The organism is Pectobacterium jejuense (assembly GCF_026800125.1).
Taxonomy (GTDB): domain Bacteria; phylum Pseudomonadota; class Gammaproteobacteria; order Enterobacterales; family Enterobacteriaceae; genus Pectobacterium; species Pectobacterium jejuense.
Map to the genome: position 1 here is coordinate 346,029 of NZ_JAPQKX010000003.1, position 115,343 is coordinate 461,371.

The window sequence follows — 115,343 nt, forward strand, 5'->3', positions numbered from 1 at the left end:
CGCTCTGGATACCGGGTGCTGTTGGGGGGGAGAACTGACTATGCTGCGTTGGGACGATAAGCGCTATTTCACGCAACCGTCACTCTCATCAAATACCGAGCTTTCTGGCAATAGCGCGCCCTTATCGGGTGAGTAAAGGTTCGAAAGCCGTTGCTCGATCGCCAACCGTGCCAGAGTCATAGAAAGGGAAAAATCGTCTCAGACTGAGCCTTTCTGGATGACGGTACGGACAACTCTTCGGCGGGAATCGACCAGATACCGCCGCCAAGAAACCCAGACAGGCCGACGGCTTCTACGCCACCTGACGGCAATTCACGGCGGCGTGGATCGCTCAGTCGGTCAGTATTCAGATTGCTGTTTCTATTCGTCATGCTTACTGTCTCCTATCTATCAAACACAGCGGCTTAACGACATTTCAATTGAACGACGGAAGCCGCTACTCGTTTTCATACTAGCGATGATAGATGACGGAAATGTGACCCATTTCCGCTAAAAAATGGAGAGTTCATCTCTCGCTGTGGTTGCTGATGGGTTCAGCGGTGGATTTTGTCAGCGGTTGAGAAGCCGCAGAATATTGCACCACCAGCATCCCCATCACGATTAACACGACACCCGCGATTCGCCCCAGCGTCGCAGGCTTCACTGCCAACCCCATCAAACCAAAATGATCGATGATCAGCGATGCCACAACCTGACCGACAATCACGCAGACAATAAAACCTGAGGCTCCAAGCTTTGGCGTCAGCAATAAGGCGGCAGTGATATAAGCCACACCTGCCACTCCGCCCAGCCAGATCCACCACGGCCCCTGCAAGGCATTACCCAGCGCTGGCGTGGGCACCCGAGCAGCAAATAGAATCGGCAACAACACGCAGATGCTGACCAGCAGGGACACCAGCGTTGCCCAAAGTGGATGGCCTAGCGAGCGCCCCAACATCGCATTACTGGCGGCCTGAAAAGGCACAATGCTCCCGGCAAATACCGCAATACCCAACGGCAGCAATAATGAGAGAGAAAAAGAAGAGAATAACGACATGGAACCCCCTGATTCACAATATAAGTTCACAACGTAATTGGGATGTTCCAATACTCCATCATCCATTAAACTGATGGAAATTCGTAATTCATACGGAAGGCATTCATAGAATGGATGATTTACGTCGTATTGATATGAATCTGCTGCTAACGCTTCATGCGCTGTTGACGGAGAAACACGTCACGCGGGCAGCGCTGCGCCTGCACCGCAGCCAGCCTGCCGTCAGCCATTCACTATCACAGCTTCGCCAGATTTTTAACGATCCGCTGTTAGTCCGGCGTGAAGTCGGTCTGACGCTGACGACTCGCGCTCAAGCGCTACTCGACCCGCTGGAACAGGCGCTTGACCAGTTGAATGGGCTTATCCAGGCACCGCAGTTCGATCCGTGCCATAGCACGCGACATTTCCGTTTGACGCTCTCTGATTACGGTACGAATGCCGTTTTGCCAACGCTCATGCGGCATCTACGTGTACAGGCTCCCGGCATTTCGCTGGCCGTCAGTCATGCCGGCCGTGAAATGATGCTAGCACAGTTGATTGATGGAGAAATCGATTTAGGCCTCGGCGTATTTCCTGAACGCCCGCCTGAAATACACGCCGAGCTTCTCTTTGAAGAACAGTTTGCCTGTCTGGCCGACCGCGCCACGCTGCCGGAAAACGGTACGCTATCGTTTGAGGCATGGCTGGAACGACCACATGTTCTGGTCACTATGCATCCCGATTCAGCCAATGAAGTAGACAGCACGCTTGCTGCAAGCAACCTATCGCGCAATGTCGTGCTGACGCTACCCCACTGGCATGCCGCCATCAATCTCATTGCCGGTACTGACCTGATTTTGACCGCAGCGCGGCGCAGCATGGCCCACATCACTACGCCAGACTTACATATTTTTCCGCCGCCGTTCACGATACCCAACTTTGCCTTCCAGCAGGTATGGCATACGCGACGCGAGAGCGATCCTGCGCATCGCTGGCTAAGGCACGCCATTTGGGAAAGCTGTCAGGCGGGGAAGTAAAGTAACGGGTAAGAAAACGAAAAAACCCGCAGCAAGGCGGGTTTAGCTATTCATCGACAGAATATTATCTCAGGAAAGGCGCTTAGCGGCGTTCCAGAATCTCGAAGCAGTAACTGTGTGAGTTGCGCTCGTCAGCATCATGGAATTCGCTGAAAACAGACTGCCACTCATCCGGCTCATAGTCAGGGAAATGCGTGTCGCCTTCCACTTCGGCATCAATGTGCGTCAGATAAAGGCGATTAGCCTGCGCCAGCATTTGTTGATAGATACTGCCGCCGCCAATCACCATCACTTCCTCGACGTCGCCCGCTGCCGCCAGCGCAGCGTCCAGCGAAGAGACCCAGGTCACACGATCGTCATCACCGGGATGATTGCTGACGACAATGTTCAGTCGGCCGGGCAGCGGCTGACCGATAGAACGGAAAGTATTACGCCCCATAATAATCGGCTTATTAAGCGTATTACGCTTAAACCATGCCAGATCGGCTGGCAAATGCCACGGCATCGCGTTTTCCATACCAATCACGCGATCCACTGCCAGTGCAGCAATCAAACTAATAACCATGGTGAAAAAACCCTGTAGGTCAGAAAATTGCTGACACTATACACTAAATAATTCGAGTTGCATGAAGGCGGCGACACAGCGAATCCCCAGAAGCTTACGCCAGTAAGTGACTGGGGTGAGTGAGGAAAGCCAACGCACATGCAGCTTGAAGTATGACGGGTATATACGGAAAGCTCTTTCGCTCGTCAATATAGATACAAGACCGAAACGTAATATAAGAGTTTTATACTCCCGGCCGTTTGCGGTAGAGCCAAATCCCCGGTAAAGACAGGCCGATAGAGAGCGCACCGACGATAAAACTGGCCTTCAGGAAATTGGTCATCATGACGTTCATCAGCGCTTCGCTGTAGCCAAGGTGCGAAATTTCCACCACCGAAATCATCGCCGTATAGGCAGAAATGCCGGGAAACATCGGGATCACGGCCGCTACGGTAAAGACTTTCGGATGCGCCAGCAGCCAGCGCGACCAGCGAATACCAATGATGCCAATCAAGATCGCCGCCAGAAACGACGCCCACTCGATATTCATGCCGAAATGTATCGCCATAAACCGCACGCCATGCCCGACACCGCCCAGCAGCGCACAATAAGGCAGCACTTTCAGCGGCACGTTGAAGACCATCGCAAACCCCAACGCAGGAACCGCCGCCAGCACCATATCCTGCAAGAGCGCCCACAGTAAACTTAAGCCCATCCGCGTAACCCCCACAGCGACATCGCCATCACGACACCAATACAGGTTGCCAGCGTCAGTAAACTCGCGACCGTCCAACGTGCCAAACCGGTATTCACGTGCCCTTTAAACATATCTGCCACGGCGTTAATCAACGGAAAGCCGGGAACCAGCAGCAGCACGCTCGCCGCCATCGCTACCGTCGAGGTTTGAGAAAAAGCGGGTAAACGCATTAACAGCCCGGATGCCGACGTCGCAACAAACGCCGTAATACAGAAGTTGATCAACGGATTCAGGTGTCGCGCCGTAAAGACCTGCCGGACATACATCGCCAGACCGCTGGCAATCAGCGTGACGATAAACGCATCCCACCCACCGCCGTTCAAACGGCTGAAGCAACCGCAGGAGAGCGCAACAACGGACACCATCAGCCAGCGCGGATAGCGCAGCGGCTTGATATTTCCCAGACGTTTTTCCACCCCTGCCACATCCAGCAGTTTATGCTCGGCCATGATGACCGCATGCTGAACCTCAATGACGACGTGCATGTTAATGCCGCGGTCCACATTCTTCCGCGTCGACGTCAGGCAATGTCCCTGCATGATGGTGGTCAGCACAATCGAATTTGCTGAGATGGAACTCTCAACGCTATCAGCGCCGAGCGCCATACCCAGCCGTGACGACAGCTGTTCTACCACCATACTCTCTGCGCCGTGCTGTAACAGCAGCAGCGCACACTGGATGCACAGTCGGGTTATTTCCCGCTGCTGTGGCGCTTCACCCATCCGTTTTTCGCTACTGAATGGTTCACGATTCTCACGTTCACTGACCATGTTGTTATCTCAACCCGCCCCTGAAATTAACCACAAAAAATGAAAGGATAATTGTTAACATATCGCCGCCGAATAACCAATAAGTGTGATGCGAATTCATTATTCTGGCGCTATCATTTCCAACGTTCTTACTATTTCACTCTCTGGGATGACCATGTTAGAAACATCGCTGTTTGTCGCCACTATCGCCACGCTGGGGATGCTCTCTCCCGGCCCCGACTTTTTCCTCGTCATCAAGAATGCCACACGCTACCCGCGCGTTACCGCACTGATGACCGCGTTTGGCGTAATCTGCGGTGTGGCAACCCATATGGCGTACTGCGTCGCGGGGCTGGCCGTCGTCATCACCACCACGCCGTGGCTGTTTAATGTACTGAAATATGCGGGTGCCGCCTATCTGATCTGGATCGGTATTCAGGCGTTATTCGCACGCGGCGGAAGCAAGATGGATGTTTCAAGTCAGGGGCAGCAAAGCATCAGCCTGAAAAAAGCGTTCCTGCAAGGTTACCTCTGTAATCTGCTGAATCCGAAAGCGACGCTGTTCTTTCTGGCGATGTTCACACAGGTCCTGAATATTCACTCTGGCATCGGTGAAAAACTGTGGTACGCCATGATTATCTGGCTGTTATCGGTCGTCTGGTGGCCGCTGCTGGTCATGCTTTTCCAAAGCGAACCGGTACGGCGCGGCCTGACTAAAGCACAGAAACTGGTGGATAAATTGCTGGGTACGGTGCTGATCGCGCTGGGTATCAAAGTCGCACTGGGTTAACACGCAAAACGTTCCCCATGAAAAAAGCCAGCGCTGTTGCCAACGCTGGCTTTCATTATCCGCTTACCGCCGACCGAAGTCGGTCAATCAGCCTTTAATCATCGCATGCATTTCCTGCACGGAAGTCACCTTCTCCGTCGGATCTGCCGTCAACGACATGGCCGTGGCGAAACCGCCGTTCAGCGTCGTGTCGTAGTGCACCTTGTATTGCAGTGCGCTGCGGCGAATCAGCTTGGAGTCTTCAATCGCCTGACGCCCTGCGGTGGTGTTGACGATGTAGGTGTACTCGCCGTTCTTGATGCGGTCCTGAATGTGCGGACGACCTTCATGCACCTTGTTCACCAGTCGCGGATTAATGCCCGCTTCGCCCAGCTCAATCGCCGTGCCGTGCGTCGCATCCAGCTCAAAGCCATACTTCAGCAGCTTGGCTGCCAGATCCACCACGCGAGCTTTATCGCCTTCACGCACAGACAGCAGCGCGCGTCCGGTTTTCTTCATGTGCGAGTTACTGCCCAGCATCGCTTTAGCAAACGCTTCAGCAAACGTGCGGCCCACGCCCATGACTTCACCGGTTGAACGCATTTCTGGCCCCAGAATCGGGTCAACGCCAGGGAATTTGTTGAACGGCAGCACCACTTCTTTTACGGAGTAGTACGGCGGGATAATTTCTTTCGTGACGCCCTGCTCAGCCAGCGTTTTGCCTGCCATCACGCGTGCCGCGACTTTCGCCAACGGAACACCCGTCGCTTTCGAGACAAACGGTACGGTACGCGCCGCACGTGGGTTCACTTCAATCAGATAAACCTCGTTATCCTTCACCGCGAACTGCACGTTCATCAGACCGCGAACGCAGAGTTCAAACGCCAGTTTTTCAACCTGCTGGCGCATCACGTCCTGAATCTCTTTGCTCAGCGTATAAGCCGGCAGTGAACAAGCCGAGTCACCGGAGTGAACGCCCGCCTGCTCGATGTGCTCCATAATGCCGCCAATCAGCACGCGCTCGCCGTCACAAATCGCATCAACGTCGACTTCGATGGCATCGTCAAGGAAGCGGTCTAACAGCACTGGCGCATCGTTGGACACGCTAACCGCGTTTTGGAAGTAGCGACGCAGGTCGATTTCGTCGCACACGATTTCCATCGCGCGGCCGCCCAGCACATAAGAAGGACGGACAACCAGCGGATAACCGATACCACGCGCTTTTTCTACCGCCTGCTCAATGGTCGCGACCGTGGCGTTAGCTGGTTGCTTCAGCCCCAGACGATTCACCGCCTGTTGGAAACGCTCGCGGTCTTCTGCACGGTCAATCGCATCTGGGCTGGTGCCGATAACTGGCACACCTGCCGCTTCCAGCGCACGCGCCAGTTTCAATGGCGTCTGGCCACCGTACTGCACGATAACGCCTTTTGGCTTCTCGATGCGGACGATTTCCAGCACATCTTCAAACGTCACCGGCTCGAAGTACAGACGGTCAGACGTATCGTAGTCTGTTGAAACGGTTTCCGGGTTGCAGTTGACCATGATGGTTTCATAACCATCTTCACGCAGCGCCAGTGAAGCGTGGACGCAGCAGTAGTCAAATTCGATCCCTTGACCAATACGGTTCGGCCCACCGCCCAGTACCATGATTTTGTCACGATCCTGAGTCGGATTGGCTTCACACTCTTCTTCGTACGTGGAGTACATGTATGCGGTATCGGTCGCAAATTCTGCCGCACAGGTATCGACACGCTTATAGACCGGATGCAGGTCGAACTTATCACGCAGCTTGCGAATTTCGCTTTCCGCCACACCAGCCAGTTTCGCCAGACGCGCATCAGCAAAGCCTTTACGCTTCAGCGTACGCAGGAATTCGGCATCCAGCGCGGTTGCGCCTTTTTCAGCGACCTGCTCTTCCAGACGCACCAGTTCTTCAATCTGCACCAGGAACCAGCGGTCAACGTTAGTCAGGTTAAATACGCCATCGACAGACATCCCCGCACGGAAGGCATCGGCGATGTACCAGATACGCTCGGCACCGGCATCTTTCAGCTCGCGGCGGATTTTGGTCAGCGCTTCTGGATCGTCCAGATCCACTTTCGGATCGAAGCCGGTTGCACCCACTTCCAGGCCACGCAGCGCTTTCTGCAAGGATTCCTGCTGCGTACGACCAATCGCCATCACTTCACCCACAGATTTCATCTGCGTGGTCAGACGGTCGTTGGCACCAGCGAATTTCTCAAAGTTGAAACGTGGAATCTTAGTCACAACGTAGTCGATAGCCGGTTCGAAAGACGCTGGCGTACGGCCACCAGTAATGTCGTTCATCAGCTCATCGAGCGTGTATCCCACGGCTAACTTGGCCGCGATTTTTGCAATCGGGAAGCCTGTCGCTTTAGACGCCAGCGCGGAAGAACGTGATACACGCGGGTTCATTTCGATAACAATCAGACGACCAGTTTTCGGGTTTACCGAGAACTGAACGTTAGAACCGCCCGTTTCTACGCCGATTTCACGCAGTACCGCCATCGAGGCGTTACGCATGATTTGGTATTCTTTATCGGTCAGCGTTTGTGCAGGGGCGACGGTGATGGAGTCTCCGGTGTGGATCCCCATGGCATCGAAGTTTTCGATTGAGCAGACGATGATGCAGTTGTCGTTCTTATCACGCACCACTTCCATCTCGTACTCTTTCCAACCGATCAGCGATTCATCGATCAACAGCTCTTTGGTTGGTGAAAGATCCAGACCGCGTTCGCAAATCTCTTCGAACTCTTCACGGTTGTAAGCGATACCGCCACCGGTGCCGCCCATCGTAAAGGAAGGACGGATGATGCACGGGAAGCCGACGTCAGCGGCAACCGCCAGCGCTTCTTCCATATTGTGTGCAATACCGGAACGCGCGGTATCCAGACCGATCTTCTTCATCGCAACGTCGAAGCGGCGGCGATCTTCTGCTTTATCAATCGCATCCGCCGTTGCACCAATCATGGTCACGCCGAATTCGGCCAGCACGCCCTGACGTTCCAATTCCAATGCACAGTTCAGCGCAGTCTGGCCGCCCATCGTTGGCAGCACCGCATCTGGACGCTCTTTTTCAATGATTTTGCGCACCACTTCCCAGTGAATCGGCTCGATGTAGGTCGCATCGGCCATTTCCGGATCGGTCATGATGGTTGCTGGGTTGGAGTTCACCAGAATAACGCGGTAACCCTCTTCACGCAGCGCTTTACACGCCTGTGCACCCGAGTAGTCAAACTCACACGCCTGGCCGATAACAATCGGGCCTGCGCCCAGAATCAGGATGCTTTTAATATCTGTACGTTTTGGCATTTTCTCGCTCCTGATTATTTAGCTGAAGAACGGTAAGTCTGAATCAAGTCAATAAAGTGGTCGAACAGCGGCGCGGCATCGTGCGGGCCTGGGCTCGCTTCTGGGTGACCCTGGAAGCTGAACGCGGGCTTATCCGTGCGGTGAATCCCCTGAACGGTGTGGTCAAACAGGGATTTATGCGTGACACGCAGCGTGGCAGGCAGGTTATTTTCATCAACCGCAAAGCCGTGGTTCTGCGCGGTAATCATCACACAGTTGTTATCCAGATCTTTGACCGGATGGTTGCCACCGTGGTGACCCAGCTTCATTTTGATGGTCTTCGCACCGCTCGCCAGTGCCAGCAGTTGGTGACCCAGACAGATGCCGAATACCGGAATATCCGTTTCCAGGAAGGTTTTGATCGCGCGAATCGCGTAGTCACACGGCTCTGGGTCGCCCGGGCCGTTAGAGAGGAAAATGCCGTCTGGATTTAGCTTCAGTACGTCCTCAGCAGGTGTCTGCGCGGGAACGACCGTCAGGCGGCAGCCGCGATCCACCAGCATACGCAGAATGTTGCGTTTCACACCGTAGTCATAAGCCACAACGTGGTAAGGCAGTTCGCTTTCGTTTTTCGCCGCAGGCAATTCGCCTTCCAGCGTCCAGCTTCCCTGTAACCAGCTGTAGCTTTCTGCCGTCGTCACTTCTTTTGCCAGATCCATGCCCTTCAGCCCTGGGAAGGCTTTCGCTTTCTCCAGCGCGACGGCAGCGTCCGGCGCATCACCCGCGATGATGCAGCCATTCTGTGCGCCTTTCTCACGCAGCAGACGGGTCAGTTTACGGGTATCGATATCAGCAATGGCGACGATGTTGTTGCGTTTGAGGTATTCAGACAGGCTTTCTTCACTACGGTAGTTGCTGGCAATCAGAGGTAAATCGCGAATAACCAGACCTTGAGCCTGTACAGAGGGGGATTCTTCATCGTTGGCATTGGCGCCGACATTACCGATATGGGGATAAGTGAGAGTGACAATCTGGCGGGAATAGGAAGGATCAGTAAGGATTTCTTGATAACCGGTCATCGACGTATTGAAGACCACTTCCCCCACTGCCGACCCTTCTGCCCCAATGGCCCGACCGTGGAATTGGGTTCCGTCTTCCAGAACCAATAGCGCTGACTTAATCAAAACACCCTCCAAGGAATAAACAATCACGTTATTTGCATATTAATTCAGATTCGAGCCACTAAATCAATGCAAAAACTACCTGTAAGGCCAATTTTTGGCAAATTGGGCGCATTTTAATGATGGTCTTCCTGATTGTCTACCCAAACCGCTTTTTTTCTCTTATTTTTATGCTTTCCGAAATAAATAGCCGCCCACTGACGTAAAAAACCCGATCAACTTAGATAAGTAAACGGTTGCGAGACAACATCGCTAAAATAAGGATAACAAATCGCCAGCAAGGCACTTTTCAGGAGTCACAAGGAAGAATTGGCGCTAAAAAACCGAATAAAAAACAGATAAAAAGAAACAATAGATAAAAATTGAAACGTAACTGGCAAAAATAAAGGTGATCATAAAAATAACCACCTTTATCAGCTAGATATAATTTTTTATAAAAAAACAAACACTACAAATCGTCCAGAGAAAGCACATCTCTCATATCAAAAATGCCACTTTCTTTAGAACTAATCCAGATAGCCGCTCTTACTGCACCATTGGCAAATGTCATACGGCTGGATGCCTTGTGGGTTATCTCAACGCGCTCGCCAATATCAGCAAACATCGCCGTATGTTCACCGACAATATCGCCCGCTCGCACGGTCGCAAAACCAATGCTTTTCGGATCGCGTTCACCCGTATGGCCTTCACGCGCGTACACGGCACAGGACTTCAGATCGCGTCCCAGCGCATCGGCGATCGCTTCGCCCATCGCCAGCGCGGTGCCCGATGGCGCATCCACTTTGTGGCGGTGGTGTGCTTCAATGATTTCGATATCAGTATAGTCGCCCATGACCTTGGCAGCTTTTTCCAGCAGCTTTAGCATGACATTGACGCCAACGCTGAAGTTCGCCGCAAACACAATCCCGATATCCTGCGCCGCCTGCTTAATCGCCGCTTTCCCTGCGTCATCAAAGCCGGTTGTCCCAATAATCATGCCTTTACGGTGCTGACGGCAAAATGCCAGATGCGCTAAGGTGCCTTCCGGACGGGTGAAGTCGATCAAAATATCGAAATCATTCTGCACGGCATCCAGGCTTTCATTCACGGTAATACCGCTTTTACCCAGCCCGGCGAGTTCACCGGCATCGCTTCCTATCAGAGACGAACCAGAACGCTCCAGCGCCGCGCCCAATACCGCGCCGTCCATTTGCTCGATAGCCTGAATCAGCTGGCGTCCCATACGGCCGCCCGCCCCTACAACCGCAATACGGATGGATGAATCCTTCATAATGTCTCTCTCTTTTTTGATCCTGACGACATAAAAATAACATCAGGTTAACGGGCACTGCGCACTATCGCCAGCGGATTTACCGCCAGATTAGAAAATACTGTTTGAAGCCGCAGAAAATCAGCAAAACTGTCTCACCACAGCCAGCAAAATGGCGCATCAGAGCGATGAAAAACCGCAAGGGATTTGAAGATAAGTAGAAGTGGTCAAAATTAAACCACATAACATAACGCATAAAAATTCATTTTTATGCATTAACATTTTCACGAATGAATAACAGCGAGTAAGAAAATGGGGGTATAAAAGCGATAGGGCCGGAGGAGCCCTACCGCAGAAACAACATTAATCTATCTGTTTGACTTCAACACGCAGCTCTTTCGGCACTTCAAAGACGATGTTTTCTTCACGTCCCTGCATCTCAACCGCCACCTTGCCGCCTAACTCTTTCAGGCGCTGAATCACCTGTTGTACCAGAATATCCGGTGCGGATGCGCCTGCGGTTACTCCAACATGCGAAGCACCCGCTAGCCATGACTCCTGGATATCTTCCGCTGAATCTATCAGATAAGCCGCTTTCCCCGCGCGCTGTGCCAATTCAGCCAGACGGTTGGAGTTTGAGGAGTTTTTAGAGCCGACGACAAACACGACATCCGCCTTATCCGACAAGTGGCGAACGGCTTCCTGACGATTGGTCGTGGCATAGCAGATGTCATCTTTACGCGGACCGACGATCTGCGGGAAACGCTCACGTAACGCATCAATCACCGCATAGGTGTCATCAACAGAAAGCGTGGTTTGCGTCATAAAGCACAGGTTGCTTTCGTCTTTTACCTGTAGCTGCCAGACATCCTCAGGGGATTCCACCAGATACATGCCGCCGTCCGCATTGCTGTACTGCCCCATCGTTCCTTCAACTTCAGGGTGCCCGGCATGCCCGATAAGAATCGCTTCTACACCTTTCTTACTGGCTCTGGCCACTTCCATATGTACCTTGGTCACCAGCGGACAGGTCGCATCGAATACCGTCAGATCGCGGTTTTTGGCCTCATTACGTACCGCTTGCGAAACGCCATGTGCAGAGAAAATCAGAATCGCACCATCCGGTACGTCTTCAATCTGCTCAATAAAAATCGCGCCACGTTCGCGTAATCCGTTGACCACATAGCGGTTATGTACCACTTCATGACGGACGTAGATCGGCGTACCAAAAAGCTCCAGCGCACGTTCCACAATGCTGATAGCCCGATCGACACCGGCACAAAAGCCGCGCGGATTAGCCAGCAGGATCTGCATGAGTCACCTCCTGTTGTACGGGATCGATATCCAGCACTTCAAGATCGAAGGTAATCGCCTGACCGGATAGAGGGTGGTTGAAATCCACGGTGACCGACTCTTCGGTCACATCGCGGATAATCCCCGGCATATCATTTCCGGCAACGCCGCTGAACAGCATGATGGTGCCAACATCCGGCACACCGGTCTGGGCAAAATCACGACGCAGGAAGAATTGGATCAGGTTCGGATTGGTCGGCCCAAAGGCCGACTCCGGCGGCAGCGTAAACTTGCGTTTATCGCCACGCTTCAATCCCAACAGCTGTTGTTCCAACGCGTCAGACAGGCTGCCGTCGCCAAGGCGAAACAGCGCTGGTTTGCCGCGCTCACGCGTAGATTCAGCCGCTGAGCCATCCTCTAGCGTCAGAATAAAATGCACCAGCAGCGCGCTGTTATGCTGAACACTCTCGGACATCAGTGACCCTTTTGCTTAACGGTATCAGTATCATCATGCGTACTGAAAAATCCTTCCAGTACGATGAGTGCCGCACCAATACAGATAGCGGTATCGGCAAGGTTAAACGTGGCGAAATGCCAATCACCGACATAGAAATCGATGAAGTCGACAACAAATCCGTGCCATGTCCGGTCGAACAGATTGCCCAGTGCGCCGCCGATAATCAGCGAATACGCAATGTTATTCAGCCGCTGTTTGACGCTGCCACGGTACATCATCACCAGCAGGGCAACCACGATAGCAATCGCGATGCCGGCAAAGAACCAGCGTTGCCAACCGCCTTTATCCGCCAGGAAGCTGAATGCTGCGCCGTAGTTACGGGCGTAATGCAGATTCAGAGACGGCATCACTGGCACTGTATCTCCCAGCGCAAAGTGGGCAAGGATCCACTGCTTGCTGCCAAGATCGACAATTAAAACCAGTATCGCCAGCCAGAGCCAGCGCAGTCCACTCGAACAGATCTTATTCATCAGACAAATTTACGCTCTTCGCCGTTACCGCCCACGTTAGTCGCACAGCGACCACACACTTCAGGATGCTCGGCATTGCTACCGATATCCGTCTCGTAATGCCAGCAGCGTGGACACTTGTGCCCTTCTGCCTCACTTAAGGCAATTTTCAGTCCGGTGAGTTCCGTTGCCTGCGCGCTATCCGGCGCATTTTCATAACGTTCCACCAGCGCTTTTGACGTCAACAGCGCAAAGTGCAGTTCCTGACGCAGCTGATTCAGCTTGCCCGCCAGATTGGCGTCGGCATACAGCGTAACGGAGGCTTCCAACGAGCCACCGATGCGTTTGTCATTACGCGCTTGCTCGATGACTTTGTTCACTTCGCTACGTACTTTCAGAACATCAGCCCAGAACGCATCGTTCATGGTTTCTGCGCTATCCAGCGAGAACAGACCGTCATACCACTCTTCGGTAAAGACGTACTGCGCACGCTCACCCGGCAGGTAGTTCCAGATCTCATCTGCGGTGAAGGACATAATCGGTGCCATCCAGCGAACCAGTGCTTCAGAGATATGGTACAGCGCGGTCTGGCAGCTACGGCGTGCGACGCTGTCGCCTTTTGCCGTGTACTGACGATCTTTAATGATATCCAGATAGAACGAGCCCATTTCGATCGAGCAGAACTGCATCAGGCGCTGTACGACACGGTGGAAATCATAGCTTTCATACGCTTCGAGGATCTCTTCCTGTGCCGCTTTCGCACAGCCTACTGCCCAGCGATCCAGCACAACCATGTCTTCTGGTTTCACCATATGTTGCTGTGGATCGAACCCATTCAGGTTCGCCAACAGGAAACGCGCGGTGTTACGGATACGGCGATAGGCATCGGCGGAACGCTTCAGGATCTCATCGGATACAGCGATTTCACCGGAATAATCCGTTGAACCGATCCACAGACGTAGAATGTCGGCACCGAGTTTGTTCATTACATCCTGCGGGCTGACAGTATTCCCGATCGATTTGGACATCTTGCGGCCCTGACCATCAACGGTGAAACCGTGGGTCAGCACCTGACGGTAAGGCGCTTTGCCTTTGATCGCCGTAGAGATCATCAGGGAAGACATGAACCAGCCACGATGCTGGTCGGAACCTTCCAGATACATATCCGCTGCGTGACCGCCGAATTCAGGGCGAACATCCACAACAGACGCGTGCGTTGATCCAGAATCGAACCACACGTCCAGCGTATCCGGCACTTTGACGTAGTTGTCAGCATCTGCGCCCAGCACATCGGCCGGATCGAGATCCCACCATGCCTGAATGCCATCGGCTTCCACACGTTTCGCTACCGCTTCGATCAGCTCAGCGGTACGCGGATGCAGCTCTTCCGTCTCTTTATGAACGAACAGCGACATCGGCACGCCCCAGGTACGCTGACGGGAGATACACCAGTCAGGACGGTTGGCGACCATCGCTTCGATACGCGCCTGACCCCAATCCGGGATCCACTGCACGCCTTTGATTTCAGACAGCGACTGCTTACGCAGGCCTTTCTGATCCATGCTGACAAACCATTGTGGCGTGGCACGGAAAATGATCGGTGACTTGTGGCGCCAGCAGCACGGGTAGCTGTGCTGCAATTTCTCTACGTGCAGCAACATGCCTTTTTCACGCAGGATTTCAACGATCAGGTCGTTGGCTTTGAAAACGAATTTGCCATCCAGTTCAGGATAGGTGCCGCTCAGGTAGCAGCCGTTCGGTCCAACCGGGTTGGCGATTTCCAGATTGTATTTCTGGCTGATCACATAGTCGTCAGGACCGTGACCACCGGCGGTATGCACCGCACCGGTACCTGCATCCAGCGTGACGTGCTCGCCCAGAATAGCCGGTACGTCAAAGCCCAGGAACGGATGTTTGAAACGCAGCAGCTCAAGATCCGCGCCTTTGCAGTCGCCCAGCACTTGCCACTGTGTCACGCCTGCGCGCTTCATCACGCTTTCAACCAGATCGGTCGCCAGAATCAGCGCCTGACCATCAATCTGCACCAGCTGATAATCGAATTCCGCATTCAGCGAGATCGCACGGTTTGCCGGCAGCGTCCACGGCGTGGTCGTCCAGATCACCAGCGAAACAGGGCCGTCTACGCTATTCACGCCAAATTTGGCTAATACCGCGGCCACATCGCTGGCGTTAAACGCGACATCAATGGATGGAGAGGTTTTGTCGTAATATTCGACTTCCGCTTCCGCCAGCGCGGAACCACAGTCGGCACACCAGTGAACCGGCTTGGCACCCTTGTGCAGGTGGCCGTTTTCAATGATGCGGCCCAGCGCACGAATGATGTTCGCTTCGGTTTTGAAATCCATCGTCAGGTAAGGACGATCCCAGTCACCCAGCACGCCAAGACGAATAAAGTCGGCTTTCTGACCCGCAACCTGCTCTGCCGCATATTTACGGCACTCAGCGCGGAATTCTGCGGCGCTGACTTTCTCGCCCGGCTTACCGATCAGCTGTTCTACTTTCAGTTCAATCGGCAGACCGTGGCAGTCCCAGCCCGGTACATAAGGGGAGTCGTAGCCAGACAGACCTTTTGATTTAACAATAATATCTTTCAGAATCTTGTTAACTGAGTGACCAATGTGAATGCTGCCGTTCGCATACGGAGGGCCATCGTGCAGAATGAAGGTCTTCTTTCCCTTCTTCGCATTGCGAATAATCCCGTACAGATCCTGCTCATACCAACGTTTCAGCATGTCAGGTTCGCGCTTGGCCAGATCGCCACGCATCGGGAACCCTGTTTCCGGCAAGTTCAGGGTAGTCTTATAGTCACTCATTAGATTCTCGATTTCGTTTCGGCTAGAAAAATTAAACCGGTGTCTTTAACCCGAAGAACGTCCGGGCTGTCACCACATCATCGGCGATTTGCTGTTTTAACGCATCGAGCGAAGCAAAACGCTGTTCATTACGGATCTTTTTACGCAGTACGACTTCAATATGACGACCATAGAGGTTCATCGTCACGTCCAGCAAATGCACTTCAAGCTGCTGGCGTTTGTCACCGTTTACGGTCGGACGCGTGCCAATGTTGGCAACGCCCGGTAGCGGTTCTTGCCCCAGCCCATAAACGCTGACGGCATACACGCCGCTAACAGGGGAAACCTGACGTTTCAGCGGCAGGTTGGCGGTAGGGAACCCAATGGTTCTCCCCAGTTCTTTGCCATGTTCCACACGCCCGGAAATGCTGTAAGGATGGCCCAACAGGCTTTCTGCCAGCTCAAGTTCATCACGACTGAGCGCTTCACGTACGGCAGTGCTGCTAACCCGTTTGCCGCTATTACAGAACGAATCGGTGCTGATGACATCAAATCCCGACTCACGCCCAGCCTTCTGTAATAACAGGAAATCTCCCTGACGACCAGCCCCGAAGCGGAAGTCATCTCCCACCACCAGAAACTTCACGCCCAATTTTTTCACCAGCAGGGAAGAAACGAACGTCTCCGCATCGTTGGCGGCAAAACGTGCGTCGAATCTGACGCACAGCAGATAGTCCACGCCGGCCTGCGCCAGATATTTCACCTTGTCACGCAGACGCGTCAGACGGGCGGGCGCTTTTTCAGCGGCGAAGAGCTCCAGCGGCTGTGGTTCAAAAATCATGACCATCACCGGCAGCCCACGAGCGCGACCTTCCTGCTTCAGTCGTTCAAGCAGCATTTGGTGTCCGAGGTGCACGCCGTCAAAATTACCAATAGTGAGCACACAGCCGTAATGGTGTGCCCGAAGATTGTGTATACCGCGAATTAGCTGCATGGCTGGCCCAGAACAAAGGGTTAATATTATGGAAATCGGCGGATTATACCTTGTACAGCGAGTAAGGTTAACCCGCGATTCGCGCCTTTTGCAGCCACCTTGTAAATCGTGCCAGTATTTGCACGTTTTTTAGCGGAATCATCGATGGATGACGCCTATGCGCAGAATATCCAGACGGCGGACAGCACATGCAATCCGACTTTACCGATGACAGACAGGGCTTTATCAAATTCAGGATGAATTTATGATGCGAAAAGCTGTATTCCACCGCGTGAAGCTGCTAAAATCCTGCGCCATCACAACGTAACAAGTGTCGACGTACAAACGACGCTTATTTGCACAAATCCATTGACAAACGAAGGCTAAACGAGCATATTCCACGGCCTTTGAATTGTCCTCGATTGAATATATTTGGGAGTTGGACCTTGGCTAATATCAAATCAGCTAAGAAACGCGCCGTACAATCTGAGAAGCGCCGTAAGCATAACGCAAGCCGTCGCTCAATGATGCGTACTTTCATCAAGAAAGTATACGCGGCGATCGCTACTGGCGATAAAGAAGCGGCACAGAAAGCATTTAATGACATGCAACCGATCGTGGATCGCCAGGCTGGTAAAGGCCTGATCCACAAGAACAAAGCTGCACGTCATAAATCCAATCTGGTTGCGCGCATCAACGCCATGCAATAATCACGCATCTGCGTGTTGTTGCTAAGAAAAAACCGGCCTAGGCCGGTTTTTTTGTGTCTGTGGTATCACAGAAGAGCGCTGAAAAATCCGCGTTACAGACGCGCTGCACCGCCGGATGTTGGATCATTCTGGCCGCAAAAATCGCGTAATACTCATCCTGAATGTTCTCAATCCTGCCGATCTCGACGATATCGCCCTGCTGGTAGATTTCATTGGCATACAGCGACGGGGCAACGAAAATCGCGTCGTTATTAATGCCGAACGCCGTCATCAGCGCCGCATCATCAAATTCGCCCAAAATAGTCGTCTGAATGTTCTGCGCAGTAAACCAGTTCAGCAGCTTACGTCCCAGCATAGTTCTCCGCCCGGGAATCAGCAGCTTACGTTGTTCAAGGCAGGCGGGGAAAGGCAGTTCAGGCTGCGGACGTTTACAATAAAAACTCACACCACATTCGCCCAGCTTGATTGAAAACAGCCCTTCCTGCTGCGTCGAATCCACCGGACAATCTGACAGAATCATATCCAGCTTATGCTGGCTCAACTGCTCCAGCAGCATTTCGTGCGTCGACTCAAAACAGCGTAAATGGATATGTTCCTGTTCCGTTACGACCGTTTCCAGCACCCTGCTCACCAGCCGTTTGGACAGCGCATCAGCCACGCCAACATCGAATAACAGGTTCGATTCTTTGCGGTAGTTCACAATATCCAACATTTCCTGGCTAAGCTGGAACATGCTATCCGCATAGCGAAAAACAAGCTGTCCCAGCTCCGTCGGTTCCAGCCCGCGCCCCTTACGTTTGAAGAGCTTGCCCTGTAAACGCTCTTCCAGGCATTTAATTTGCCCGGTAATGGTCTGCGGCGTTAAGAACAGCATTTCTGCCGCACCAGCCACGGATCCCGACTTATAAACCTGCCAGAAATAATAGAGATGATTAAAATTCAAATGAGACACACCCGCCCCCTCTTCGCGCCTCCGGCATAGCATCAACCCTTACACGGTTGCATCGCCTTGTCCAGCGTAGGCAAGACGCCGCGTAGCGCCAGATAGCCAAGCAGCGCAGCCAGCCCCGATGCCAACAAAATTCCCAGCTTGGCATAGGTAATCAATTCCGCATCGTCGCCGGAGAAGGCCAGCAGCGTAATGAATATCGACATAGTAAAGCCGATGCCACACAGCACTGACACCGCCACAATCTGGCTAAAGTGAACACCCGCGGGCAGACGCGCGTAGCCCAGCCGGATGGTTAGCCAACTGAACAAAGTAATGCCCAGCGGTTTACCAATCAGCAACCCGGCGGCAATGCCAAGGCTCAAAGGGGAAAACAGTTTTTCCAGCACAATCCCCTGCAACACAATGCCTGCGTTCGCGAAGGCAAACAGCGGAATAATCAGAAACGCGACCCACGTTTGTAAGCCATGTTCCAGCGTGGTTGCCGGAGAAGATTCCCCGTTGGACGTGCGCAAAGGAATAAAGAATCCGACGATCACTCCAGCCAGCGTCGCGTGAACACCACATTTCAGAATACAGACCCACAGGACGATCCCCACCAGCAAATAGGCGGAGGTTTTACCAACCTGCTGCCGGTTCATATAGGCCAGCGCCGCAATCGCCAGCACCGCACCACCCAGTGCAGGCCAGAAGATCTGCTGCGTATAAAACAGAGCGATAATCAGGATCGCCCCCAGATCGTCAATGATCGCCAGCGCTAGCAGGAAGACTTTCAGCCCAGCGGGAACACGCTTGCCTAATAACGTCAGCACACCAACAGCGAACGCGATATCTGTCGCTGCAGGAATCGCCCAGCCAGCGCGTGTCGTCTCATCATTGGCGTTGAAAAGCAGAAAGAGCAAGGCAGGAAAAATCATTCCGCCCACCGCAGCCGCCAGTGGCAGCATCGCCTGCTGACGGCTGGCTAACGTGCCTTCAACGAGCTCGCGTTTCACTTCCAGGCCAATCAGCAGGAAGAAAATTGCCATCAGCCCATCGTTAATCCACAGCAGCAGGTTCTTATTGATTTCCAGTGCGCCAAACCGCATTTCCACCGGCATCATCAGGAATTGTTGATAGCCAGCGGCAGTCACAGACCAGTTGGCAAATGCGATCGCCAAAACCGTTGCCATCATTAGCATCACACCAGCGGCGGCATCCAATCGAATAAAGCGACGAATCATTGTTATCATTGACTTAATCTCCCATCAGGCACGAACGCTAATACCGCACGTTCGCTTTCTTGCCGGCAAGATTACGTGACCTAACCACTCGTTAAAAGCAGATTAAAACTGGCTTAATAGTCGTAAAAATCGATCTATTGAATTGAGGCTCGAGAGGAAGGAATAAAAAACATCGGGCGTTTTTCAACGTTGTGCAGCAACGGTCGCAAGTTGGCGGACAGGGATCTCCGTCATAAAAAAACCGGCAGGTTTTACCCCACCGGTTTCTTATCACGCGTTAACGACAAACCATTAACGGGTTAAATCATCGAAAAATTTCTTCACGCCATCGAAAAAGTTCTTCGAGCGTGGGCTATTTCTCTCGCCAGACGGGCCACCAAAGCTCTCATCAAGCTCTTGCAACAGTTGTCTTTGACGCTCGTTCAGGTTAACCGGCGTTTCTACAACCACACGGCACAGCAGATCGCCCTGCGCACCGCCACGTACCGATTTCACGCCTTTGCCACGCATACGGAACAGTTTTCCGGTTTGCGTTTCGGCAGGCACTTTCAGCTTCACGCGGCCATCCAGCGTCGGAACTTCAATCTCGCCGCCTAATGCTGCCATCGCAAAATTAATCGGCACTTCGCAGTACAGATTGTTTTCTTCACGCTGGAAGATCGGGTGCGCTTTAACCTGCACCTGAACGTACAAATCACCTGACGGTGCGCCGTGCTCGCCCGCTTCGCCTTCACCAGACAAACGGATACGGTCGCCCGTGTCCACGCCCGCCGGAATTTTCACCGACAGCGTTTTGCTCTTTTCTACGCGACCATGACCGTGACATTTGACGCACGGATCTTTAATGATCTTACCGCGACCATGACAGTGCGGGCACGCCTGCTGCACGGTAAAGAAGCCCTGACGCATCTGAACCTGACCATTACCATGACAGGTCGGACAGGTGATCGGGGAGCTACCCGGCTTCGCGCCGTTGCCGTGGCACACATCACACTCTTCGAGTGCGGGAATACGGATCTCTTTGGTGACGCCACGTACCGCTTCTTCCAGCGTCAACTCCATGTTGTAGCGTAAATCGGATCCACGGCTCGCGCGCTGACGGCGACCGCCGCCAAAGATGTCTCCGAACACGTCGCCAAAAATATCACCAAAATCTGCACCGCCGCCGCCAAAGCCACCGCCGCCTCCGCCCATACCACCTTGCTCAAACGCCGCGTGACCGTACTGATCGTAGGCTGCGCGTTTTTGCGAATCGATAAGGATTTCGTAGGCTTCTTTGATCTCTTTGAACTTGGCTTCTGCCTCGTTATCACCAGGATTACGGTCCGGGTGGTACTTCATCGCCAGACGCTTGTATGCTTTCTTTATTTCGCGCTCATCCGCGTTTTTAGCAACGCCCAGGCTTTCGTAATAATCTTGCTTCGCCATTTCTTTTCCTGCCCCTCAACATGCGTGCACGGGCGCAGAGTTTCCTCGACGCCCGTGCTGATTGCCAGCAGTAGCCTTGTGGCTGCTACTGCGCCCGCTCAAGGGCGATTACTTTTTATCTTTGACTTCTTCAAACTCAGCATCAACGACATCGTCGTCGCGACGAGCAGAAGCATCATCAGCGGCACCTTCAGCGCCTGGCTGTGGCTGAGACGCTTCCAGCAGCTTGCCGGAAACCTGAACCAGCGCCTGAATTTTCGCTTCGATGTCTGCTTTGTCTTCGCCTTTCAGCGCGCTTTCCAGCGCTTTCAGTGCATCGTCAATGGCAGTTTTATCATCAGCGGCCAGTTTGTCGCCCACTTCTTCCAGCTGCTTACGCGTGCTGTGCAGCAGGTGATCGCCCTGGTTACGAGCCTGAACCAGCTCTTCAAACTTACGGTCAGATTCCGCATTTGCTTCTGCGTCACGTACCATTTTCTGGATTTCTTCTTCGTTCAGACCAGAAGATGCCTTGATGGTGATTTTCTGCTCGCGGCCGCTGTTCTTGTCTTTCGCAGAAACGTGCAGGATACCGTCAGCATCGATGTCAAAAGTCACTTCGATCTGTGGCATACCGCGCGGTGCAGCCTGAATACCATCCAGGTTAAACTGACCCAGAGATTTGTTGTCGTGCGCACGCTTACGCTCACCCTGCAGAACATGGATCGTTACCGCAGACTGGTTGTCTTCCGCCGTCGAGAACACCTGACTGTGTTTAGTCGGGATCGTCGTGTTTTTGGCGATCAGCGGAGTCATCACGCCGCCCATCGTTTCGATACCCAGAGACAGCGGAGTTACGTCCAGCAGCAGAACGTCTTTCACGTCACCTGACAAGACACCGCCCTGAACCGCAGCACCGATAGCAACAGCTTCGTCTGGGTTCACGTCTTTACGTGGCTCTTTACCGAAGAAGTCAGCAACTTTCTTCTGTACCAGAGGCATACGCGTCTGACCACCAACCAGAATCACGTCCTGAATTTCAGAAACGGACAGGCCAGCATCCTGCAACGCCACTTTCAGCGGCTCTAGAGAACGGTTCACCAGCTCTTCTACCAGTGATTCCAGTTTCGCACGCGTTACTTTAATATTCAGGTGCTTAGGACCGGTAGCGTCTGCCGTGATGTACGGCAGGTTAACGTCGGTCTGCTGTGCAGAAGACAGCTCGATCTTGGCTTTTTCTGCTGCTTCTTTCAGACGCTGCATAGCCAGTGGATCGTTGCGCAGGTCGAAACCTTGCTCTTTCTTAAACTCGTCAACCAGATAGTTGATCATGCGGCTATCGAAGTCTTCACCACCCAGGTGCGTATCACCATTGGTCGCCAGAACTTCAAAGGTTTTTTCGCCATCAACTTCGTCGATTTCGATGATGGAAATATCGAACGTACCGCCGCCCAGGTCGTAAACCGCGATAGTGCGGTTGCCAACTTCTTTATCCAGACCGTACGCCAGCGCTGCCGCTGTCGGTTCGTTGATGATACGTTTGACTTCCAGACCCGCGATACGGCCGGCATCTTTAGTTGCCTGACGCTGCGCATCGTTAAAGTAAGCGGGTACGGTGATAACCGCTTCGGTGATGGTCTCACCCAGATAGTCTTCCGCCGTTTTCTTCATTTTTTTCAGCACTTCAGCTGAAATCTGCGGCGGAGCCATTTTCTGATCTTTCACTTCCAGCCATGCATCGCCATTATCTGCCGCGATGATTTTGTACGGCATGATGTTGGCATCACGCTGAACTTCTTCGTCTTTGAAACGACGGCCAATCAGGCGCTTGATAGCAAACAGTGTATTTTTCGGGTTGGTCACTGCCTGACGTTTAGCCGGTTGGCCAACCAGAGTTTCACCATCTTGCGTATAAGCAATGATTGAAGGCGTGGTGCGATCGCCTTCGCTATTTTCCAGTACTTTTACCTGAGTACCGTCAATAATCGCGACACAAGAGTTGGTTGTACCCAGGTCGATACCAATAATCTTACCCATCTAAACATCTCCACTAAAAAGTCATATTCGGTATGGTGGTTAAACCTACTGTGCGGGCGAAATGTCATTTTTCAACAAGATTTCTCGTTTTCTAACGACACACCCTCGTTTTTCATCAGCAGCACACGTTTCATTTTCATGCTAACCACCGATGTAACGGCCCGACACACGCCTTTGCGGCAGGTCAAACTGTTTCGGTTGGAAATAAGATGGGGCCAACATTTCTATCATCAAGGGGGGAAGATGAAAAAAAATGACCTTTATCCCTCGTACGATCAAACTATTCTGCCTTCCCCATGTTGTGTCCGTTCCAAACGCCCGATATGATGCCGCGCCCGCCGCAGAAATGGGGACATTTCCCTACATAATGGCGGGCAATAACACCTAAACGACACCTATCCCAACGTGATTGGCGCACTCGCTAACCTTAATGCCGCGCCCGACGCGAAGGGACTATTAATAATCTGTTATTGCAGAGGATTTATGAGCACGAACACGTTGGCAAATCCTGGTCCATTAGGACTGATGGGCTTCGGGATGACCACTATTCTGTTAAACCTGCACAACGCAGGCTTTTTCCCACTTTCTTCCATCATTCTCAGCATGGGTATTTTCTACGGCGGTATTGCCCAGATTCTGGCTGGCCTGCTGGAATATAAAAAAGGGAATACGTTTGGCGTGACCGCATTTACGTCTTATGGCGCATTCTGGCTGACGTTGGTTGCCATTCTCGTACTGCCAAAAATGGGTCTGGCGGAAGCCAGCGACGCGCAATTCCTTGGCGTATTCCTTGGTCTGTGGGGCGTCTTCACGCTGTTTATGTTCTTCGGTACATTCGGCACCAACCGCGCCCTGCAATTTGTCTTCGGCAGCCTGACCGTGCTGTTTGCTCTGCTGGCCGTAGGCAACTTCACCGGCAACCACGCCCTGCTGACCTTCGCGGGTTACGAAGGCATCATCTGTGGCGCTAGCGCGATTTATCTGGCAATGGCTGAAGTGCTGAACGAGAAGTTTGGCCGCACCGTACTGCCAATTGGTGCTCGTGGCGCGTCTCACTAAGTTCTGACGTAATACAAATACTGCGTTACATGCTAACGAGCCCTGTCAGATTGACAGGGCTCGTTTGTTTTTGATGACGCGCTATTTTTTGATAACAGCGTGCTTAAACTTCGACGGGCGAACGATCGCGCGCGTCGCTATCGGCCGAAGCACGCGAATCCGCATCCAGATCGCGCTGCAAGTAAATCCCCAACAGCAATCCCACGGCAGCCAGCGTCAGGACATAGAAGGCAGGCGCCATCGGCGTCGCTTTCATAATCAGCGTCACGAAGACTGGGGTCAGGCCACCGAAAATGGCGTAGGAAACGTTGTAGGAAAAAGAAATCCCTGAGAACCGCACTGCCGCCGGGAACGCTCGCACCATGACATACGGTACGCCACCCACCACACCAACGCTGAGCCCCACAACTGCATAGCTGACAAAGAGCAACGTCGTGCTGCTTGCTGCCGAGCTATAAAAGAACCAGCTACAAGCGGCCAGCGACAGGCTACCCACAATAAACAGCTTGCTGGCACCGAACCGGTCAACCAGCAGCCCCGCACCGACGCAACCCACCATAAGCGCAATCGTTGCCAGACAGTTCGCCTGCAATGCCAGCGCAGCAGGAATTCCGTGGACTTTTTGCAGGTAGGTCGGTGCCATCAGAATCACGACGACAATGCACGCAGACAGCAGCCAGGTCAGCAGCATGGAAACAACAACCGCGCGTTTATGATTTAAGACGACAGATTTCAGCGGCAGCTCTTCCGCCAGCTTTTTCTGCTCACGCATTTCCATAAAAATGGGGGTTTCCTGCAACCAACGGCGCAGATACATAGCGACAAGGCCGAATACCCCGCCGATGAAGAACGGCAGACGCCAGCCACCGCCCGACATCTGCTCTGGCGTGAGCACCGTGTTCAGCAACGTCGCGATCAGCGAGCCCAGCAGAATCCCCATCGTCAAGCCGGCAGTCAGCGTACCGCAGGCAAACCCAATGCGGGCGCGCGGCACATGTTCCGCAACGAAGACCCACGCACCGGGGACTTCCCCACCGATTGCGGCACCTTGCAGCACGCGCATTAACAGCAGTAAAAGCGGTGCCGCAATACCAATGGCTTCATAGGTTGGCAGCAAGCCCATTGCCAGCGTCGGTAACGCCATCAGCAATATGCTCAGGCTGAACATTTTCTTACGTCCACTCTTGTCGCCAAAGTGGGCCATGATGATGCCCCCAAGCGGGCGGGCCAGATAGCCTGCGGCGAAAATACCGAACGTCTGTACCTGCCGCAGCCATTCAGGAATATCTGGTGGGAAAAAGAGATCGCCAATCACGGCGGCAAAGAAGACGAAAATAATAAAATCGTAAAACTCTAACGCGCCACCCAGCGCAGCCAGAGACAGCGTTTTGTAGTCCTGCCGGTTCAACCGGCGAGGATGGGCGTGTTGATCCTGAGTCATAAGTTACCGTGCATTGCCAGAGTGAGAAAAACATCACCGCAGTGTGTAAAGTAGAAATTACTATAGCGGCAAAATTTTTATACACCAGCAAAGCTGAATCTTATGTTTCAAATCGCCTAACTTCAGTTTTTTATTTCGCGCACGGCATTTTTAGGGCGAAAAGCTGCTACCACATCCGGATTAGTTTCAATATAAGGGCCTTCCAGCAGCTGGATACAATACGGTACGCTGGCAAAAATACCGGCCACAACCACCTTGCCATCTGCATCTTTTAAGCCTTCCAACGTTTCCTTAATCGACTTGGGTTGCCCTGGAAGATTAAGAATCAGCGCTTGTTTACGCAGCACGCCCACCTGGCGTGAAAGGATCGCGGTAGGAACGAAGCGCAGGCTAATCTGACGCATTTGTTCGCCAAACCCTGGCATTTCTCGATCGGCAACGGCCATCGTGGCATCCGGCGTGACATCACGACGTGCGGGCCCCGTTCCTCCGGTTGTCAGCACCAGATGACAGCCACGTTCATCAACCAGTTCACACAGCGTTTGTTCAATCATCGGCTGTTCATCCGGCACCAACCGGGTTTCCACTTCAAAAGGCGTGGTCAAGGCATTGCGGAGCCAGGATTCCAGTTCTGGGATGCCTTTATCCTGATAAACCCCGCCGGAAGCACGATCGGATACGGAAACCAAGCCAATACGCAATACGTTCATAAGCACCTCAGTTTAAACAAAACACTAATTTTATCAGGATATTGACGGCTTTTAGCAAACAATTCGCTCTCATGAGGAAATTCACACGATGTTCGTTATTTCATGCTGAGTGCGGTATGACATTTGATAATAATTATTAAAGAGCGTCTCAAAAAAATCAGGGGATTACTGAAATTAATAATAACGCTACGCAATTAAAACTTAAGAATAGTTGGCAAATAAAAAAGATCGCTTACCTATTAAGAGCAGATGAAATAAGCCGATAGATTAAAGAGAAAAAGGATGATACCTACCACGACAGAACATCACGTAAAATCAAATAATATGATAAAATTAAAGCACTTCTTTAGTACCACAATAAGTAAAAAAGCCCTATCAAGGAAGTCGCCATGAACGATCTTAAGTATAAGATACTTAAACTTTTTGCCCATCCGACATACGCATTTCTTCTGTTCGGGGCGATTTCCTTTATCTTCACCATTATTATTATGCATGAAGCCAACAAATCGACCTGGAAAACAGAACGGATAAATCTTGATACCGCGATCAAAACCTACGGTTCCTACACCAACAGCGGTGAGGTAACCGAAAGCGATATGATTCGACAGTCCGGTACGTATTTATTGTCACGTACCAGAACATTTGCCTTTCACACGCGGGATTCGCGTAGCGAATGCATAAACAAGCTTTCCTCTTCCGATCTCAACTTCAACGATATGGCCGTAATTCGCACCTGCCAAAATAAACTGCCTTCTATCGGAGACTATGCAGGTAAAAACACGCTGACAATTATTTTCCCTATTCTGTCGCCAACCGATGAATTACTGGGTATCTGGATAAGAACGACGTCAGAAAACCCACCGCCATCATTTATCCAGACGATGTTCTCCCTGTCCTCACTTCTCGTTATTACTGGCAGCGTGCTGCTCTTCGCTATTTTAGGCAGCCTGCTGTCCGTGCTGACGAAAAAATATTTGGTGGAACTGCCCATCATCGCGCGGTATGACGATCTCACCGGTTATTTGCGGCGAGACGCGTTCTTTCTGGCCGCCAATAAAGCCTTTAGTATCGCCAACCTGACCAAGCGCCCCGTTAGCGTCATTCTGATCGACATCGACTACTTTAAGCAGGTGAATGATAGCTTTGGGCATGGCGTCGGGGATGATGCGTTGAAGTTTGTTGCCGACACCTTCAAGAAATCATTTCGCCGTGAAGATATTTTTGGCCGAATTGGCGGCGATGAATTCGCGATCGTATTACCGAATACTGGATTAGACGATGCGTACACCATCGTGGACAAAGCAAGAGAGCGCGTTAGCGACACGCCTTGTGAAACCGCCGCGGGGAAAATCAGGCTGACGGTCAGTATTGGGCTGGTTGAATACTATATCGCTGGAGAAGATCTTAGCGAGGTCATGAAGCGTGCCGATGATAATCTTTATATCGCGAAGAAAACCCGTAACGCGACGGCAAAATAGCCCTATTCCCTACACGAGACCAAACTGCAGACAAAAAAATAGCCGGGAAACCCGGCTATTTTTATCAGCAGAATGCTTACAGTAAATCTGCAATCATCTTTTCCAGTTTTTCCTGGTCGATAGCAAACTTACGGATCCCGTCGGCCAGTTTATCAATCGCCATTGGATCCTGGTTGTGCTGCCAGTAGAACTCCGCTTCGGTCATTTTCGCCGGACGGACTTTCACTTCACCGACGTAAGACAGTTTGCGAACCACTTCGCCTTCGCTTTCTGACAGTTCTTTCAGCAGAGCTGGCGCAATCGTCAGGCGATCACAGCCGGCCAGTTCCAGAATCTCACCAACGTTACGGAAGCTTGCGCCCATCACGACAGTTTCATAGCCGTGCTCTTTGTAGTAGTCGTAGATTTCGCTAACGGAAACCACGCCTGGATCTTCATGCGGCGCGAACTCTTTCTTATCGCCATTGGCTTTGTACCAGTCAAGGATACGACCAACGAACGGTGAAATCAGGAACACACCAGCTTCAGCACAAGCGCGGGCCTGTGCAAAGGAGAACAGCAGCGTCAGGTTACAGTTGATGCCTTCTTTTTCCAACTGCTCTGCCGCGCGGATGCCCTGCCAGGTGGAAGCCAGTTTAATCAGGATGCGCTCGTTGCTGATGCCCGCGTCGTTGTACAGCTTGATCAGGTGTTTTGCCTTCGCCACGCTGGCTTCGGTGTCATAAGACAAACGCGCATCCACTTCTGTGGAGATGCGGCCAGGGATCAATTTTAAAATTTCGAGACCGATATTGACCGCCAGTTTATCTGTGGCATCCACGACCTGCTGTTTGCGATCGCTGCTCTGCTCACGCGCCCAGGCAATTGCTTCGTCGATCAGTTTGCGGTATTCAGGAATTTGCGCCGCGTTCAGAATCAGTGAAGGGTTGGTGGTCGCATCTTGCGGTTGGTACAGTTTCATTGCCGCAATATCGCCGGTATCAGCTACAACCGTGGTCAGTTGGCGTAGGGAAGTCAGTTTATCCGTCATGTTGGCATGTCTCGTTGTTTATACGTGGTGCTCGTGAATGAAAATAGCTCGTATATGAATCGACTTGTTATCTAATCTGGTGGCCGTCTGTTTTGCGCCGAAATCTGATAATAACACGCGCACTTTCCCGCGCAAGCCAGCCTTTTCCCACTTGCCTTTGCAACGGCGCTTACACGCCGGTAAGACGCCATATTTTCCCCTTCCCGAACGCGATGAGACGTGAAAGACGAGGCGTATTATAGCTATCGCCGTTTTCTTACTGCGTTCTTGCTATAGTAGACCCATCAGAAATCAGACCGACAGGACATGGCGCATGCTTATTACTATTTCACCCGCAAAAACGCTCGACTACACCAGTCCTTTGGCAACGACGCGTTATACGCAGCCGGAGCTTCTGGACTATTCCAGCCAGTTGATTGGCGTGTGTAAAAAACTGACGCCAGCACAAATATCCTCGTTGATGAGCATCAGCGATAAGCTGGCTGACCTGAACGCAGGCCGCTTTAGTGACTGGCAGCCGGATTTCACGCCGGAGAATGCACGTCAGGCACTGCTGGCGTTTAAGGGCGACGTCTATACCGGATTGGCCGCAGAAGATTTCAGCGAGGATGACTTCGATTTCGCCCAGCAGCATCTGCGTATGCTGTCAGGCCTGTATGGCGTGTTGCGCCCGTTGGATTTGATGCAACCGTATCGGTTGGAAATGGGCACCAAACTGGAAAATAAAGCCGGTAAAGATCTCTACAGTTTCTGGGGCGACACCATTACTGAAAAGCTGAATCAGGCGTTGTGCGATCAAGGCGACGATGTGCTGGTTAATCTGGCATCGGACGAATATTTCAAAGCCGTTAAACCGAAAAAGCTTAATGCCCGACTGATCAAACCCGTCTTCCTGGATGAGAAAAACGGTAAATTCAAGGTGATCAGTTTCTACGCCAAGAAAGCGCGCGGTCTGATGAGTCGTTTCATTATTCAAAACCGCCTGACTCAACCGGAGCAGTTGAAAGCGTTTAATCTGGAAGGTTACTTTTTCGAGGCTGCGGACTCTTCCGCTGACGAGCTGGTGTTTAAGCGCAACGAACAGTAAACAAGGCTGTACGATAGGTAAAGAAGAGAAGACGAAATTGCTGATAAAGGTCGTCGAGCGGTAGTAACGGATAGATCGTAAAGACGCTGTAAATACATCCCTGTACGCTCGGATTGCGCCATCCATGGCGCAAACGCTTTACTCTTCTATTCCGTTACTACCGTTTCCGCTTAGCGAATAGGTTCGTCAGCAACCTTATTCCGGCAGTGACATCAGGAACTCACGCAGCTTCGCGAAATCATCCGGGAAGTTGTGCGACAACAGATCCAGATCGGCACGCTCAGCCAGCGCTTCCGGCAGATCCAGTTCTTTGCCCAGAATGTCTTCTACGCTTTCCTTGAATTTCGCTGGGTGCGCTGTACCGAGGAACAGACCGAACTCACCGGCTTGCAGTTGATCGCGCAGCAGACGGTAGGCAATCGCAGCATGCGGCTCAGAGAGATAGCCTAGCGCATCCAGCTCATGCATGGTTTCTTTCGTGGTCTCATCACTCACCGCGCCAAAGCCCAGCGTTTTCAACTGCCAGTTCTTACGGCGGAACAGCTCTTCCACACGCGGCCAGTTGTTCGGCTGGCTTACGTCCATGGCGTTGGATAAGGTTGCCACCGTTTTATTAGGTTCCCAATTCCCGCTGCTCAGGAAGCGCGGTACCGTGTCATTGGCGTTAGTCGCCGCGATGAAGCGCTTAATTGGCAGACCCAGCGATTTCGCCAGCAGGCCAGCGGTCAGATCGCCGAAGTTACCGCTTGGTACAGAAACCACCAGTTGATTACGGGCTTCCTGCGGCAGCTGCGCAACGGCTTCAAAGTAGTAGCAAATTTGCGCCAGCAGACGGCTGATGTTGATGGAGTTCGCTGAGTTCAGGCCAATCGCCTTTTTCAGTTCTTCATCATCAAACGCCTTTTTCACCAACGCCTGACAGGCATCGAAATCGCTGTCGATAGCGATGGTGTGAATGTTGCCACCCAGCGTGCAGAACAGTTTCTCCTGCAACGGACTGATCTTGCCCTGCGGATACAAAATCACAACGCGGACATTTTCCAGACCGTAAAAGGCGTGCGCCACAGCAGCACCGGTGTCGCCAGACGTCGCCGTCAGAATAGTGATTTTCTCGTCACCAGACACTTCCGTCAGCATTTGCGCCATAAAGCGGCCGCCGAAGTCTTTAAAGGCCAGCGTCGGGCCGTGGAACAGCTCCAGCGCAGCGATGTCTTCCGCAACTGGCGCAACCGGTGCCGGGAACGCAAAGGCAGCTTTTACGCGCTCGAACACGGTTTTAGTCGCGATCTCGTCGCCAATATACGCAGACAGAATACGGCTGCTGCGAGTGACGAAATCCAGATCCAGCAGGGCATCGATTTCGGTGCGCTCAAATTCCGGCAGCTCCAGCGGGAAGAACAGCCCTTGTTGGCTACCCAGCCCTTGCTTGATAGCCTGAGCAAAACTGACCTGCTCGTTATGATCTTTAAGGTTGTACAGTTTCATGCGTTATCCCAATTGTCGTGCGCCAGTCGTATCAAGACGGCAAATATGAACAAAACCTTCATCGTTCTGCAAATAGTTATCCCGCAGCCAGTCGGCCAGACGCTGTGCGCTTGCCATGTCGTTGCAGACGGAGAATAGCGTTGGGCCAGAGCCGGAAATACCGCAGGCCAGCGCCCCGATATCTTCAGCAGCCTGGCGAGCAGCAGCAAAACCGGGCAGCAGTTTCGTCCGATAAGGTTCCGCGATGACATCCTTCATCAGTTTCGCCGCCAGCTCAGCTTGTCCGGTATGGCAAGCGTGGATAAAACCGGCCAGATAACGACCGTGGCTGATGCAATCCTGACGACGATATTGCGCAGGCAGAATCGCGCGCGCTTCAGCAGTGGAGACTTTAATCCCCGGATACGCCATGACCCACAACCAATCATCGAATGACGGCACAGGCTGGCTGATGATGCCGTTCTCTTCCAGCATCAGTTGGACGCCGCCAAGGAAACACGGAGCCACGTTATCGTAGTGAACACTGCCGGAAATGCGCCCTTCCAGCTCACCCATCAGTTTCAGCAGACGGGTATTATCCAGCGGCTTACCGCAAAATTCGTTCATCGCCATCAGCCCAGCGACCACAGAACAAGCGCTGGAACCGAGCCCGGAACCAATCGGCATGTTCTTTTCTAGCGTCATCGCTACTGGCACGGTTTTGCCAATTTCCTGACAGAACAGTTCCCAACATTGATACACAATGTTTTCTTTCGGGTTGTCCGGCAGCTTGCTAACAAAACGCCCTTCATTACGCAGGCTGAACAGATCGGCGGCTTCAACAGAGACGCAATCCCCCAGCAGTGAACCGTCTACCGGCGAGACGGCCGCGCCCAGCACATCAAACCCGACGCTGACGTTACCGATTGACGCAGGTGCATACACCTTAACCATAATTATGCTCCCAACTTCCATGACAAGGTGCGCAGCAGATCTGCGAACACACCAGCAGCGGTAACATCGTTACCCGCGCCATAACCGCGTAACACGAGCGGCAGTGGCTGATAATAACGGCTGTAGAATGCCAGCGCATTCTCGCCATCTTTGACTTTAAACAGCGGATCGTTGCCGCCAACGGCACTGATCTTGACCTTACAGCGGCCTTCTTCGATCACGCCGACATAGCGCAACACTTTACCTTCATCACGCGCTTGTGCAACACGGCTGGCAAACTCAGCGTCTGCCGTCGGCAGGCGCTGCATAAAGCTGGCAACATCGCCGGACGCATCAAAGCTGGCAGGCAGCACAGATTCCACCTCAATATCGCCCAGCTCCAGCTGATAACCCGCTTCACGCGCCAGAATCAGCAGCTTACGCGCCACATCCATACCGGACAGATCGTCACGCGGATCGGGTTCGGTATAGCCTTTTTCTTTCGCCTGCGTGGTCGCTTCTGACAGCGACATGCCTTCATCGAGTTTACCGAAAATAAAGGACAGCGAGCCAGAGAGAATACCGGTAAAGCGAATCAGCTCATCACCCGCATTCAGCAGATTTTGCAGGTTCTCAATCACCGGCAGGCCTGCACCGACGTTGGTGTCATACAGGAAACGACGGCGGGATTTCGCCGCGGCGCTACGCAGTTGGTGATAGTAATTCATCGACCCCGTGTTAGCTTTCTTGTTTGGCGTCACGACATGGAAACCGTCGGCCAGGAAATCCACATACTGATCGGCCACGGCCTGATTCGACGTACAGTCGACGATCACCGGGTTCAGCAAGTGGTACTCTTTAACCAGACGGATCAGACGGCCCAGATTGAACGGCTCGCGGGCTTTACCCAGCTCTTCATGCCAGTTTTCCATCGAGATGCCGTTAATGTTGGTCAGCATCGCTTTGGAGTTGGCGATCCCACACACGCGCAGGTCGATATGCTTGTCTTTTAGCCACGGCTGCTGGCGGTGGATCTGATCCAGCAGTGCGCCACCCACGCCGCCGACGCCGATAACAAACACGTCGATCACCTGATCGGTGTTAAACAGCATCTGGTGGGCAACACGTACGCCAGTGGTGGCGACATCGTTATTCACCACGACAGAGATAGAGCGCTCGGACGAGCCCTGCGCGATAGCCACGATATTGATATTTGCCGTCGCCAATGCCGAGAACAGACGTGCAGACAGGCCGCGCAGCGTACGCATACCATCACCGACGACAGAGAGGATCGCCAGACGCTCCATCACATCCAGCGGTTCTAGCACGCCTTCTTTCAGTTCCAGATAGAATTCGTCTTCCAGCGTTTTTCTGGCGCGTGCCAGCTCGTTTTGCGATACGCAGAAGCTGATGCTGTATTCGGAAGATGACTGCGTAATCAGAACAACAGAGATACCCGCACGTGACATCGCGGCAAACACGCGCGCGGCCATGCCGACCATGCCTTTCATGCCTGGGCCGGATACGTTAATCATCGCCATGTTGTTTAGGTTGGTAATGCCTTTCACCGGATACTGCGTATCCGTGCTGTCCATGCCGATGAGCGTGCCGGGAGCCTGAGGATTTTCGGTGTTTTTGATGAGGCAGGGAATTTGGAACTGGGCGATAGGAGCGATGGTGCGAGGGTGGAGGACTTTGGCGCCGAAATAGGACAGCTCCATCGCCTCCTGATAGGACATCGACTTCAATAATCGGGCGTCCGGCACCTGACGCGGATCGCAGGTATATACACCGTCCACATCGGTCCAGATCTCACAACAGTCGGCACGCAAACACGCAGCCAGTACCGCAGCGGAATAGTCAGAACCGTTACGACCCAGCACGACCAGTTCGCCTTTGTCGTTACCAGCCGTAAAGCCCGCCATCAGGATCACATGATCTTTCGGGATGGCGCTTTCAGCGATGCGGCGAGTCGACTCCGTGATATCCACGGTGGATTCAAGATAGTGTCCCTGCGCCAGCAGCTTCTCAACCGGGTTGATAACGGAGACCCCATAGCCACGCGCCTGAAAGACCGCTTCCATGATGGCGATAGACAGTTTTTCCCCCCGGCAGATGATCGCGGCGTTCACGCTATCAGGGCACTGACCCAGCAGCGCGATGCCGTGCAGAACGTGTTTCAGCTGTGCAAATTCCTGATCCACGAATGCCTTCAGGCGGGCATGGTCAAAGCCGGGCTGAGACGCTGCAAGGCCTTGCAGCAGCGAAGAAAAGATCGTTTCGGCGTCGTTTAAATGAGGCAGGATATCTTGTCCGGCGACGGTTTTCTCAATCATGGCAACCAGATGGTTGGTAATTTTCGCCGGAGCGGACAATACGGTAGCCACCTGTCCCTGGCGCGCGTTGTTCTCGATAATGTCGGCAACGCGTGCAAAACGCTCCGCATTTGCTACTGAAGTCCCGCCAAATTTCAACACTCGCATTTTTATCTGTTCTCCTGAATTTCTGCCAACCAAACGCCGGAAGCGTTTTTTGTGTGCCGCTTACAGACGGCGTTGAGGGATAACCTGCCATAAAAAAAAAGCCCGCACTGTTCGGTGCGGGCTTTTTCTGGAATCTTTATATGCGTCAGCCCGCACCGTTACTGGTTGTATCGGTGATGGTAATAATCGTGGTGATCAGGCTGATAGTGCGCATGTTAAAATCGAATCTCATTAGAAGTAGAGTTATCTGCCCTATTAGTTAGGCCAATCGCCCTTTGAAGTCAACGGATTTCTTTTTTTTCTTCTCGCCGAAGGAAAAAATCCAGCCGCTCAACCCACTGCCTAAACAGGAATAAGCCGGACAAACCGTTGTCAAAATACGTGACTCAAGATGTTCGACTGCCAAAAAAGCCATCTCTGCTATCTTATTTCGGCAGTCTTTTTTCAATGTCGTGTAGCAATCGATGGAGCATCGCCGTATCCCGCTGCTCTAAACGTCCCAGCCGCTGATGCAGCCAGTCCCGCAGTTTTTCATCGTCCTCAACCGCCAGAGTCACCAAAAGCCGATCCATACGATCGCGCAGCGCCGACAACTGCCCCACCACCGCAGGCTGTGTCGCTTCCGGTTTGACCTGCATCAGTTCAGCCAGTTGATAACAGTACACCATCACCGCCTGACCAAGATTTAGCGAAGGGTAATCCGCTTTCATCGGCACGCCAGTCAGCACATCCGCCAGTTCGAGTTCTTCATTCGTCAGGCCAACATCTTCCCGACCAAACACCAGCGCCGCAGACACCATCCATTGAACCTTCTCCTGCAATACATCTGTCAATTCCGCTGGCGTGCAGTAATAGTGATACTTAGCCCGGCTGCGCGCGGTGGTCGCGACCGTAAAATCGACATCTGCCAGTGCTTCAGCCAGCGTGGAAAACACCTGTACATTATCCAGAATATCCCCTGAACCGTGCGCTACCCAGCGAGCCGCAGGCTCTTGATGTACCGTGCTACCGACAATACGCAAGCTGCTGAACCCCATCGTTTTCATCGCACGAGCGGCCGCCCCTACGTTTTCAGCCCGAGCGGGCTCAACCAAAATAATATGAAACTGCATAGACTCCTCAGTATGGGTTACATGCGTTTTGGCAATAGTTTATCTACTCGCCAAACAACACGACCTTGTAATCGATAACAATTTATTGATGACGACGATTTATTGATAACGACAATTTGTTGAGTATCACAGTGAAAAGTTAACAATAAACCAACAACATTTCCGGCATCAACGCAGTCTTCGCCAGGAAACATCGGTGAGTCCAAAAAACGGGCGGGAAGATAAAACCTTAAGAAAAATAAGGTAAATTATTTTATTTCAATAAGTTATAAAAGCACCAACGACTGTGTAGCGCCAATTATGATTATTGGCATTTGCTATGCTAAATCGTTCATAAAAAGTGCTAAATTGTGACGTAAACTGGCAATCCTATAAGTGTTTATCACAAAATAGTTAACGTGCTAAAATGAAATTTGATATATGTCAACAGAACCGTAGATTTATCAGCAGGCAAAATCTGTGCTTACTGTTATGTTGCTGTTAATAAGGTTAAACTGTGCGCCACTTTGAGCGCAGTTAAATTAGCGCCACGCTCACCCGCTAGCAGTACCTCTAAGCGGGTAGAGAATGAACACCAGTAACGCATTTACGTACTTGAGTCTGACGTTGAGCGAGAGCGTAGTCTACCTCGATAAGCTCCAGGGAAATACCCGGAATAACTGGCGTTGTAGCCAGCGGGCCAGCAGGGTATGACAGCGACTTCTGTACTTCCGATTTCTATAATTTAAGTTGGCAATTTTAGGTAGCAAACATGCAGACGCCGCACATTCTTATTGTTGAAGACGAGCTAGTAACTCGTAATACCCTCAAAAGCATTTTTGAGGCGGAAGGATACGTTGTTCACGAAGCCACTGATGGCGCAGAAATGCACCACATTTTGTCCGAGAACGACATCAATCTGGTGATCATGGACATCAACCTGCCAGGAAAGAACGGCCTGTTGCTGGCACGTGAATTGCGCGAGCAAGCCACCGTTGCCTTGATGTTCCTCACCGGCCGCGACAATGAAGTCGATAAGATCCTCGGTCTGGAAATCGGTGCGGATGACTACATCACCAAACCGTTCAACCCACGTGAACTGACGATCCGCGCCCGTAACCTGCTGTCACGCACCATGAATCTGGGCGGTGGCACGGAAGAGCGTCGTCTGGTGGAAAGCTATCGTTTCAACGGCTGGGAACTGGACATCAATAGCCGTTCTCTGATTAGCCCGGCTGGTGAACAATACAAGCTGCCGCGCAGTGAATTCCGCGCCATGCTGCACTTCTGCGAAAATCCGGGCAAGATTCAATCCCGTGCAGAGCTGCTGAAGAAAATGACGGGTCGCGAGCTTAAGCCGCATGACCGTACCGTTGACGTCACCATCCGTCGTATCCGCAAGCACTTTGAATCTACAGCCGATACGCCAGAAATCATCGCCACGATCCACGGCGAAGGCTACCGCTTCTGCGGCGATCTGGAAAATTAATTCCCTCAGCCGGAACAGATTTCTGTTCCGGCTGTTTTCCCTTCTTACCGCACGTTATTCACTCTTTCCCCACGGCATAACCGGCACTGCGCTTAACGCATTTTTCGGCGAACCATCGACTATGCGATCAGAATAAGCAAGATAGATCAGCGAATTGCGCTTTTGATCGTAAAATCGAACAACCTGCAATTTCTTGAAAACCAGCGATGTTCTTTTCTGGAACACAACGGACCCACGATCGCCGCCGTTTTTGATTTTATCGGACAGCGTAATCGGCCCAACCTGCTGACAGGAAATGGCAGCGTCCGACGTGTCCTCCGCCAGCCCTAACCCGCCTTTGATTCCGCCTGTTTTGGCTCGGCTAACGTAGCAGGTAACATTTGATACATCTGGATCGTCAAACGCTTCCACGACGATCTTATGATCCGGCCCCAGCAGTTTAAAGGCCGTATCGACAGATCCCACTTCTTCCGCACTGACAACGCTGGCGGTGGATAGCAATAGCAGACCCGCTCCCATGATGCGCTTTATGTTCATATTTCAGGTCCTGTGACAATTCATAACAAACGGTTAATAACCACAATTAAAAAGGGGATGAGCAAAATAAACCGCTATAATCTCCCTCCTTATCCAAATTACCTGCGGAAAATTTTCAAAAATCTTCGGCAGTACCAAAGTGAAAATATTGCTATGATGCGGGATCTCAATACGCTCGCGCTCAATGTGTTTGATGAGGAAGATTATGGATCAAGCCGGTATCATACGTGACTTGCTTAACTGGCTGGAAAGCCATCTCGACCAGCCGCTATCACTCGATAATGTGGCGGCGAAAGCGGGTTATTCCAAGTGGCATCTGCAAAGAATGTTCAAGGATGTGACGGGCCATGCCATTGGTTCATATATCCGAGCGCGGAGATTGACCAAAGCGGCGGTTGCACTCTGCCTGACCAGTCGCCCCATCCTTGATATTGCCCTGCAATACCGCTTTGATTCACAACAGACTTTTACCCGCGCGTTCAAAAAACAGTTTGCACAAACGCCAGCGTCTTATCGTCGTTCCGATAACTGGAACACTTTCGGCATTCGTCCGCCGATTCGGCTTGGTGAGTTTACCCTGCCACAGCCGCAGTTTGTCACCCTGCCAGAAACGCAGTTGCTTGGGCTAACGCAAACCTATACCTGTCGCCTGGAACAGATTTGTAATTTCCGTACCGAAATTCGCGTCCACTACTGGCGTCAATTTTTGGGAGAAACGCGCTGCGTCCCACCGGTGCTTTACGGGCTACATCATTCGCAGCCGAGTAAAGAGAAAGACGACGAGCACGCAGTGCTCTACACCACCGCACTGGAGCCGCAGTATCTGCCTGATGATGTCCATACTGGCGAACCCATCACGCTACCGGGCGGCGACTACGCGATGTTCGTTTTTGACGGCCCGACCGACGAGCTACAGGATTTTATTATCAGCCTGTATGACACCTGTCTGCCGACCTTCCAGCTCACGCGCCGTAAAGGGTTCGACGCCGAGCGTTTTCACCCTAGTCGCGATACAGACGGGGAAATACCCGACATCATTCGCTGCGAGTATTTTATCCCCATCCAACATACCGAGCCGCTATCAGCGCTGTAACTCATCCAGTGCCGGAATATCCAAATGTGAGATATCTCCGGCCGTTTCAACCACCCATCCGGGTGCCAGCCACGGGCTTTGCTGATAATCAATGCGCGACAGGGAACAGTTGCGTAGACGCAGTCGCCGTTCAGCCGATGCGGGTAACCCCAGAACCGTACTCAGCAAGCACCCCAGCGCCATACCATGGCTAACCAGCAAAGGACGACTTCCCGCAGGCAACGCCAGACAACGCTCCAGAACGCCGTGCATGCGCAATGCCACATCAACCATCGACTCGCCTTCTGGGATACGGCCATCGGGCGTGCCATCCACCAGCCCTTTACGCCACTTTTCTTCCTCGGCGGTCAGCAAATCCAGATCGCGGGCTTCCAAGACGCCCATGTTCAATTCACGTAACCCGGGCTCCAGGATTATCTGGCAATCACCACAAGATTTAGCGATGATTTCTGTCGTCTGACGCGTTCTTCCGAGATCGCTGGTAAAAATATGCGTAATCCCTAACGTCCTGATTCGTTCAGCAACTTGCTGTGCCTGTTGTTCACCTCTTGGCGTCAGCGCACTGTCCGATTGACCTTGAATACGTCGAGCCACATTCCATTCCGTTTCGCCGTGGCGAACAAGATATACCTGTAACATGGTTATTTTCCGTTATACTGCGTCAAATTAACTAAAGGTACGAAACTGTTATGTATCACGTTGTTGCTGCAACTACCAACCCGGCAAAGATTAAGGCTATTACTCTGGCATTCACCGATGTCTTTGGTGCAGAAAACTGCCGCATCGAAGGCGTTGACGTCGACAGTGGCGTCCCGCGCCAGCCTCTCGGCTCTCTCGAAACCCGTACAGGTGCCAGAAACCGCGTCATGATGGCACGTCAGGTGCGACCAGAAGCCGATTTTTGGGTCGGTGTCGAAGCAGGCATTGAAGAAAGCATGACTTTCGCCTGGATGGTGATCGAAAACGCCCACCTGCGTGGCGAATCACGTTCTGCAAGCCTGGTTCTTCCAGAAAGTATATTACATGGTATCCGTGAAGGGCGGGAATTAGGCGATGAAATGGAGCGTTTGACGGGCGTTCAGAATATCAAACATAAAGGTGGTGCCATCGGCGTCTTCACTGACGGCAAATTGTCACGCACCAGCGTGTACCATCAGGCGTTGTTGCTGGCACTGGTGCCGTTCCATAATCCGATCTATCAGATTCCCGTTCAGGCAGCAAAACCGTAACGGCTACGCGTCGTCACTCAACGGCTTATCTGCCGACAGCAACTGCGCTTCCAGCCAGCTTTTTAACGCGGGGGGCGCGGCTTTCAGACTGTTTGAACCGCGCGTAATCGTCGCAATTCCAGCACCTAACTCGCTTTTCAGCTCACGCTGGCTCATTTCACCCCGCATTAGCTCCTGTATAATCCGCACCCGCGTTCCTAACGCTGTACGCTCATCCGGCGTCATCAGGAGTTGAAGCAGCGGTAGGTGAAGATCCTCCGCAATAGACTGCTGCAATAACGCGACAAAGCGTAACCAATGCTCATTGTCTTGTTCAGAAAGTGCCGGGTCGATAAGCGATAACGGAGTCATAACGGGCTGCCATACTATTTAACTAGTACGGCAGCATAACACAATTTCAGGCAACGATCGCAACGCCGCGTCTCAATAACGCCGCTGCCATTCCCCATCCGTCAGCACATTTGCTGGTTGATTAAGGAAATAGCGATAGAAGACGTCATACGCCAGCACATTTTTCACGTAACCCCGTGTTTCCGAGAACGGAATACTTTCGATAAACGCAACGGGATCGATGCGCCCAGCGCTGTTCCTCAGCCAGGTATTCACACGCGACGGCCCGGCATTATAAGCCGCGGAAGACAGAATGCGGTTACGCCCAAATGTCTGGTACACGTACTCCAGATAGCTCGTTCCCAACAGGATATTGGTTTCGGGATCGAACAACTGGCTGCTGTTCGTATAGAACGTGATATTACTCATTTTGGCCGTATGCTGCGCCGTCGCGGGCATCAACTGCATCAGGCCCGATGCACCAACTGGGGAACGTGCTTTCGGGTTCCAGGCGCTTTCCTGACGAGCAATCGCCATCGCATAGCTCTGGCTGATGCCTTTCCCCTGCGTTTCACGGCGGAATTCATCGTTCCAGGCCAGCGGGAAACGCTCTTCCAGATGATCCCACAGCTTCGCGACAATCGTCGCCTGTACGCTCAAATCCGCCCAGCGCTGCTCAAACGCATAGCGAGCCAGTGCTTCCTGCTGCGGTTTGCTGCGATTCGCCACCAGCCCAACCCATTCGCTGCGCGCCAGATTATCCATCTGCCAGAACATCAACTCCCGTACGCGGGTGATTTCCGGTAGCTGAGACAGAGAAGGATCCGGCTTCACCGCCGCCATGATAGTCATGGGATAGCGCTCGTTCAGTTTCTGCGCCGCTGCCATCGGGTAGAACCCGCGTTCCTGCATCAGGCTGCGTAATAGCGTCTCGCCTTCCTGACGTTTACCCTGATCCAACAGCACTACCGCACGCCAGTAGCGCCATTCGTCTTTCTGCAAGGCATCCGCCGGTAAACGTGCCATCCAGCTCGTTAGCCCCTGACGATCGCCTGCGCCCAGCGCCATACGTACGCGGCGTTCTAGCAACGTGGTCGACGTGCTCTGCCGCACCACGCCATCCCGCCACTGTGCCTGTTCTGGCGTGGCATCGTTGCCCATCAAACGCCAGGCAATGGTTTCTTCCATCCCCTGACGTTCTGCCGCACTCATTTTCTGCAAACGGGCAATGACTGGCAGCATCGAACGGGCATTATCGGTATCCTGACGCGCCGTGCGCGTAAAGGCCGAGAGCGTGACTTTACGCGTAAAATCCGTCGGCCCGACGGTACGGGCGAAGCTCTCCAGCGAATTCGGATCGTTCTGGAGTTTCAACAGCGCATCGCCCATCGTTTTATAGTCGTCGGGTAACTGCTTGATGAGATAGCTCACCAGACTGCCGCTGCCTTCGTCCATCGCCAGACGCGTGCGTTCCAACGTCGTCAGCGGCGTCTGTTCGCCAGCCTGCTGCCAGACGGAGAAGAGTTTATCGCACACGGCAGGGAGCGAGCGCCCGGTCAGCCAGATATCACGCGTGGCTTCCCACACACCCTGACGCTGACCGGTTGCCCACTGGGCGTAATAAAAGTTACAGCGGGCGCTGACCGGCTTCGGCGGCTGGGGGCTAAATGCCAGCAGCCCAATCCAGTCTTGACGACGCGCCAGCTCATTCACAAAGCTGGTCGTCAGGTTACGGGCAGGCGGCAACGTCGGGTGCGTTGCCATAAACTGCTTCACCTGCGTCGCACTGACCTGACTCAGGTCCTGCGTGAGCGAACGGTATTCAAGATAAGGATAAAGTGGGTAACTGCGCAGCGTCGGCATCAACTGCGCGACCGTGTCCATCTGGTTGCTGTCCCATGCTTGCTTAACCTGCTGATAGCGCTGACGCTGTTCATCCAGAGAATCCGCCAGCGCATGGCCGGAAACCCCAGCCAGACATATCGCCGAAATGGCGTACCACCAATGACCCGCTTTTATCACCTGCATTAACCTCATCCGTTATCGAACTTGCTATCGGCATCCTTCATCGTATCGATCCCCCTATCCTATACCCAAAATAATTCGAGTTGCGTGAAGGCGGCAACCGCATGAATCCCCAGGAGCTTACTCAGGTAAGTGACTGGGGTGAGTAAGGGCAGCCAACGCACAAGCAACTTGAAGTATGACGGATAATCGGGCAGATCCAGTGTGGCACATCATGCCAGACAACGATATGCCGATCCGCAAACCGATTCTGAAATTCATCACGCGGGCCTACGTCTCAGATCGACCATGGCAAATCGCCGGATAGCTGGGATCGCAGGCTGAAAACCGCTACACTTCATACTTAGAGTAATGCGCTTAGAATAATCGATCCGCTGCCAGAGTATTTCCTTAGCAGCGATTTAGTATTAGGTAACACAGTGCTACATATGGTCACCCGCTTATGGTGACAAATCATAGAGATAAGAGAGAGGCGAAGTCGCAACGTGGCTCAATATGTTTATACCATGCATCGCGTCGGTAAGGTCGTACCGCCGAAGCGTCACATTCTGAAAAACATCTCCCTCAGTTTTTTCCCCGGTGCCAAAATCGGCGTGCTGGGTCTGAACGGAGCCGGTAAATCAACGCTGTTGCGTATTATGGCTGGCATTGATACGGACATCGAGGGCGAAGCTCGCCCACAACCTGGAATCAAAATCGGCTACTTGCCGCAGGAACCGCAGTTAAACACGGAGCACACCGTACGTGAATCCGTGGAAGAAGCGGTGTCTGAAGTCGTCACCGCGCTGAAGCGTCTTGACGAAGTCTATGCGCTGTATGCCGACCCGGATGCAGACTTCGATAAATTGGCCGCAGAACAAGGCCGACTGGAAGAAGTCATTCAGGCGCACGACGGCCATAATCTGGACAACCAGCTAGAGCGTGCCGCCGATGCGCTGCGCTTGCCGGAGTGGGATGCGAAAATCGCTACCCTGTCCGGGGGCGAACGTCGCCGTGTGGCGCTATGCCGTCTGCTTCTGGAAAAGCCGGACATGCTGCTGCTCGATGAACCAACCAACCACCTGGATGCCGAATCGGTAGCCTGGCTGGAACGCTTCCTGCACGACTTCGAGGGCACCGTGGTGGCGATTACCCACGACCGTTACTTCCTCGATAACGTCGCAGGCTGGATTCTGGAGCTGGATCGCGGCGAAGGTATTCCGTGGGAAGGCAACTACTCTTCCTGGCTGGAGCAGAAAGATCAGCGTCTGGCACAGGAAGCCTCTCAGGAAGCGGCACGCCGTAAATCCATTGAGAAAGAGCTGGAGTGGGTGCGTCAAGGCGCGAAAGGCCGTCAGTCCAAAGGTAAGGCACGTCTGGCACGCTTTGAAGAGCTGAACAACACCGAATACCAGAAGCGTAACGAAACCAACGAACTGTTTATTCCACCCGGTGCTCGCCTCGGCGATAAAGTGGTGGAAGTCACCAACCTCAGTAAATCTTACGGCGAACGTCAGCTCATCGACGGGCTTTCTTTCTCCGTACCGAAAGGCGCGATTGTCGGCATTATCGGCCCGAACGGTGCCGGTAAATCGACCCTGTTCCGCATGATGTCCGGTCAGGAACAGCCGGATGGCGGCTCAATTGAGCTGGGTGAAACGGTGAAACTGGCGTCAGTTGACCAGTTCCGTGACGCGATGGACAACAGCAAAACCGTCTGGGAAGAAGTGTCTGGCGGGCAGGACATCATGCGTATCGGCAACACCGAAATGCCAAGTCGTGCTTACGTTGGCCGTTTCAACTTCAAAGGGGTTGATCAGGGCAAACGCGTTGGCGAGCTGTCCGGTGGTGAACGCGGTCGTCTGCATCTGGCGAAGCTGTTGCAGGTAGGCGGCAACGTGCTGCTGCTCGATGAACCAACCAACGACCTGGATATCGAAACCCTGCGCGCGCTGGAAAACGCCCTGCTGGAATTCCCAGGCTGTGCCATGGTGATCTCGCATGACCGTTGGTTCCTCGACCGTATCGCAACGCACATTCTGGATTATCAGGATGAAGGTAAAGTGGAATTCTTCGAAGGTAACTTTACCGAGTACGAAGAGTACAAGAAGCGTACGCTGGGTGCCGATGCGTTGGAACCACACCGCATCAAATACAAGAAGATCGCTAAATAAGCCGTCATCGAACGTGATAAACAAATGGCCCGCACTGCGGGCCATTTTTCTTTCCAGTACAGCTCACTTACCCGATCAGAACGTTTCCCAGTTTTGATTCTCGCTGCCTTTGCTACTGGCTCCGGCGAGGGCCATCGCTGGCGCTAAGCGCGGTTGCGGCGCAGCCTTCGGTAAGGACGATTTCAGTCTCTGGGCCACGCCAGCCAGCTTGAATACCGCGACAGCCTGCGTTAGACGTGCCGCCTGCTCTTCAAGTGAAACGGCCGCCGCCGAGGCTTCCTGTACCAGCGCCGCATTCTGCTGCGTCGCGCTATCCATTTCAGACACGGCCTGACTCACCTGACCGATGCCACGGCTCTGTTCGTCAGAAGCGGAGGCAATTTCTCCCATGATGTCGGTCACGCTGACAACCGCGCGGACAATCTCACCCATGGTTGTACCCGCCTGAGACACAAGCCCAGATCCTGTATCCACCAACCGGCTCGATTCGCCAATCAGCCCTTCAATCTCTTTCGCTGCCTGTGCGCTGCGCTGTGCCAGACTACGGACTTCACCCGCCACCACGGCAAAACCACGCCCTTGCTCACCCGCCCGCGCGGCTTCTACCGCCGCGTTCAACGCCAGAATGTTGGTCTGGAAAGCGATGCTATTAATAACGGACGTGATTTCGGAAATACGACGTGAACTGGTAGCAATATCCTGCATGGTATCCACCACGTTCTTCACGATCTGTCCGCCCTTCTCCGCTTTTTCAGAGGCATTTTTCGCCAGTTGGCTGGCGTGATGGGCATTGTCGGAGTTCTGTTTCACCGTCGCGGTCAGCTGTTCCATGCTCGCTGCGGTTTCCTCCAGCGCGGCCGCCTGCTGCTCGGTGCGCGAAGAGAGATCGACGTTACCCGCCGTAATTTCTGACGACCCTTGATAGATCGAATCCGCACCTTCGCGCACGATCGTAACTGTATCCGTCAGCTCCGCCTGCATGTTCTGGATATTCGTCCCCAGAATGCCGATTTCATTACGTCCCATCGCCATCGGCGGCTGTGTCAAATCACCCGCCGCGATCTTCTGAATACGATCAACCAGCCTGTTAACCGGCGCGAGAATCACATTGCGCACCATGATGTAGGCCATGATCGCCATAATGATAGACAAGACAAACGAACCCGCCATCATCCAGTAACCCAGTTGGGCATTCTGTTCTGCCCGCAGATTGATATCCTGCGCAGCTTGCGTGAGTTCATTCACTTTCTTGCGTACTGGAACACTGAACGCTTCATCTAACTGACGGGCCAGCGTACTTTCCAACGTGATCGTATCTTCAAATTCCCCGTCGTTTGTCGCTTTCTGCATAGCCAGAATCCCGTTATCACGGTAGTTGGCATACGCCTTAAGAATCTCGTCATCTAGGGCGTTTTCGCTCTCCAGTTTGTCTGGACGCGCGATATATTCATCCAGACGCTTCTGTGAGGCTCTTACTCGACCAGCGGCCTGATCTGAAGCGGATTTAAATACTTCGTGATCGCTAATACGGTTTGCCGCACCCGCCTGAATAAGCAGTAATCTGGCAACGCGCAGTTGATCGAGACTGCTGCTAATGCCAGCCCGGATATCAGACAATTCATTCGCCTTATCCAATGAATCATTACTTTGTTTTAAGAAATAGCTCGCTGTGCCAATAGAAAGCGCAAATAAAATCAGGATAATTGAAAAAAGAGTAATAAATAACGAAACGAGACGTATATTGTTGATGTAACTCAACTTCTCTTTTTGAACAGACATCGGTTGCATTCTCATTTTCACCATCACTGGTCTACATTATCTCTGCCATTGCGGTGCGGCAGAGCCCAGATATCACTGTGACAATAATGCCACGCAGAACAAACCTTTCATAAAAAAGTCAAAAGGAACCACGGTTGTTATCGGCATTTTCAGTCTAAAACGTACCTAAAATAAGTTGATGGAAATCACGTTTCAATAAAAATTAAAAAATACCCGTAAAAATGAAACGAAAATATTATAGCTACGACAATCCCTACTGCTTTTTCAAAAACGTTGAGTAATCGTCCAACGCGCGATGCTGTAAAACAAAGTCGATAAAACATGCCAATGCGGGCGAATTCAGCTTGCGGCTGGGGTAGACCAGATAAAGTTCGTTGGCTTCCGCCTGCCAATCTGGCAAGACCCTGACCAGTTTTCCAGACACAGCTTCATCCAGACAGAGAAAATCTGGCAATAGCGTAATCCCCGCCCCCGCAATCGCGCACTCACGGGCGTAAAGCAGGTTATCCGTGATATGCGAATCAGGGAGTAACCAGCGATAGAGTTCCGAACCGCGATGCAAGAGCCACTCCGTCCACGCATGATGCGCAATACAGCGGTGTTGCTGGAGCTGTTGTGGATGAAGTAATGCCGAGTGCCGCGCCAGATAATCAGGCGATGCCAGCAAGTATCGTGGGGTTTGCCCAAGCGAACGCCCAATCAGTGAAGAATCATGCGGTTTACCGGTGCGAAAAGCGACATCAAAGCCCTCCTGCACCAGATCGATCACATCGTCTGAAATCAGCACATCCAGTGATACCGCCGGAAAGTGCTGCTGAAACTCAGCGGTGAGCCGCGCCAGCAGCGTAGAACCTAATCCTGCCGGGCTAGTGATGCGCAGCCGCCCGCTGGGATTATCACGCAGGCGCTGTATGGCGAGATCGGCACGCTCGCTGGCTTGCAGCATCTCCTGACAGTGAATCAGGTAGCGCTCACCGGCAAACGTCAGATTGAGCTGGCGTGTGGTTCGGTTCAGCAACCGCAGGCCAATCTGCTGTTCAAGCTGGCTAATGCGCAGACTCAGGCTGGATTTTGCCAGCCCGGCTTTTCGCGCCGCCTGTGTAAAGCTGCCACACTCGGCCACCAGCGCAAACAGCGCCATATCCTGCAATTGCTTAAACATGATTGTTCACCCCAGACGAACACTGCATTATTTATTGTCCATCTTATCAGCCCTATCGCTGTGTTCTACACTTTGGCTTATGCAAAAATAGGTTTTATTCACCAGACCACATTCTGAAAATAATGAGGAACAGACCATGACCGCTCATGCGATAGCCGTTGATCCACAACAGCCAGAAAATTTCATTGCCATCACGCAGGACATTCCCGAGCCCGGTGAATACGATCTGTTGGTCGGCGTAAAAGCTATTTCCGTCAATCCCGTGGATACCAAGGTTCATGCTGGGTTACTTCAGAATGGATTACAGCAGCCCCGCATTCTCGGCTGGGATGCCAGCGGCGTCGTGCTGAAAATCGGCAGCGCGGTTAACAACATTCAGGTGGGCGATGAAGTCTGGTACGCCGGCGATATCACCCGCCCCGGCAGCAACACCACCCATCAGTTAATTGATTCACGTATCGTAGCGCGTAAGCCGGTGTCTCTGGACTGGGCAGCAGCGGCCGCCCTGCCGCTCACGGCGCTGACCGCCTGGGAAGGCTTATTCGAACACCTGAAAATACAGCAGGCCGATAGCGACAAAACGCTGTTGATTATCGGCGGTGCAGGCGGCGTAGGGTCTCTCGCGATTTCTCTGGCGGCATTGCGCAGTTCGGTAAATATCATCGCCACTGCGTCACAGCCTGACTCGGCAGAGTGGTGCCGCCAGCGCGGTGCCCATAAGGTCGTGGATTACCGTAATCTGGTCGAGTCTCTGGAAAAAGAAGGGATCAAACAGGTCGACTATATTTTCTGCCTGAACGACACGGACGGCCACTGGGATGCCATCAGTAAACTGATCGCGCCGATGGGACACATCTGCACCATCGTGGAAAACAAAAATCCGCTCGACCAAACGGCACTGAAACTCAAAAGCGCGGCGCTGCACTGGGAATTAATGTTTACCCGCAGCATGTTCACCACGCCGGATATCGCGGAACAGGGGAATATTTTGCACGAAGTCGCACAGCTGGTTGATGCAGGAAAACTTCAGGGAACCGCCAGCGAAGCGCTGCAAGGGTTAACGGTAGACACGCTGAAGCGGGCTCACGGCAAAGTGCTGGAAGGACATATGCGCGGCAAGATCGTTATCGCGCTGTAATAATGCAATCAGCCCCTTTCGGGGCTGATTAATCACGCACGGTTCAATCACACATCAGAACAGCAGACGGGCACGAATGGTGCCAGGAATTGCCTTCATCAGTTGCAGTGCCGTTTGCGCACCGTCAGTTTCGACATCAATGACCACATAACCAATTTCAGGTGTCGTTTGCAGATACTGCGCGGCGATGTTAATGCCCTGCTCAGCAAAGATCTGGTTAATTTTGGTAATCATGCCAGGACGGTTTTCATGGATGTGCAGCAGGCGGCTGGCGCGTGCGCCATGAACAGGCAGCGACACTTCAGGGAAATTCACCGCAGACAGCGTAGAGCCGTTGTCTGAATATTTCGCCAATTTTCCTGCGACTTCATCACCGATATTTTCCTGCGCTTCCTGCGTGGAACCACCGATATGCGGCGTCAGCAGCACGTTATCAAACTCGCACAGCGGTGACAGGAATGGATCGCTGTTAGTTGCGGGTTCCTGTGGGAATACGTCAATCGCCGCACCGGACAGATGCTTGCTGCTCAGCGCGTCGCACAGTGCAGGAATATCCACTACCGTACCGCGAGCGGCGTTAATCAGAATGGAGCCCGGCTTCATCAGCGCCAGCTCTTCTGCACCCATCATATTCTGCGTGCTGTCATTTTCCGGCACGTGCAGGCTCACCACGTCGCTCATATTCAGCAGGTCGGACAGGTGGCGCACCTGCTGAGCATTACCCAGCGGCAATTTACTTTCGATATCATAAAAGTAAACGTGCATCCCCAAGCTTTCAGCCAGAATGCCTAACTGGGTACCGATATGACCGTAGCCGATGATCCCCAGTTTTTTACCGCGCGCTTCAAACGAGCCCACAGCCAGCTTATGCCAGATACCACGGTGCGCTTTCGCGTTCGCCGCCGGGATACCGCGCAGCATCAGCAGCATTTCGCCGATCACCATTTCTGCCACGGATCGGGTATTGGAAAAAGGTGCGTTAAATACCGGGATACCACGCTTGGTCGCGGCCGACAGCTCAACCTGATTAGTCCCGATACAGAAACACCCTACCGCGATCAGTTTTTCCGCAGCAGCAAAAATCTCTTCTGTCAGATGGGTACGCGAGCGGATACCCACAAAATGCGCATCGCGGATGGAGGCTTTCAGCGCCTCAGGATCCAGCGCACCTTTATGGAACTCGATGTTGGTGTAACCCGCTGCACGCAGGTTATCCAGCGCGCTCTGATGCACGCCTTCCACTAACAGAAACTTAATCTTGTCTTTTTCCAATGATACCTTTGCCATTTCCCGACCTTATTTTCAGACTTCAAATGTGACAGAGTGCTCAATAGCTTCTGCCAACATAACAAAAATTACGCAGTCAGCAATACAAACGATTGCTTCGCCCAAATCGCGCCACTGAGGAGCGCGCCTGATTTATGGCAAAAAATATTGCCAAAGATGTGCATCGCCATATCGACGATAAATAAAATAAGAAAATGTGATATTAAGTACCAAAAATGAGCCGTTAACTAAATGGATTTTTTTAGCTAAAAAATTTCTGACGTGGGGGTTCACCACGCCAGAACGATCGCGCACTCATTTAACGACGGTTTTTACACCCTCAGCCGTACCGACTAACGCGACATCTGCACCGCGATTGGCGAACAGCCCAACGGTTACGACGCCCGGGATACCATTAATGTGGTTTTCTACTGCGACCGCATCCATGATATTCAGGTTGTGCACATCCAGAATGACGTTGCCGTTATCCGTCAGTACGCCCTGACGATAGACGGGCTGCCCGCCCAGCTTCGCCAGCTCACGCGCCACGTAAGACCGCGCCATCGGAATGACTTCGACTGGCAGCGGGAATTTACCCAGCACATCAACCTGTTTGGATGCATCGACAATGCAGATGAACTGGCGCGACATTGCCGAAATGATTTTCTCGCGGGTCAGCGCTGCACCACCGCCTTTGATCATCTGCATGTGGCCGTTAATCTCATCCGCGCCATCCACGTAGACATCCAGCGAATCCACATCATTGGCGTCAAAAACGGGAATACCCAGACTTTTCAACTTTTCCGTTGAGGCATCCGAGCTGGAAACCGCGCCTTTGATTTGATGTTTTATCGAACCCAGCGCATCAATAAAGTGTGCTGCCGTCGATCCAGTTCCTACTCCCACAATGGTGTCGGGGCGAACGTAGTCGAGCGCTGCCCATCCCACTGCTTTTTTCAGTTCATCTTGCGTCATAATCTGCTTCTGGCCTGTAGAATCGATATACGAAAACGTGTGCGTATTATAGAACATGCACGTTGGGGAAAGCGTGCAAATTCACTTCACTGCCGATACATTATTTCATGCGCCCCCTTTCACACATACCGTGCTGAATCGTGATTGCGCATAACAGCCAAAATAAGATTTCTGCATGGCAAATCTACAAAATGTGGCATAGTGAAAAAAAACAGACTCATTCAGAGGATTTTGACTTTCATGAAACGCCCGGACTATCGAACGCTTCAGGCTCTGGATGCCGTCATCCGCGAGCGTGGTTTTGAACGCGCTGCCCAAAAATTGTGTATTACCCAATCTGCCGTTTCGCAGCGTATCAAACAGCTGGAAAACCTGTTCGGCCAGCCGCTATTGGTCAGAACCATTCCGCCTCGTCCTACAGAACAAGGGCAGAAACTGCTGGCTCTGCTTCATCAGGTCGAGCTGCTGGAAGAAGAATGGCTGGGCAATGAAACCAACAGCGATATCCCGCTGCTGCTGTCGCTGGCCGTGAATGCCGACAGTCTCGCAACCTGGCTGCTGCCTGCGTTACAACCGGTGCTGGTTGATTCACCGATTCGTCTTAATTTGCAGGTAGAAGATGAAACGCGCACGCAGGAAAGGCTGCGCCGGGGTGAAGTGGTCGGTGCCGTGAGTATTCAGTCTCAGCCGCTGCCAAGCTGTCTGGTGGATAAACTGGGTGCTCTGGACTATCTGTTTGTCGCGTCGCCGACTTTTGCCGCCCGCTATTTCCCCAATGGCGTGACGCGCTCGGCGCTGCTGCGCGCACCTGCGGTCGCCTTCGACCATCTGGATGATATGCATCAGGCTTTTTTACAGCAGAACTTTGATTTGTCGCCCGGCAGCGTTCCCTGCCATATCGTGAATTCGTCAGAAGCGTTTGTACAGCTAGCGCGTCAAGGTACAACCTGCTGCATGATCCCACATCTGCAAATCGAAAGAGAACTTGCCAATAACGAGTTAATCGACCTGACGCCGGGGCTGTTTCAGCGCCGGATGCTCTACTGGCACCGCTTCGCGCCGGAAAGCCGGATGATGAGAAAAGTGACGGATGCCCTGCTCTCGCACGGTCATCAGGTACTGCGGCAGTCATAACGTACTGAGATAGTACAAAAAATAGAGAGTAAAAAATAACAGGCCTGTCTGAGCAGGCCTGTTGGTATCATCAATGGGTTACACAACCGTATTTTAGCGTGAGCGTTACTGCGTACGCTGTAACTCAAACACGACATCCACCTGATCGTCAAAGTGAATGGTTTGCTGTTCATAGGTTTGTGCCGCTTCGCTTTGCACCGCGGCATCTGCCGTTTTGAACATCCGTGCCATTGGCATCGGCTGATAGTTGGCAACGTGATAGCGAACGCTGTAGATCGGCCCCAGCTTCGCGTTGAAGCCCTGCGCCAGCGCTTCCGCTTGACTCGTTGCCTGCTCAATGGCTTTCTTACGCGCTTCATCACGATAGGTTTCGGGGTTAGCCACGCCTAATTCTACCGTGCGAATCTCATTCAGGCCCGATTTCAGCGCCCCATCCAGCAGCTCGTTCAGTTTGTCTAACTGGCGCAGAGTGACTTCCACCTGACGCACCGCACGATAGCCTTTCAGCACCGAGCCACCTGTTTTCAGATAGTCATATTCTGGCTGCGTACGTAAATTGGCGGCATTGATATCTTTTTTCTCAATGCCATTTTTACCCAGAAAATCAAAATATTGTGCAACGCGGGCATCGACCTGCTTTTTCGCTTCCGCCGCATCCTTCGACGACACGCTCACTTCAATCGCCAGACGCGCGATATCCGGTGTCGCATCTACGCTGGATGTCCCTGACGTCACGATATGCGGGCCATCCGGCAATTCCGCAGCCTGTGCGGCTATCGACACACCGCCAAGTCCTACTGCGGCGGCCAGCGCCAGTGCATTGAGCTTCATCATACCTCGCTTCACACTCTCTCCTTACTTATGTTTCGTCACGCATGCCGCAGGCAGATTATTTGTGCCAACACGGTATCTTCCAGAATGAAAGAGACAAGACGGATTGCTTTACCGACCAACATAACGCATTACCAACTCCACACAATATAGGTGAATTTCTGAAACACAGCGTAAGGTGAGGTTATTTATTTCCAACCATCATTGCCAACCGTGACGCGCCAGCTGCAAGGCAATGCCCCACATCACTACGCCGACAAAAAAGTTGATGACCCGCTGTACCCGCGGCGTATTCAGCCACGGCGCCAGCCAGGAGGCCAATAGCGCCAGCGCAAAGAACCAGGTGAAAGAAGCCGTTATCGTACCCAGCGCAAACCAGCTTCGGGCATCGTCCGCAAACTGGCTCCCCAGACTCCCTAGCACCACAAAAGTATCCAGATAGACATGCGGATTCAGCCAGGTCACCGCCAACATGGTGGCAATAATGCGCCAGCGGCTTTGTTTCATCACTTCGGCACTGGCGAGGGCAATATTTTTGCTGAAGGCCGTTTTCATCGCTCCCCAGCCAAACCAGAGCAGAAACGCAACGCCGCCCCACGTCACCGCCCCCAACAGCAGTGAAGACTGACTCAGCAACGCGCTACCGCCAAAAATACCGGCGGCAATCAGCACCATATCGCTCAAGGCACATAACAGCGCCACCATCAGGTGATACTGCCGACGAATTCCCTGATTCATCACAAACGCATTCTGTGGCCCCAGAGGCAAAATCATCGCCGCCCCCAACAGAACGCCCTGTAAATACACCGCCCACATACTTCTCTCCTACCCCGTTTGTTGTTATCGCGGGGAGTGTATGGAAGCCGATTAGATAAGTGAAATTGAATATTCTAACGCTACATTAGCTAAGCTAATGATCTGAAGGCAGAGGAAGTCCGTGTCAGACGAGAAGATAATTTCTGACGATGCACCATGTCTTTATCGGCATGGTGCATGTCTGGTAGATCATGCCAGCGGGTTTACGCGGGCTGTTTCACTGGGCGCTAAGCTACGCAGAGGGGGCGTTTACGTCGTTATGCAGGTGCACATCCATCTGCGGATAAGGAATAGCAATACGGTGCTCATCCAGCACGCGTTTAAAGCTTTCCAGCAGATCCCAATACACCGCCTGCGCGTTACCGTTGGTTGTCCACACCCACACCACAAAATTCAGCGAGGATGCCGCCATTTCATTCAGGCGGATCGTGACGCCCTTGTCGTGCTGGATGCGCTCATCCGCCGCGACAATATCGCCCAGCAGCTTTTTCACCACGTCAATATCGGCATCATAGGCTACGCCAACAATAATTTCGGTACGGCGATCCGGTTCACGCGAGCTGTTGATGATATTGCCAGCAATGATTTTGCCATTCGGTACGACGATGATTTTGCCGTCAGACGTGCGCAGCGTCGTCGAGAAGATCTGTACCTGCGTGACCGAACCGGACACGCCGCCCAAATCCACCCATTCGCCGGTACGGAAAGGCCGGAAAATCACTAGTAAGACGCCCGCGGCAAAGTTGGCTAACGACCCCTGTAATGCCAGACCGACAGCCAAGCCCGCGGCACCCAGTACAGCAATCACCGATGCCGTCTGTACGCCAACCCGACTCAATACCGCAATCAGTGTGAACGCGATAATGCCATAGCGCACCAGCGCAGACAGGAAATCGGCCACGGTTGAATCGATAGAACGGTTAATCATCAGTTTATTGATGGTGCCGGAAACGATCCGAGCGATCACCAGACCAACGATGAGGATCACTAATGCTGCGACGATATTCACGGCATACTGCAAAAACAAGTTCTGGTGTGTCACCAACCAGTCCCCTGCCTGATCCAACCCCGTATTAAGTTCTTCCATTTGAACGCTCCTGTTTTTTAATCACTGGGACAGCATAACGTCCCTAACTGAAACCGCAACATTGAGTCCCAAAAGCCCCAAAAATTAAGGCTCCCGTAGGAGCCTTAGCATCAAATCATGTTTACGTCGTCTGACTTACAGCACGTCAACAGCATTAAGCTCTTTGAACGCTTGTTCCAGACGAGTCACCATGCTTGCCTGTGAGGCACGCAGCCACACACGTGGGTCATAGTATTTCTTGTTCGGCTGATCTTCGCCTTTCGGGTTACCCAACTGGCCTTGCAGATACGCTTCGTTTTCTTTGTAGTATTTCAGGATACCTTCCCACGTTGCCCACTGGGTATCGGTATCGATGTTCATTTTCACTACGCCGTAGCTAACGGAATCTTTGATTTCCTGAGCGCTGGAACCAGAACCGCCGTGGAATACGAAGTCCAGGCTGTTGTGCGGCAGGTTATGTTTCTTAGAAACATATTCCTGAGAATCACGCAGGATGGTCGGGGTCAGTTTCACGTTACCTGGCTTGTATACGCCATGCACGTTACCGAAAGAAGCAGCGATAGTGAAACGTGGGCTGATCGCGTTCAGTTTAGTGTACGCGTAGTCAACGTCTTCTGGCTGGGTGTACAGAGCAGAAGCATCCATGTGGCTGTTATCCACACCGTCTTCTTCACCACCAGTACAACCCAGTTCGATTTCCAGGGTCATATCGATTTTGGCCATACGCGCCAAATACTTAGAGCAGATCTCGATGTTCTCTTCCAGAGACTCTTCAGACAGGTCGATCATGTGAGAAGAGAACAGCGGTTTGCCAGTCACAGCAAAGTGTTTTTCACCCGCATCCAGCAGGCCATCGATCCACGGCAGCAATTTCTTCGCACAGTGGTCGGTGTGCAGGATTACTGGCACGCCATAGTGTTCAGCCATTTGATGCACATGATGAGCGCCAGAAATCGCACCCAAAATTGCCGCCTGCTGACCTTCTGCTTTCAGGCCTTTACCGGCGATAAATGCTGCACCGCCGTTGGAGAACTGAACGATAACTGGCGCGCGCACTTTGGCTGCGGCTTCCAGCACAGCATTGATTGAGTCGCTACCGACACAGTTCACTGCTGGCAAGGCGAATTTGTTTTCTTTTGCTACTGCGAAAACTTTCTGAACGTCATCACCAGTGATGACACCGGGTTTTACGAAATCAAAAATTTTAGACATGTTACGTGTCCCGTTTCGTTGGCCGTGGAGGGGTTAGAGAAATCGATGTTAAATCGACAGGTTGTCTCGACACGATACTGCGAACATCACATATCGAGACAACCACAGGAAAGAGGAAAAGCGCCCCTTACCTTAAATTATTGCTTGGCGCGTTCTTCCAGCATAACCACTGCTGGCAGTTTTTTCCCTTCGACAAATTCGAGGAATGCGCCGCCACCAGTAGAAATGTAGGAGATTTTATCTGCAATACCAAACAGATCGATCGCAGCCAGCGTATCACCGCCACCTGCGATGGAGAACGCGTCGCTATCTGCGATAGCACGGGCGATGGTCTCAGTTCCTTTACGGAAATTAGGGAACTCGAAGACACCAACTGGGCCATTCCACAGGATGGTCTTGGCATTCTTCAGAATTTCAGCCAGACGCTCAGCAGACACATCACCCAGATCCAGAATCTGCTCTTCGTCTTTGATTGCCGTAACTGACTTCAGCGTTGCTGTTGCAGTTTCAGAGAATTCTGACGCAACACGCACATCGCTCGGTACAGGAATATCACAGGTTTCCAGCAGCTTTTTCGCTTCAGAAATCAGGTCAGCTTCGTACAGGGATTTACCCACGTTGTGGCCTTGTGCAGCAACGAAGGTGTTGGCGATACCGCCACCGACGATCAGCTGATCGGCGATTTTAGATAAGGAATCCAGTACGGTCAGCTTGGTGGAAACTTTAGAACCACCAACGATAGCGACCATCGGACGAGCTGGCTCGCTCAAGGCTTTACCCAGTGCTTCCAGCTCACCAGACAGCAGCGGGCCCGCACAGGCGATAGGGGCAAATTTACCCACGCCGTGGGTTGAAGCCTGCGCACGGTGTGCCGTACCGAATGCATCCATTACGAACACATCACACAGCGCCGCGTATTTTTGGGACAGGACTTCGTCGTCTTTCTTCTCGCCTTTGTTAAAGCGGACGTTTTCCAGTACAACCAGCTCACCTTCGGCGACATCAACACCGTCCAGGTAATCTTTCGCCAGACGCACAGGAGAAGACAGTTTTTCTTTCAGGTAGTCAACGACAGGCAGCAGAGAAAATTCTTCGTTGTACTCGCCTTCGGTCGGGCGTCCCAGGTGGGAAGTGACCATAACGCGAGCGCCTTGTTTCAGAGCGATTTCGATGGTCGGCAGAGAGGCACGGATGCGCGCATCAGACGTCACTTTCCCTTCCTTTACTGGTACGTTCAGATCCGCACGAATAAGAACACGTTTACCAGCCAGATCCAGATCGGTCATCTTAATTACAGACATGGTGAATCCTCTTGTTGATTCTCTTTTAAAGTTGCTTGAGCGAGATAGCGACCCCAGATCGCCACCGTCGTACTAGAAACCGCTGGCCGCCATCGCCCGTGTTGTATCCAACATCCGGTTGGCAAAGCCCCATTCGTTATCGCACCAGACCAATGTTTTAATCAGATGCTGACCACTGACCCGTGTCTGCGTGCCGTCGACAATGGCACTGTGCGGATCGTGGTTAAAATCAGCCGACACTAACGGCAATTCAGTGTAATCAACTATACCACGAAACGACTCATGCGCTGATTTTTGCAATAGTGCGTTAATTTCATTCACATTTACGGCTTTCCTGACGCTAACGCTCAGGTCAATTGCCGTGACGTTAATCGTCGGTACACGCACCGAGATCGCCTCAAAACGATCGACAAACTGCGGAAAAATACGGGTGATCCCCGCAGACAGTTTAGTATCTACCGGAATGATCGACTGGCTGGCGGCTCGTGTACGCCGCAGATCGTGATGATAAGCATCGATCACCGGTTGATCGTTCATCGACGAGTGAATCGTCGTCACCGTCCCATTCTCGATACCAAACGCATCATCCAGCAGTTTGATGACCGGGATAATGCAGTTAGTCGTACAAGATGCATTGGAAACAATGCGGTGCCCGCTTTCCAACTGGTGGTGATTGACGCCAAACACCACCGTGGCATCCAGATCCGTCGTTCCCGGATGAGAAAACAGCACTTTCTTCGCACCTGCCGCCAGATGGGCTTCTCCATCTTCTCGGCTCCCGTAGACGCCGCTGCAATCCAGCACGATATCGACACCGAGTTCTCGCCAGGGCAAAGACTGAATCTCTGCCTGATGCAACAGACGAATACAGTCATCACCGACATAAAGCTGGTCGCACTCCTGACGAACATCCCACGAAAAACGGCCGTGGCTGGAGTCATACTTGAGCAAATGCGCCATACCTTCCGCGCTCGCCAGCTCATTAATCGCCACAACCGTAATCTCGGCTCGGCGGCCCGATTCATACAGCGCACGTAAAACACTGCGGCCGATGCGGCCAAAACCGTTTATCGCAATACGAATCGTCATGGCGTTCCTTGTGATTCCTTGTGTCGTGGCAGGGTTACCCAGCGCATAGGATATACCCTTCTTAGACACCAGAGAACCCCTGGAGAAACGCCGTCAGCACAACAACTGAAACGCTTCAGCTAGCATAAACGAATTAATGCATAAAAGAAATATTCTCGTCTGGCACACACAAGAAGAGTGACCTGCGTCATAAAAATGAAAAAACCGCGATCGAAGGGCAGACAACGCGCATTGAGAGGTGGGTTAAATTAAAGATGAAAAAAAGCCGCCAGCGCTAGCTGACGGCTTCTCATATCGAGATTAACGCGGCGTGATTACTTCAGCAGCGCCTGCGCTTTTTCAACGACGTTATCGACGGTGAAGCCGAACTCTTCGAACAGCAGCTCAGCCGGAGCCGATTCGCCGAAGCTCGTCATGCCGACAATCGCGCCGTTCAGGCCGACGTACTTGAACCAGTAGTCCGCAATACCCGCTTCAATCGCGACGCGTGCCGATACCGCTTTTGGCAGCACCGCTTCACGATAGGCCGCATCCTGCTTGTCGAACGCATCCGTAGACGGCATCGACACGACGCGTACCTTACGGCCTGCAGCAGTCAGTTTGTCATACGCGCCGACAGCCAGTTCAACTTCAGAACCCGTCGCAATCAGGATCAGCTCAGGTTGACCTTCGCTGTCTTTCAGCACGTAGCCACCTTTCGCCACGTTCGCCAACTGTTCAGCGGTACGTGACTGCTGTGCCAGATTCTGACGAGACAGGATCAGCGACGTCGGGCCATCCTGACGCTCAATGGCGTATTTCCACGCCACCGCTGTTTCCACCTGGTCTGCCGGACGCCAGTTGCTCATGTTCGGCGTGACGCGCAGGCTGGCCAGCTGTTCAACCGGCTGGTGAGTCGGGCCGTCTTCGCCCAGACCGATGGAGTCGTGGGTGTAAACGTAGATGCTGCGGATTTTCATCAGCGCGGCCATACGCACGGCATTACGCGCGTATTCCACGAACATCAGGAAGGTCGCGGTGTACGGTACAAAACCACCGTGCAGCGCAATCCCGTTGGCAATCGCCGTCATACCGAATTCACGCACGCCGTAGTGGATGTAGTTACCCGCGTGGTCTTTATCCAGTGAAACAGAACCAGACCAGATGGTCAGGTTGCTCGGCGCCAGGTCAGCGGAGCCGCCCAGGAATTCCGGCAGCAGTTTGCCGTAAGCTTCCAACGCGTTCTGTGACGCTTTGCGGCTGGCGATTTTCGCCGGATTCGCCTGCAAATCGTCGATAAATTTCTGTGCGTCAGCCTGCCAGTTGGCTGGCAATTCACCGCCGGTGCGGCGTTTGAACTCGGCAGCCAGTTCAGGGTACGCGCTGGCGTAGGCGGCAAACGCCTCATCCCACGCGGCTTCCTTACGCTGACCGGCCGGTTTGGCATCCCATGCGGCATAAATGTCGGCGGGGATATCAAACGGCGCGTGCGCCCAGCCCAGCTGTTCGCGGGAAGCCGCCACTTCTGCATCACCCAGCGGTGCACCGTGGGAATCATGCGTACCGGCCTTGTTCGGTGAACCGAAGCCAATCACGGTTTTGCACATCAGCAGCGACGGCTTGTCGGTCACCAGTTGTGCTTCACCGATAGCGCGCTTGATAGCGTCCGCATCGTGACCGTCCACGCCGCGCACAACGTGCCAGCCGTAGGCTTCAAAGCGGGCCGCGGTATCGTCGGTAAACCAGCCTTCAACGTGACCGTCGATGGAGATGCCGTTGTCATCATAAAACGCGGTCAGTTTGCCGAGCTTCATGGTACCTGCCAGCGAGCAGACTTCGTGAGAAATCCCTTCCATCATGCAGCCGTCGCCCAGGAAAGCGTAGGTGTGATGGTCGACAATCTCGTGGCCCGGACGGTTGAACTGCGCTGCCAGCGTGCGCTCGGCAATCGCCATACCTACTGCGTTGGCAACGCCCTGACCCAGCGGGCCGGTGGTGGTTTCAACACCGGCGGTATAGCCGTATTCAGGGTGGCCTGGCGTTTTGGAATGCAGTTGACGGAAGTTTTTCAGTTCTTCAATCGGCAGATCGTAGCCGGAGAGATGCAGCAGGCTGTAAATCAGCATGGACGCGTGGCCGTTGGACAGCACGAAGCGATCACGGTTAGCCCAGTTAGGGTTGGTCGGATTATGGTTAAGATAATCGCGCCACAGCACTTCGGCGATATCGGCCATGCCCATCGGTGCACCAGGGTGACCGGATTTGGCTTTCTGCACCCCATCCATGCTCAGCGCACGGATAGCATTGGCAAGTTCTTTACGAGAGGACATGCTTGACTCCAGATCGGATTGAACGACTGCCCTTCTTGAATAATCGATAAAAAACAACAATTTAAACAAGAGTGACAAAATAAATATGATTACAAATGTACATGAAAAGCAGAGGGAATGCACATGGAACCGTGAGCAAAAAACAGGGATTTATCGGCTGACGAATCAATGGCGGTTCTTTTACCAATTATGCAGTTGATTACAGCGCCATACGCCATGTTTTCTAGTGGGTTTGCCTTTATTCATCGCACCTTTTTGGAACGCACAAAAAATAAAGTTCATCGCCAACGGTGATATCGGAAAGCATACAAATCAGATTTTCCGATCTATTTCTCCACGCGGTTTTCGGGTAGGTTATAGCCGATTTTCTTTCGTATTAAAAAACAAACACTATCGTAGGGAGATGATTTTATGGCAATTCGTTCTTCTGTACTGGCGCTGTGTGTAGCAACCTTGCTGACTGGCTGCCAGAACTTAAACACCAATACCTTAATGCAATCCGGCGCACAGGCTTTCCAGGCGGCAACACTCAGCGATGCTGATGTGAAATCGCTCAGCAATCAGTCCTGTGAGCAAATGGATAAAGAAGCAAAGATTGCCCCTGCCGACAGCAAATACACACAGCGCCTGAATAAAATTGCAGATGCATTGGGTCATGACATCAACGGCACACCAGCCAACTATAAGGTTTATCTGACCAAAGACGTTAACGCCTGGGCAATGGCTAACGGCTGCATCCGCGTATACAGCGGCCTGATGGATATGATGAACGACAACGAAGTGGAAGGCGTTCTCGGCCACGAAATTGGCCACGTTGCGCTGGGCCACACGCGTAAAGCCATGCAGGTTGCCTATGCGGCGACGGCTGCACGTACTGCCATTGGCTCTGCGGGTGGCGTAGCGGCGTCCCTGTCACAGTCTCAACTCGCCGATCTGGGAGAAAAACTGGTTAATTCCCAATTCTCTCAAACTCAGGAAACGCAGGCAGATGACTATTCCTTCGATCTGCTGAAGAAACGTGGCGTCAAGCTGGAAGGTCTGGCAAGCAGCTTTGAAAAACTGGCCAAACTTGATGCCGGTCGTGAGAGCAGCATGTTCGATTCCCATCCTTCATCGGAAGGACGTGCCAAACACATTCGTGAGCGTATCGCTGCCGAGAAATAATCACACACGCTGATTACTCGCAAAGAGCACACACTGGGGCAATTGAAAAAATCTCAATTGCCCGCTAGTCATCCGACCACTATCATCCCCATCATATTCACGGTAAGCTGCGGCATAACCGCTATCTCCAATCGCTTCTATCCTCACAATGATAGGATTTAAGAATTAATAGATATAAATAGATAGCTATTTTCAATCGTATTTACTTTCCGTTCTCTTTTTAAGAAACGAATCTCGGCAGATTTCCAGATTCCGAGCACAGCAATCCGTGAATGCGCAGCATACGGAAAACAGGCAATCATGATTAGCACGGAGACATACGTCGCAATAAACAAGAATGATGGAGTAACCCCCTGTATTTAAAGATAGAAATAAACCAGTAAATCAAGCATACTATGTTAAACCAATAAAATTTTTTCCAGTTTGATCATATAGATATATGATAAAACCTATTGTCGCGTCCGCAGGTTTCTCTAGAGGCTCCACCTTTTAGCGATTTAAAGGCATTTCAGGATCGCGATTTCTTAATAACTGGATAACATCAGCAGCGATTATTGGTTTATGGCCACTTTCAGACAATAAACTCATATGTGTTAAAAATCATGGATGTGAGAATTTTCAGTAAATGCAATTTTACCACGGTAGGATTACGGGAAATCCTATCCAGTATCCCTATGCTCTCGATAAAACCCGTCAACAGGTTTACGCTGCAGCAAGGAAAGAAGAAATGTATTTTCATCATTGACGGTAGCAGCGAGGGCTTTGAGGAATACTACGAGTCGATAAGAACCCACTTTTATAATATGGCGTCGTCATTCGTGATCATCAATAATTCCCCCAATCACCCTCCCGTGTGCATTGACGAAAAAACGATTCTTATTTCAAAGTCAGCAGCCATCGATTCTTTTTATAAATTACTCGATTTCGTCCACCTTCACGACCGCCGTTTATTCAGTCCCGTCAGACTGTCAAAATCTGAATATGCCGTATTCCAGCATTGGTGTGCGGGCTACACAGCGGAAGCGATTGCCGACATCATCGGATTAAATAAGAAGTCCGTACTGAACAGCAAATCACGATTACTGAATAAATATGGCGTTCAGGATAAAAACTCTTTACTGCTTATTGCTAAAATTATCTTCAAAGACAGCGTCATTGAAGAATTTGATTCCCTTCCAAAACCAGCAGCCGATATCAATATCAGTAATTCGCTTATCTAAGCGATAGCCGAAAAAAAAGGGATGCTCACTCGCATCCCTTTTTACTCAGTCAGTCACACTTATTCTTCATCTTCCAAATAAGTATAGCCGTACAGCCCGCTTTCAAACTCCTCCAGGAACTGCGCCTGAAGTTCGGTATCCAGATCGGTTTCTTTCACCTGATCGCGGAAACGGGTCATCAGCACTTTGGGGTCAAGCTGCACATATTCCAGCATGTCAGCAACCGTATTCCCTTCGTCAGATTCTTCAATCTCAACGGTGCCATCCTGAAAGACAAACACGTCAACGGTCGATGTATCGCCAAACAGGTTATGCATATTCCCCAGAATTTCCTGATAGGCACCGACCATAAAGAAGCCCAACAGCGGCGGATTTTCTGGATCGTAAGGCGGCATTGGCATCGTCGTCGCGATCCCGTCACCATCGACATAATGATCGATCGTACCATCGGAATCACAGGTGATGTCGAGCACGACAGCACGGCGCTCAGGTGGCTTATTTAGCCCTTCCAACGGCATGACCGGGAACAACTGATCGATCCCCCATGCATCCGGCATGGATTGGAACAGCGAGAAGTTGACATACAGCTTGTCAGCCATCCGCTCCTGTAATTCATCAATTACCGGCCGATGCGCACGGTTGCTCGGATCCAGCTGTTCCTGAATCATCTGACAGATGCTCAGATAAAGCTGCTCTGCTTTCGCGCGCTGCGTCAGATCCAACATGCCGTGCGTGTATTGGGTATGCACATCGTGCAAGTCCATCTGGCTGTCGTGCAGCCATTCACGCAGCGAGCGGCGTTTCCCCGGCTGCTTGATTTCTTTCCAGGTTGACCACAGGCTCTCCAGCGCACGCGGATCGCCTTCTTCCGGCTCAGTCGGGTCACTGAACTCGTTGCGTTCAACACCGATGATATTGGAAACCAACACGGTATGGTGCGCGGTTACCGCACGGCCAGACTCGGTGATAACTGTCGGATGCGGCAACCCATGTTCGTTACAGGCATCACCGATGCCCCAAATCACGTTGTTGGCGTATTCGTTCAGGCCATAGTTCACTGAACAATCGGACTGAGAGCGCGTTCCTTCATAATCCACGCCCAACCCGCCACCGACGTCGAAGCACTGGATATTTACGCCCAGCTTATGCAGTTCAACGTAGAAGCGTGCGGATTCACGCACGCCCGTCGCGATATCACGGATATTCGCCAACTGCGATCCCAGATGGAAATGCAGCAGTTGCAGGCTATCCAAGCGCCCCGCTTCACGCAGCATCTCAACCAGTTGCAGCACCTGAACCGCCGCCAGACCAAACTTGGATTTTTCACCGCCGCTGGATTGCCACTTGCCCGACCCCTGAGAAGCCAGACGCGCACGGACGCCAAGGCGTGGTACCACATTCAAGCGCTCGGCTTCTTCCAGCACCAGCCGGATTTCGGACATCTTCTCGATGACCAGATAAACCTTGTGGCCCAGCTTTTCGCCGATGAGTGCCAGACGGATGTATTCACGGTCTTTGTAGCCGTTACACACAATCACCGTGCGGGTCATACCTGCGTGGCCCAGTACCGCCATCAGCTCCGCTTTTGAACCGGCTTCCAGACCCAACGGTTCACCGGAATTAGCCAGTGACTCAATGACGCGACGATGCTGGTTAACCTTGATCGGATAAACCAGAAAATACCCGCCTTCATAGCCAAATGACTCGCGAGCCTGTTTAAACGCAGCGTTAATAGAACGCAGGCGATGCTGAAGGATTTGCGGAAAGCAGAACAGCGCAGGAAGGCGCTGATGGTTATCTTTCTGCATATCTTTGACCAATCTGGCCAGATCGACGCGAGCTTCTGGTACGTCAGGATCCGGGCACACGCTAATGTGGCCGAGTTCATTGACGTCATAGTAATTATTGCCCCACCAGGCAATATTGTAAGTACGAAGCATTTCGCTGGCATTACGGTCATTCATGGCAACCTCCTGCATAGAGCGCAAATTTTCATGTTTACCCGTCGCTGACGAGCCGTGATGAATCATGTCGTCAGACATAACGAACCTCTTCTTTTTCTAGACTGCTGATCACATCAGTACCTGAATAAACAGCCCACATGAGCATACCTGCAACATGCGGCATCGACAGTGAAAAAACCGGCGTAGTGAAGTATGCCGTCACTTTATTACTCTTATTAGTGTAAAACACGTTGTCAGGCTCCGTGTTACGGGTCGATAAAACTCGTTGTGAAAATCACCGGGCGAACGTGACCAGAAAGACGCTAAACGCTTCTGGCAGAAAGAATAACAGGCAGGTTAACCAGCCCTGGAGTCCTGTGTCGAATTTAAAGACAGGCTACGTCGAGAAACGGAAAAGAAGGGTTGAGTCGCGGACGCGGTAGCGTCAAAAGGGACATATTGCGAACGCAATATACTCAGTAAACAACGGATCATTAATCCTACCACCTCCACGTGCGCCGCAGGCTATGCGGTCAGCTATCAATAAAAAATTCAAGATGTCGCGGGTTGCATCACCGCTCGCCGTTTATACCTACATGCTGCTGGAAAAGCAAAATGAAAATTACCGCTAGTCATCTCTTGTAAAAGAAAAAACGGCCGATGATAAAAGGACGATGGCGCGCTAATGCGAAAAACTACTGGCACTGAGACCACAAGGTGACCTAGAATAGCCATCCAGATGTTAATCCGTCTATACCGATTAACTGATACACTGCTTAACGGCTTTGATTTGAAGGTAAAGAAACTCATGGCTAAACACCTTTTTACGTCCGAGTCAGTCTCTGAAGGACATCCTGATAAAATTGCTGACCAGATTTCTGATGCGGTTCTCGACGCCATTCTGGAGCAAGACCCAAAAGCGCGTGTCGCTTGTGAGACTTATGTAAAGACCGGCATGGTGTTAGTCGGTGGTGAAATTACCACCAGCGCCTGGGTCGACATCGAAGAAATTACCCGCCGTACCGTGCGTGATATCGGTTATGTCAATTCTGAAATGGGCTTTGATGCTAACTCTTGCGCCGTACTGAGCGCGATTGGCAAGCAGTCTCCTGATATCAATCAGGGCGTTGATCGCCGCGATCCGCTGGAACAAGGCGCAGGCGATCAGGGTCTGATGTTCGGTTACGCAACTAACGAAACCGACGTCCTGATGCCCGCACCTGTGACTTATGCACACCGTCTGGTTCAGCGCCAGTCAGAAGTCCGCAAGAGCGGTTCTCTGCCGTGGCTCCGCCCGGATGCAAAAAGCCAGGTTACGTTCCTGTACGACGATGGCAAGATTGCCGGCATCGATGCCGTGGTACTGTCTACCCAGCATTCAGAAGACATCAGCCAGAAAGATCTGCATGAAGCGGTGATGGAAGAGATCATCAAACCGGTTCTGCCTGCAGAATGGCTGTCTGCCAATACCAAATATTTCATCAACCCAACCGGACGCTTTGTTATCGGCGGTCCAATGGGTGACTGCGGTTTGACTGGCCGTAAAATCATCGTTGATACCTACGGCGGCGCGGCACGTCACGGCGGCGGTGCGTTCTCCGGTAAGGATCCGTCTAAAGTAGACCGTTCTGCTGCCTATGCTGCCCGCTATGTCGCCAAGAATATCGTCGCGGCTGGCCTGGCCGATCGCTGCGAAATTCAGGTGTCCTACGCTATCGGCGTGGCAGAACCCACGTCTATCATGCTCGAAACCTTCGGCACAGAGAAAGTGTCTACCGAGCAGTTGACGCTGCTGGTGCGTGAATTCTTCGATCTGCGTCCTTACGGCTTAATCCAGATGCTGGATCTGCTGCATCCGATTTATCAGGAAACCGCAGCCTATGGTCACTTTGGTCGCGAACATTTCCCGTGGGAAAAAACGGACAAAGCCGCAGAGCTGCGCGAAGCTGCGGGCCTGTAATCTGGCGATTCAATAAACACCAAACGGCGAATGAAAATTCGCCGTTTTTCATTCTACCTCCCCCCGCTTCGCCTATTGCGTCTCTCAGCCACTCAATTTATGCTCACAGCAATGAACACACCCCGAATCCCCATTGCCAGCCATCAGGCTGTGATGCGCTGTCTGCGTGATAAATTGCAGCAAGCTAACCTCACCTTACAGACGAACTACACCGAGCCAACAGTCAATTACCAGCAACGCGGTTCAACGGCAGGAACGGCCTGGCTGCAACACTGGGAAATTCGGCTGAACCCCGTCTTGTTGCAGGAAAACCAGCAGGCCTTTATCGATGAAGTGGTTCCCCATGAGTTGGCCCATCTGCTGGTTTATGCACGTTTTGGCCGTGTCGCACCGCATGGCAAGGAATGGCGCTGGATGATGGAAAGCGTCCTGCACGTCCCGGCAAAACGCACGCATCGGTTTGCAGTGCAGTCCGTACAGGGGAAAACCTTCACCTACCTGTGTGATTGCCAACGGCATGAGCTGACGATCCGCCGGCACAATCGGGTGCTGCGCGGCGAAACAGAATATCGCTGTCGTCGTTGCGGAAAAACCTTACGTCATGATGTAAAAAGTTCTATTTAAAAGGGAATTTCCAGTTTTAAAAACTGCTTTTGCATTTGCCTGCCGACGAGACATCCGGTAGTCTGCCAACTTTATAGCCTGTGGATTATTTGGAATATGCTACGCAAAATTCTCGCTATCGCCGCCGTAGGCGCGGGTCTGTTTTCGGCCACCGCGCTGGGTCAAAACATCAATAATTTTTCGCAGGCAAAGGCCGCTGCTGTCGACATTAATCGCGATGCGCCGGGTTCGTTCTACTGTGGCTGCAAGATTACGTGGCAGGGCAAGAAAGGCACGCCCGACCTTGAGTCCTGTGGCTATCAGGTGAGGAAAAATGAGCAGCGTGCCAGCCGTATCGAGTGGGAGCACGTTGTACCGGCCTGGCAATTCGGCCACCAGCGCCAGTGCTGGCAGGATGGCGGCAGAAAGAACTGTAACAGCGACCCTGTCTACCGCGAGATGGAAACCGATTTGCATAACCTGCAACCTGCTATCGGCGAAGTAAATGGCGATCGCGGTAATGCCATGTATGGGCAATGGAACGGCGGTGCATCCCAATATGGTCAATGCGAGATGAAGGTCGACTTCAAAAATAATCTGGCAGAACCGCCCGCTCGCGCTCGCGGCCAGATTGCGCGTACCTATTTCTATATGCGCGACCGCTATCAGTTACGTCTTTCCAGCCAGCAGACTCAGCTGTTCGAAGCCTGGGATAAGCAGTACCCGGTCACCCAGTGGGAATGTACCCGCAATCAGCGCATCGCCGCAAAACAGGGAAACCCAAATCCCTACGTTCAACAGGCTTGCCAGCGCTAGTTCCTCTACCTACTATAGCGAATCTGTTTCCAGCAAAACCACCGCCAAATGACGGTGGTTTTGCCTATTTCTGGCGTTTCCGCGCCGCTCTATTTTATTCAAAGGTCTGAATCCAGTATGCGAGTACCACGCATTTTTCATCCCGAAACGCTCCCCCTTAACGGCGGTGAAGTCGAACTGAGTGACGATGCCGCCAATCATGTGGGTCGCGTGTTACGCATGACGACGGGTCAGTCATTGCAGCTGTTTGATGGCAGCAATCATGTCTTTGATGCAGAAATCATCGTGGCTGGCAAAAAGAGTGTGCGCGTTCGCTTCGCAGCAGGTAAGTTGGAAGATAAAGAATCGCCCCTACATTTACATCTGGGACAGGTAATGTCGCGCGGCGAGAAGATGGAATTTACCATTCAGAAATCCATCGAGCTGGGCGTCAATGTGATTACCCCCCTGCTTTCTGAACGTTGTGGCGTCAAACTGGATGCCGAGCGTATGGAGAAAAAAATTAGCCAGTGGCAGAAAATTGCGGTTGCCGCCTGTGAACAGTCCGGCCGCAATTGTGTGCCATTGGTGCGGCCAGCGATGACGCTGGAAGCCTGGTGTGCAGAACAAGACGATGCATTGAAACTAAATCTGCACCCACGCGCCACACAAAGTATTAATACGTTACCACTGCCGGTCGCTCGGGTCAGACTACTGATCGGCCCTGAGGGCGGGCTCACCGCCGGTGAAATTACCATGACCTCAGAACACGGATTCACTGATATCCTGTTGGGGCCACGCGTTTTGCGCACAGAAACCACTGCACTCACCGCCATGACCGCCTTACAGGTACGTTTCGGCGATTTGGGGTAAAGGAGAAAAGAATGATCAAACTCGGTATCGTGATGGACCCGATTGACACCATCAATATCAAGAAAGACACCAGCTTTGCCATGCTGCTGGAAGCACAGCGCCGTGGTTGGGAACTGCATTATATGGAGATGAACGATCTCTATATGCATGCGGGCGTCGCGCGCGCAACAACGCGTCGCCTGAGCGTCCAGTACGATTACGACGGCTGGTACGATTTCTCCGGCGAGCAGGATATTGCACTGGAAGAGTTGGATGTGGTGCTGATGCGTAAAGATCCGCCGTTTGATACGGAGTTCATCTACGCCACCTATATTCTGGAACGTGCGGAAGAGAAAGGCACGCTGATCGTCAACAAGCCGCAGAGCCTGCGTGATTGCAATGAGAAGCTTTTCACCGCCTGGTTCCCGCATCTGACCCCTGATACGCTCGTTACGCGCCGTGCAGACAAACTGCGTCAGTTCCATGAAAAACATGGCGACGTCATTCTCAAACCGCTCGACGGCATGGGCGGCGCGTCTATTTTCCGTTTGAAGCAGGATGATGCCAACGTCTCGGTCATCATCGAAACGCTGACCGAACACGCGACCCGCTACTGCATGGCGCAAAACTATCTGCCTGCGATTAAAGACGGCGACAAGCGTGTGCTGGTGGTCGATGGCGAACCCGTTCCTTACTGCCTGGCGCGTATCCCGAAAAGCGGTGAGACACGCGGTAATCTGGCAGCCGGTGGGCGCGGCGAAGCGCGTCCGCTGACCGAAAGCGACTGGAAAATCGCCCGTGATGTCGCACCGACCTTAAAAGCCAAAGGGCTGATTTTCGTCGGTCTGGACATCATCGGTGACCGCCTGACAGAAATTAACGTCACCAGCCCGACCTGCGTACGTGAAATCGAAGCAGCTTACCCGGATGTTTCCATCACTGGCATGCTGATGGACGCTATTGAAAAGCGTCTCGCTGCACGTACCCGCTAAAACCAGAGACACCTGACACGCCACCCGGCCCGCGCAATACGGGCCGTTTCTCCAACGCTGACGGATATCGATAAAAATACACAATGAATTTACAGCATCACTTCCTCATTGCTATGCCAGCACTACAGGACTCTGTATTTAAACGTTCGGTGGTCTATATCTGCGAACATAATGAAGACGGAGCCATGGGGCTGATCATCAACAAACCGATGGATCAGTTTTCCGTGGAAAATGTGCTGAAAAAGCTAAAAATAGATCCGACACCGCGCGATCCTGCCATTCGATTGGATAAGCCCGTCTTCATTGGCGGCCCACTGGCTGATGACCGTGGCTTTATCCTACATACGCCCTGCTCCGGCTTTGGTTCCAGCATCAGTATTTCTGAGGACACCATGATCACCACGTCCAAAGACGTGCTGGAAACGCTAGGCACTCCCCAGCAGCCGAAAAATACGCTGGTCGCCTTAGGCTATTCCGCCTGGGAGAACGGTCAACTGGAAGAGGAACTGCTGGATAATGCCTGGCTAACAACGCCAGCCGATCAAGAGATTCTGTTCCATACGCCGATTGCCGAACGCTGGCGGGCGGCGGCCAGAAAGTTGGGCATCGATATTCATAATATCTCCACCGAAGCAGGGCATGCCTGATGGCCAGCAGAACCATTCTTGCCTTTGATTTTGGGACAAAAAGTATCGGTGTCGCCATCGGTCAGGAAATTACCGGTACGGCGCGCGCACTGACCTCGTTCAAAGCGCAGGAAGGGATACCCGACTGGCAAAAAGTGGAAAAGCTGTTGTCAGAATGGCAGCCCGATCTGGTCGTCGTCGGCCTGCCACTCAACATGGATGGCACCGAACAACCGCTGACGGCACGGGCGCGGAAGTTCGCTAACCGACTGCATGGCCGTTTTGGTGTCGCGATTGAGTTACACGATGAACGCTTGAGTACGGTGGAAGCGCGTGCCGAGCTCTTCGAACGCGGTGGCTTTAAAGCGCTGGATAAAGGTAGCGTTGACGCGACTTCTGCGGTGATTATTCTGGAGAGTTGGTTCGAAGCACAGCTTTAAAAGACAATCCCGTGTAGCCGAGAATCCGACCACACGGGACTATATCAACGACTAATTAGTGTTAATTAGGCGTCTGGGAATTCACGGATGAAACGTTCGACGTCATCAACCATGGATTCTGTTCCTACAAAGAACGGTGAGCGCTGATGCAGTTTCTCTGGCGTGATATCCAGAATACGGTTTTTACCGTCGCTGGCTTTGCCGCCTGCCTGCTCCGCCAGAAACGCCATCGGGTTGCATTCATACAGCAAACGCAGTTTACCTTTCGGATAGCTCGCGGTGCTCGGGTACAGGTAAATTCCGCCTTTCAGCAGATTACGGTGGAAATCTGCGACCAGTGAACCGATGTAACGCGACGTATAAGGACGCTGCGTCTCTTCATCCTGCTCCTGACAGTATTTGATGTATTTCTTCACGCCGACAGGAAACTTGATGTAGTTCCCTTCGTTGATGGAATACATATTCCCTTTTTCCGGGAAGCAAACTTTTTCATGCGAGAGACAGAACACACCGAGCGACGGATCGTAGGTAAAGGCGTGAACGCCGTGACCCGTGGTGTACACCAGCATGGTTGAAGAACCGTAAACGATGTAGCCCGCAGCAACCTGCTGACTACCCGGCTGCAAGAAGTCCGCTTCCGTGACTGACGTTCCCAGCGGCGTAATACGGCGATAAATAGAGAAAATCGTACCGACAGAGACGTTTACATCAATATTCGACGAGCCGTCCAGCGGATCCATCAGAACAACATACTTGGCATTTTCCGCCTTATCACCTTCAAAGATAACAATTTCGTCTTCTTCTTCGGAGGCGATACCTGCCACTTCACCACGTGCTTTTAATGCCGCTTTCAGTTTCTCATTGGCATACAGATCGAGCTTCATCTGCACTTCGCCCTGAACATTAGAAATACCGCTAGCTCCCAGGATATCAACCAAACCCGCTTTATTGATATCACGGTGAATAATCTTGGCACCCAGTTTAATAGCAGACAGCAGCGCGGTAAGCTCACCTGTGGCGTGAGAGAAATCGTGCTGTTTTTCGACGATAAATTCGCCTAACGTTTTCATAACACTATTCCAGAATCTACGGATGAAAAGCGGTTTCATTTCTGCACCGCCAACGTTTGCGCATGCAGTGTAGCCCAAAGAGAAAGTGAGTACCTAGTCAAATCCATTTCTTATGGCGGATTCATAGCGTTAGAATGTGACGCAGACTCACTGTGAAGATGGAAAATGTATGCGTATTCATATTTTAGGTATCTGCGGCACCTTTATGGGTGGCCTTGCCCTGCTTGCTCGTTCACTGGGGCATGACGTCACGGGCTCAGATGCAAATGTTTATCCCCCCATGAGTACCTTACTTGAAGAACAGGGAATCACGCTGATTCAGGGATACGATCCGGCACAGCTTAGCCCCGCGCCTGATTTGGTCATCATCGGTAATGCGATGACGCGCGGAAACCCGTGCGTCGAAGCCGTACTGGAACAGGGTTTACCTTATGTTTCCGGCCCACAGTGGCTGCATGATTATGTGCTGCGCGATCGCTGGGTGATTGCCGTTGCGGGTACACATGGCAAAACCACCACGGCGGGGATGGTCACCTGGATTCTGGAAGATTGCGGCTATCAGCCGGGCTTCGTGATCGGTGGCGTGCCCGGCAACTTCACCGTTTCCGCCCGCTTGGGTGACAGCCCATTCATGGTGCTCGAGGCCGATGAATATGACTGTGCGTTCTTCGACAAGCGATCTAAATTCGTCCATTACTGCCCAAGAACGCTGGTGCTCAACAATCTTGAGTTTGATCACGCCGACATCTTTGACGATCTGAAAGCTATTCAGAAACAGTTCCATCATCTTGTGCGGCTGGTGCCGGGTAGCGGGAAGATCATCCTGCCAGCCAATGACCTTAACCTCAAACAGGTGATGGGAATGGGATGCTGGAGCGAGCAGGAACTGGTCGGCGAAGAAGGCACATGGCGGGCACAGAAAGTATCGACCGATGCCAGCCAATATCAGGTTTACCTAAATAAAGAACTCGTCGGTGAAGTCCACTGGAAGCTGGTGGGTGAACACAACATGCACAACGGGCTGATGGCCATCGCTGCCGTTCACCACGTTGGCGTACTCCCCGCTGATGCCTGCCGCGCGCTGGGTGGATTTATCAATGCACGTCGTCGTCTGGAGTTACGCGGTACGGAGCATGGCGTCACGGTTTATGACGATTTTGCGCACCACCCTACCGCGATTCTGGCAACGCTGTCGGCGCTACGTAGCAAGGTTGGCGGCACGGCGCGGATTTTGGCCGTACTTGAGCCCCGTTCGAACACCATGAAATTGGGGATGTGCAAAAACGAACTGGCACCGTCATTAGGCCGCGCCGATGAAGTTTTCTTATTCCAGCCAGCACATATTCCATGGCAGGTCGTAGAAGTTGCGGAAGCCTGCGTACAACCCGCTCACTGGAGCGCGGATATTGACACGCTGGTAGAAAACATCGTCAAGACCGCACAGCCTGGCGACCACATTCTGGTGATGAGCAACGGCGGGTTCAGCAACATCCACAATAAGCTGCTGGATGGCCTGAAGAAAAAAGCGCAGAAGGCGAAAGAAGCTCAGGAATAACAGATAGAAGCCGTCGTTGCTTACATCACGGCGGCGAAACAGTAGATAGCAAAAAGGACGGGAATCCCGTCCTTTTTCATCTTCGCATCACCCATTAATAATGGGTGGCAAAATCAAGCGTCGAACGGATCGCGCAGCACCATCGTTTCGCTACGATCTGGGCCGGTAGAAATAATATCAATCGGCACACCAGTGATTTCTTCGATACGTTTGATGTAGTTCAGCGCAGCCTGCGGCAGTTTGCTGTGATCTTTCACGCCAAACGTGCTTTCAGACCAGCCCGGCATCGTTTCGTAAATCGGCTGAAGACCTTCCCAGCCTTCAGCCGCCAGCGGAGTGGTATCCACTTCGCTGCCATTCGGCAAACGATAGCCTACGCAGATTTTAATTTCTTTCAGACCGTCCAGAACATCCAGCTTGGTCAGGCAGAAACCAGACAGCGAGTTGATCTGTACTGCACGACGTACGGCAACCGCATCCAGCCAGCCGGTACGACGACGACGACCCGTTGTCGCGCCAAACTCGTTACCTTTCTGAGACAGATGCTCGCCCACTTCCTCAAACAGTTCAGTCGGGAATGGACCGGCACCTACGCGGGTAGAGTAAGCTTTAACGATACCCAGTACGTAGTCTACATAACGCGGACCCAGACCAGAACCGGTAGCAACGCCGCCCGCAGTGGTGTTTGAAGAGGTCACGTACGGATAAGTACCGTGGTCGATATCCAGCAGCGTACCCTGCGCGCCTTCAAACATAACGAAATCGCCACGCAGGTGCGCTTTGTACAGCAGATCGGAAACATCAACGACCATGCCAGTTAGAATATCGGCAATCGCCAACACGTCGTCCAACACTTTCTGGTAGTCGACGGCATCAGCTTTATAGTAGTTAACCAACTGGAAGTTATGGTATTCGACGATCTCTTTCAGTTTGACAGCAAAGGTTTCTTTATCAAACAGATCGCCAACGCGCAGGCCACGGCGAGCAACTTTATCTTCATACGCCGGGCCGATACCGCGGCCAGTCGTACCAATTGCTTTCGCACCACGCGCTTTTTCACGCGCATTATCCAATGCGACGTGATAAGGCAGGATTAACGGACAGGCTTCAGAGAGCAGCAGACGTTCGCGTACCGGGACGCCACGCGCTTCAAGCTCCGTCATTTCTTTCATCAATGCGTCAGGTGCCAGCACAACACCGTTACCGATGATGCTGACAACATTTTCACGCAGAATGCCAGAAGGAATTAAATGAAGGACGGTTTTTTCACCGTTGATAACCAGCGTGTGGCCAGCGTTGTGTCCACCCTGATAGCGCACAACATATTTAGCCCGTTCAGTCAGCAGGTCAACGACCTTGCCTTTACCTTCGTCACCCCATTGGGTGCCCAGTACGACGACGTTCTTACCCATTTCAAGAATCACCAGGTTGCTTAAAAAAGGATTCTACCATCTCATTTGGATGCTTTCAGTACTTTTAGCACACGATTGCGCACATTTTTCCGCTTAATTTTAGCCACCCATCCGGCTACGCAACATGTAGTAGATCACGCACCCTGCAACAACTATTCCGCCGCCAAAACGGCGCAAAATAGTATCTGGCAACTGCGCTATTCCCAAAATCATACGTCGCCAGAGACGGGGAAACAGCAGCGGACCCAATCCTTCGAGCACCAAAACCAGCCCGAGCGCCAGCCAAATCGTTGAATTCATAACAACCCCTTTTCCCGCTTCAAGTACGAACAGGACCAAACTCTTGGATTTATCTCTGCCAGAAAATGGCAAAAAAAAGCCCGGAGAAAGAACCCGGGCTTGATGAGACGTCAGTTAATGACTATCAGCGGCGTGGAACCATGCTGTCCGGTGACTTCATGTAGCGGAAGAAGTCGCTATCCGGGCTGAGCACCATCACGTCCTGATTATTACTGAAGCTGTTTTCATACGCGCGCAGGCTACGAACGAAAGCGTAGAAGTCAGGATCTTCACTGAATGCGTTAGCAAACAGTTTCGCCGCTTCGGCATCCCCTTCACCACGGGTGATACGTCCCTGACGTTCAGCTTCAGCCAGCGTACGGGTGACTTCATAGTCTGCCGTCGCTTTCAGCTTTTCAGCCTCTTCCTGACCTTGTGAACGGTGGCGACGTGCTACCGCTTCACGCTCTGCACGCATACGTTGGTAAATCGCGTCAGAGACTTCAGTTGGCAGGTTGATTTGCTTAATTCGCACATCGATAACCTCAATACCCAGCGCAGCCATACTGTTCGGGTTGATATGAGGTTCGTTGCTCGTAGTCTCTTTCTCAACACGCGCAGCAGCAGAAGCAATCGCATTATCGGCTTCGGTCGTTTCACCAGTACCGGTATTCAGCGCTTCACGCACGTCAGACATCAGTTGACCACGCGAGTCGGTAACAATGCCTTTCACATCCAGACGACCAATCTCAGAACGCAGACGGTCACTGAATTTACGTTTCAGCAGCACTTCAGCCTGAGAGATATCACCACCGCCCGTTGCCAGATAGTAGCGGCTGAAATCGCTGATACGCCATTTGAGGTAAGAATCGACAATCAGGTCTTTCTGCTCTTTAGTGATAAAGCGGTCAGCCTGGTTTTCCATGGTCTGGATACGCGCATCCAGCATTTTCACTGAGTCGATAAACGGAATCTTGAACTGCAATCCCGGTGCATAGATCAGCGGCTTATTGTCGTCATCACGCAATACTTTGCCAAAACGCATCACAATGCCACGCTGGCCTTCCTGCACCACAAACAGTGACGCATAGACCACCATCAGTACCAGGATCAGGATAAATAGTAAGGGCTTACGCATCGATTATTCTCTCCCTACTCGAGTGAAGTCATCACGCTGCGCATTTGCTCTGCGCTGATCCATGATATTTCCATTGTTACTGCTGCGCGTTTGATTGCTATTCGTCGCACCGCTGCTGTTGCTAGGCAAACGCAGTGGGTTAGCGCTGCTGCTGTTATTGCTTTGCGTATTTTCACCGCCTTGTCCACGCAGCATCTGATCCAACGGCAGCACCATCAGGTTGCCCCCCTTGTCATTGACCAGAACTTTACGGGTATGGCTCAGAACGCGTTCCATCGTTTCGATATACAAACGCTCACGGGTGATTTCCGGTGCGGCTTTATATTCCGGTAAGACTCTGGCAAAACGGGCAACTTCACCCTGAGCTTCCAGAACGGTACGGGTTTTATAAGCGCGAGACTCTTCCAGAATACGCTGAGCCTGACCGTTAGCACGCGGCTGTACTTCGTTCGCGTAGGCTTCAGCTTCACGAATATATTGCTGTTCGTTTTCACGTGCGGCAATCGCATCATCAAACGCGGCTTTAACTTCTTCCGGCGGACGCGCGGTCTGGAAGTTGACGTCCAGCAGCGTGATACCCATGTTGTACGGACGAATAGTTTCTTCCAGTACACGCTGAGTATCCGTACGCACAATGGTACGGCCTTCCGTCAAAATTTTGTCCATCGTGTACTTACCAATAACGCCGCGCAGCGCGCTGTCAGTTGCCTGACGCAGGCTGTCATCAGCATTGGTTACACTGAACAGATATTGTTCCGGCTGCGTGACACGATACTGCACGTTCATTTCAACGCGCACGACGTTTTCATCTGACGTCAACATCACGCCCGACGTCGCCAGTTCACGCACCGACTCAACGTTCACCGCGCGAACAGAATCGATGAAGGTCGGTTTCCAGTTAAGACCCGGACCAACCAAGTGGCTGAATTCACCAAAGCGCGTGACGACACCGCGTTCCGCTTCTTTAATGGTATAGAAACCAGTAGCAGCCCAAATGACAACCGCAGCGACGGCAGCGATACCGACGATCCGGCCACCCAGTGCTGGGCCGCCAGAGTTTCCGCTGTTGCTTGAGCCTGAACCTTTCCCGCCACCCAGATCGCCGAGTTTTTTGCTCAGTTTACGGAAGATGTCGTCCAGATCCGGCGGCCCCTGATCTCGGCCACCTTTATTGTTATTTCCGCCAGAGTTGCCGCCATTATTGCTGCTGCTCCCCCACGGGTCGCGGTCTTGTCCGTTATTACCGGGCTGATTCCACGCCATGTTTTAGCTCCATTCTTTATGATAGGTGTTCTTCAGGTTCAATATCCCAGAGTCCGTCAGACTATTTCACCGTTCAGACTGTTTATGCCAGTCAAATCAGACAATATAGTCCATCAGTTCCTGCTCTTTTTTGCAGAGGCGGCGCCAGTCAGCAATCGGCATACGAATAACCAAACCAATTTGCCCATCCTCTTCAATCCATTCTTTTTCTATTGCCTGAAGCTGGTAAAAACGACTACGCAAGCGTCCTGCCTGCGGGGGAAGATGCAAGGTATGTTGTGCGATTTCCCCGGAAAGCCGCTCAGTCAATGCCTGAAATAGCAACGGAATACCGTCGCCGGTCTGTGCTGAAAGCCAGACCCGTACCGGTAGATTCTCTTCGTTGCGATCGATACGCGGAACGAAATCATCCAGCATATCAATTTTGTTCATTACCAACAGCGCAGGTATTTCGTCTGCCTCAATTTCCGCCAATACGTCATCAACCGCTTCAATGTTCTCGTCAAGACGAGGATCGGCGGCATCAACAACGTGCAGCAGCAGCGAGGCCTGACGTGTTTCCTGTAATGTAGCCTTAAACGCAGCCACCAAATCATGGGGCAACTGCCGGATAAAACCTACGGTATCCGCCAGCACCGTATCACCAACATCATCCACTTGAATGCGGCGCAATGTTGGGTCCAGTGTGGCAAATAACTGATCGGCGGCATAGACGCCCGCCGATGTAATCTTGTTAAACAGCGTGGATTTACCCGCGTTGGTATAGCCCACCAGCGAAACGGTGGGGACATCGGCACGAACCCGCGACCGGCGCCCTTGTTCACGCTGTTTTTCTACCCGTTCAAGACGCGACAGTATCTGCATGATACGGTTACGCAATAAACGACGGTCGGTTTCAAGCTGGGTTTCACCCGGGCCACGCAAACCGATACCGCCTTTCTGACGTTCAAGGTGCGTCCAACCGCGAACCAATCGGGTCGCAAGGTGGCGCAGCTGTGCCAGTTCTACCTGTAATTTCCCCTCGTGCGTACGCGCACGCTGGGCAAAAATATCTAAAATCAGTCTGGTACGATCGATCACCCGGCACTCGCACAAACGCTCCAGATTACGTTCCTGAGCAGGCGTCAGCGCATGATCAAAGAGCACGACAAACGCGCCCGTTTCTTTTACTACCTGAGCAATTTCTTCAGCTTTGCCTTCCCCGACAAAATACTTGGGGTGAGGCGCCTTACGGCTGCCAGTAACAACCTGCAAGGATTCAATTCCGGCAGAAGAAACCAGAGATTCAAACTCCAGCAGATCTTCTGTATCTCTATCTTGCGAAAAGAAAATATGAACTAATATGGCCCGTTCACCTGATTCATAACGGTCAAACAAGCGAGTAACCTCTCAAACGAGCAAAACACACCACAGCGAAGGAGCCGAGCGATGCGTCCAGCTCTCCCGCGCCGTGGTGAATTGACAATACGCCTTATTCGGCGTCATCAGCTTCCTGCGACTGCTGCTGAGCAGTCGTGTTACTACCGTGATAGTTGTTGCTGCCGCCTGGATTGTTGCTATGGTGAGAGACTGGGCGAGAAGGAACAACTGTAGAGATGGCGTGCTTATAAACCATCTGACTTACCGTGTTTTTCAACAAAATCACGAACTGATCGAAAGATTCGATCTGACCTTGCAACTTAATACCGTTCACCAAATAAATCGAAACCGGAACACGTTCACGACGCAAAGCGTTCAAGAACGGATCTTGCAAAGATTGCCCCTTAGCCATTCTATATTTTCCTTATTTGTATGTTGTTTGTAACAAAGAACCCTACGGCTCTAAAATAACGGTGTAAAAAAACTTGCACGCTGAGACTCACCGATTGTACACAATCACTCAACCTATGCACTAACAACCTGTATCACCTTGTCCAGTGCTTCAGTCGGTTTTTCGCTATCCAGCCAGCAGACATCATCCCAACCGCGCAGCCAGGTCATTTGCCGCTTCGCTAACTGACGCGTCGCACAAATTCCCCGATAAACCATCTCATCGTAATCAATTTCACCGGATAAATATGACCACATCTGGCGATAACCAACGCAACGAATAGAGGGCATATCCGTATGAAGGTCATGCCGGGCAAACAATGTCCGGGCTTCTGTCTCAAAACCTGCCGCCAACATCTGATGAAAACGCTGTTCAATCCGCTCATGCAACAATTCACGCGTCGCCGGGGCGATAGCAAACTGATGAACCTGATAGGGCAGCGCGTCGCCAGACGTTTTTGTCAGTTCAGTTAAAGTGTTACCTGAAACGAAAAAAACTTCCAGTGCTCGCGAGAGTCTCTGCGGATCATTTGGATGAATCCGAATTGCTGCTACCGGATCGATCTCACTGAGCTGCCGATGCATCGCTTCCCAGCCGATTTCTTTTGCCTGCTCTTCAATGCGTTGGCGCACGGCAGGGTCGGCTGACGGCAGAGGAGAAAGTCCCTCCAGCAGCGCCTTGAAATACAGCATCGTCCCCCCGACTAACAAGGGAATGCGCCCGGCAGCGGTAATGTCCGCCATCTCACGTAGCGCATCACGGCGAAAGTCCGCCGCAGAGTAGGATTCTGTCGGATCGAGAATATCGATTAACCGATGCGGGGCCAGTGCCAGCTCTTCCGCACTCGGTTTCGCCGTCCCAATATCCATATCTTTATAGATGAGGGCGGAATCTACGCTAATCAACTCTACCGGCAAATATTCTCGTAACGCCATTGCCAATGCCGTTTTTCCTGACGCCGTCGGCCCCATGATAAAAATGGCGGGCGGCAACGACGCGTTTTCTACATCACTCATGCTTTAAAGCCTTGATGGCATCCTGGATGTCCATCACAGATAAAAGTTCAGACGGCGGCGTTTTCGCCAACTGCGGACAAAGCCGCTCGACATCCGCCAGTAATTGTATGGCTTGAGAATGACTCCAGCTTTCCTGCTCACTCTGCAATCGCGTTGCCATCCACGACGCCAATTCGCCAGGCTCCACCTGCTGTGTCTCAACCGTCTGATAGTCGGCCAGATAGCCTATCAGTTCGGAGATCAAGTTTTGTAAATTTTGTTGGCGCAATGGTAAAGGTACGGCACGCAATGTGGCACGCTGTGACTCAACCACGACATCAATACCAAAACGCGCCAGCAAAGCGTGATGGGCAGACAACACGTTCAGCTCAGATTTACTCAACGTCAGGCGCTGCGGAATCAGCAACGGCTGCGCCCGTAGCCCTTCTTCCGACGGCGTCAACTGCACCGCTTTCAGATAGCGTTCAGCCACGGAAAGCGACAGCATCGCCAATCCCTTATGGTACTCCAACAGCGCGTAGCACGGCGGATAAACCGTCAATACCCGCCCAAAACCGTTCGATTGGCTTTCCAGCGGCGATTCAACCGGCGTACGTTGCTTGTTATTGCTGGCTGAGGTGTTCGTCGCGGTTCGATTTGGCGGTGCGTCATGCGATACCGTAGATGCGACATCCCTATCCGGCGACATAACGTGACTCGACGGTACAGAAATACGCTCGCCAGACGACGGCGGTGCACTTGCTGCGTTATCCGCTGGTTGCAGCAGCGCCTTATACAGATCACCCTGCTTCTTCTGGTACGGATTCTCTGGCTGATAGCCGGGATAAGCAGATTCTCTCGCCTGACCGGAATGACCCGCGCGCGGCGTTTTCCCACCATACGACGGCGAACTATCGCTACGTGACGGCAGGGCAAAGTGGTTTTCACCTGCGGCGGTGCGGTTTTCCTGCTGCCATTGCACGGGTTTCCCGGTCTCCGGCTCTGTCATGCCAAGCGCCGGTGAGGATGCCTGTTGCAGAACGGACATCACCGCCTGATAGATGAAGTCATGTACCAGACGCGCCTGATGGAACCGCACCTCATGCTTGGCAGGATGCACATTGACATCCACCTGATGCGGGTCGATCTCCAGATACAGCACATAGGCGGGCTGCTGCTCGTCGCTAAGCTGATCCTGATAAGCCTGCCGGATAGCATGATTAATCAGCCGATCGCGCATCATGCGCTGGTTCACGTAGCAATACTGCATATCCGGTAATTGTTTAGCCCCAACCGGATCGGCCACCCAGCCATGAATGGTGAGATCGCCGTGTTGCCATGACACTGCCAGCGCATGTTGCAGGAACGTCGCACCGCAGATGCTGCCCAAACGGCGTTCATACTGGCTTTTATCCGGCGCAGCACGGTACTGCCGCATCAACTTACCGTTATGATGCAGCGTGATAGCGACATCGAAACGCGCCAGCGCGATGCGGCGCACCACCTCATCAATATGGGTGAATTCGGTTTTTTCGGTGCGCATAAATTTACGGCGGGCGGGCGTGTTATAAAACAGGTCCAGCACTTCCAGCGTGGTGCCTACAGGATGAGCGGCGGGTTTGACCGTCACCGCCATGTCGCGCCCTTCGGCATAAGCCTGCCAGGCTTCGGATTGTTCGGCGGTGCGCGATGTCAGGGTGAGACGAGAGACGGAACTGATACTTGCCAGCGCTTCGCCGCGAAACCCCATACTAACGATGGCTTCCAGATCGTCGAGCGTCGCAATTTTGCTGGTCGCATGACGCGCCAACGCCAGCGTTAATTCATCCTTTCCAATACCCGAGCCATTGTCACGAATACGGATCAGCTTCGCGCCGCCGCGTTCTATGTCGATATCAATCCGGGTCGCGCCTGCATCCAGACTGTTTTCCACCAGCTCCTTCACGACCGAAGCCGGACGCTCAACCACTTCTCCGGCAGCGATCTGGTTAGCCAGTTGCGGTGGCAACACCTGAATCGGCATGGCGTATCCCTCTTACTATCCTCAATCTATCGACATCGTCAGCATGAAGAATCAGGCAGACGGAATAACCAGCGTTTGCCCCAGCTGTACCGTGCCAGAGCGCATATTATTCGCCTGTTGGATCTCTTTCATGCTGACACCGTAACGGGCAGCAATCGCACTCAAGCTATCACCCTTTACGACCTTATGCTTCACCGACGCGGCCTTTTTGGGCGCAGGTGTCGATGCCGTCTGCTTCGTTCCTGTCGCCGGAATATTCAAGCGCTGCCCAACCCAGACGATGTCCTTGTTCAGCTTATTCACGTCACGCATAGCCGCTAGACTGACGCCATAGCGCCGGGCAATCGAAGAGAGCGTTTCACCACGCGCGACAGTATGACGCGTGCTGCCCGCACTCGCTTTTGCCGCAGTTACGTTACCGCCCGACGTTGCTCTATCACTTGCCGCCGACTGTAGTGGGCGGCTTTCCTGCTTTGGGAGGGATTGAATCGGGTGAGTTTGGAAGTAACTTCTCAGCCCCTGATAAATCGCATTGGCGAGTTTTTCCTGATAGTCGTTACTCCCCAACAGCCGCTCTTCCGAGACATTGGTGATAAATCCAGTTTCCACCAGTAGAGAAGGAATATCCGGCGAACGCAACACGCCCAAACTCGCGTGCTCAGGCAGTCGTTTATGCAGCCCCCCAACACGCTGGAGCTCACGCAGCACCTTAGTTGCCACGTCATACCCCACCCGCTGGGAGTGACCAAATTGCAGATCCAACACCGCCTGACTGAGGTAAGGATCGGCGCTGCTGTTCGCCAGCAGATCGCCTGCACCACCCAGCAGTTCAGACTGCTTCTCATGCTGCTCCAGCCAGTTTGCCATTTCACTGTTCGCACGGCGGTTGGACAGCACCCAAACAGACGCGCCTTTGGCATTGCGATTCGGTGCCGCATCCGCGTGAATCGACACTAACAGGTTCGCCCCCTGCTTACGCGCGACTTCCGAACGCCCCATGACGGAGATAAAGTAGTCACCGTCACGCGTCAGCACACCTTTAAAGGCCGGATCGTTATTCAGTAAAATTTGTAGCTTACGCGCGATAGAAATCGTGACATTTTTCTCCCGCAGCCCGTTCGTGCCAATCGCCCCTGGGTCCTGCCCACCGTGCCCAGCATCAATCGCCACAACGACGCGTTCATTCCCCTGCCGTGCTGGCGCACGGGTAGATGACGAACTGGTATTGACGGCAACAGTCGGTTTGTTGGTAAACGGATTGTTGGCCGGTTCTGCCGGCGCGCTATTTTGCTGACGTGAAGCAGGAGGCGCAGAGGCTTGCACCGTTTTGGCTTTATCACCCGTGATGGTGAAAACAACAGCGTAACCCGATCCTTCTTTTTGCGTCACCGCCCGCGTTTTAGCCGCCTGGGTTAAATCCAGCACCAAGCGCAGGCTTTGTGCGTCCTGTGCGTTACTGGTTCGCACACGCTTAATCAGATTTTGCCCGCTGAAATCCAACGGCAGCCCCTGAATGACGCCACTCTGACGAATATCGATGACCACTCTGGCGGGGTTACTGAGCGGGAAAAAAGCATAAATTGGCTGACCGCTAAAGCTCAGGCGCACCGTGGCCTGACCTGACGCATTATCCACCTTGATATCCGACAGATTGGCCGCCCACGCCGAGCTTGCCAGCAACAGCCATACGCCGATGAACAGCTTAACCATACGACTCATCATGATTCTGTTGTTCCTGGCTGAAGAGAAAAACGTTGCAACATCGCGTCTCCCGCCGCAGAGACAGCGGACAGCTCAGCCTGTCGGCCCTGATCCTGATAGCGCAAATGCAGTTCGATATCGGCATCGGGCAGTACGCCAGCGCCCTGCTGCGGCCATTCAATCAGACAAATGGCATCTTGCGTCAAATAATCACGGATCCCCATAAACTCCAACTCTTCCGGGTCGGCCAGTCGATAGAGATCAAAGTGATAGACGGCCAGCGGCGATAACGCATAGGGCTCGACCAGCGTATAAGTGGGGCTTTTAACATTGCCCTGATGACCGCGCGCCTGTAGGAAACCGCGACTAAACGTCGTTTTTCCCGCACCAAGGTCGCCATAAAGGTGGATAACACAAGCACCGTCACAGGCTTTCGCCAGCGCCGTACCTAAAGAAATCGTTGCTGCCTCATCCGGCAGAAGTAAGACTATTTTTTTCATTCTATCTATTGTTCTAAAAACATAGGTTCTGAAAGCATCGGCTCTAGAAACACCCGCTCGGGATTAACATATCGGAACAACACAGGCAGTAAATCGGTTGCCAGCATACCTCGAGTGCCGTGTCGCGCAGCCAGCCAATCGGCCGCCGCGCCGTGAACGACACACCCTGCACAGGCAGCATCATACAGCGAGAGCTTTTGCGCCAGCAAACCACCAACGATACCTGACAGCACATCACCCATGCCGCCTGTCGCCATGCCGGGGTTTCCCACATCAGCAATAGCAACCTCGCCTCGCTCGCTGGCAATCACCGTTCCCGCACCTTTCAATACGACAACGCCGCCATAGCGTTTTCCCAACTTTGTGGCCGCAAGTAAGCGATCACTTTCAATATCAGAAACGCGGCAATTCAGTAAACGTGCCGCCTCGCCGGGGTGAGGTGTCAGCACGCGATTCTGCCGCTTATGCGGGTTGATTGCCAGCAGGTTAAGCGCATCCGCATCCCATAACATGGGTTTGTTACAATTTTCTGCCAGACGCAGCGCACTTTTGCCCCATTCATCCTGCCCTAAACCGGGCCCAATCACCACGACATCCGCCCATTCCAGCCCCTGTCGCAGCGTCTCTGTCGTCAGTTCTTGCACCATCAGTTCAGGCCGAGCCGTCAGAAACGCCGATTGATACTGTTTGTGAGTAAGTACTCGCACTAATCCTGCACCGCTGTGTAACGCCGCATCCGCAGCCATCAATACCGCACCGCCTAAGCCGACGTTGCCGCCTACCACCAGCAGCCTGCCGTTATCACCTTTATGTTGTCCGGCTGGACGAGGCGTCAACCACTCGGGAAGTTGCGCTGCGGTCAGCCGCCGTATCGGCGCGGTTTGATCGTCCAGCCACGCCTGCAACCCTAACGAATGATAATGTAATGTTCCGACGTGCTCACGGGCGCGGCCGGTCAGTAGTCCCGGTTTCAGCGCGATAAACGTCACCGTCTGCGCTGCACAAATCGTCACGCCTGCACAAGCGCCGGTTTCAGCATGTAAGCCAGAGGGAATATCCAGTGAAACAATGGGAGCGGGATAGGCATTCGCCTGCGTCATTAACGCAGCATAAGGCGCACGCGGTGCAGCAGAAAGACCGGTTCCCAGTAGACCATCCACAATGAGATCGATCCCGTCCGGCCACGGCGTATCATCATCCTGCGCACTAACCTCTTGGATACGGCCACCCTGCTCCAGCCAGCGTTGGCGGGCAAGATGAGCCTCGTCGGGCGCTGGTACAGGCAACAACATCGACCTCCATACCTGCCGCCAGCGCCAGGCTGGCGACCACATATCCATCGCCGCCGTTATTGCCGTGTCCAGCCAGCACCCGCCAGCGTCGAGCTGAGGGATAGCATTGGCGAGCCACTTGAAATGCGGCTTCTCCCGCACGCTGCATGAGTTCCCACAGCGAAAGCCCCGACTCGCTGGCGGCTCTGGCTTCTTCACGCCGCACCCATTCGGCGTAAAACACCGAATCAGGCAACTCGTCCTCTCGCTTCCGGTCGTGATACGTCATCATGTGCTCTTGGTTTTCATTACAATGACTTAAAATTAGCAAGCAACCTAAACGACCGCCAGCATTCCGCACGTCTCAGCAGGCATCGGCTCTGCGGCGCGAATATGGTAACATCAGCACGTCTTGTTTATTTCTGTGGCCCCATCATGTCATACCCCTACGATCTCAACGAATTAGCGCAACACATCAAACAATGGGGACAGGCATTAGGGTTCCAGCAGGTCGGCATTTGCGACACTGATTTGTCCGCAGAAGAACCTCGGCTTCAGGATTGGCTGGATAAGCAATACCACGGGGAAATGGACTGGATGGCGCGCCACGGCATGTTACGAGCGCGTCCGCATGAATTGCTGCCCGGCACACTGCGCGTCATCAGTGTACGTATGAATTACCTGCCTGCCAAAGCCGCATTCGCCAGTACCTTAAAAAACCCAGAACTCGGCTACGTTAGCCGCTATGCGCTCGGCCGTGATTACCACAAGCTATTACGCCAGCGCCTGAAAAAGCTCGGCGACCAGATTCAGGAATACTGCGGTGAATTGAATTTTCGCCCCTTTGTCGATTCCGCGCCCATCATGGAGCGCCCGTTGGCTGCGAAAGCCGGGCTTGGTTGGGTTGGTAAACACTCACTAATTCTGAACAGAGAAGCGGGTTCCTGGTTCTTTCTCGGCGAACTGCTGATCGATTTACCCCTGCCCGTCGATCGCCCACAGGAAGAACAGTGCGGCCGCTGTGTCGCCTGCATGACCACCTGCCCAACCGGCGCGATTGTCGCACCTTATACCGTGGATGCCCGCCGCTGCATTTCCTATCTGACTATCGAATTGGAAGGTCCGATTCCTGAAGAATTTCGTCCGCTAATGGGTAATCGCATCTATGGCTGCGATGACTGTCAGCTGATTTGCCCGTGGAATCGGTTTTCACAGCTTACCGACGAGGCGGATTTCAGCCCGCGTGCCGCGCTGCATACGCCAGAGCTGCTGGCGCTATTCGGCTGGAATGAAGAGAAATTTCTGCGCATTACGGAAGGGTCGCCGATCCGGCGCATCGGCCATCTCCGCTGGCTACGCAATATTGCCGTCGCACTGGGGAATGCACCCTATCAGGATAGTATCGTGCTGGCGCTGCAAGCTCGTCTGGGTGAAAGCGAACTGTTGGATGAACATATCCACTGGGCGATTCGTCAGCAGTTGGAACGCCGCGCATTACAGGAAATTGACGTCCAATCCACACAGAAAAAACGACTTATTCGTGCAGTAGAGAAGGGATTACCGCGTGATGCGTGAGCCGCTCAAACTATTGTCATCAGTTTGTCGTACGCGCTGTGAATAAATAAAAAAACCGTTGCCAATCAACTGTCACAAAAAGTACAAGAGATAGTTATACCGTTTTATAAGTAAAATTTATGAATAGATATCAATAAGATACTCTACAGTATTTTATCAACAACATAGCATGATTAATAAATAACCAACAAACAGCCTGTGGATAAGTCTGTTAAGAAGAATATGATTTTTTGTATTAACTGATAAAAAAATGATGTGAATTTGAGGTAACGCTTGCGCTCGAAATATGATGCTGTAGACAGTAAAAAACGGGCAACAGCACAAAGCGGCGAGCATTATGAATTTCTTATTGTCCTTTAGCAAGGGCTGAGATCTAATTTTTACGATCGAAAAAAAAATTCTACGATCAAAAGCAAAAACGCGGCGACACCTCTTTATGAGGCATCGCCGCGTAGAACGTTAAGATCGTCGTCAGAGAAGCGGGACGGCAACATCCCCCTTCCCCACAAGCTGATGTTATGCGCGGGTTCTGATCAGATAATCAAAGGCGCTCAAGGACGCTTTTGCGCCTTCACCCGTCGCGATAATGATCTGCTTGTACGGCACCGTCGTACAGTCGCCGGCAGCAAAGACCCCTTTCACGCTGGTTTCGCACTTAGCATCGATCTCAATTTCACCGATGCGGTTTCTGGCTACCGTACCTTCCAGCCAGTGGGTGTTCGGCAGCAGGCCAATTTGTACGAAGATCCCTTCCAGCGCTAAATCGTGCACTGAATCAGTAAGACGATCTTTATAGCTCAGCCCCGTCACCTTCTGTCCATCACCTTTCACTTCAGTGGTTTGCGCATTCAGAATGATGTCAACGTTCGGCAGGCTACGTACTTTCTCCTGCAATACCGAATCCGCTTTCAGTTCCGGCGCAAACTCAAGCAGCGTGACATGTTTCACCACGCCAGCCAGATCGATAGCCGCTTCGACACCGGAGTTCCCGCCGCCAATCACCGCGACGTGCTTGCCTTTAAACAGCGGGCCATCACAGTGCGGACAGTATGTTACGCCGCGCGTCCGGTACTGATCTTCGCCGGGGACATTCATGTTTCTCCAGCGTGCGCCGGTCGCAATGATCACGCTACGCGCTTTCAGCGTCGCACCGGATACGGTAATCACCTGATGCGGTTTACCCGGTTCGCCACCAGGAATTAAGGCTTCTGCACTCTGCGCGTCGATCACGTCAACATCGTAGTCATCAACATGGCTCTTCAGCGCCGTCGCCAGTTTGGCTCCTTCCGTTTTTGGCACGGAAATGTAGTTTTCGATATCGACGGTATCCAGTACCTGACCGCCAAAGCGCTCGCCAACCAACCCGGTGCGGATGCCTTTACGCGCCGAATAGACCGCCGCTGCTGCGCCCGCCGGGCCGCTACCGATGATTAACACATCATAGACGTCGCGTTGGTTCAGCTTCTCAACCTGTTTAGCGCCCGCGCCGGTATCGATTTTAGTCACAATCTCAGCCAGGCTCGTCCGACCCTGGCTGAAGTGCTCGCCATTCAGGAAAATGGTGGGAACGCCCATGACATTACGGCTTTGAATCTCATCCTGAAACACACCGCCATCAATCGCGGTATGGGTGATATTCGGATTCAGCACCGCCATTAAATTCAATGCCTGCACCACGTCTGGGCAGTTGTGGCAGGACAGCGAGTAATACGTTTCAAAGTGGAACGAACCGTCAAGATGGCGGATTTGATCGAGTAATTCTTTCGCTTCTTTCGACGGATGACCGCCCACCTGCAATAACGCCAGAATCAGGGAAGTAAATTCGTGTCCCATTGGCGCACCGGCAAAACGCGGGCCGCTTTGGGAATCTGGATTGGTAATCAGGAATGACGGCTTACGTACTGCCAGATCATTCTTTTCAATAAAACTTACCCGATCGGACAGCTCAGCAATCTCAGCCAGCAGGGTTCTGACTTCAGCAGATTTAGCAGAGTCATCCAGAGTCGCAATCAACTCAACAGGTTTGGTTAATTTTTCCAGATAGGCTTTCAACTGGACTTTCATCGTATTGTCGAGCATCGGTCGTCCTTAATTAGGCAAGGTGGTACAAAAGCAGAATCGCGCGGGGTGCTGGCCCAAAAAAGCCGGGCCAGAAAAATCGGGTGCAATGCACCCGACAAAACAGTCATATTTTCCGAGGTGTCAGCTTAGATTTTGCCAACCAGATCCAGAGACGGTGCCAGCGTAGCCTCACCTTCTTTCCACTTGGCTGGGCACACTTCGCCTGGGTGAGAAGCCACGTACTGCGCCGCTTTCACTTTGCGCAGCAGGTCAGAGGCATCGCGGCCAATGCCTTCAGCCGTGATTTCTACCGCCTGAATGATGCCCTGTGGGTCAACGATGAATGTACCGCGGTCAGCCAGACCTTCTGCTTCGCGCATGTTTTCAAAGTTACGCGTCAGTTGGCCGGTTGGGTCACCGATCATGGTGTATTTGATTTTGCCAATGGTTTCAGAGCTGCTGTGCCACGCTTTGTGCGTGAAGTGGGTGTCGGTGGAAACAGAGTAGATTTCCACGCCACGCTGTTGGAATTCGTCGTAATGGTCAGCGACATCACCCAGTTCGGTCGGGCAGACAAACGTAAAGTCAGCCGGATAGAAGAAGAACACGCTCCATTTGCCTTCGATGTTCTTCTCAGTCACTTCAATGAATTGACCGTCTTTGAAAGCCATGTTTTTGAATGGTTTAACTTGGGTATTAATTACTGACATCACTTTATCCTCATGTGTTTTCGCATGCGGCTAAAGTACAGAAACGTGATCGCTATCACCAATCCGTTGTCTTTATCGAATCAATAAGTAATACCTAACATAGCGTGAAATCAGGGATACGTGATCTCCATATTCTGGTCACCAATCCTGACCGTCTTGAAGCGTGGGGCAACGGCTTCAACCTTGCCGCCCTTCACCAGCGCGACCAGTTTTTCCGTCCCTATCGCGCCAAACATACTGGCCGCAATCTGCCATTGTCCTTTTTCATCACGGGCGAGGATCTTCCCACCATTTCCCCAGCCCACTCGGGGAAAAATGAGCACTTCGTTATGGCCATCGCCGGTCAAATCAATCGCAAAGAGCAGGCAAGCAATTTCCCTGCACTGATTACCCAGATTATCGCCCTGCAGCATGCTTTCGACGCCGTCTTCCAACGGCCCCACCCACTCGAGCTGAACGGGGAGCACTTTCGCGGGTCGCCCTTGCAGCCGATCGCGCAGCGCCTGACGCCCTGTCTCATCCAGTATACGGTCTTGCTTCAATTCTTCAGCCAGCCAGGTAAACTGCTGCCTGCCCGCCGTCCCTAACTCATCGCGCAGCGCCCACAGGTCAAATTCATCGACCGGCGTTTTCCCACTAAGCAGACGCTGAACCTGATTTCTCGCACTAAACGCTTCTGGGTTTAACAACGGCGTATGCAGCAATACCATCAGAACGCAGGTGACAGCCGCAAGCAGCGGATTGCTCGTGCGTAAATTCCCCAACCAGACGCCAGAGCGGCGGATGACGGCCCATACCATCGCCAGGCTATAAAGCATCGCGATCGCCACGACGAAGATCGACTGAAAACGGAAAGGCGTCAGGCCATACTGTTCTATGCGCAGCCAGCTGGAATAGCCTGCTAACCCAACCAAAACCGGCAAACACATCACACTGGCGCTAACCAGCCCGCGTAAAACCACCGGGTAAGCGCGGCCTTCGTTATCATCCTGAGACGTGCAGTTAATCAAAAAGAGGTTTACGCCCATCAGGCATAACAGAATGACGGTGGAACGGCCGGTATTCCATATCGGCTCCAGGCCGCTAAAAGGCAGCGTTAAGGTGAAAACCACCGTAATCAGTGCGCTAAACGGCAGCAGGAAACGACAAGCCGATAGCAGAATCCCGCGCAGCAACCCGATTACGGCTTCTTTGGTCATTCCGATATATATGCCGAGAGAAAACACCACCGGCAAAAGCAGCATATAGAATCGGTAATGACTGAATACTTTACTTACCTGCCGGAATCCCAACATGTTGAACAGCATGCCGCACAGCACGAGCAGCAACACAACGACCAGAACGAGTAACCAGGCCAACAGCACAGTAAAAATATTGATCCAGGCGTGTTTACAGAGTGCGTCATAGGACGGCCATCGCCCTTCACGGTCTGGCCAACTGCAAATGAAAGTACAACAGATATAACCGAGGAGGATGCCACACAGCACCCAGGAATCCAGCAGCCGGAATAGTCCATTTTCGAAGAGGATCCAGCCGCTGATGGCGGTCATCAGCGCGGTCAGCACGCCAGCCAACAGCCACGTCTTTTTCACAAAGAGAGTGCGTTCCAGCAATTGCAGACTAATGCCGCCAACCACCGCCATCGTTATGAGCATTCCCTGAAGAGCGCCCTCTTTCATTTCAAGCGCCGCGACAAGGAGCAGCCCCTGAAGCAAGCCAATTGTCAGATAAAACTTTAACGATGGAGCATGGGCGGACATGGCAAATCCTTTTGTCGAGAATAAACGTGAGTATATCCGGATCGGCGGAGTCAATATGCCAGCAATAACTATCACGGCGTATTGCAACGTAGCGACTATGTTATTCCATGAGTGGAAAAAGTTGCTATTACGACAGAACGACGATGGACAGTTTTACCACAAATTGAAAATAGGATTGATGCAGAATAAGGATGTTATGCGGCGATAAGAGCCAGAAATCAGAGTAAAGAAGAGAGTTAGAGATGAAGAATTTTGGAGCGGGAAACGAGACTCGAACTCGCGACCCCGACCTTGGCAAGGTCGTGCTCTACCAACTGAGCTATTCCCGCAGAGAATCGGATTTATTATCTTTTACTTTCAGCAAAAAACCGTGCCGAAACCAAAATTTATCAAACCCTGTCAAATCTCATGTAACTTAATGAATTTAATCACTATTTACTAAAAAATGATTCGACGGTCAGCATTATGTACCAATCAACTTAACGTGGCAAGCCCTTTTCACTGAAAACCTTACCATCCCGTTTTAACCCGCTATGCGCAGTGGCAGTAGAGCAAAGAGAGTTCCTACAACAAGGCCGCCTGAGGTTAAGGCGGCCTGATATTTCATTAGCTTCTGCGTATCAGGATTTTACGCTTTTCAGCAAGGTTTGCTTGCAGATGTGCCCAAATGTGACGTAAGTCCCCGCACTACCCACACCGATACCGTCCTGAGCTGGAACATCAATAATCCACGCCCCCATGTCATAGGTCGTTCTCCACGTATTGATGTAGCCTAAATCGTAGTCTTGGAACTGTGTCGTGTGATCGGCATTACAGGCATCCAATTTTACAGCCCCAGAAGCACTCCCGTTTGAATCAGTTATTATTCCGTGGGCGTTGGCAGCATTAAACTCTAACTGACCATTACTTTCTCGTTGGTCGAGTATAAGAATCGCAACGATATTTGGGATACCCGCGCCAGTTGAATCAGTAACACGAACGCTCCAGGTAATATCCCGGTAGGCTTGCGTGGTCATAAAACCATAAGCCGTCGGTGCAGAGCTTGGGATACGCAGAACATTACTTTCTCCCGAAAGAGAGTGGCTAAGTTTTGCAATTTTCGAGCCTAGCGTTAATTTATATTTCTGAGCTACTGTCGGTAATCTTGATGGATTAGGCAGCACTCTCACCAAAACCTTTTCATTCGGCTGAGATGGAATGATGGTAATTTCCTGTCCGGTATTACGGGTTGTCCAGGTATTACCGCCATCAGTGGAAGATGCCAGTAACCAATTGTTATTGGTTCCGCTCGTCACACCATCAAAGCGAAGTAAAACATGCTGGCCACGGGTTGCGGTAAATACGTAGTAATCCGCATCAGAATCACTATCAGAGTTACCTTCAATTTCCCTCAGGCTATCGGACAAGGGATATGCCAAAGAGGGAATATCGTTCAGCTCATATGCATCAACATTCGTATTAACGATGGCACCAAAATTAAAAGCAGAACCATCTGCCGTATTGGCTTCCATAAACCAGTAATAGTGCCCCGGCGGAGTTAAATCCAACGTAGCCTCATCAGCATTCCCCGTTTGATTTGAATAATTAATTGCCGTCACATTATTCTGGCCATCATCGCGCATCAAGCTGAGTGCAATATCGGTTTCAGGACTCATGCCTACAACGAAAGCAGTTGTTTTAGAACGCTGAGTGATTTCAAAGTGATAACAAGCACTACCTCCATTTTGCAGTCCGTCCAGCGTATAAATGGTGTTTACGGCAAGGGTTGGACACAAAGGGGTAAATGCAGCGTTATTAGCAAGAGGTTGAGTGCTAGATAACGGGTTTTTTTGCGCGCTTTTTGCATCAACCTGCGCAGTGGGTGCATTAGGGGAAATAACAACAACCCCCTCATTTTCCGCTTTATGAAATTTATAATTACTTGCAGCATGCGCCTGTATACTATTAGGGGCATCAAATACAGAAACCGTGCCTTTCTTTTGCAGTTTCCCAATATCCTTCACTTCGACAGAAACGCTGGTTTCAGCAATCGCTGAACCCATGCAGAATGCCAATCCGGCAGCCGCAAGATATATATTTAAACGATGGTATTTCATCCCAATATTTCCTTATCCTTGAGTATTCTCAAATAGAGCGCAGACTTATTATTTAATAATTAACAAATACTGAATGTTAAGCGGGAGTAGTATTACACCGACACGCCGTATAATCTCAACAAAATCTTACAAAAATATTTAAAATGAAATTTTTTAAATGAGCGGATTGAAATTATTATTAAATATAATTAATTCGCTCATTTATAATTTACTCAATAATTATTTAATACTCTCGACTAAAATCTACCTCACCACGCAGCGTATTATCAGCATGGAAGCGAGCGAGATTATCCAGAAATAATCGTCCCATCAGTCCCGGCACCATTGGTCCGGCAATGTGCGCCGTCAACGTCAGATTCGGTGTGTTCCAGAATGGGTGGCTGTACGGTAGCGGCTCTTGCCTGAAGACATCCAGCACTGCGCCCGCAATCTGCCCATCACGCAGCGCCGCCCGCAAATCATCATCCACCACGGCGCTACCGCGCCCGACATTAATGAACAGCGCCGAAGACTTCATGGCGGCAAATAGACGGGCATCATAGATATCGGTGGTTGCCGACGTATCGGGAAGGAGATTGATGACATAGTCGGCCTTCGGTACCGCAGCAGGTAGCTCCGCCAAGCTCATGATCCGTTTAAAATCAGGCCGCTGTCTTGGCGTACTGACGATACCGTATAGCTCAACGCCAAAAGGCCGTAGGAAGCCTGCAACCTCACAGCCGATCTCTCCCGCACCGACAATCAGCACGTTTTTATCCGCCAGCGATCCCGGTAAGCGATGATCCCAGCGCCGCTCTTCCTGACTGGCTTGCCGTTCCCCCAGGCGCAGCTCATGCCTGAGCATATAAGCAATCACATACTCGGCTATCGGCTGCCCAAACACGCCAACGGCGCGACTCAGCCGGTAATCACGCGGTAACCCATCGGCCAGCAGCGGCTTGAACCCCGCCCAGGTCGACTGTAGCCACGTCGGTTTCGCTCCCTGAGCCAGCAGTGCCGCTGCGGTATCAGGTTCGCCCAGCCAAATCGGGCAGCCCGCCGCTTGCTCTGCCGTACCGTTCGAGAGCACCAGCTCAAGCTCCGGCGCACTATGATTTAAGACAGAGCCGATCTCATCGGCACGCGAGTCCAGCAGCAGAATAGCGGTCATAAGCACGTTCCTTAGCAGAGTGAGGCACCTTCGGCCTCACTCCGATCATTGTCGTCATTACGTTTACGATTAGGCAGAAGCCTGAATGAGCGACGCCAGTAGCGCGCCGCGCTTCGCTTCCGATTTTTTCACCAGTGCGGCAAGTTTCTTGGTATTGCCCCAGATGAGATACAAAATGTGTTCTATCACGGCGGGTTCCCGCATCCGCACTTCTTTGACCAGTTGTTCGAACAGCGCGTCATCCTCTAACGCAGGCAACATATTCAACTTTAGGCTTTCTGTTGCATGGCTCAGGCAGGCAACCAGCGTCACCACGTTCTGCGCCGTCACGCTATGCTTATCGAAAAACGCACGAATGAAGGCATCCTGTAGCGATTGATGTTCGTCATCCACGCTTTCCATGTAATCTTTTACAAGTGGGAAATACCCCGCATCGGTCAGCCCCAGCCCAAATACGGCATAGCTTCCCGGCATGATGCACTTCTCACCTTCCGAATCGGCGTACCACTCAAATTGCTCACTCGCAGTACGCGCATAATCCTCAAGCAGTGGATAGTTCGATTCATACTGCAACGCGTTAGCAAAAAAACGATGGGTATCTGATTTTGCCAGCCCCTTGATGGGAAGGTACTGTCGCACCGACGATTTCAGGACGATCTTGTAACTCTTTGGAAAGCCAAGCGTCAGTAAGCGCGTAATGAAGCGCAGTGCCTGCTCATACGCTTCGGCGCTTTCCTTGCGAATACGAACGGTGATAGTTGAGAACACATCATTCGCCACGCACTCCACCGATTCGTTCTTAAGGTTAATCAGCGCGTGCTCAAACGTGCCGCTTCCCTCTTCCATCATGCTTACCGCACGCGGATAGCCCAACTGCTTCGCGATATCCAGATATTCCAAAGCCTGGGACTTACTATAAGAAGGTTCATAGCGCAGAATCATAACGGCCGCATAGAGTACTAATTCAACAGGATGAAGCGCTTGTGAACCCTGTAACTCCAGTACGATACCGGGCTTGAGGGTATACTTATCTGGTTCAAAAAAATACTCGGGTTTGGACACGTCGCAATAACGCAACAAAAAGTGCTGATCCACCCACGCTTTTAACTCACGGGTAATGGTGCGTCGATGTTCCGACAATTCCGCACTTCCTGCGTTTCGCTGCTGAATCAGCTCAAGCAGAGTGATGACTTTGTCGATATCCATCGCAGGAAAGAGATGCGCATCGAACAGGTGACGAACCAGAAAGAACGTTTGCAGCGGCTCCGTCGGCGCATTGCCATGCGTCAGGTACCGATCGGTATAGGCGTGAATAGACTCAAGTAGCCGCTGTTTTTTCACCTCGTTGGTGAATGTAAACAGCGTAATCAGCAGGCGACCTTCCGTTGCCGGAAATACAGCCCGAAAACAAAACCGGTAGTCAATCAGCGCCGTATCTGCCAGTTTCTCAACACGCTGCGCGATAGCCTGAGCCAGCACAGGAACGACACTTTTCTGTATTTGCGCGACGCTCAGCGCACCTTTGCGACTGCCGGGCGACAACCCATCGGCATCCGGCTTCGCTTCAGAGGATATCGACGTACGCCCTGGAGCATAATCCAGTATCAAATCGTCATGGATGCCGGCCTGCAACGTTGTTCGCGATACAATCTCATCAAGCCCGGCCCTTTGCTCCTGCGTATCAAACCATTTGTTGATTGCCGTAAGCGATTCATCCCGCATCGGCAGGTCGTGTTGTGGTGATACCCCGGTTTCGTTTGAATGCCTGTCCGTCATTTTTCTATTTTTCCTTATTATTTATCGCAGATGAAATACTGCCCCACAGCACGGTATTGATGTTTCTACCAACCGCCTCCGCCACCACCACCGGAACCGCCCCCCGACGATCCCCTGCCGGAAGAGCCTGAACCACTGGAACTGCCGCCACCTCCCCCGCCAGAGCCGGAGCTCACCACCGTTATCGACGAGGCACTACACATGCGGTTGAACTGGGAGATTCCGTTCCACTGCGTACTGGAGAACACGTCAGAGGCCATTTGGTGGTTTTTCAGATACTGAGCAAACGTATTAGCCCAGGTTTCCCCCACGCCCAACGCCAGCGCATAAGGCAGCATGCGTTCAAAATGAGTCACTCGCTCATCGGGCGGATACAGCGTCTCATAACGGCGCTCTTCTGCGGTGCGGAGGTACAAGGTCATCCCTTTGGCTATGGCCAAACCATTCAACCCTTTCTGGGTATGGCGCGGAACGATGCAGAAGAAACCCAGACACAGTAACAGGCTGACCGATAAGGCGCCCTGATAGTCTGTCGGCAATTGAGACGATGTCAGTAAGCGAAACAGCCCGAGACCAAACGGCAGCGTAAAGAGAAACCCGGCCACCACCAGAAAAAGCGAGGCTTTACTTTTCTCACTATTCTTTAGCAGCGCGGAAAAGCGTGCGTATTTAATTAATTGCAGACACAGCATCATACTGAACAGCAGGAAAGGCATGCCGATGACCGTGCTTATTGCCGTCCAGAGATTGAAGAAAAAGCCGTACAGCACCGGAACCAACAGGCTTAGCGCGAGCCCCACTCTCACGGCTCCTGCAATCGATAAAAACAGCGTCGGGTGCATTTTTTCATAATGCGCCTCTTGAGCCTTGCGCGCCTTCTGCATTGGCACCGAACGCATACTGGTTTCCGTAATATCCAGTTTCTTCGTCTTGCCGGGAAATAAGGTACTAAGGAGCTGTTTATCCTCGGGTGTCAGCTTAATAGACTCGCTTTCAGGTAAGCGAGTGAGCCACTGCTCTTCTCGCTTCTGCGCCATACCACTTCGGCTTTTTCTCGGTTTATGGATGACTTTTGTCAGCGCAATCGCACGCCTGGCAACCAAATCCAAGACATCGCTGGAGAAAGCCACGTTGTCGTAGGTTCGTTGACAGAGGTAACGTACATAGCCGGGATAAATGCCATTGGGAACGCTATACAACGGCATGACTGCGGGTTTCGTTAAGCCAAGGGGGGTTATATGCTTACTCCACCAAAACAGGTAGTAAGCCACGATCAGAAAGGGAGGAAACCACAGTATCCCGCTTTTCAACGCGGGCGAGAGCCAATTCCCCAGCAGAGAGTCCTCTTGCGGTGCCGGGGCGGAAGCCAGAATACTCCGTGGCCAGGTGTAGGCGACAGTCACGCCTTCCCCCGGATGCAGCGGTGCGAGCGTCTCAATACTGCCATCTGCCAGAATGCGGGCGTTGTCGCCTTTCCAACCCACCGGACCGGTATAGACGTCAACCGATTGCAGACGGGAATCTTTACCGCTGGTGGAGAGAAACGCCGCTTGCTCCGGCAGATACAGGCGAAAACGCACCTGATTTATTGGATAGCTCCAACCGTTGCCGGTGACGTTCCAATACAGCTCATCCCAGTCGGGGAAGCGGCTGAAATGGTTACTCACCTGATACTGAATACGGTAGCGATAGACTCCGGGTTGCAGTTGACGATCGGCACGACCAATCAGTAGCTTAATCTGTTCGCCCGTTTGATCGATGCTGTAGCTTTCCGGCTCGCCATCTCGCAGCACCTGCGTAATCTGGTACGCCAGCCGGAACGTACTGCCATCCTGCCGATGCCAAACTTGCGGGAGCGTGCGGAAAATCCCTCGTTTGATCTGCTCGCCGGTCGACTGAACCTGAATGGTCTCATCCACCAGCATGGTGCCATCCGTCTGGAAGCGAGCTTGCGAATCAAACAGCAGAATACGTTCGTCCGCCGTCTGCTGAGAAACCGTCGTTCCCGGCGCAACGCTAATCCCTGGGATAAACGTATTATCCAGCGCGTTTGCCTGAACCAGAGCGCTCCACCCGAGTACAACCAACCAGCCGCAACGGCACAGCGCATCCATCCACCTTGCCATCACGTCACTCCATCCGTGGAACGTCACCCTCTGCGGGATTCTCCAGTTCAAAGAACGCTTCGGTTTTAAACTGGAACAGGTTGGCGATGAGCAAGCTGGGGAAGGATTCCACCTGAATATTCAGATCCCGCACCGTTGCGTTGAAATAACGGCGCGACATCTGAAGCTGATCTTCAATTTCAGAGAGCGATTGCTGCAAGGCGAGGAAGTTTTGGTTGGCTTTCAGTTCAGGATAAGCCTCTGCCAGCGCAAAAAAGCGCCCCAGCGTCCCTGAGTATTCCCGTTCATTCTGAGCAATTTGGCGCGTGCTGCCAGTCTGGCTAGTACGCTGACGGGCAATGGCTTCCAGCAGATCTTTTTCGTGCTGCGCGTAGCGCTTGACCAACGTCAGAAGGTTAGGAGCCAGATCGTGTCGGCGCTTTAACTGCACCGCAATGCCGCTCCAGGCTTCATCTTTAAAACGTCGCAGAGATATCAATCGGTTGTAGGTAAAAATGGCCCAGATAACCACCAAGCCAACCAGAGCTAAACAAAGATAAATTTCCATTTTAAGCTGTCTTTTCGCTGTGATAGAGAAGAAAAATCAACGCGTTGGTATAAATGTATGACGACGAATAGTACCGCATTCACGCGCCGTTGGTGACAGGAAATTACGATGGTTTGGTTTTTCTAATGATACAGAGAAGGCGTGATAAATCATGTCATGACAGCCCCACAGCACGGGGAAATCCGTGCTGTGGGACCTAGGCCAATCAGGCATTCAGCGTGGCGTTATCAATGACGAAGCGGTATTTCACATCGCCTTTGAGCATCCGCTCGTAGGCTTCATTGATTTCGTCAGCGCGAACAAGCTCGATATCGGAAACAATCCCGTGTTCGGCGCAGAAATCCAGCATTTCCTGCGTTTCAGGAATGCCACCGATCATCGATCCCGCCACCGTGCGGCGTTTCATGATCAGGTTGAACACGTTAGGAGAAGGATGCGGTGACGCAGGCGCACCGACCAGCGTTAGCGCGCCATCGCGTTTCAGCAGAACCAGAAACGCATCCAGATCGTGCGGCGCAGCAACGGTATTCAGGATTAAATCGAAGCTGCCCGCGTGCGCTGCCATTTCTTCCGCGTTACGAGACACCACGACTTCATTTGCGCCCAGCGCCTTAGCATCTTCACGCTTAGATTCAGACGTGGTGAACGCCACAACATAAGCACCCATGGCATGCGCCAGTTTGATCCCCATGTGACCAAGCCCGCCGATACCCACGACGCCGACCTTCTTACCCGGCCCGGCATTCCAGTGGCGCAGCGGCGAATAGGTGGTAATCCCCGCGCACAGCAGAGGCGCGACCGCAGCCAGTTCTGCCTCGGAATGACGGACGCGCAGCACATAGCGCTCATGCACGACGATCTGCTGAGAATAGCCACCAAGCGTCCAGCCGGGCTCATCCGCAGTCGGGCCATTATACGTGCCGACCATCCCGTCGCAGTAGTTTTCTAAACCATCATCACATTCTTCACAGTGCCGACAGCTGTCCACGATGCAGCCAATACCGACCAGATCGCCCGCCTTAAAGGCCGAAACATGTGCCCCTACCGCCGACACCCGTCCGACGATTTCATGGCCGGGTACACAGGGAAACTGTGTGCCTGCCCACTCAGCACGCACTTGATGCAGGTCCGAGTGGCAGATGCCACAGTACGCAATCTCAATCTGGACATCGTGGGCTCCCGGCGCACGACGGACGATCTGCAACGGTTCAAGAGGTTTATCGCCCGCATGGGCCCCATACGCATGTACAAGCATGGCTATTTCCTTTTCTGTTGAGAAACCGATCATGTTGAGAATCGATCATGTTAAGAAATCGAATATTTTCCTAAATCCCTCAGCAGGTAGGTATAGCATTCCGATGGTTTTCTTGCCTGATCCGATGTATTCCCCTCATCAGAGGGTAATTTTGGTGAACGCCAGAGATGCACCTAACGCAATCAGGGCAACACCGATGCCTTTGTCGACCCAATGTTGACGATCGATGAGCCGGCGGCGCATAGCTGGCGCGGCAAAAAACAGCGCAACAATACTGAACCAGACCCAGTGCGCCACCGACATGAATAACCCGTAGCCAAAGTTATGGCTCATTGGGCTACCGGGCTGTACGACCTGGGTATAGGTGGCGACGACAAACAGCATGGTTTTTGGGTTAAGCGCGTTGGTGAGAAAGCCCATGCGAAACGCAGCAAGCGATGACGGCGCATTACCGGACGCTTCTTCTAATGTTATTTTTGTTTTATTGGTTAATGACTTATACCCCAGATAAATCAGGTATGACGCTCCCAGAACTTTCATCGCCATAAATAGCATCGGAGAGTTCACAATGAATACCGCGATGCCAAAAACGGTATACATCACGTGGATCTGGACGCCGCAGGCAATGCCAAACGCACTGAGTAAACCGGCGCGCGAGCCAAAGGCGTAGCTGTTGCGAGTCACCATAGCAAAATCAGGCCCCGGACTGATCACCGCCAAAATGGTGATCGTCGCGACGGCAATTAACTCATTCATTAACGTTTTCCTTGTTCGGCAAGCCATCACTTTCACGATGATTTTGCACAGATGGGTAACAGACAGGCTAAAGGAAGAATGCAAAAATCACTGACGCAATACGGCTAGCAAAGATGCGACCTCTACAATATTTCCTCATTATTTAGGCCATTAGGCCTTTTAAACCTGAAGACAGTGTGATTATTCAGCGTTTGCATGTGGCAAAAAAGCGATTTATCTTGGTATAAATCTGTCAAATTTCATCGTGTATATGAAAATTCCCTCGTTAGCCTCTTTTCGCTTCTTTGAAGCGGCCGCACAAACCGGTAGCTTTGTTAAAGCCGCCGAGTCCCTGCACGTCACGCATGGTGCCGTCAGCAGGCAGATCAGATTGTTGGAAGAGGCGCTGGGGGTTGAACTATTTGAACGACGCAACCGCGCGATCTTTTTAAACGCGGCGGGCCGTTCTTTGCATACGGTCACGCAGTCTGTTTTCGAGCAGCTCGAAGGCGCAGTCTATCGGCTACAGCAAGGCGCGCAGGATGACGTACTGACGCTGTCATGCGAGCCCACGATTGCCATGAAATGGTTGATTCCGCGGCTACCGGCTTTTAATCAGGCGAATCCCGATATCAAACTTCATCTGGTGGCTGCGGGCGGGCCGATTGATTTTGTGCGTAGCGGCGTTGACCTCGCACTGCGGCGTGACGATTTTCACTGGGACCCACAAACGCATGGGGTAAAGGTGTGTGACGAATGGATGGGGCCGGTAAGTCGCGACAAAGCCGATCGCAAGGACAGCCTGGAGGGAATGCGTTTGCTCTATACCGGAACGCGACCAAAAGCGTGGGCAACCTGGCAACGACAGACGCATGTGTCACTCAAAGGCACTACCAGAGCGGACTATGAGCACTTTTATCTGTGTATTCAGGCGGCCGTATCGGGATTAGGCATGGCAATGGCATCTTTCCTGATGGTGCAGGACGAGATTGCAAACGGGCAACTGCATGCACCGTATGGATTTGCGCGGGAGGGTTCTGCTTATTATCTGTTATCGCCCATCCCCCTTGAGCAAAATGAAAAGTACGTACGATTTCATACCTGGCTAATGCAGGAAGTGTCCACCTGCCTTTCTGGGGTTGAAAATGCTTGTTAAAACCGCACTGGAAAGACAATGACAGCACATTCCCGTGAAGCCAACTTCACGACAATCAACATGATTATCGCCGCCTCACTCGTGGGCTTGGTTACGGGCTACACGCTGCCGCTAATCAGCCTGAAGCTGGCCGAGCTCGGGCACAGCACCGCGACACTCGGTATTCTGGCAGCTCTTCCGGCAGCGGGGATGATGCTATCCTCTTTCGTTACGCCGTGGCTCAGCCGTCGCCTGCATGCCAGCTATCTGTTATCCGGCAGCCTGATCCTTCTGGCGGCATCAACCGTTGCCTCGTTCCTGCTATCACACCCTGTTTCGCTTATTTTTCCTCGCCTGTTAACCGGGCTCGCCTCGGGAGTTTTGGTGGTGCTGGGAGAAACCTGGGTCACCAGCCGAGCATCAGACAAACACAAAGCGACGCTGACGGGGCTGTATGCCGCCGTTTTCACCGGGTGTCAGCTGATAGGGCCGCTGCTCATTGCCGCTGGCGAGTCGATGCAAACCTATGCGCTATGGCTGATTTGCGCGATATCCGCAGCGTGTGCGTTCATGCTGAGGAACTGCGCCACAATGGTTCAGGCAGATGAATCGTCCTCAGCGTCTTATCGGGATCTTATTCCTTTTCTCCCGGCAATCGCTTCTGGCGTGCTCTGCTTCTCCTTCTTCGATGCCAGTATCCTTTCGCTCTTTCCGCTTTACGGCATGGAACAGGGCTTGGACGAAAAATCTGCGATCTTGCTGGTCACACTCATCTTTCTGGGCGATGCCGTCTTTCAGACGCCGATTGGCTGGCTGGCAGACAAATGCGGCATCATCAAAACCCACATCAGTTGCGGCATCCTTTTCTGTGTGATGCTGGTCTTGATCACCTTCTCGTTCTCCTCCCCTACACTTCTGGTGCCCGTCTGTATCGTACTGGGCGCAGCGGCAGGCGGGCTTTACACGCTGTCTCTGGTTCGGGCGGGTCAGAAATTTGCCGGACAGCGGCTGATTGTGATGAATTCACTTCTGGGGCTGGTGTGGTCGGCTGGCAGTATCAGTGGGCCACTGTTCTCTGGTGCCGCCATCACGTTTTACGGCTACGACGGCCTCATCGCCATCTTGCTGCTAACCGGCGTGCTGTTTGTCGGAATACAAGGCGTATTAAGAAAAGAACGCGTATCGCGCTCGTTGGGTGAAGAGTGAATGTAGAAATCTGGTTCACCAAGCCGTAGCGGGCTTGGTGAGCCAGAAGTAGATACGCCAGATGGGCACTTATGCAGCCATTTCGCGTTTGAACACCTCCAGCGTGTGTGCCTTGACGCGGATAAACTCAGGATCGCTCATCGCCTCCGCACCGCGCGGGCGCGCCAAGTTGAACGGAACAATCTCCGACACCGTCGTTGGCCGTCGCGTCAGCAGCAGGATTTCGTCCGCCAGAAATACCGCATCTTCTAAATCGTGTGACACGATAACCATCGTCACGCCAGTCGCCACCTGAACTTCTTGCAGCTTGTCACGGATGAACAGCGTCATTTCAAAATCCAGCGCGGAGAACGGCTCATCCAAAAACATCACCTCCGGCCCTGTCGCCAGCGCGCGCATGATACATACCGTCTGCTGCTGCCCACCTGAAAGCTCATACGGATAACGCTGAAGATCGAAGCGAATATCAAACATTGCGATCAACTCATCCATCCGTGTCTGAACGTCCTGCTTGCGCATGCCACTGCGCACCAGCGGGTAGGCAATATTCTTCCAGGCGCTCATCCAGGGGAAAAGTGCATCACGATAGTTTTGAAACACATACCCGATTCTGGTTTCTGACAACGTTTTGCCATCAAACAGGATATCGCCGCTATCGACGGGAATCAGCCCGGCAATCATGTTCATCAGCGTCGATTTACCGCAGCCGTTTGGCCCGAAAATAGACACGATTTTGCCACGCGGTAAATCCAGATTCAGGTCGGTATAGAGCGGCTGACCCGCAAACGACTTGTTCAAGCCGCGAATGGTAACGTGGGTGTTCGGTGCAGGATAAGGCGGAAAAGCGGTATCCGGTTTTTCCATTTGCGCTGTATGAGATGTCATCATGCTTTGCCACTCCAGTGAACAATTCGTTTCTCTACCAATAAAAACAGTACGTTAAGCAGATATCCCAGTGCGCCCGTAATCAGAATCGAAGCGTACATATCCCGAATATTGAACACCTGCTGAGCATCAATGATGCGGTGTCCCAGCCCTGTTTCCGAGCCAATAAACATCTCCGCGACAATGACGATCACCAATGCCATCGACACCCCCGTGCGCAGGCCGACAAAGGTTTGCGCCAGACTTTCCAGCAGCATGATGTCTTTAAAAATGTGCCAGCGGGAAATCCCCATGACCTGCGCCGCCATCAGACGGGTTTTCTTGGCATTCATCACGCCATAGGCGCTGTTGAACAGAATCACCAGCACGGCGGCAAAGGCCGAAATGGCAATCTTATTCGCATCGGTTATCCCGAAAATCAGCAAAAATAGCGGAATCAGCGCCGATGATGGCGTAGAACGAAAGAAGTCGATCAAGAACTCTAGGCTGCGGTAAATCTTTTCGTTGCTACCTAAAATGATGCCGAGCGGCACGCCAATCAGAGCAGCAAAACCAAACGCCACCAGCGTACGGTATAGCGTCGCACCGATATCGGTACGCATGCTGGCATCCGCGAAAGACTGGAACATATAACCCAGCGTCTCGACAGGCGATGGCAATAAAATAGGGTTCAGCCATTTCGCGCTGACGGCCAATTGCCAAAAGAGAAACAGTAAAATCGGGCCGACAGCGGGTAATAATTTAGACGTCCAATGCTGGCGCATAATCGAGCTCCTCCCTTAAGGCTGATAAATCAGGCTGCTGACATCCACCGGCTGCCGGAAGATTTTTCTTTCGGTGAACACGTCATAAAACTTCTGGAACCACGCCAGATTGTCGCCTTTTAGCTCGTCGTACATGACAAACCCCGGCAGCGGCACTTCTTTACTCAATTCGGCCTCAATGCTGGTGTAACCCGTGATGTGATCGCGAGCGGCTTCTGGGTTCTGCTGAATAAACTGCACCGATTTGGCATAGGCCTGCGTGAAGCTTTTTGCATCCGCCGCCCGACTTTCGATAAAACCGCTATTTAATGCCGCCGCACCGCCAAACCACGGCGCATCGGGGTTACCAAGCACATAGCGTGAGATCACGCCGGTTTCCAGCGTACGCGACAGCCCTTTCAACCGACCGACGGTTCCCGTCGGTTCCAGAGTATAAACACCGTCAATCTGACCCGCGGCCAGCGCAGCCACATGTTGCCCAACCGGCAATTCCGTCACGCGCAGCTCGTCAGCCGTAAAGCCATTTTTCTCCAGAATGATTTTGGTCATCACCACATTCTGAATACCCGGCCCACAGGCGATACGCTTACCTTTCAGCTCCGCGATACTTTTTACATCGCTGTTTAACGGCACCAGAAATTCATCTAATACCATCCGATGATTAGAAGGATTCGAGCAAATGATCTTGAACAGGCCCGGTGAGGTAATCGCCCCTAATCCCAATGCACCGGTGGCCGTACCGTTGGCGCATCCGTGTATGCGGCCCGTGATCATCCCCTCGACAATCTGTTGCGGGCTGGCGAACTTCACCGCTCGCACATTCAACCCTGCCTCTTTGAAAAAGCCCCGCTCAACGCCGACATATAAAGGCAAGCCGCCCACAATCGGCCAGTAACCAATGCGGATTTCTTCCCCTTCGGCAGCAAAAGCCATTCCCGGCAGCAAGCTGCTTAGCGTAAGCGCGCCTGCGCTAACCGCTGACCACTTCATCAACTGCCTGCGTTTACGATCGATCTTGTCATTGTTATTTTTCATTGTATTCCCCCTTCAACGGTGAGCTAACAACAGCCGATAACCACCAGCCTGAAAAAACCGATCAGGTCGATTGCCTGAGTCGCGCCATCTTGTACACAAGATGGTATGTAAGACTAAGCACAGGCCGTGCCATGTTTATTAGCGCCATAAAACCCCAGCAAACACGCAGATCAGGCTGCGTTAGCGCACCAAAAAAAAGCAAAACGTTACAAAAATGCATTGCGAGTGATGCAGCGTGACTCGCCGTCAGCACATCGCCTTCTTGCTGATGCAGACAAATGTGGCATCATAAAAAATCCATCAGAGGCGATATGCTTTTCTACGTTAGGGATTGTCATGACAATCATGCACACGGATGTTTTATCTATAGATTTCCCCTCAACTTTCACGTCCGTTGAGCAGATAGGACAAGGGGGACTCGGCCAGTACGCCACTGACGATGGCGTCGTTGCGCTAAACATTTACCCGGTGAGTGGGGAACTGCTGCATAAAGTAGAAACGGGGCAGGCAGAGCGATATCGCACTTTCTGCGGTAAAAGCTATGGCAAACTCACCTGGCTTGAGGAAAAGACGTTAACCCTCGAAAACGACAGCGCATTATTAATGACAGCTGAAGGGATTTACGGCTTCGCCTACGTGTTCGCGTTTATCCGCTTAACGGACACGGTTTGCCTTTTCGCTGGGGGCTACTGCCCGCAGGATCGGCGACAAGAACATTTCAAAACCCTGGAAACCGCGCTGCGCAGCCTGCGGATTGTCACCACAACCCCAGAGATGGCATTGAGCCGCCATCGAAAAGCATTAGGGGAAGAAGAAGAGGTGGCCAACGCAGTTCAGGAAAACAAGGCAGAAATAAAGCAGGAAAAGACAACCGAGACGCCAACCTTTCCTCCTATGCCCGTAGATCCAGCCTTGCACCCGCTGCTGGCAGAGCATTCTCCGTTACGGCGGCACCTTGTGGATGAGCTGCTCTCGGCAGATACCATCGCCCCCATAGCCCACGCCGTGGCTGGCACCTTACGCAGTAGTATCGATTTCTATCATGGCGCAGAGGACGACCAGACAGCACTGGGCAATCATCGGCTGGGCGGTCTGCCGGATTTACCTGTCGATATTCCCTACCCTTGCGTCAGCGTCCCCGAAGACACCTTGCTCGAATACGAGGAATGCTGGCAAGAAGGTGAAGACGAAAAAGACGTGTGCATTTTCCCTTGGGACGACGCCACAAAGGCCTATCGTGTACCGCTGGAATTTATTGCGCAGATAGACTGCCGCGCTTTGGCACCGTTGCAAGATTATTTACCGCGCGAAGGCACGTTATTCTTCTTTCTGGAATGTGGAAGCAGCCCTGTAACAACCCGAGGGAAGGTGATTTATGTGCAGGATGCAGCAAGTCTGTGCAGCGGCACACGCTTTGCCGACCTGGCCTTCAATGACGAGAAGACGCTCGGACAGAAGCCCGCATTCAAACTACACCCGAGAACCAGCGTCGCTATCCCCAGCTTCTACGCATTGCACCAAAATCCTCATCTTGGATCCATACTCTGCTCACGCCTGAGTCTGGAGCAGCAGGCCGAGTTGGACAATGATGTATACGACGATGCGCTGTCCCGCCTTGGCTTTGCCCAATATTACGCTTGGCAGTTACAGCAACTGGGCGCATTCAATCTGCTGCCTGACAGCAAAGCGACGGAAAAGCAACTTGCCTGGATGGTCGACAGGGAGATGCTGCCGTCAGACTTTTCGCCTGATGCCCCATTGCCCGAGTATCAGGGCATTGCCCGAATCAACGGCTGTGGCTTCAGCCAGCATGAATTACCCGAGTTGCAGGCAGCACAGAAGTTAGGCGGCGAAGCGCAGGACTGGCTGGTACTGTTTCAGGTCTGTCTGGACGGACAATTTCAGTGGGATGACGGCATGCTGAATTTCATCATTCATCGTACCGACCTCGCAGCCCTACGCTTCGACCGCGTATTTCTGGTCTGTGACTACTGATTGAGAGCATTTAGTAAAAACAATCGCAGAGACAAAACATACCCATGTTGCGGGCTGCCGCAAGAAAAAAGATTGCGCATTGCGACAATTTGTCGCAAACTAAAATCTGTAGTGCGTCGAAAGGTGACGTATCATCAAAACCATCACTAAGAGGCTGTGGTGACTACATAGTGGAGTACCAAAATATGGCAACAAGCATCCGCCTGGATGATGATTTTGTTGAAGAGGTGAAAGTGCATGCTGAGGCAATGAGCCGAAGTGTGCCAAAGCAAATAGAGTACTGGGCTAAAATTGGCCGTATTGCTGAGGATAACCCTGAATTGCCTTTTTCCTTCATCAACGAAATCTTGCTGGCGAAATCAGAAATCGACAATGGAAGAATGACGAAATATGTGCGCAGAAGAGACCGAGAAAAATCTTGAGATATATCAGTCACGCCGTTTTGAGAAAAAATTTGCCTCTCTGACAGAACAAGAACAGAAAACCGTCGATGAGCAGATTGAACTTATCATTGACGAACCTGAGATTGGTGAGCGAAAAAAAGGTGATCTGAATTATCTTTGGGTACATAAATTTTATATGAGTAACCAGCAATATCTCCTGAGTTATAGCTGGGTTGACGCTAAACTTGAAATATATTTATTGAGCCTCGGTTCACATGAAAATTTCTATGATGATCAAAAGCGTCACAGAAAAGCCGACTTAAAGCTTATTAAGTAACGAGTCTCAGATGCTCTTTTTATCTTAAGCGGTTTTCTTGTTCAGGAAATGACTAAGTAGAGTGCGACGACAACCCAAAGCGAATTAATCGTGGTGATTGTCGTCGATGTGGCGTGGTACAGGCTTAAGACTTGGCACTGATCTGCGTGAAGACAGCTTGCAGGGTTGCGGCCTCGTAGGTTGGTTCAATGTCCGAATCGTTGGCAGCGCCACCTGCATTGAACCAGCAGCTGTCGATGCCGTACAGGTTCGCTCCAAGGATATCGGCATCGAGCCTGTCGCCTACGATGATCGCCTCGGCTTTTTTGAACGAGCTGAACTTGCCGGCGGAGAACTCGAAGAAGCGCGCATCTGGCTTGGCGAAGCCGCAGGCCTCAGAGGTAGCGACAAACGTGAGCCACTTTGCCAGACCCGAGTTCGCCACCCGCTTCGCCTGCACATGCTCAATACCGTTGGTAATAATGCCAACTTCACCAATCTCGGCAAGCGCTTCACAGATCTGAACCGCGCCATCCACCAACACCACGGTCTCAGGCAGGCACTCCAGATAGAGGTTGCTCGCTTTGTGAGGATCGATATCGATGCCATGAAGGGAAAACGTGCGACGAAATCGTTCTACTTTCAGGAGATCCTTGGAGATTTCCCCCTTTTCAAACTCGCTCCATAGCTGAGAATTCTCGCGCTGATAGTCTGCGAACAGGGTCGTATTCTCAATATCGACGCCAAGGTTCGTCAGCGTGCGTGCAAACGAAAGACGCTCAGAGGCTTTGAAGTCCAACAGCGTGTCGTCAAGGTCAAACAGGAAATGGCGGTATTTCATAATTGTTGGTTACTCTGCATCAAGGAATCACTTCTGACGGAGACGGACTGCGCTGGCTTAACGGCCGTCAGCGCACGGTTAACCCCCAGAAGTACGACGAGGAATGATAGCGTCAACAGCCCGATCATCACCCACGGAAACGCGCCCGGGCCTGCGCTGCTGAGGAGCAATCCTCCAATGACGCCCCCTGAAGCCACCGCGGTGTTCCACGATGTGGTAGACATCGACTGTGCGACGTCCACGGCGTCAGAAGAAAGGTGAGTCATTGCCGTTTGCGTGACGACGGAGAATCCCCCGAAAGAGATGCCCCACATAAAGACGGCCAGAATCAGAATGACCTGTACATCGGACCAAAGGCCCAGAAGGAGCGTCGCAGCAGCGAATAAGAACACCTCAGCAGGGCCGAGACGCTTAAGATTTCCATCAACGATAATGCCTGACAGTACAAGGCCAAAGACCGCACCCGCCCCGAAAATGAACAACACACCATTGAGCCAGTCCCCCATGGAGGAAGCCACGAGGAAAGGCTCGATGTAAATATACAGAATATTGTGCGTGACGATGTAGGTGAGGATCAGCGCAAGCGTCGCCCCGACGCCACGCTTGGCAGCAACCTGAGGCAGCGATAATCGCTTATCCGCCGATTCGCCAGGGAAATCGGGAGCAAAAAGCGCGATCCAGATGACAAGGAGCACCGCGATAGCCGACACGAGTCCAAATGCGCCCTGCCAGCCGATGACTGAGCCGAGAAGGCCGCCAATCGGTACGCCGAGAACCAGCGCGGCCGTCGAGCCCGCACCGACAATAGCGATGGCACGCCCGAGTAACCACCGGGGAACCATACGCGAGGCGTACCCGGCCAGCATCGACCAGACCACACCACCGAACAGGCCTGCAACAAAGCGGGCGGCCAGTGATAAAACGTAGTTGTCGGAAAAGGCGGTCAACGCATTCACGACGGCAAATCCGCTAATCGCGATGAGCAGCAAGGGCTTGCGCCGCATGCCGCGCGTCAGCGCCGTAGCAGGAATCGCAGATAACAGCGCCCCCAGAGCAAACGCGGTAATGAACTGGCCGGCCAGACTTTCAGAGACATCAAGACCCGTCGCGATCGAACTGAGGAGCCCTGCCGGCATGATCTCAGTCAGTAAGGTCAGAAACGCGGCTGTCGCAAGTGCGAGGAGCTTTAACACGGGGAGAGACGGGGTTTGGATTCGATTTGCACTCAAAATAATTATTTACCTGTAACACTGGCCTGTCGTAACACACGGAATGTAGTAACAAACGGAATAGTAGTAACACACTAAATTTGGCCATCTGAACAGAGATGATACCATCACATTCTTATACAAACAGGTAACATTGTGCTCAGGGGCACAATACGCGGTGGGTAAACAATGTTGAAAATCTCTTTCTTTAGCCTCTTTATCAGGTATCTAAAAGCATCGACCGTTCGGCATCCAGACATTTTTGGTCTTAAGGACTTTTCACCGACAGAACTGGTTTCTCAAGGATACGAGTTAGTCGGCGATCCAACTGATTTCCATTTTTATGAGAAGGACTATGTTGTTAGCTACCATAATAAAAAGCTGAATATTGTTTTTAAACGCTATTTTTATCTCGATGAAAATGCCGGAAGCGGTTTCTCTGTAGGAAGGGGAGCGAGCCTTATTTCTCTTTTGAAATGCTATAAGGCCGTTTGTTTAGCCGATGGGATTGCTGAACCTGTTTTTGATTTTTATTTTTTAGAAGATAAGAAAGAAGGAGCCGTTATATTAAGGGACTCCGTCGTCGTTCGATTTAATCAATGGAGTACAAAAGGACAATATTCGATTGTCACTATTGAGAGTGATTTTAGTGAATCGGCATTATTTAGCCAGGTTTCAACCAATGCAGTTAAAAGCACCCTGCATGCTTATGACTATCGTCTACTGCTCTCAAAATCGGCCTCCAGAAGCGAACTTAATGCGTTAAGTCGGCTAGCTAAATTTCTTTCGCTTTGTTGACCGATTAGGAAAATGAGCGCCTCATTTATTATTATCGAACTCGTTAACTTAATAATGGCATGGAGAATAATTCATAAAAGCCTAAGACCGGAAAGTAGAATAGAAATTAGTACATCAACGGATATTCATGCTTTTCTCAACTGTACATAATATTGGCAACGTATAATAAAAAACCAATTAAACGCCAAAAGCGAACTGCCAGCAAAAATGCTTCGCTGGCAGCCTCACTCATTTGGTGGCGTCTTCGTAGCGTCGAGCCACTTCCTGCCAGTTGATGATGGAGAAGAACGCGGAGATATAGTCAGGGCGGCGGTTCTGATAATTCAGGTAATAGGCATGCTCCCAAACATCCAGCCCCAAAATCGGAGTACCGCCTGACAGGCCAGCGAAGTCGCCCATCAGAGGGTTATCCTGATTCGCGCTGCTCTCGATAAGCAATTTGCCATCGCGTCCCACCGTCAGCCACGCCCAGCCGCTGCCAAAACGGGTCTGCGCCGCCTTAGTGAAGCTGTCTTTGAAAGATTCATACCCACCCAGATCGCTGTCGATGGCATGAGCCAGTTTTCCCTCGGGCTTGCCTCCCTGTGCACTTAACACGGTCCAGAACAGCGAGTGATTCGCATGCCCTCCGCCATTGTTACGCACGGCGACTCGAATGTTTTCCGGCAGCGCCGCGATGTCGGCGATCAACACCTCCACCGGCACCTGCTGGTCGCCCGCATCGGCCACCGCGTTATTGAGATTGGTCACGTAGGTCTGGTGATGCTTAGAGTAATGGATCTCCATCGTACGGGCGTCGAAATGGGGTTCCAGCGCATCAAATGCATAAGTAAGCGAAGGTAAGACGTAAGACATAGGAAACTCTCCAATAGGGAAAAAATCAGCTAATACGACGGTTTGTCGTCGCTGCACCACATCGTCATGACAAGTGCATCTGTGTTTATACAACCTCAACTTAACTTAAGGTCAATCCTCTTATTCAACTATTTTCAGAAAGTGAGCGAAACGATGCTCCCCTGATTTCAGCGCGGCAGAAGCAACCCAGCCAATCAAGGCCGGGCGCTATTTTCAACACGCGTCATCGACTCGCTATGCTTGCATAAGCCAGATTGCTACCAGTTTGCCCCCTACCCTGCGCAGGCACATCGCCTCGCCAACTGCCGCCTAAGGTACGAAAGAGCGTTGCCAGCGCGATCTGTCTCTGGGTTTCTATCTGGACGAGTGTCATCTGGCTGGCAAAATCGTTACGTTGCGCGTCGAGCAGCCGCAGATGATCATCGGAACCGCTGCGGTAACGGTCTTCCGCAAGCTGTAGCGCCCGAGAGCTTGATTGGGCGAACGCACGCTGCGCTTGTTCTTCGCGGCGCAAGGTGTCGGTCGCGGCAAGCGCATCCGATACCTCGCGGAATGCCACCTGAATCGCCTGCTCATAATCGGCAATGGCGATGTCCTTCCGTACAAGAGACAAATCCAAATTGGCGCGGTTGCGCCCGCCATCGAAGATCGGTAGCGTGACCTGCGGTGCGAAGGACCACGCCCGCTGACCAGACTCAAACAGGTTGGACAGTTCAGAACTTGAACTGCCGAACAGGCCAGTCAGGGAAATACGCGGGAAGAACGCGGCGCGAGCAGCACCGATGCTGGCATTGCGCGCCTGCAACCGATGCTCAGCGGCACGGATATCCGGCCTCTGTTCTAGCAGGTCCGACGGCGTCCCCGGTGCAAGCTCCTGCACCAACAGAGTCCCTGTACCTGAGGACGCAGGCAGATGTGGCCGTACATCGTTCACTCCAACCAGCAGTGCCAGCGCATTGTTTGCCTGACGGAATTCACGATCGATACGTTCCAAATCTGCACGCACCTGCTGGGTCTGGCCCAGACTCTCCTGATAGTCCAACTCGTTGGCTGCGCCAAGCGCACGGCGCTGATCAATCAGCCTGAGTGACGCTTCGCGCGCCTCAAGGATACGGGTGGCAAGCAGATAACGCCGCTGCGCACTATCGCGCATCAGGTAGGCCTGTATAACCTCGCTAACCAGACTGATCTGCGCGCTACGTGCAGCTTCCTCAGTTGCCAGATACTCCTGCATAGCCGCTTCGGAGAGATTGCGAACGCGCCCGAATAGATCCAGTTCGAAGGAAGTCAGCCCCACACCGGCCTGATAGTTGCTCTGCACCGATGAAGCACCCGCCGTACGAAGATCTTCAGGGATGCGCTGACGCATGCCGCTTCCGTCAATCTGGGCACCCGGTAATCGGTCGGCACGCTGCACACGGTACTGCGCACGTGCCGCGTCGACGTTAAGCAGAGTCTGGCGCAAGTCGCGGTTGTTGTTCAACGCGAGCGTAATCAGCCCGCGCAGCCCATCATCAGTGACAAAGGCCTGCCAGTCCAACGCGGTGGTGGCTGAAGCATTTTGCTTGCTCGACGTACCGGCGTTGCTTCCCTCAACGCCATCACTCCACTGCGAGGGAATCGGCGCAGCAGGCCGTTGATTCACAGGTGCCAGGGAGCAGCCTGATAGCAGCAGCGCCGTAGCCAACGCCGTCAGAACAGGCCTTACGTAAACGTTACGTAGAGGATTAAGCATGTTTAGAAACCTCATCATTCAGTTCACGCTCACGTTCGGAGGCGGCAGACGCACGGTGGTCACGCGCCA

Annotated in this window: 101 protein-coding genes, 1 tRNA gene, 1 pseudogene and 1 other annotated feature (2 of these 104 cut by a window edge); of the genes and pseudogenes, 30 read left to right on the forward strand and 73 right to left on the reverse strand. The window is 52.4% G+C overall.

Annotation, left to right across the window (positions count from 1 at the left end):
- Positions 1–136 carry the 3' portion of a bis(5'-nucleosyl)-tetraphosphatase (symmetrical) ApaH gene (apaH, locus tag NXT09_RS07920; RefSeq protein WP_268579349.1) on the forward strand. 722 nt of this gene lie to the left of the window's left edge, so only the last 136 of its 858 coding nucleotides appear in the window; its start codon lies beyond the left edge, outside the window; it ends in the stop codon at positions 134–136.
- Between the two features lie 40 nt (positions 137–176).
- Here the strand turns inward: apaH and NXT09_RS07925 are convergent, their stop codons facing one another.
- Complete coding sequence (locus tag NXT09_RS07925) at positions 177–371, reverse strand: hypothetical protein (RefSeq protein WP_268579350.1); 195 nt, start codon at positions 369–371, stop codon at positions 177–179.
- Between the two features lie 134 nt (positions 372–505).
- A complete protein-coding gene (locus NXT09_RS07930; protein WP_268579351.1) occupies positions 506–1,036 on the reverse strand; it encodes a DMT family transporter in 531 nt (176 codons plus the stop codon).
- Positions 1,037–1,146: 110 nt separating this feature from the next.
- On the opposite strand from NXT09_RS07930, the gene NXT09_RS07935 reads away from it, so the two are divergent.
- Complete coding sequence (locus NXT09_RS07935) at positions 1,147–2,052, forward strand: LysR family transcriptional regulator (RefSeq protein WP_268579352.1); 906 nt, start codon at positions 1,147–1,149, stop codon at positions 2,050–2,052.
- Positions 2,053–2,134: 82 nt separating this feature from the next.
- Here the strand turns inward: NXT09_RS07935 and folA are convergent, their stop codons facing one another.
- From folA to NXT09_RS07950, 3 genes are all read right to left on the reverse strand, one after another.
- Positions 2,135–2,617 (reverse strand): type 3 dihydrofolate reductase, encoded by a 483-nt coding sequence (folA, locus tag NXT09_RS07940; RefSeq protein WP_010299774.1) that lies wholly within the window; start codon positions 2,615–2,617, stop codon positions 2,135–2,137.
- A 223-nt stretch (positions 2,618–2,840) separates the two neighbouring features.
- Positions 2,841–3,311: a threonine/serine exporter gene (locus NXT09_RS07945; protein WP_268579353.1), complete on the reverse strand. Its 471-nt coding sequence runs from the start codon at positions 3,309–3,311 to the stop codon at positions 2,841–2,843.
- A complete protein-coding gene (locus NXT09_RS07950; RefSeq protein ID WP_095995308.1) occupies positions 3,302–4,075 on the reverse strand; it encodes a threonine/serine exporter family protein in 774 nt (257 codons plus the stop codon). The genes NXT09_RS07945 and NXT09_RS07950 overlap by 10 nt, the downstream gene beginning before the upstream one ends.
- A 202-nt stretch (positions 4,076–4,277) precedes the next feature.
- Here NXT09_RS07950 and NXT09_RS07955 point away from each other — a divergent pair, with 202 nt between their 5' ends.
- Entirely contained in the window at positions 4,278–4,892 is a 615-nt protein-coding gene (locus NXT09_RS07955) for a LysE family transporter (RefSeq protein ID WP_268579354.1), read from the forward strand.
- A gap of 87 nt (positions 4,893–4,979) precedes the next feature.
- Here NXT09_RS07955 and carB read toward each other — a convergent pair whose 3' ends face one another.
- The 8 genes from carB to ribF all read right to left on the reverse strand — a co-directional run bounded on the left by carB (position 4,980) and on the right by ribF (position 16,679).
- Positions 4,980–8,204, reverse strand: coding sequence for a carbamoyl-phosphate synthase large subunit (gene carB / locus NXT09_RS07960; RefSeq protein ID WP_268579355.1), 3,225 nt, complete (start codon positions 8,202–8,204; stop codon positions 4,980–4,982).
- A gap of 14 nt (positions 8,205–8,218) precedes the next feature.
- Positions 8,219–9,367 carry a glutamine-hydrolyzing carbamoyl-phosphate synthase small subunit gene (carA, locus tag NXT09_RS07965; protein ID WP_010306691.1) on the reverse strand — a complete coding sequence of 383 codons (1,149 nt, stop codon included), beginning with the start codon at positions 9,365–9,367 and terminating at the stop codon, positions 8,219–8,221.
- Positions 9,368–9,812: 445 nt separating this feature from the next.
- Positions 9,813–10,634 (reverse strand): 4-hydroxy-tetrahydrodipicolinate reductase, encoded by an 822-nt coding sequence (gene dapB / locus NXT09_RS07970; protein WP_240583804.1) that lies wholly within the window; start codon positions 10,632–10,634, stop codon positions 9,813–9,815.
- A 342-nt stretch (positions 10,635–10,976) separates the two neighbouring features.
- Complete coding sequence (gene ispH, locus NXT09_RS07975) at positions 10,977–11,927, reverse strand: 4-hydroxy-3-methylbut-2-enyl diphosphate reductase (protein ID WP_014916702.1); 951 nt, start codon at positions 11,925–11,927, stop codon at positions 10,977–10,979.
- A complete protein-coding gene (gene fkpB, locus NXT09_RS07980) occupies positions 11,908–12,381 on the reverse strand; it encodes an FKBP-type peptidyl-prolyl cis-trans isomerase (RefSeq protein WP_268579356.1) in 474 nt (157 codons plus the stop codon). Before fkpB ends, ispH begins: the two co-directional genes overlap by 20 nt.
- The gene (gene lspA / locus NXT09_RS07985) at positions 12,381–12,896 is read right to left on the reverse strand and encodes a signal peptidase II (RefSeq protein WP_094371036.1); all 516 of its coding nucleotides are present in this window, start codon (positions 12,894–12,896) and stop codon (positions 12,381–12,383) included. Before lspA ends, fkpB begins: the two co-directional genes overlap by 1 nt.
- On the reverse strand, positions 12,893–15,706 hold the full coding sequence (gene ileS / locus NXT09_RS07990) for an isoleucine--tRNA ligase (protein ID WP_268579357.1): 2,814 nt from the start codon (positions 15,704–15,706) through the stop codon (positions 12,893–12,895). Before ileS ends, lspA begins: the two co-directional genes overlap by 4 nt.
- Positions 15,707–15,737: 31 nt before the next feature.
- Positions 15,738–16,679, reverse strand: coding sequence for a bifunctional riboflavin kinase/FAD synthetase (gene ribF / locus NXT09_RS07995; protein WP_268579358.1), 942 nt, complete (start codon positions 16,677–16,679; stop codon positions 15,738–15,740).
- 425 nt (positions 16,680–17,104) lie between these two features.
- Here ribF and rpsT point away from each other — a divergent pair, with 425 nt between their 5' ends.
- Positions 17,105–17,368 (forward strand): 30S ribosomal protein S20, encoded by a 264-nt coding sequence (gene rpsT / locus NXT09_RS08000; RefSeq protein ID WP_010681770.1) that lies wholly within the window; start codon positions 17,105–17,107, stop codon positions 17,366–17,368.
- Between the two features lie 37 nt (positions 17,369–17,405).
- Here rpsT and nhaR read toward each other — a convergent pair whose 3' ends face one another.
- The 4 genes from nhaR to dnaK form a co-directional block, all read right to left on the reverse strand.
- Entirely contained in the window at positions 17,406–18,320 is a 915-nt protein-coding gene (gene nhaR, locus NXT09_RS08005; protein WP_268579359.1) for a transcriptional activator NhaR, read from the reverse strand.
- Positions 18,321–18,352: 32 nt separating this feature from the next.
- Positions 18,353–19,549 carry a Na+/H+ antiporter NhaA gene (nhaA, locus tag NXT09_RS08010; RefSeq protein ID WP_268579360.1) on the reverse strand — a complete coding sequence of 399 codons (1,197 nt, stop codon included), beginning with the start codon at positions 19,547–19,549 and terminating at the stop codon, positions 18,353–18,355.
- A gap of 282 nt (positions 19,550–19,831) precedes the next feature.
- Entirely contained in the window at positions 19,832–20,968 is a 1,137-nt protein-coding gene (gene dnaJ / locus NXT09_RS08015; protein WP_205551774.1) for a molecular chaperone DnaJ, read from the reverse strand.
- A 108-nt stretch (positions 20,969–21,076) separates the two neighbouring features.
- The gene (gene dnaK, locus NXT09_RS08020) at positions 21,077–22,984 is read right to left on the reverse strand and encodes a molecular chaperone DnaK (protein ID WP_205551776.1); all 1,908 of its coding nucleotides are present in this window, start codon (positions 22,982–22,984) and stop codon (positions 21,077–21,079) included.
- A 483-nt stretch (positions 22,985–23,467) separates the two neighbouring features.
- Between dnaK and satP the strand changes: the two genes are divergently transcribed.
- A complete protein-coding gene (gene satP, locus NXT09_RS08025; RefSeq protein WP_005973207.1) occupies positions 23,468–24,043 on the forward strand; it encodes an acetate uptake transporter in 576 nt (191 codons plus the stop codon).
- 103 nt (positions 24,044–24,146) lie between these two features.
- On the opposite strand, the gene NXT09_RS08030 is transcribed toward satP, so the two are convergent.
- Complete coding sequence (locus tag NXT09_RS08030; protein WP_268579362.1) at positions 24,147–25,484, reverse strand: MFS transporter; 1,338 nt, start codon at positions 25,482–25,484, stop codon at positions 24,147–24,149.
- 122 nt (positions 25,485–25,606) lie between these two features.
- Positions 25,607–26,194 carry a molybdopterin adenylyltransferase gene (gene mog, locus NXT09_RS08035; protein WP_268579363.1) on the reverse strand — a complete coding sequence of 196 codons (588 nt, stop codon included), beginning with the start codon at positions 26,192–26,194 and terminating at the stop codon, positions 25,607–25,609.
- A gap of 389 nt (positions 26,195–26,583) precedes the next feature.
- On the opposite strand from mog, the gene NXT09_RS08040 reads away from it, so the two are divergent.
- Positions 26,584–27,672, forward strand: a complete 1,089-nt coding sequence (locus tag NXT09_RS08040; RefSeq protein WP_268579364.1) for a GGDEF domain-containing protein — start codon at positions 26,584–26,586, stop codon at positions 27,670–27,672.
- 76 nt (positions 27,673–27,748) lie between these two features.
- Here the strand turns inward: NXT09_RS08040 and tal are convergent, their stop codons facing one another.
- Positions 27,749–28,702, reverse strand: a complete 954-nt coding sequence (gene tal, locus NXT09_RS08045; RefSeq protein ID WP_010681778.1) for a transaldolase — start codon at positions 28,700–28,702, stop codon at positions 27,749–27,751.
- A 313-nt stretch (positions 28,703–29,015) separates the two neighbouring features.
- Here tal and yaaA point away from each other — a divergent pair, with 313 nt between their 5' ends.
- Entirely contained in the window at positions 29,016–29,789 is a 774-nt protein-coding gene (yaaA, locus tag NXT09_RS08050) for a peroxide stress protein YaaA (protein WP_268579365.1), read from the forward strand.
- A gap of 195 nt (positions 29,790–29,984) precedes the next feature.
- Here yaaA and thrC read toward each other — a convergent pair whose 3' ends face one another.
- The 5 genes from thrC to NXT09_RS08070 form a co-directional block, all read right to left on the reverse strand.
- Positions 29,985–31,274 (reverse strand): threonine synthase, encoded by a 1,290-nt coding sequence (thrC, locus tag NXT09_RS08055; RefSeq protein ID WP_268579366.1) that lies wholly within the window; start codon positions 31,272–31,274, stop codon positions 29,985–29,987.
- Between the two features lie 3 nt (positions 31,275–31,277).
- The gene (gene thrB / locus NXT09_RS08060; protein ID WP_268579367.1) at positions 31,278–32,207 is read right to left on the reverse strand and encodes a homoserine kinase; all 930 of its coding nucleotides are present in this window, start codon (positions 32,205–32,207) and stop codon (positions 31,278–31,280) included.
- 2 nt (positions 32,208–32,209) lie between these two features.
- Positions 32,210–34,669: a bifunctional aspartate kinase/homoserine dehydrogenase I gene (thrA, locus tag NXT09_RS08065; protein WP_268579368.1), complete on the reverse strand. Its 2,460-nt coding sequence runs from the start codon at positions 34,667–34,669 to the stop codon at positions 32,210–32,212.
- A gap of 91 nt (positions 34,670–34,760) precedes the next feature.
- Positions 34,761–34,876 (reverse strand) — a sequence feature (Thr leader region).
- Positions 34,815–34,901 (reverse strand): thr operon leader peptide, encoded by an 87-nt coding sequence (gene thrL / locus NXT09_RS22560; protein WP_071822615.1) that lies wholly within the window; start codon positions 34,899–34,901, stop codon positions 34,815–34,817. It overlaps the preceding feature by 62 nt.
- A gap of 193 nt (positions 34,902–35,094) precedes the next feature.
- On the reverse strand, positions 35,095–35,781 hold the full coding sequence (locus NXT09_RS08070) for a tRNA/rRNA methyltransferase (RefSeq protein ID WP_268579369.1): 687 nt from the start codon (positions 35,779–35,781) through the stop codon (positions 35,095–35,097).
- Positions 35,782–36,532: 751 nt separating this feature from the next.
- Here NXT09_RS08070 and arcA point away from each other — a divergent pair.
- A complete protein-coding gene (gene arcA / locus NXT09_RS08075) occupies positions 36,533–37,249 on the forward strand; it encodes a two-component system response regulator ArcA (RefSeq protein WP_039490693.1) in 717 nt (238 codons plus the stop codon).
- 54 nt (positions 37,250–37,303) lie between these two features.
- On the opposite strand, the gene creA is transcribed toward arcA, so the two are convergent.
- Positions 37,304–37,786, reverse strand: a complete 483-nt coding sequence (creA, locus tag NXT09_RS08080) for a protein CreA (RefSeq protein WP_268579370.1) — start codon at positions 37,784–37,786, stop codon at positions 37,304–37,306.
- Between the two features lie 205 nt (positions 37,787–37,991).
- Between creA and robA the strand changes: the two genes are divergently transcribed.
- Positions 37,992–38,879, forward strand: coding sequence for an MDR efflux pump AcrAB transcriptional activator RobA (robA, locus tag NXT09_RS08085; RefSeq protein WP_240583811.1), 888 nt, complete (start codon positions 37,992–37,994; stop codon positions 38,877–38,879).
- Here the strand turns inward: robA and gpmB are convergent.
- Positions 38,868–39,518 (reverse strand): 2,3-diphosphoglycerate-dependent phosphoglycerate mutase GpmB, encoded by a 651-nt coding sequence (gpmB, locus tag NXT09_RS08090; protein ID WP_240583812.1) that lies wholly within the window; start codon positions 39,516–39,518, stop codon positions 38,868–38,870. The two genes, robA and gpmB, sit on opposite strands and share 12 nt — an antisense overlap.
- Before the next feature lie 50 nt (positions 39,519–39,568).
- Here gpmB and yjjX point away from each other — a divergent pair, with 50 nt between their 5' ends.
- A complete protein-coding gene (gene yjjX / locus NXT09_RS08095) occupies positions 39,569–40,108 on the forward strand; it encodes an inosine/xanthosine triphosphatase (protein WP_010300523.1) in 540 nt (179 codons plus the stop codon).
- Between the two features lie 3 nt (positions 40,109–40,111).
- Here the strand turns inward: yjjX and trpR are convergent, their stop codons facing one another.
- Complete coding sequence (gene trpR, locus NXT09_RS08100) at positions 40,112–40,459, reverse strand: trp operon repressor (protein WP_205551800.1); 348 nt, start codon at positions 40,457–40,459, stop codon at positions 40,112–40,114.
- A gap of 72 nt (positions 40,460–40,531) precedes the next feature.
- Positions 40,532–42,466 (reverse strand): murein transglycosylase, encoded by a 1,935-nt coding sequence (gene sltY, locus NXT09_RS08105; protein WP_268579371.1) that lies wholly within the window; start codon positions 42,464–42,466, stop codon positions 40,532–40,534.
- A 482-nt stretch (positions 42,467–42,948) separates the two neighbouring features.
- Between sltY and ettA the strand changes: the two genes are divergently transcribed.
- Positions 42,949–44,616, forward strand: coding sequence for an energy-dependent translational throttle protein EttA (gene ettA, locus NXT09_RS08110; protein ID WP_010300532.1), 1,668 nt, complete (start codon positions 42,949–42,951; stop codon positions 44,614–44,616).
- Between the two features lie 75 nt (positions 44,617–44,691).
- On the opposite strand, the gene NXT09_RS08115 is transcribed toward ettA, so the two are convergent.
- A complete protein-coding gene (locus tag NXT09_RS08115) occupies positions 44,692–46,395 on the reverse strand; it encodes a methyl-accepting chemotaxis protein (RefSeq protein WP_205551804.1) in 1,704 nt (567 codons plus the stop codon).
- 253 nt (positions 46,396–46,648) lie between these two features.
- Positions 46,649–47,557: a LysR family transcriptional regulator gene (locus tag NXT09_RS08120; RefSeq protein WP_205551806.1), complete on the reverse strand. Its 909-nt coding sequence runs from the start codon at positions 47,555–47,557 to the stop codon at positions 46,649–46,651.
- Positions 47,558–47,693: 136 nt separating this feature from the next.
- Between NXT09_RS08120 and NXT09_RS08125 the strand changes: the two genes are divergently transcribed.
- The gene (locus NXT09_RS08125) at positions 47,694–48,695 is read left to right on the forward strand and encodes a zinc-binding alcohol dehydrogenase family protein (RefSeq protein ID WP_268579372.1); all 1,002 of its coding nucleotides are present in this window, start codon (positions 47,694–47,696) and stop codon (positions 48,693–48,695) included.
- Between the two features lie 54 nt (positions 48,696–48,749).
- Here NXT09_RS08125 and serA read toward each other — a convergent pair whose 3' ends face one another.
- Positions 48,750–49,982, reverse strand: a complete 1,233-nt coding sequence (gene serA, locus NXT09_RS08130) for a phosphoglycerate dehydrogenase (RefSeq protein ID WP_137740115.1) — start codon at positions 49,980–49,982, stop codon at positions 48,750–48,752.
- A gap of 294 nt (positions 49,983–50,276) precedes the next feature.
- Positions 50,277–50,936, reverse strand: coding sequence for a ribose-5-phosphate isomerase RpiA (rpiA, locus tag NXT09_RS08135; protein WP_010681795.1), 660 nt, complete (start codon positions 50,934–50,936; stop codon positions 50,277–50,279).
- A 240-nt stretch (positions 50,937–51,176) separates the two neighbouring features.
- On the opposite strand from rpiA, the gene NXT09_RS08140 reads away from it, so the two are divergent.
- The gene (locus NXT09_RS08140) at positions 51,177–52,070 is read left to right on the forward strand and encodes a LysR family transcriptional regulator ArgP (protein WP_010300546.1); all 894 of its coding nucleotides are present in this window, start codon (positions 51,177–51,179) and stop codon (positions 52,068–52,070) included.
- 105 nt (positions 52,071–52,175) lie between these two features.
- Here NXT09_RS08140 and NXT09_RS08145 read toward each other — a convergent pair whose 3' ends face one another.
- The 7 genes from NXT09_RS08145 to tkt all read right to left on the reverse strand — a co-directional run bounded on the left by NXT09_RS08145 (position 52,176) and on the right by tkt (position 60,715).
- Positions 52,176–52,901, reverse strand: coding sequence for an oxidative stress defense protein (locus NXT09_RS08145; protein ID WP_205551836.1), 726 nt, complete (start codon positions 52,899–52,901; stop codon positions 52,176–52,178).
- Positions 52,902–53,102: 201 nt separating this feature from the next.
- The gene (gene argO / locus NXT09_RS08150) at positions 53,103–53,717 is read right to left on the reverse strand and encodes an arginine exporter ArgO (RefSeq protein WP_205551811.1); all 615 of its coding nucleotides are present in this window, start codon (positions 53,715–53,717) and stop codon (positions 53,103–53,105) included.
- 232 nt (positions 53,718–53,949) lie between these two features.
- A complete protein-coding gene (mscS, locus tag NXT09_RS08155) occupies positions 53,950–54,804 on the reverse strand; it encodes a small-conductance mechanosensitive channel MscS (protein ID WP_205551814.1) in 855 nt (284 codons plus the stop codon).
- A gap of 135 nt (positions 54,805–54,939) precedes the next feature.
- Positions 54,940–56,016 (reverse strand): class II fructose-bisphosphate aldolase, encoded by a 1,077-nt coding sequence (gene fbaA / locus NXT09_RS08160; protein WP_268579373.1) that lies wholly within the window; start codon positions 56,014–56,016, stop codon positions 54,940–54,942.
- 137 nt (positions 56,017–56,153) lie between these two features.
- Positions 56,154–57,317, reverse strand: a complete 1,164-nt coding sequence (pgk, locus tag NXT09_RS08165; protein WP_205551816.1) for a phosphoglycerate kinase — start codon at positions 57,315–57,317, stop codon at positions 56,154–56,156.
- 72 nt (positions 57,318–57,389) lie between these two features.
- On the reverse strand, positions 57,390–58,406 hold the full coding sequence (gene epd / locus NXT09_RS08170; RefSeq protein ID WP_010681802.1) for an erythrose-4-phosphate dehydrogenase: 1,017 nt from the start codon (positions 58,404–58,406) through the stop codon (positions 57,390–57,392).
- A gap of 314 nt (positions 58,407–58,720) precedes the next feature.
- A complete protein-coding gene (gene tkt / locus NXT09_RS08175) occupies positions 58,721–60,715 on the reverse strand; it encodes a transketolase (protein WP_268579374.1) in 1,995 nt (664 codons plus the stop codon).
- Positions 60,716–61,126: 411 nt separating this feature from the next.
- On the opposite strand from tkt, the gene loiP reads away from it, so the two are divergent.
- On the forward strand, positions 61,127–61,879 hold the full coding sequence (gene loiP, locus NXT09_RS08180) for a metalloprotease LoiP (protein ID WP_039283589.1): 753 nt from the start codon (positions 61,127–61,129) through the stop codon (positions 61,877–61,879).
- 674 nt (positions 61,880–62,553) lie between these two features.
- Positions 62,554–63,099, forward strand: coding sequence for a helix-turn-helix transcriptional regulator (locus NXT09_RS08185; RefSeq protein WP_205555005.1), 546 nt, complete (start codon positions 62,554–62,556; stop codon positions 63,097–63,099).
- Between the two features lie 59 nt (positions 63,100–63,158).
- On the opposite strand, the gene speA is transcribed toward NXT09_RS08185, so the two are convergent.
- Positions 63,159–65,141 carry a biosynthetic arginine decarboxylase gene (speA, locus tag NXT09_RS08190; RefSeq protein WP_039531128.1) on the reverse strand — a complete coding sequence of 661 codons (1,983 nt, stop codon included), beginning with the start codon at positions 65,139–65,141 and terminating at the stop codon, positions 63,159–63,161.
- Positions 65,134–65,292 carry a hypothetical protein gene (locus NXT09_RS08195; protein WP_005973095.1) on the reverse strand — a complete coding sequence of 53 codons (159 nt, stop codon included), beginning with the start codon at positions 65,290–65,292 and terminating at the stop codon, positions 65,134–65,136. The genes speA and NXT09_RS08195 overlap by 8 nt, the downstream gene beginning before the upstream one ends.
- A 558-nt stretch (positions 65,293–65,850) precedes the next feature.
- Between NXT09_RS08195 and metK the strand changes: the two genes are divergently transcribed.
- The 7 genes from metK (at position 65,851) to ruvX (ending at position 71,310) form a co-directional block, all read left to right on the forward strand.
- On the forward strand, positions 65,851–67,002 hold the full coding sequence (gene metK, locus NXT09_RS08200) for a methionine adenosyltransferase (RefSeq protein WP_010285793.1): 1,152 nt from the start codon (positions 65,851–65,853) through the stop codon (positions 67,000–67,002).
- A gap of 111 nt (positions 67,003–67,113) precedes the next feature.
- The gene (locus NXT09_RS08205) at positions 67,114–67,626 is read left to right on the forward strand and encodes a SprT family zinc-dependent metalloprotease (protein ID WP_268579375.1); all 513 of its coding nucleotides are present in this window, start codon (positions 67,114–67,116) and stop codon (positions 67,624–67,626) included.
- Between the two features lie 96 nt (positions 67,627–67,722).
- Positions 67,723–68,421: a deoxyribonuclease I gene (endA, locus tag NXT09_RS08210; protein ID WP_010285795.1), complete on the forward strand. Its 699-nt coding sequence runs from the start codon at positions 67,723–67,725 to the stop codon at positions 68,419–68,421.
- Between the two features lie 117 nt (positions 68,422–68,538).
- Complete coding sequence (gene rsmE / locus NXT09_RS08215; protein ID WP_268579376.1) at positions 68,539–69,273, forward strand: 16S rRNA (uracil(1498)-N(3))-methyltransferase; 735 nt, start codon at positions 68,539–68,541, stop codon at positions 69,271–69,273.
- Between the two features lie 11 nt (positions 69,274–69,284).
- Positions 69,285–70,244, forward strand: a complete 960-nt coding sequence (gene gshB, locus NXT09_RS08220; RefSeq protein WP_010285797.1) for a glutathione synthase — start codon at positions 69,285–69,287, stop codon at positions 70,242–70,244.
- A gap of 83 nt (positions 70,245–70,327) precedes the next feature.
- On the forward strand, positions 70,328–70,891 hold the full coding sequence (locus tag NXT09_RS08225) for a YqgE/AlgH family protein (protein WP_205554950.1): 564 nt from the start codon (positions 70,328–70,330) through the stop codon (positions 70,889–70,891).
- The gene (gene ruvX, locus NXT09_RS08230; RefSeq protein ID WP_268579377.1) at positions 70,891–71,310 is read left to right on the forward strand and encodes a Holliday junction resolvase RuvX; all 420 of its coding nucleotides are present in this window, start codon (positions 70,891–70,893) and stop codon (positions 71,308–71,310) included. The genes NXT09_RS08225 and ruvX overlap by 1 nt, the downstream gene beginning before the upstream one ends.
- A gap of 65 nt (positions 71,311–71,375) precedes the next feature.
- On the opposite strand, the gene fbp is transcribed toward ruvX, so the two are convergent.
- Positions 71,376–72,380 carry a class 1 fructose-bisphosphatase gene (gene fbp / locus NXT09_RS08235; RefSeq protein WP_010285800.1) on the reverse strand — a complete coding sequence of 335 codons (1,005 nt, stop codon included), beginning with the start codon at positions 72,378–72,380 and terminating at the stop codon, positions 71,376–71,378.
- A 169-nt stretch (positions 72,381–72,549) separates the two neighbouring features.
- On the opposite strand from fbp, the gene mpl reads away from it, so the two are divergent.
- Positions 72,550–73,935: a UDP-N-acetylmuramate:L-alanyl-gamma-D-glutamyl-meso-diaminopimelate ligase gene (mpl, locus tag NXT09_RS08240; RefSeq protein ID WP_268579378.1), complete on the forward strand. Its 1,386-nt coding sequence runs from the start codon at positions 72,550–72,552 to the stop codon at positions 73,933–73,935.
- A gap of 113 nt (positions 73,936–74,048) precedes the next feature.
- Here mpl and NXT09_RS08245 read toward each other — a convergent pair whose 3' ends face one another.
- The 11 genes and pseudogenes from NXT09_RS08245 to nnr form a co-directional block, all read right to left on the reverse strand.
- Positions 74,049–75,347, reverse strand: coding sequence for an adenylosuccinate synthase (locus NXT09_RS08245; RefSeq protein WP_268579379.1), 1,299 nt, complete (start codon positions 75,345–75,347; stop codon positions 74,049–74,051).
- 99 nt (positions 75,348–75,446) lie between these two features.
- Entirely contained in the window at positions 75,447–75,647 is a 201-nt protein-coding gene (locus NXT09_RS08250) for a DUF2065 domain-containing protein (RefSeq protein WP_010285804.1), read from the reverse strand.
- Between the two features lie 124 nt (positions 75,648–75,771).
- A complete protein-coding gene (gene hflC, locus NXT09_RS08255) occupies positions 75,772–76,764 on the reverse strand; it encodes a protease modulator HflC (RefSeq protein ID WP_039545807.1) in 993 nt (330 codons plus the stop codon).
- 3 nt (positions 76,765–76,767) lie between these two features.
- Entirely contained in the window at positions 76,768–78,027 is a 1,260-nt protein-coding gene (gene hflK / locus NXT09_RS08260) for an FtsH protease activity modulator HflK (protein ID WP_039545809.1), read from the reverse strand.
- Positions 78,028–78,123: 96 nt separating this feature from the next.
- Positions 78,124–79,404: a ribosome rescue GTPase HflX gene (gene hflX, locus NXT09_RS08265; protein ID WP_268579380.1), complete on the reverse strand. Its 1,281-nt coding sequence runs from the start codon at positions 79,402–79,404 to the stop codon at positions 78,124–78,126.
- Positions 79,405–79,498: 94 nt separating this feature from the next.
- Entirely contained in the window at positions 79,499–79,798 is a 300-nt protein-coding gene (gene hfq, locus NXT09_RS08270; RefSeq protein ID WP_010285823.1) for an RNA chaperone Hfq, read from the reverse strand.
- A gap of 113 nt (positions 79,799–79,911) precedes the next feature.
- Positions 79,912–80,853: a tRNA (adenosine(37)-N6)-dimethylallyltransferase MiaA gene (gene miaA / locus NXT09_RS08275; RefSeq protein ID WP_039283599.1), complete on the reverse strand. Its 942-nt coding sequence runs from the start codon at positions 80,851–80,853 to the stop codon at positions 79,912–79,914.
- A complete protein-coding gene (gene mutL / locus NXT09_RS08280) occupies positions 80,846–82,855 on the reverse strand; it encodes a DNA mismatch repair endonuclease MutL (protein ID WP_268579381.1) in 2,010 nt (669 codons plus the stop codon). Before mutL ends, miaA begins: the two co-directional genes overlap by 8 nt.
- Positions 82,856–82,906: 51 nt before the next feature.
- The gene (gene amiB, locus NXT09_RS08285; protein ID WP_268579382.1) at positions 82,907–84,577 is read right to left on the reverse strand and encodes an N-acetylmuramoyl-L-alanine amidase AmiB; all 1,671 of its coding nucleotides are present in this window, start codon (positions 84,575–84,577) and stop codon (positions 82,907–82,909) included.
- Positions 84,574–85,056 carry a tRNA (adenosine(37)-N6)-threonylcarbamoyltransferase complex ATPase subunit type 1 TsaE gene (gene tsaE / locus NXT09_RS08290; protein WP_095700697.1) on the reverse strand — a complete coding sequence of 161 codons (483 nt, stop codon included), beginning with the start codon at positions 85,054–85,056 and terminating at the stop codon, positions 84,574–84,576. The genes amiB and tsaE overlap by 4 nt, the downstream gene beginning before the upstream one ends.
- A 5-nt stretch (positions 85,057–85,061) precedes the next feature.
- Positions 85,062–86,619 (reverse strand): annotated as a pseudogene (gene nnr, locus NXT09_RS08295) (bifunctional ADP-dependent NAD(P)H-hydrate dehydratase/NAD(P)H-hydrate epimerase).
- A 143-nt stretch (positions 86,620–86,762) separates the two neighbouring features.
- On the opposite strand from nnr, the gene queG reads away from it, so the two are divergent.
- The gene (gene queG / locus NXT09_RS08300) at positions 86,763–87,902 is read left to right on the forward strand and encodes a tRNA epoxyqueuosine(34) reductase QueG (protein ID WP_268579383.1); all 1,140 of its coding nucleotides are present in this window, start codon (positions 86,763–86,765) and stop codon (positions 87,900–87,902) included.
- 516 nt (positions 87,903–88,418) lie between these two features.
- Here the strand turns inward: queG and ahpF are convergent.
- From ahpF to NXT09_RS08355, 11 genes are all read right to left on the reverse strand, one after another.
- A complete protein-coding gene (gene ahpF / locus NXT09_RS08305; protein WP_240583828.1) occupies positions 88,419–89,981 on the reverse strand; it encodes an alkyl hydroperoxide reductase subunit F in 1,563 nt (520 codons plus the stop codon).
- Between the two features lie 128 nt (positions 89,982–90,109).
- A complete protein-coding gene (ahpC, locus tag NXT09_RS08310) occupies positions 90,110–90,673 on the reverse strand; it encodes an alkyl hydroperoxide reductase subunit C (protein WP_039278061.1) in 564 nt (187 codons plus the stop codon).
- Positions 90,674–90,783: 110 nt separating this feature from the next.
- The gene (locus NXT09_RS08315) at positions 90,784–92,433 is read right to left on the reverse strand and encodes a DUF4153 domain-containing protein (protein ID WP_268579384.1); all 1,650 of its coding nucleotides are present in this window, start codon (positions 92,431–92,433) and stop codon (positions 90,784–90,786) included.
- Positions 92,434–92,686: 253 nt separating this feature from the next.
- Positions 92,687–92,762 (reverse strand) — tRNA-Gly (locus NXT09_RS08320).
- A gap of 291 nt (positions 92,763–93,053) precedes the next feature.
- Positions 93,054–94,529 (reverse strand): hypothetical protein, encoded by a 1,476-nt coding sequence (locus NXT09_RS08325; protein ID WP_268579385.1) that lies wholly within the window; start codon positions 94,527–94,529, stop codon positions 93,054–93,056.
- Positions 94,530–94,752: 223 nt separating this feature from the next.
- Positions 94,753–95,679: a D-2-hydroxyacid dehydrogenase gene (locus NXT09_RS08330; RefSeq protein ID WP_268579386.1), complete on the reverse strand. Its 927-nt coding sequence runs from the start codon at positions 95,677–95,679 to the stop codon at positions 94,753–94,755.
- Positions 95,680–95,748: 69 nt separating this feature from the next.
- Complete coding sequence (locus NXT09_RS08335) at positions 95,749–97,455, reverse strand: DUF6138 family protein (RefSeq protein ID WP_268579387.1); 1,707 nt, start codon at positions 97,453–97,455, stop codon at positions 95,749–95,751.
- 65 nt (positions 97,456–97,520) lie between these two features.
- Positions 97,521–99,581: a DUF2207 domain-containing protein gene (locus NXT09_RS08340; protein WP_268579388.1), complete on the reverse strand. Its 2,061-nt coding sequence runs from the start codon at positions 99,579–99,581 to the stop codon at positions 97,521–97,523.
- A gap of 4 nt (positions 99,582–99,585) precedes the next feature.
- Complete coding sequence (locus NXT09_RS08345) at positions 99,586–100,128, reverse strand: LemA family protein (protein ID WP_268579389.1); 543 nt, start codon at positions 100,126–100,128, stop codon at positions 99,586–99,588.
- Positions 100,129–100,333: 205 nt separating this feature from the next.
- Positions 100,334–101,383 (reverse strand): NAD(P)-dependent alcohol dehydrogenase, encoded by a 1,050-nt coding sequence (locus NXT09_RS08350; protein ID WP_268579390.1) that lies wholly within the window; start codon positions 101,381–101,383, stop codon positions 100,334–100,336.
- A gap of 138 nt (positions 101,384–101,521) precedes the next feature.
- The gene (locus NXT09_RS08355; protein ID WP_205554972.1) at positions 101,522–102,139 is read right to left on the reverse strand and encodes a LysE family translocator; all 618 of its coding nucleotides are present in this window, start codon (positions 102,137–102,139) and stop codon (positions 101,522–101,524) included.
- 250 nt (positions 102,140–102,389) lie between these two features.
- Here NXT09_RS08355 and NXT09_RS08360 point away from each other — a divergent pair, with 250 nt between their 5' ends.
- A complete protein-coding gene (locus NXT09_RS08360; RefSeq protein ID WP_268579391.1) occupies positions 102,390–103,274 on the forward strand; it encodes a LysR substrate-binding domain-containing protein in 885 nt (294 codons plus the stop codon).
- Positions 103,275–103,292: 18 nt separating this feature from the next.
- The gene (locus NXT09_RS08365; protein ID WP_268579392.1) at positions 103,293–104,459 is read left to right on the forward strand and encodes an MFS transporter; all 1,167 of its coding nucleotides are present in this window, start codon (positions 103,293–103,295) and stop codon (positions 104,457–104,459) included.
- Positions 104,460–104,528: 69 nt separating this feature from the next.
- Here NXT09_RS08365 and NXT09_RS08370 read toward each other — a convergent pair whose 3' ends face one another.
- The 3 genes from NXT09_RS08370 to NXT09_RS08380 are packed head-to-tail and all read right to left on the reverse strand — an operon-like array spanning position 104,529 to position 107,143.
- On the reverse strand, positions 104,529–105,347 hold the full coding sequence (locus NXT09_RS08370) for an ABC transporter ATP-binding protein (RefSeq protein WP_205554975.1): 819 nt from the start codon (positions 105,345–105,347) through the stop codon (positions 104,529–104,531).
- On the reverse strand, positions 105,344–106,108 hold the full coding sequence (locus tag NXT09_RS08375; RefSeq protein WP_039556260.1) for an ABC transporter permease: 765 nt from the start codon (positions 106,106–106,108) through the stop codon (positions 105,344–105,346). The genes NXT09_RS08370 and NXT09_RS08375 overlap by 4 nt, the downstream gene beginning before the upstream one ends.
- Before the next feature lie 15 nt (positions 106,109–106,123).
- Positions 106,124–107,143: an ABC transporter substrate-binding protein gene (locus NXT09_RS08380; RefSeq protein WP_268579393.1), complete on the reverse strand. Its 1,020-nt coding sequence runs from the start codon at positions 107,141–107,143 to the stop codon at positions 106,124–106,126.
- Between the two features lie 336 nt (positions 107,144–107,479).
- Between NXT09_RS08380 and NXT09_RS08385 the strand changes: the two genes are divergently transcribed.
- The 3 genes from NXT09_RS08385 (at position 107,480) to NXT09_RS08395 (ending at position 109,858) form a co-directional block, all read left to right on the forward strand.
- Positions 107,480–109,138 (forward strand): DUF1963 domain-containing protein, encoded by a 1,659-nt coding sequence (locus NXT09_RS08385; protein ID WP_268579394.1) that lies wholly within the window; start codon positions 107,480–107,482, stop codon positions 109,136–109,138.
- A 185-nt stretch (positions 109,139–109,323) separates the two neighbouring features.
- Positions 109,324–109,560, forward strand: a complete 237-nt coding sequence (locus NXT09_RS08390; RefSeq protein WP_039317656.1) for a TA system antitoxin ParD family protein — start codon at positions 109,324–109,326, stop codon at positions 109,558–109,560.
- Positions 109,529–109,858 carry a type II toxin-antitoxin system RelE/ParE family toxin gene (locus tag NXT09_RS08395; RefSeq protein WP_240583841.1) on the forward strand — a complete coding sequence of 110 codons (330 nt, stop codon included), beginning with the start codon at positions 109,529–109,531 and terminating at the stop codon, positions 109,856–109,858. Before NXT09_RS08390 ends, NXT09_RS08395 begins: the two co-directional genes overlap by 32 nt.
- Positions 109,859–109,982: 124 nt before the next feature.
- Here the strand turns inward: NXT09_RS08395 and NXT09_RS08400 are convergent, their stop codons facing one another.
- Both NXT09_RS08400 and NXT09_RS08405 read right to left on the reverse strand, forming a co-directional pair.
- On the reverse strand, positions 109,983–110,678 hold the full coding sequence (locus NXT09_RS08400) for a YjjG family noncanonical pyrimidine nucleotidase (RefSeq protein WP_268579395.1): 696 nt from the start codon (positions 110,676–110,678) through the stop codon (positions 109,983–109,985).
- On the reverse strand, positions 110,675–111,907 hold the full coding sequence (locus tag NXT09_RS08405; protein WP_268579396.1) for an MFS transporter: 1,233 nt from the start codon (positions 111,905–111,907) through the stop codon (positions 110,675–110,677). The genes NXT09_RS08400 and NXT09_RS08405 overlap by 4 nt, the downstream gene beginning before the upstream one ends.
- Before the next feature lie 168 nt (positions 111,908–112,075).
- Here NXT09_RS08405 and NXT09_RS08410 point away from each other — a divergent pair, with 168 nt between their 5' ends.
- Positions 112,076–112,684, forward strand: a complete 609-nt coding sequence (locus NXT09_RS08410; protein ID WP_268579397.1) for a hypothetical protein — start codon at positions 112,076–112,078, stop codon at positions 112,682–112,684.
- Between the two features lie 228 nt (positions 112,685–112,912).
- Here the strand turns inward: NXT09_RS08410 and NXT09_RS08415 are convergent, their stop codons facing one another.
- The 3 genes from NXT09_RS08415 to NXT09_RS08425 form a co-directional block, all read right to left on the reverse strand.
- Positions 112,913–113,539 (reverse strand): superoxide dismutase, encoded by a 627-nt coding sequence (locus NXT09_RS08415; protein ID WP_268579398.1) that lies wholly within the window; start codon positions 113,537–113,539, stop codon positions 112,913–112,915.
- A gap of 223 nt (positions 113,540–113,762) precedes the next feature.
- The gene (locus NXT09_RS08420; protein WP_268579399.1) at positions 113,763–115,274 is read right to left on the reverse strand and encodes an efflux transporter outer membrane subunit; all 1,512 of its coding nucleotides are present in this window, start codon (positions 115,272–115,274) and stop codon (positions 113,763–113,765) included.
- Positions 115,267–115,343, reverse strand: partial view of an efflux RND transporter permease subunit gene (locus NXT09_RS08425; RefSeq protein ID WP_268579400.1) — the final stretch only. Its footprint extends 3,001 nt past the window's final position; only the last 77 of its 3,078 coding nucleotides appear in the window; its start codon lies beyond the right edge, outside the window; its stop codon occupies positions 115,267–115,269. The genes NXT09_RS08420 and NXT09_RS08425 overlap by 8 nt, the downstream gene beginning before the upstream one ends.

Excerpts from the sequence above, each read along its gene's own strand:
- ispH (WP_014916702.1), bottom strand. The coding sequence starts at position 11,927 with ATGCAGATCCTGCTGGCTAATCCGCGCGGCTTTTGTGCCGGTGTCGAT.
- NXT09_RS08350 (WP_268579390.1), bottom strand. The coding sequence starts at position 101,383 with ATGCTTGTACATGCGTATGGGGCCCATGCGGGCGATAAACCTCTTGAA.
- NXT09_RS07955 (WP_268579354.1), top strand. The coding sequence starts at position 4,278 with ATGTTAGAAACATCGCTGTTTGTCGCCACTATCGCCACGCTGGGGATG.
- ribF (WP_268579358.1), bottom strand. The coding sequence starts at position 16,679 with ATGCAGCTAATTCGCGGTATACACAATCTTCGGGCACACCATTACGGC.
- ileS (WP_268579357.1), bottom strand. The coding sequence starts at position 15,706 with ATGAGTGACTATAAGACTACCCTGAACTTGCCGGAAACAGGGTTCCCG.
- dnaK (WP_205551776.1), bottom strand. The coding sequence starts at position 22,984 with ATGGGTAAGATTATTGGTATCGACCTGGGTACAACCAACTCTTGTGTC.
- thrL (WP_071822615.1), bottom strand. The coding sequence starts at position 34,901 with ATGAGATTCGATTTTAACATGCGCACTATCAGCCTGATCACCACGATT.
- mutL (WP_268579381.1), bottom strand. The coding sequence starts at position 82,855 with ATGCCGATTCAGGTGTTGCCACCGCAACTGGCTAACCAGATCGCTGCC.
- NXT09_RS08245 (WP_268579379.1), bottom strand. The coding sequence starts at position 75,347 with ATGGGTAAGAACGTCGTCGTACTGGGCACCCAATGGGGTGACGAAGGT.
- thrC (WP_268579366.1), bottom strand. The coding sequence starts at position 31,274 with ATGAAACTGTACAACCTTAAAGATCATAACGAGCAGGTCAGTTTTGCT.
- thrB (WP_268579367.1), bottom strand. The coding sequence starts at position 32,207 with ATGGTTAAGGTGTATGCACCTGCGTCAATCGGTAACGTCAGCGTCGGG.
- NXT09_RS08225 (WP_205554950.1), top strand. The coding sequence starts at position 70,328 with ATGAATTTACAGCATCACTTCCTCATTGCTATGCCAGCACTACAGGAC.
- ahpC (WP_039278061.1), bottom strand. The coding sequence starts at position 90,673 with ATGTCAGTAATTAATACCCAAGTTAAACCATTCAAAAACATGGCTTTC.
- NXT09_RS08345 (WP_268579389.1), bottom strand. The coding sequence starts at position 100,128 with ATGGAAATTTATCTTTGTTTAGCTCTGGTTGGCTTGGTGGTTATCTGG.
- NXT09_RS08205 (WP_268579375.1), top strand. The coding sequence starts at position 67,114 with ATGAACACACCCCGAATCCCCATTGCCAGCCATCAGGCTGTGATGCGC.
- NXT09_RS07930 (WP_268579351.1), bottom strand. The coding sequence starts at position 1,036 with ATGTCGTTATTCTCTTCTTTTTCTCTCTCATTATTGCTGCCGTTGGGT.
- argO (WP_205551811.1), bottom strand. The coding sequence starts at position 53,717 with ATGTGGGCGGTGTATTTACAGGGCGTTCTGTTGGGGGCGGCGATGATT.
- NXT09_RS08370 (WP_205554975.1), bottom strand. The coding sequence starts at position 105,347 with ATGATGACATCTCATACAGCGCAAATGGAAAAACCGGATACCGCTTTT.
- folA (WP_010299774.1), bottom strand. The coding sequence starts at position 2,617 with ATGGTTATTAGTTTGATTGCTGCACTGGCAGTGGATCGCGTGATTGGT.
- NXT09_RS08120 (WP_205551806.1), bottom strand. The coding sequence starts at position 47,557 with ATGTTTAAGCAATTGCAGGATATGGCGCTGTTTGCGCTGGTGGCCGAG.
- mscS (WP_205551814.1), bottom strand. The coding sequence starts at position 54,804 with ATGGAAGAACTTAATACGGGGTTGGATCAGGCAGGGGACTGGTTGGTG.
- NXT09_RS08420 (WP_268579399.1), bottom strand. The coding sequence starts at position 115,274 with ATGCTTAATCCTCTACGTAACGTTTACGTAAGGCCTGTTCTGACGGCG.
- yjjX (WP_010300523.1), top strand. The coding sequence starts at position 39,569 with ATGTATCACGTTGTTGCTGCAACTACCAACCCGGCAAAGATTAAGGCT.
- NXT09_RS08375 (WP_039556260.1), bottom strand. The coding sequence starts at position 106,108 with ATGCGCCAGCATTGGACGTCTAAATTATTACCCGCTGTCGGCCCGATT.
- NXT09_RS08380 (WP_268579393.1), bottom strand. The coding sequence starts at position 107,143 with ATGAAAAATAACAATGACAAGATCGATCGTAAACGCAGGCAGTTGATG.
- NXT09_RS08415 (WP_268579398.1), bottom strand. The coding sequence starts at position 113,539 with ATGTCTTACGTCTTACCTTCGCTTACTTATGCATTTGATGCGCTGGAA.
- gpmB (WP_240583812.1), bottom strand. The coding sequence starts at position 39,518 with ATGTTACAGGTATATCTTGTTCGCCACGGCGAAACGGAATGGAATGTG.
- hflK (WP_039545809.1), bottom strand. The coding sequence starts at position 78,027 with ATGGCGTGGAATCAGCCCGGTAATAACGGACAAGACCGCGACCCGTGG.
- endA (WP_010285795.1), top strand. The coding sequence starts at position 67,723 with ATGCTACGCAAAATTCTCGCTATCGCCGCCGTAGGCGCGGGTCTGTTT.
- ruvX (WP_268579377.1), top strand. The coding sequence starts at position 70,891 with ATGGCCAGCAGAACCATTCTTGCCTTTGATTTTGGGACAAAAAGTATC.
- carB (WP_268579355.1), bottom strand. The coding sequence starts at position 8,204 with ATGCCAAAACGTACAGATATTAAAAGCATCCTGATTCTGGGCGCAGGC.
- NXT09_RS07945 (WP_268579353.1), bottom strand. The coding sequence starts at position 3,311 with ATGGGCTTAAGTTTACTGTGGGCGCTCTTGCAGGATATGGTGCTGGCG.
- sltY (WP_268579371.1), bottom strand. The coding sequence starts at position 42,466 with ATGCAGGTGATAAAAGCGGGTCATTGGTGGTACGCCATTTCGGCGATA.
- NXT09_RS08030 (WP_268579362.1), bottom strand. The coding sequence starts at position 25,484 with ATGACTCAGGATCAACACGCCCATCCTCGCCGGTTGAACCGGCAGGAC.
- hflC (WP_039545807.1), bottom strand. The coding sequence starts at position 76,764 with ATGCGTAAGCCCTTACTATTTATCCTGATCCTGGTACTGATGGTGGTC.
- rsmE (WP_268579376.1), top strand. The coding sequence starts at position 68,539 with ATGCGAGTACCACGCATTTTTCATCCCGAAACGCTCCCCCTTAACGGC.
- epd (WP_010681802.1), bottom strand. The coding sequence starts at position 58,406 with ATGACGATTCGTATTGCGATAAACGGTTTTGGCCGCATCGGCCGCAGT.
- mpl (WP_268579378.1), top strand. The coding sequence starts at position 72,550 with ATGCGTATTCATATTTTAGGTATCTGCGGCACCTTTATGGGTGGCCTT.
- NXT09_RS08325 (WP_268579385.1), bottom strand. The coding sequence starts at position 94,529 with ATGAAATACCATCGTTTAAATATATATCTTGCGGCTGCCGGATTGGCA.
- trpR (WP_205551800.1), bottom strand. The coding sequence starts at position 40,459 with ATGACTCCGTTATCGCTTATCGACCCGGCACTTTCTGAACAAGACAAT.
- NXT09_RS08365 (WP_268579392.1), top strand. The coding sequence starts at position 103,293 with ATGACAGCACATTCCCGTGAAGCCAACTTCACGACAATCAACATGATT.
- dnaJ (WP_205551774.1), bottom strand. The coding sequence starts at position 20,968 with ATGGCGAAGCAAGATTATTACGAAAGCCTGGGCGTTGCTAAAAACGCG.
- NXT09_RS08355 (WP_205554972.1), bottom strand. The coding sequence starts at position 102,139 with ATGAATGAGTTAATTGCCGTCGCGACGATCACCATTTTGGCGGTGATC.
- NXT09_RS08145 (WP_205551836.1), bottom strand. The coding sequence starts at position 52,901 with ATGAAGCTCAATGCACTGGCGCTGGCCGCCGCAGTAGGACTTGGCGGT.
- NXT09_RS08115 (WP_205551804.1), bottom strand. The coding sequence starts at position 46,395 with ATGTCTGTTCAAAAAGAGAAGTTGAGTTACATCAACAATATACGTCTC.
- miaA (WP_039283599.1), bottom strand. The coding sequence starts at position 80,853 with ATGAGTGATGTAGAAAACGCGTCGTTGCCGCCCGCCATTTTTATCATG.
- NXT09_RS08330 (WP_268579386.1), bottom strand. The coding sequence starts at position 95,679 with ATGACCGCTATTCTGCTGCTGGACTCGCGTGCCGATGAGATCGGCTCT.
- arcA (WP_039490693.1), top strand. The coding sequence starts at position 36,533 with ATGCAGACGCCGCACATTCTTATTGTTGAAGACGAGCTAGTAACTCGT.
- amiB (WP_268579382.1), bottom strand. The coding sequence starts at position 84,577 with ATGATGAGTCGTATGGTTAAGCTGTTCATCGGCGTATGGCTGTTGCTG.
- creA (WP_268579370.1), bottom strand. The coding sequence starts at position 37,786 with ATGAACATAAAGCGCATCATGGGAGCGGGTCTGCTATTGCTATCCACC.
- speA (WP_039531128.1), bottom strand. The coding sequence starts at position 65,141 with ATGTCTGACGACATGATTCATCACGGCTCGTCAGCGACGGGTAAACAT.
- NXT09_RS08340 (WP_268579388.1), bottom strand. The coding sequence starts at position 99,581 with ATGGCAAGGTGGATGGATGCGCTGTGCCGTTGCGGCTGGTTGGTTGTA.
- nhaA (WP_268579360.1), bottom strand. The coding sequence starts at position 19,549 with ATGATAACAATGATTCGTCGCTTTATTCGATTGGATGCCGCCGCTGGT.
- tkt (WP_268579374.1), bottom strand. The coding sequence starts at position 60,715 with ATGTCCTCTCGTAAAGAACTTGCCAATGCTATCCGTGCGCTGAGCATG.
- NXT09_RS07950 (WP_095995308.1), bottom strand. The coding sequence starts at position 4,075 with ATGGGTGAAGCGCCACAGCAGCGGGAAATAACCCGACTGTGCATCCAG.
- yaaA (WP_268579365.1), top strand. The coding sequence starts at position 29,016 with ATGCTTATTACTATTTCACCCGCAAAAACGCTCGACTACACCAGTCCT.
- mog (WP_268579363.1), bottom strand. The coding sequence starts at position 26,194 with ATGAACGTATTGCGTATTGGCTTGGTTTCCGTATCCGATCGTGCTTCC.
- tal (WP_010681778.1), bottom strand. The coding sequence starts at position 28,702 with ATGACGGATAAACTGACTTCCCTACGCCAACTGACCACGGTTGTAGCT.
- NXT09_RS08395 (WP_240583841.1), top strand. The coding sequence starts at position 109,529 with ATGTGCGCAGAAGAGACCGAGAAAAATCTTGAGATATATCAGTCACGC.
- robA (WP_240583811.1), top strand. The coding sequence starts at position 37,992 with ATGGATCAAGCCGGTATCATACGTGACTTGCTTAACTGGCTGGAAAGC.
- tsaE (WP_095700697.1), bottom strand. The coding sequence starts at position 85,056 with ATGAAAAAAATAGTCTTACTTCTGCCGGATGAGGCAGCAACGATTTCT.
- NXT09_RS08250 (WP_010285804.1), bottom strand. The coding sequence starts at position 75,647 with ATGAATTCAACGATTTGGCTGGCGCTCGGGCTGGTTTTGGTGCTCGAA.
- ahpF (WP_240583828.1), bottom strand. The coding sequence starts at position 89,981 with ATGCTCGACAATACGATGAAAGTCCAGTTGAAAGCCTATCTGGAAAAA.
- loiP (WP_039283589.1), top strand. The coding sequence starts at position 61,127 with ATGGCAATTCGTTCTTCTGTACTGGCGCTGTGTGTAGCAACCTTGCTG.
- NXT09_RS08390 (WP_039317656.1), top strand. The coding sequence starts at position 109,324 with ATGGCAACAAGCATCCGCCTGGATGATGATTTTGTTGAAGAGGTGAAA.
- hfq (WP_010285823.1), bottom strand. The coding sequence starts at position 79,798 with ATGGCTAAGGGGCAATCTTTGCAAGATCCGTTCTTGAACGCTTTGCGT.
- NXT09_RS08040 (WP_268579364.1), top strand. The coding sequence starts at position 26,584 with ATGAACGATCTTAAGTATAAGATACTTAAACTTTTTGCCCATCCGACA.
- NXT09_RS08125 (WP_268579372.1), top strand. The coding sequence starts at position 47,694 with ATGACCGCTCATGCGATAGCCGTTGATCCACAACAGCCAGAAAATTTC.
- NXT09_RS08315 (WP_268579384.1), bottom strand. The coding sequence starts at position 92,433 with ATGTCCGCCCATGCTCCATCGTTAAAGTTTTATCTGACAATTGGCTTG.
- fkpB (WP_268579356.1), bottom strand. The coding sequence starts at position 12,381 with ATGTCCGAGAGTGTTCAGCATAACAGCGCGCTGCTGGTGCATTTTATT.
- NXT09_RS07935 (WP_268579352.1), top strand. The coding sequence starts at position 1,147 with ATGGATGATTTACGTCGTATTGATATGAATCTGCTGCTAACGCTTCAT.
- NXT09_RS08140 (WP_010300546.1), top strand. The coding sequence starts at position 51,177 with ATGAAACGCCCGGACTATCGAACGCTTCAGGCTCTGGATGCCGTCATC.
- NXT09_RS08070 (WP_268579369.1), bottom strand. The coding sequence starts at position 35,781 with ATGCAGTTTCATATTATTTTGGTTGAGCCCGCTCGGGCTGAAAACGTA.
- NXT09_RS08410 (WP_268579397.1), top strand. The coding sequence starts at position 112,076 with ATGTTGAAAATCTCTTTCTTTAGCCTCTTTATCAGGTATCTAAAAGCA.
- rpiA (WP_010681795.1), bottom strand. The coding sequence starts at position 50,936 with ATGACGCAAGATGAACTGAAAAAAGCAGTGGGATGGGCAGCGCTCGAC.
- dapB (WP_240583804.1), bottom strand. The coding sequence starts at position 10,634 with ATGAAGGATTCATCCATCCGTATTGCGGTTGTAGGGGCGGGCGGCCGT.
- fbp (WP_010285800.1), bottom strand. The coding sequence starts at position 72,380 with ATGAAAACGTTAGGCGAATTTATCGTCGAAAAACAGCACGATTTCTCT.
- pgk (WP_205551816.1), bottom strand. The coding sequence starts at position 57,317 with ATGTCTGTAATTAAGATGACCGATCTGGATCTGGCTGGTAAACGTGTT.
- NXT09_RS08385 (WP_268579394.1), top strand. The coding sequence starts at position 107,480 with ATGACAATCATGCACACGGATGTTTTATCTATAGATTTCCCCTCAACT.
- gshB (WP_010285797.1), top strand. The coding sequence starts at position 69,285 with ATGATCAAACTCGGTATCGTGATGGACCCGATTGACACCATCAATATC.
- NXT09_RS07925 (WP_268579350.1), bottom strand. The coding sequence starts at position 371 with ATGACGAATAGAAACAGCAATCTGAATACTGACCGACTGAGCGATCCA.
- fbaA (WP_268579373.1), bottom strand. The coding sequence starts at position 56,016 with ATGTCTAAAATTTTTGATTTCGTAAAACCCGGTGTCATCACTGGTGAT.
- thrA (WP_268579368.1), bottom strand. The coding sequence starts at position 34,669 with ATGCGAGTGTTGAAATTTGGCGGGACTTCAGTAGCAAATGCGGAGCGT.
- metK (WP_010285793.1), top strand. The coding sequence starts at position 65,851 with ATGGCTAAACACCTTTTTACGTCCGAGTCAGTCTCTGAAGGACATCCT.
- NXT09_RS08400 (WP_268579395.1), bottom strand. The coding sequence starts at position 110,678 with ATGAAATACCGCCATTTCCTGTTTGACCTTGACGACACGCTGTTGGAC.
- NXT09_RS08185 (WP_205555005.1), top strand. The coding sequence starts at position 62,554 with ATGCTCTCGATAAAACCCGTCAACAGGTTTACGCTGCAGCAAGGAAAG.
- NXT09_RS08335 (WP_268579387.1), bottom strand. The coding sequence starts at position 97,455 with ATGACGGACAGGCATTCAAACGAAACCGGGGTATCACCACAACACGAC.
- serA (WP_137740115.1), bottom strand. The coding sequence starts at position 49,982 with ATGGCAAAGGTATCATTGGAAAAAGACAAGATTAAGTTTCTGTTAGTG.
- queG (WP_268579383.1), top strand. The coding sequence starts at position 86,763 with ATGTCATACCCCTACGATCTCAACGAATTAGCGCAACACATCAAACAA.
- NXT09_RS08360 (WP_268579391.1), top strand. The coding sequence starts at position 102,390 with ATGAAAATTCCCTCGTTAGCCTCTTTTCGCTTCTTTGAAGCGGCCGCA.
- satP (WP_005973207.1), top strand. The coding sequence starts at position 23,468 with ATGAGCACGAACACGTTGGCAAATCCTGGTCCATTAGGACTGATGGGC.